This is a genomic window from Variovorax brevis (assembly GCF_030317105.1).
GTDB lineage: Bacteria > Pseudomonadota > Gammaproteobacteria > Burkholderiales > Burkholderiaceae_C > Variovorax > Variovorax brevis.
The window spans coordinates 337,242-426,515 of the sequence record NZ_JASZYG010000008.1 but is presented as its reverse complement, the minus strand read 5'-3'; the positions used below and the strand labels follow the sequence as shown (position 1 = coordinate 426,515).

At 65.8% G+C, this 89,274-nt stretch carries 71 protein-coding genes; 31 read left to right on the top strand and 40 right to left on the bottom strand.

Annotation, left to right across the window (positions count from 1 at the left end; all coding sequences use genetic code 11):
- Window positions 1–256: 256 nt before the first annotated feature.
- The 4 genes from QTI66_RS25800 (at window position 257) to QTI66_RS25785 (ending at window position 2,226) form a co-directional block, all read left to right on the top strand.
- Window positions 257–679 carry a YciI family protein gene (locus QTI66_RS25800; RefSeq protein WP_286562941.1) on the top strand — a complete coding sequence of 141 codons (423 nt, stop codon included), beginning with the start codon at window positions 257–259 and terminating at the stop codon, window positions 677–679.
- 112 nt (window positions 680–791) lie between these two features.
- The gene (locus QTI66_RS25795; RefSeq protein WP_286562940.1) at window positions 792–1,361 is read left to right on the top strand and encodes a phosphatidylglycerophosphatase A family protein; all 570 of its coding nucleotides are present in this window, start codon (window positions 792–794) and stop codon (window positions 1,359–1,361) included.
- A 38-nt stretch (window positions 1,362–1,399) separates the two neighbouring features.
- Window positions 1,400–1,906 (top strand): CinA family protein, encoded by a 507-nt coding sequence (locus QTI66_RS25790; RefSeq protein ID WP_444815047.1) that lies wholly within the window; start codon window positions 1,400–1,402, stop codon window positions 1,904–1,906.
- Entirely contained in the window at window positions 1,903–2,226 is a 324-nt protein-coding gene (locus QTI66_RS25785) for a GNAT family N-acetyltransferase (protein WP_286562938.1), read from the top strand. The genes QTI66_RS25790 and QTI66_RS25785 overlap by 4 nt, the downstream gene beginning before the upstream one ends.
- Window positions 2,227–2,266: 40 nt before the next feature.
- On the opposite strand, the gene QTI66_RS25780 is transcribed toward QTI66_RS25785, so the two are convergent.
- A complete protein-coding gene (locus QTI66_RS25780) occupies window positions 2,267–2,683 on the bottom strand; it encodes a YciI family protein (protein ID WP_286562937.1) in 417 nt (138 codons plus the stop codon).
- A 135-nt stretch (window positions 2,684–2,818) separates the two neighbouring features.
- Window positions 2,819–3,595, bottom strand: a complete 777-nt coding sequence (locus tag QTI66_RS25775; protein ID WP_286562935.1) for a UPF0149 family protein — start codon at window positions 3,593–3,595, stop codon at window positions 2,819–2,821.
- A 268-nt stretch (window positions 3,596–3,863) separates the two neighbouring features.
- Here QTI66_RS25775 and QTI66_RS25770 point away from each other — a divergent pair, with 268 nt between their 5' ends.
- The gene (locus QTI66_RS25770; protein ID WP_286562933.1) at window positions 3,864–4,802 is read left to right on the top strand and encodes a BUD32 family EKC/KEOPS complex subunit; all 939 of its coding nucleotides are present in this window, start codon (window positions 3,864–3,866) and stop codon (window positions 4,800–4,802) included.
- A gap of 79 nt (window positions 4,803–4,881) precedes the next feature.
- Entirely contained in the window at window positions 4,882–5,289 is a 408-nt protein-coding gene (locus QTI66_RS25765; RefSeq protein WP_286562932.1) for an FHA domain-containing protein, read from the top strand.
- Between the two features lie 13 nt (window positions 5,290–5,302).
- On the opposite strand, the gene gntK is transcribed toward QTI66_RS25765, so the two are convergent.
- The 5 genes from gntK to QTI66_RS25740 form a co-directional block, all read right to left on the bottom strand.
- On the bottom strand, window positions 5,303–6,862 hold the full coding sequence (gntK, locus tag QTI66_RS25760; protein WP_286562931.1) for a gluconokinase: 1,560 nt from the start codon (window positions 6,860–6,862) through the stop codon (window positions 5,303–5,305).
- A 92-nt stretch (window positions 6,863–6,954) separates the two neighbouring features.
- On the bottom strand, window positions 6,955–7,365 hold the full coding sequence (locus tag QTI66_RS25755) for a DUF2306 domain-containing protein (protein ID WP_286562930.1): 411 nt from the start codon (window positions 7,363–7,365) through the stop codon (window positions 6,955–6,957).
- A complete protein-coding gene (locus tag QTI66_RS25750) occupies window positions 7,362–8,339 on the bottom strand; it encodes an alpha/beta hydrolase (RefSeq protein WP_286562929.1) in 978 nt (325 codons plus the stop codon). The genes QTI66_RS25755 and QTI66_RS25750 overlap by 4 nt, the downstream gene beginning before the upstream one ends.
- Before the next feature lie 150 nt (window positions 8,340–8,489).
- Window positions 8,490–8,906, bottom strand: a complete 417-nt coding sequence (locus tag QTI66_RS25745) for a PIN domain-containing protein (RefSeq protein WP_286562928.1) — start codon at window positions 8,904–8,906, stop codon at window positions 8,490–8,492.
- Complete coding sequence (locus tag QTI66_RS25740) at window positions 8,903–10,126, bottom strand: THUMP domain-containing class I SAM-dependent RNA methyltransferase (protein WP_286562926.1); 1,224 nt, start codon at window positions 10,124–10,126, stop codon at window positions 8,903–8,905. The genes QTI66_RS25745 and QTI66_RS25740 overlap by 4 nt, the downstream gene beginning before the upstream one ends.
- 166 nt (window positions 10,127–10,292) lie before the next feature.
- On the opposite strand from QTI66_RS25740, the gene QTI66_RS25735 reads away from it, so the two are divergent.
- The 3 genes from QTI66_RS25735 (at window position 10,293) to QTI66_RS25725 (ending at window position 13,841) form a co-directional block, all read left to right on the top strand.
- Window positions 10,293–12,086: an ATP-binding response regulator gene (locus QTI66_RS25735; RefSeq protein WP_286562924.1), complete on the top strand. Its 1,794-nt coding sequence runs from the start codon at window positions 10,293–10,295 to the stop codon at window positions 12,084–12,086.
- Between the two features lie 22 nt (window positions 12,087–12,108).
- Window positions 12,109–12,978 carry a poly(3-hydroxyalkanoate) depolymerase gene (phaZ, locus tag QTI66_RS25730; protein WP_286562922.1) on the top strand — a complete coding sequence of 290 codons (870 nt, stop codon included), beginning with the start codon at window positions 12,109–12,111 and terminating at the stop codon, window positions 12,976–12,978.
- Between the two features lie 71 nt (window positions 12,979–13,049).
- Window positions 13,050–13,841 carry a hydroxyacylglutathione hydrolase gene (locus tag QTI66_RS25725; protein ID WP_286562921.1) on the top strand — a complete coding sequence of 264 codons (792 nt, stop codon included), beginning with the start codon at window positions 13,050–13,052 and terminating at the stop codon, window positions 13,839–13,841.
- An 18-nt stretch (window positions 13,842–13,859) separates the two neighbouring features.
- On the opposite strand, the gene QTI66_RS25720 is transcribed toward QTI66_RS25725, so the two are convergent.
- From QTI66_RS25720 to argS, 7 genes are all read right to left on the bottom strand, one after another.
- On the bottom strand, window positions 13,860–14,741 hold the full coding sequence (locus QTI66_RS25720) for a bile acid:sodium symporter family protein (RefSeq protein ID WP_286562919.1): 882 nt from the start codon (window positions 14,739–14,741) through the stop codon (window positions 13,860–13,862).
- A 295-nt stretch (window positions 14,742–15,036) separates the two neighbouring features.
- Window positions 15,037–16,629 carry an RNA polymerase factor sigma-54 gene (gene rpoN / locus QTI66_RS25715; protein ID WP_286562918.1) on the bottom strand — a complete coding sequence of 531 codons (1,593 nt, stop codon included), beginning with the start codon at window positions 16,627–16,629 and terminating at the stop codon, window positions 15,037–15,039.
- A 14-nt stretch (window positions 16,630–16,643) separates the two neighbouring features.
- On the bottom strand, window positions 16,644–17,432 hold the full coding sequence (gene lptB / locus QTI66_RS25710; protein ID WP_286562916.1) for an LPS export ABC transporter ATP-binding protein: 789 nt from the start codon (window positions 17,430–17,432) through the stop codon (window positions 16,644–16,646).
- Window positions 17,429–18,109 carry a lipopolysaccharide transport periplasmic protein LptA gene (lptA, locus tag QTI66_RS25705; RefSeq protein WP_286562914.1) on the bottom strand — a complete coding sequence of 227 codons (681 nt, stop codon included), beginning with the start codon at window positions 18,107–18,109 and terminating at the stop codon, window positions 17,429–17,431. Before lptA ends, lptB begins: the two co-directional genes overlap by 4 nt.
- 103 nt (window positions 18,110–18,212) lie before the next feature.
- Entirely contained in the window at window positions 18,213–18,869 is a 657-nt protein-coding gene (locus QTI66_RS25700; protein WP_286562912.1) for a thiol:disulfide interchange protein DsbA/DsbL, read from the bottom strand.
- A gap of 103 nt (window positions 18,870–18,972) precedes the next feature.
- Complete coding sequence (locus QTI66_RS25695) at window positions 18,973–19,731, bottom strand: SPOR domain-containing protein (RefSeq protein WP_286562911.1); 759 nt, start codon at window positions 19,729–19,731, stop codon at window positions 18,973–18,975.
- Between the two features lie 11 nt (window positions 19,732–19,742).
- The gene (gene argS, locus QTI66_RS25690; RefSeq protein ID WP_286562910.1) at window positions 19,743–21,425 is read right to left on the bottom strand and encodes an arginine--tRNA ligase; all 1,683 of its coding nucleotides are present in this window, start codon (window positions 21,423–21,425) and stop codon (window positions 19,743–19,745) included.
- Between the two features lie 129 nt (window positions 21,426–21,554).
- Here argS and QTI66_RS25685 point away from each other — a divergent pair, with 129 nt between their 5' ends.
- A complete protein-coding gene (locus QTI66_RS25685) occupies window positions 21,555–21,866 on the top strand; it encodes a hypothetical protein (protein ID WP_286562909.1) in 312 nt (103 codons plus the stop codon).
- Between the two features lie 66 nt (window positions 21,867–21,932).
- Here the strand turns inward: QTI66_RS25685 and QTI66_RS25680 are convergent, their stop codons facing one another.
- The 4 genes from QTI66_RS25680 to QTI66_RS25665 are packed head-to-tail and all read right to left on the bottom strand — an operon-like array spanning window position 21,933 to window position 26,593.
- Window positions 21,933–23,972, bottom strand: coding sequence for a spermidine synthase (locus QTI66_RS25680; RefSeq protein WP_286562908.1), 2,040 nt, complete (start codon window positions 23,970–23,972; stop codon window positions 21,933–21,935).
- Window positions 23,969–24,421 carry a DUF2214 family protein gene (locus QTI66_RS25675; RefSeq protein WP_286562907.1) on the bottom strand — a complete coding sequence of 151 codons (453 nt, stop codon included), beginning with the start codon at window positions 24,419–24,421 and terminating at the stop codon, window positions 23,969–23,971. Before QTI66_RS25675 ends, QTI66_RS25680 begins: the two co-directional genes overlap by 4 nt.
- Window positions 24,418–25,383, bottom strand: a complete 966-nt coding sequence (locus QTI66_RS25670) for a LysR family transcriptional regulator (protein WP_286562906.1) — start codon at window positions 25,381–25,383, stop codon at window positions 24,418–24,420. Before QTI66_RS25670 ends, QTI66_RS25675 begins: the two co-directional genes overlap by 4 nt.
- 19 nt (window positions 25,384–25,402) lie before the next feature.
- A complete protein-coding gene (locus tag QTI66_RS25665) occupies window positions 25,403–26,593 on the bottom strand; it encodes a CaiB/BaiF CoA transferase family protein (protein WP_286562956.1) in 1,191 nt (396 codons plus the stop codon).
- Between the two features lie 268 nt (window positions 26,594–26,861).
- Between QTI66_RS25665 and QTI66_RS25660 the strand changes: the two genes are divergently transcribed.
- Window positions 26,862–29,051, top strand: a complete 2,190-nt coding sequence (locus tag QTI66_RS25660; protein WP_286562904.1) for a malate synthase G — start codon at window positions 26,862–26,864, stop codon at window positions 29,049–29,051.
- A gap of 78 nt (window positions 29,052–29,129) precedes the next feature.
- Here the strand turns inward: QTI66_RS25660 and QTI66_RS25655 are convergent, their stop codons facing one another.
- The 4 genes from QTI66_RS25655 to QTI66_RS25640 form a co-directional block, all read right to left on the bottom strand.
- On the bottom strand, window positions 29,130–29,903 hold the full coding sequence (locus tag QTI66_RS25655) for a hypothetical protein (RefSeq protein ID WP_286562902.1): 774 nt from the start codon (window positions 29,901–29,903) through the stop codon (window positions 29,130–29,132).
- Complete coding sequence (locus tag QTI66_RS25650) at window positions 29,896–30,114, bottom strand: hypothetical protein (RefSeq protein ID WP_286562901.1); 219 nt, start codon at window positions 30,112–30,114, stop codon at window positions 29,896–29,898. Before QTI66_RS25650 ends, QTI66_RS25655 begins: the two co-directional genes overlap by 8 nt.
- Before the next feature lie 341 nt (window positions 30,115–30,455).
- Window positions 30,456–31,661, bottom strand: a complete 1,206-nt coding sequence (locus QTI66_RS25645; protein ID WP_444815046.1) for an MFS transporter — start codon at window positions 31,659–31,661, stop codon at window positions 30,456–30,458.
- 16 nt (window positions 31,662–31,677) lie between these two features.
- Window positions 31,678–32,622, bottom strand: a complete 945-nt coding sequence (locus QTI66_RS25640) for a LysR substrate-binding domain-containing protein (RefSeq protein ID WP_286562900.1) — start codon at window positions 32,620–32,622, stop codon at window positions 31,678–31,680.
- Window positions 32,623–32,704: 82 nt separating this feature from the next.
- Here QTI66_RS25640 and QTI66_RS25635 point away from each other — a divergent pair, with 82 nt between their 5' ends.
- From QTI66_RS25635 to QTI66_RS25605, 7 genes are all read left to right on the top strand, one after another.
- Window positions 32,705–33,019, top strand: coding sequence for a DUF2917 domain-containing protein (locus QTI66_RS25635; RefSeq protein ID WP_286562898.1), 315 nt, complete (start codon window positions 32,705–32,707; stop codon window positions 33,017–33,019).
- A gap of 52 nt (window positions 33,020–33,071) precedes the next feature.
- Window positions 33,072–34,250 (top strand): acetyl-CoA C-acetyltransferase, encoded by a 1,179-nt coding sequence (locus QTI66_RS25630; protein ID WP_286562897.1) that lies wholly within the window; start codon window positions 33,072–33,074, stop codon window positions 34,248–34,250.
- A 1-nt stretch (window position 34,251) separates the two neighbouring features.
- Window positions 34,252–35,049 (top strand): enoyl-CoA hydratase-related protein, encoded by a 798-nt coding sequence (locus QTI66_RS25625; RefSeq protein ID WP_286562896.1) that lies wholly within the window; start codon window positions 34,252–34,254, stop codon window positions 35,047–35,049.
- An 11-nt stretch (window positions 35,050–35,060) separates the two neighbouring features.
- Window positions 35,061–36,224 carry an acyl-CoA dehydrogenase family protein gene (locus QTI66_RS25620; RefSeq protein ID WP_286562895.1) on the top strand — a complete coding sequence of 388 codons (1,164 nt, stop codon included), beginning with the start codon at window positions 35,061–35,063 and terminating at the stop codon, window positions 36,222–36,224.
- A 6-nt stretch (window positions 36,225–36,230) separates the two neighbouring features.
- On the top strand, window positions 36,231–36,887 hold the full coding sequence (locus QTI66_RS25615) for a nucleotidyltransferase domain-containing protein (RefSeq protein ID WP_286562894.1): 657 nt from the start codon (window positions 36,231–36,233) through the stop codon (window positions 36,885–36,887).
- Window positions 36,888–37,109: 222 nt separating this feature from the next.
- A complete protein-coding gene (locus QTI66_RS25610) occupies window positions 37,110–37,340 on the top strand; it encodes a cysteine-rich CWC family protein (RefSeq protein ID WP_286562892.1) in 231 nt (76 codons plus the stop codon).
- A complete protein-coding gene (locus QTI66_RS25605) occupies window positions 37,337–38,596 on the top strand; it encodes a 6-phosphofructokinase (protein WP_286562890.1) in 1,260 nt (419 codons plus the stop codon). The genes QTI66_RS25610 and QTI66_RS25605 overlap by 4 nt, the downstream gene beginning before the upstream one ends.
- Here QTI66_RS25605 and QTI66_RS25600 read toward each other — a convergent pair.
- Window positions 38,573–40,024, bottom strand: a complete 1,452-nt coding sequence (locus QTI66_RS25600) for a zinc-binding metallopeptidase family protein (RefSeq protein ID WP_286562889.1) — start codon at window positions 40,022–40,024, stop codon at window positions 38,573–38,575. The two genes, QTI66_RS25605 and QTI66_RS25600, sit on opposite strands and share 24 nt — an antisense overlap.
- Window positions 40,025–40,135: 111 nt before the next feature.
- Here QTI66_RS25600 and QTI66_RS25595 point away from each other — a divergent pair, with 111 nt between their 5' ends.
- The 4 genes from QTI66_RS25595 to QTI66_RS25580 all read left to right on the top strand — a co-directional run bounded on the left by QTI66_RS25595 (window position 40,136) and on the right by QTI66_RS25580 (window position 46,118).
- Window positions 40,136–41,608 carry a DHA2 family efflux MFS transporter permease subunit gene (locus QTI66_RS25595; RefSeq protein ID WP_286562887.1) on the top strand — a complete coding sequence of 491 codons (1,473 nt, stop codon included), beginning with the start codon at window positions 40,136–40,138 and terminating at the stop codon, window positions 41,606–41,608.
- 60 nt (window positions 41,609–41,668) lie between these two features.
- Entirely contained in the window at window positions 41,669–42,433 is a 765-nt protein-coding gene (locus QTI66_RS25590) for a class II glutamine amidotransferase (protein ID WP_286562884.1), read from the top strand.
- Between the two features lie 147 nt (window positions 42,434–42,580).
- The gene (locus tag QTI66_RS25585; RefSeq protein ID WP_444815049.1) at window positions 42,581–44,794 is read left to right on the top strand and encodes a TonB-dependent receptor; all 2,214 of its coding nucleotides are present in this window, start codon (window positions 42,581–42,583) and stop codon (window positions 44,792–44,794) included.
- A gap of 19 nt (window positions 44,795–44,813) precedes the next feature.
- Complete coding sequence (locus QTI66_RS25580; RefSeq protein ID WP_286562883.1) at window positions 44,814–46,118, top strand: PepSY-associated TM helix domain-containing protein; 1,305 nt, start codon at window positions 44,814–44,816, stop codon at window positions 46,116–46,118.
- On the opposite strand, the gene gshB is transcribed toward QTI66_RS25580, so the two are convergent.
- Window positions 46,066–47,031, bottom strand: a complete 966-nt coding sequence (gene gshB / locus QTI66_RS25575) for a glutathione synthase (protein WP_286562882.1) — start codon at window positions 47,029–47,031, stop codon at window positions 46,066–46,068. The two genes, QTI66_RS25580 and gshB, sit on opposite strands and share 53 nt — an antisense overlap.
- Window positions 47,028–48,233: a benzoate/H(+) symporter BenE family transporter gene (locus tag QTI66_RS25570; RefSeq protein ID WP_286562880.1), complete on the bottom strand. Its 1,206-nt coding sequence runs from the start codon at window positions 48,231–48,233 to the stop codon at window positions 47,028–47,030. The genes gshB and QTI66_RS25570 overlap by 4 nt, the downstream gene beginning before the upstream one ends.
- A gap of 557 nt (window positions 48,234–48,790) precedes the next feature.
- Between QTI66_RS25570 and QTI66_RS25565 the strand changes: the two genes are divergently transcribed.
- Complete coding sequence (locus QTI66_RS25565; RefSeq protein WP_286562879.1) at window positions 48,791–53,755, top strand: non-ribosomal peptide synthetase; 4,965 nt, start codon at window positions 48,791–48,793, stop codon at window positions 53,753–53,755.
- 215 nt (window positions 53,756–53,970) lie between these two features.
- Here QTI66_RS25565 and QTI66_RS25560 read toward each other — a convergent pair whose 3' ends face one another.
- From QTI66_RS25560 to leuS, 15 genes are all read right to left on the bottom strand, one after another.
- On the bottom strand, window positions 53,971–55,845 hold the full coding sequence (locus QTI66_RS25560) for a potassium transporter Kup (protein ID WP_286562877.1): 1,875 nt from the start codon (window positions 55,843–55,845) through the stop codon (window positions 53,971–53,973).
- Window positions 55,846–56,009: 164 nt separating this feature from the next.
- Window positions 56,010–57,311, bottom strand: coding sequence for a glutamate--cysteine ligase (gene gshA, locus QTI66_RS25555; RefSeq protein ID WP_286562876.1), 1,302 nt, complete (start codon window positions 57,309–57,311; stop codon window positions 56,010–56,012).
- 128 nt (window positions 57,312–57,439) lie between these two features.
- Window positions 57,440–58,906 carry a TrkH family potassium uptake protein gene (locus tag QTI66_RS25550; RefSeq protein WP_286562875.1) on the bottom strand — a complete coding sequence of 489 codons (1,467 nt, stop codon included), beginning with the start codon at window positions 58,904–58,906 and terminating at the stop codon, window positions 57,440–57,442.
- A gap of 63 nt (window positions 58,907–58,969) precedes the next feature.
- Entirely contained in the window at window positions 58,970–60,430 is a 1,461-nt protein-coding gene (gene trkA / locus QTI66_RS25545) for a Trk system potassium transporter TrkA (RefSeq protein ID WP_286562874.1), read from the bottom strand.
- Between the two features lie 43 nt (window positions 60,431–60,473).
- A complete protein-coding gene (locus QTI66_RS25540) occupies window positions 60,474–61,763 on the bottom strand; it encodes a glutamate-5-semialdehyde dehydrogenase (protein WP_286562873.1) in 1,290 nt (429 codons plus the stop codon).
- Between the two features lie 49 nt (window positions 61,764–61,812).
- Window positions 61,813–62,886: a DNA polymerase III subunit delta gene (gene holA, locus QTI66_RS25535; protein WP_286562872.1), complete on the bottom strand. Its 1,074-nt coding sequence runs from the start codon at window positions 62,884–62,886 to the stop codon at window positions 61,813–61,815.
- Window positions 62,887–62,941: 55 nt separating this feature from the next.
- Window positions 62,942–63,856 carry an arginase gene (locus QTI66_RS25530; protein ID WP_286562871.1) on the bottom strand — a complete coding sequence of 305 codons (915 nt, stop codon included), beginning with the start codon at window positions 63,854–63,856 and terminating at the stop codon, window positions 62,942–62,944.
- Window positions 63,857–63,869: 13 nt separating this feature from the next.
- Window positions 63,870–64,922, bottom strand: a complete 1,053-nt coding sequence (gene ocd / locus QTI66_RS25525) for an ornithine cyclodeaminase (RefSeq protein ID WP_286562870.1) — start codon at window positions 64,920–64,922, stop codon at window positions 63,870–63,872.
- A gap of 140 nt (window positions 64,923–65,062) precedes the next feature.
- The gene (locus tag QTI66_RS25520; RefSeq protein WP_286562869.1) at window positions 65,063–66,502 is read right to left on the bottom strand and encodes an APC family permease; all 1,440 of its coding nucleotides are present in this window, start codon (window positions 66,500–66,502) and stop codon (window positions 65,063–65,065) included.
- A 142-nt stretch (window positions 66,503–66,644) separates the two neighbouring features.
- The gene (locus QTI66_RS25515; RefSeq protein WP_286562868.1) at window positions 66,645–67,523 is read right to left on the bottom strand and encodes a universal stress protein; all 879 of its coding nucleotides are present in this window, start codon (window positions 67,521–67,523) and stop codon (window positions 66,645–66,647) included.
- Window positions 67,520–68,971 (bottom strand): APC family permease, encoded by a 1,452-nt coding sequence (locus QTI66_RS25510; protein WP_286562867.1) that lies wholly within the window; start codon window positions 68,969–68,971, stop codon window positions 67,520–67,522. Before QTI66_RS25510 ends, QTI66_RS25515 begins: the two co-directional genes overlap by 4 nt.
- Before the next feature lie 51 nt (window positions 68,972–69,022).
- Complete coding sequence (locus QTI66_RS25505) at window positions 69,023–70,120, bottom strand: porin (RefSeq protein ID WP_286562866.1); 1,098 nt, start codon at window positions 70,118–70,120, stop codon at window positions 69,023–69,025.
- 370 nt (window positions 70,121–70,490) lie between these two features.
- Complete coding sequence (locus QTI66_RS25500; RefSeq protein WP_286562865.1) at window positions 70,491–70,964, bottom strand: Lrp/AsnC family transcriptional regulator; 474 nt, start codon at window positions 70,962–70,964, stop codon at window positions 70,491–70,493.
- Between the two features lie 9 nt (window positions 70,965–70,973).
- Complete coding sequence (locus QTI66_RS25495; protein WP_286562864.1) at window positions 70,974–71,495, bottom strand: LPS-assembly lipoprotein LptE; 522 nt, start codon at window positions 71,493–71,495, stop codon at window positions 70,974–70,976.
- 5 nt (window positions 71,496–71,500) lie between these two features.
- On the bottom strand, window positions 71,501–74,140 hold the full coding sequence (leuS, locus tag QTI66_RS25490) for a leucine--tRNA ligase (RefSeq protein ID WP_286562863.1): 2,640 nt from the start codon (window positions 74,138–74,140) through the stop codon (window positions 71,501–71,503).
- Between the two features lie 114 nt (window positions 74,141–74,254).
- Between leuS and QTI66_RS25485 the strand changes: the two genes are divergently transcribed.
- The 8 genes from QTI66_RS25485 (at window position 74,255) to QTI66_RS25450 (ending at window position 88,962) form a co-directional block, all read left to right on the top strand.
- Window positions 74,255–75,865 (top strand): alpha-glucosidase, encoded by a 1,611-nt coding sequence (locus tag QTI66_RS25485; protein ID WP_286562862.1) that lies wholly within the window; start codon window positions 74,255–74,257, stop codon window positions 75,863–75,865.
- Window positions 75,865–78,024 (top strand): 1,4-alpha-glucan branching protein GlgB, encoded by a 2,160-nt coding sequence (gene glgB / locus QTI66_RS25480; protein ID WP_286562861.1) that lies wholly within the window; start codon window positions 75,865–75,867, stop codon window positions 78,022–78,024. The genes QTI66_RS25485 and glgB overlap by 1 nt, the downstream gene beginning before the upstream one ends.
- Window positions 78,025–78,097: 73 nt before the next feature.
- Complete coding sequence (glgX, locus tag QTI66_RS25475; RefSeq protein ID WP_286562860.1) at window positions 78,098–80,143, top strand: glycogen debranching protein GlgX; 2,046 nt, start codon at window positions 78,098–78,100, stop codon at window positions 80,141–80,143.
- Window positions 80,144–80,202: 59 nt separating this feature from the next.
- Entirely contained in the window at window positions 80,203–81,492 is a 1,290-nt protein-coding gene (glgC, locus tag QTI66_RS25470; protein ID WP_286562859.1) for a glucose-1-phosphate adenylyltransferase, read from the top strand.
- Between the two features lie 4 nt (window positions 81,493–81,496).
- Entirely contained in the window at window positions 81,497–82,957 is a 1,461-nt protein-coding gene (gene glgA / locus QTI66_RS25465) for a glycogen synthase GlgA (RefSeq protein WP_286562858.1), read from the top strand.
- 31 nt (window positions 82,958–82,988) lie between these two features.
- Window positions 82,989–85,460 (top strand): glycogen/starch/alpha-glucan phosphorylase, encoded by a 2,472-nt coding sequence (locus tag QTI66_RS25460; RefSeq protein ID WP_286562857.1) that lies wholly within the window; start codon window positions 82,989–82,991, stop codon window positions 85,458–85,460.
- A 351-nt stretch (window positions 85,461–85,811) separates the two neighbouring features.
- Entirely contained in the window at window positions 85,812–88,019 is a 2,208-nt protein-coding gene (locus QTI66_RS25455; RefSeq protein ID WP_286562856.1) for a type I secretion system permease/ATPase, read from the top strand.
- 667 nt (window positions 88,020–88,686) lie between these two features.
- The gene (locus QTI66_RS25450) at window positions 88,687–88,962 is read left to right on the top strand and encodes a hypothetical protein (protein ID WP_286562855.1); all 276 of its coding nucleotides are present in this window, start codon (window positions 88,687–88,689) and stop codon (window positions 88,960–88,962) included.
- The last annotated feature ends 312 nt before the right edge of the window (window positions 88,963–89,274 follow it).

Below are 89,274 nucleotides of genomic sequence, written 5' to 3'. Positions count from 1 at the left end.
CGCAGTGGACCGAGTTCTGCGGACCCCGCCTGTCGTGAGTACCAGCAGCGAAGTCCGAAGGACCGCAGGCGTCAGCCGACCACAGGCATACCGCCCGCCGACGCCGCCCCAACACCTCGAACATCTCGAACACCCAAAACACAAACAAGAAAATAAACGCCCGACACTTGTCGACCCCCTCCCGCCCCATTCGACGTGCATCCAGAGACCGCGGAAATCGCGGTCTCAACCACCCTCAACCTTCAGGAGTCAGACGATGCGATTCATGGTCATTGTGAAAGCCACCGATCAAAGCGAAGCGGGCGCGCCGCCGGATGAAAAAATCCTTGCGGCGATGGGCAAGTACAACGAGGAACTCGCCAATGCCGGGGTGCTGGTTTCGGCCGAAGGCCTGCACCCGAGTTCCAAAGGCGCACGCGTGAAATTCTCGGGCACGCGACGCACCGTCGTCGACGGTCCATTCGCCGAGGCCAAGGAGTTGATCGCCGGCTACTGGATCTTCCAGGTCAAGTCGCGCGAGGAAGCCATCGAATGGGTCAGGAAGTGCCCCAATCCCTTCGAAGGCGAATCGGAGATCGAAATCCGGCAGGTCTATGAACTGGAAGACTTCGGGCCCGAGTTGACCCCCGAGCTGCGCGAGCAGGAATTGCAGGTGCGCGCGCGCATGGAGCGAAACTGATCGTGCGCGGCGGGCTGGACCAGAGTCTCCCTCGCCAGCGGCGGCCTCAATAGGCCGCTACCATCGGCGCACGCCGGCCTCGGGGTCGCGTGAATGAACACCATAGCCGCCGATGTCCGCCGCCTCCGCTCCGTCCCAGCCGCCCTCGCCGCTCGCTCCCGTGCGGCCGACGGTGCGCTTCCTGCTTTCGCACCCCGCCCACTTCATCGCGCTCGGCTGGGGCTCCGGCCTGTCGCCCTTCGCGCCGGGCACCGTGGGCACGCTGTGGGCCTGGGTGGCTTTCCTGGTCATGCAGCGCTGGTTCTCTGCGGCGACCATCGGCTGGATCATCCTGGCCTCGCTTCCCATCGGCTGGTGGGCCTGCACCGTCGCGGCGCGCAACATGCGTGTCGCCGACCCCGGCAGCATCGTGTGGGACGAAGTCGTCGCCTTCTGGATCATCCTGTGGCTCGTGACGCCGGCGAGCTTGCTGGCACAGATCGTCGCCTTTGCGCTCTTTCGCTATTTCGATGCGGCCAAGCCCGGCCCCGTGCGCTGGGCGGACGGGCTGTTCAAGCAACGCGGGGCAACGCCCGACACCATGCGCTGGAGCGCCGCCGGCTTCGGCATCCTCTTCGACGATCTGGTCGCTGCGTTTTGCACGGTGCTGGTGATCGCGCTTTGGCGCGCGTGGTGGTGGTGAATCGACCTCGCTTTCGCAAAATCAAATGAATGAATGACATGCAAGCTGTCGCCGACATGCAAACCCCCGAACTGGTCGCCTTGCTGGCCGACCTGCTGCGCGAGAAAAAATGGATGCTCGCCTCGGCAGAGAGCTGCACCGGCGGATTGATCGCGGGCGCGTGCACCGAAATCTCCGGCTCCAGCGAATGGTTCGAACGGGGCTTCGTGACCTATTCGAATGACGCCAAGACGGAGATGCTCGGCATCGACCCGGCGCTCATCGCCGAGCACGGCGCCGTGAGCGAGCCGGTGGCACGCGCGATGGTGCAGGGCGCCGTGGCGAACTCGCGTGCGCTGGTGGCGCTCGGTGTCACCGGCGTGGCCGGGCCCACGGGCGGCACCGCAGAAAAGCCGGTGGGCACCGTATGGTTCGGCTGGTACGTCAACGGCCAGGTGCGCAGCGAGCGGCGGCGCTTCGACGGCGACCGCTCGGCCATTCGCGCCGCCACCGTACGCTACGCGCTCCAGACCCTTGCAACCATGATCAGGAACTTTCCCCAATGACCGAATCCACCGGCCCGGCGCTCGTCATCACCAACAACGCGGACGCCCATCGCTACGAGGCCTCCAAGGGCGGCAAAACCGCCGCCATCGCCGAGTACAACTTGCTGAGCGAAGCCATCATGTTCACGCACACCGAGGTGATGCCGGAGTTCGAAGGCCAAGGCGTGGGGTCGGCGATTGCGCGCCACGTGCTCGATGAGGCGCGCGCGCAAGGCAAGCACGTGATCCCGGTGTGCCAGTTCATCGCGGGCTACATCCGCAAGCACCCCGAGTACAAGGACCTGGTGCGAGAGGACATCCAGCGCGCCTTCAAGATCTGAGCGGAAGGCGCACCACCTGCTGTGCGCCTTCCCGGCGGGATCAGCCGCCGGCCTTCTTCTGCATCTCGGTGAACCCCGCCGCGGCTTCCTGCACATCGGGCGGGAAATCCGCCATCTCCTGCACCTGGCGCACTTCGATCATTTCGTTTTCGCCGCCCGGGCAGCGCGAGGCCCATTCGATGGCTTCTTCGCGCGACTTGACCTGGATCATCCAGTAGCCGCCCAGCACCTCCTTGGCTTCGCTGAAGGGGCCATCGGTCACCTTGGGCTTGCCGCCTTCGAAGGTGACGCGTGCGCCCATCGACGGTGGATGCAGGCCGTCCAGTGCCAGCAGGACGCCGGCTTTTTGCAGCGACTCGTTGTACTTCATCATGGCCGCGACGGCATCGGCGCTGGGCATGGTGCCGGGGGTGGCGCTCTCGTAGCCCTTGGGGATCATCAACATCATGAAACGCATGGAAAACTCCTTGTGATGGATTGACTGAACAAGAAATGGGATGCGTGCCGGCGCCACCACGGGCGCCATTTTTCTCACGCTCCACCCCTACGTCGAACGGGCTCGCGCGAAATCGACACGGCGCTCAAAAAAATTTCAAGTCGCTCCGTGGCACTTCTTGTACTTCTTGCCGCTGCCGCAGGGGCAGGGGTCGTTGCGGCCCGGCGTGGGTTCCTTGCGCACGGTTTCCACGCGCGGACCCATGCTCTTCCACAACTGGCGCAGGTCGTACACCGCCCAGATGGCGGCGCCAAAGTCGTCGATGCGCTTCTGGCTCACGGTGGGTGGGCCGTTTTCTTCGTACATCGACAGCTCGGGCTTGCCGGTGTCGTCCTCGGTCAGGGTGACGATGGCGTCGAGCGCGCCGTCGAGCATCTCCGCGGCTTCCCGGTCGCGGGGCTGCGCCCAGTCCTCGGGCCAGTTCTCCACCGCGTACATGAAGCCGATGGCCCACACCTGCGCGAAGGAAGGAATGGCTTCGCCGGCCATGGCGTCCTGCTCTTCCTGCGGCAGCGAGGCGATGGCGCCGCGGGTGTCGAGCACTTCGGGCTGGTAGGTGCGCTCGTCGTCCAGCGACTGCACGTCGGCGTCCAGGCCGTCTTCGATCTCGGTCCATCGGCGCTTCCAGCGCCAGACGAATTCCATGTGCTGCGCCGGCTTGAATTCGCCAAAGAGCACCGGCCAGTATTCGGCGGGCAGGATCTCGCGCCGGCAGCAGATCAGCGCGGCCATGAAGCCTTCGCAGAACTCCCACTGCGGGACTTCCTCGTCGTGCTCGCGCATCGCGTCGAGTTCGGCGTCGAGCGCGTCAAAGTCATCGGGGCCGAGGGCTGCGCCAGCGGCGTCGGGGGTGGGGGCGGGAGTGGTTGTCATGGCGTGCAAAAAAGAGCCCTCTATGATGCAGCAGTGCGCCGCTCCATACCGTGACCACTCCATCCCTTTTACCTGTTCCCGCGCGTTACACCGCCTTGGCGTTGTGCGTGGCCGGCTCCGGCCATCCGGCTTGCCGCGACGCAGGCGGCCGACCCGCCAAAGAACGTTTTGTTGCAGCTTCGCGCAACAACGCATTTCGCACCTTGGTCCGCCTGCATGGGCCGCTGGCCAGCAGGGCCTTCCGCTTTCAACCGCTTCCACTCGCCGCATGACACCCCTGAAACGAGGCAATGGTGGAACGACGCGCGTGCAGTCGCGCAAAGGCATTGCATCGGCGCCGGCGCCCCTGGCCACCGCCGAATCGTCAACGTCCGCCGGCATGGACTACGCCAGCTTCCTGCAGGTCACCTTGCCGCAGCAGGCCAAGGCCGTGTCGAGCCACCGCTTTGGCGCCGAGCGCGTCTGGCTGAAAAAGGCCGGACCGCGCCACGGCAAGGCGCGCTACCACCTGCTGGCGCTGGTGGCCGGCCTGTTCCGCCTCGACGTGCTGAGGCCCGTGCCCAACCCGGGTGGCGAGGCGGCCATCGAGATCGAGGCGCGCCGGCTCAGGCAGCTGGGCGCCGCCGGCCTGCGCGTGCCGACCGTGCTGGCGCAGCAGGCGGACGGGCTGCTCATCTCCGACCTGGGCGAGAGCGGCCGCGCGCCGGTGGTGCTGCAGGAGCGGCTCGACCAGGCCGCCGCCGCCGGACCGGCCGCACTGCTCGCGGTGTGGCGCGAAGGGCTGGACGCCATTGCGCATGTGCACGCGCACGACGCCTACCTGAGCCAGGCCTTCGACCGCAACCTGGTGCAATGTCCGGACGGCGTGATCGGCTACATCGACTTCGAGGACGACCCGGGCGAAACCCTGGGCTTGGCCGAATGCCAGGTGCGCGACTGGCTCAGCTACCTGCATTCCACGGCCGCGCTGGTGCATGCTGCGGCGCCGCATGCCGCCGGCGGCCATTGGCACGCGGTGCTGGCCGACGCGAGCGACGTGGTGCGCGAACGGCTCGCCGTGGCCGCCCGCCGCATGCGCTGGCTGTGCCACCTGCCGAAAAGCCGGCGCTGGGGCCGCGACACACAGCGCGTGCGCGCCGCCGCCCGCCTGCTCGCGCGCTGGTACAGCCTGAACGGCAAGACCTTTGTGGCGCCGACGCGCTTCTAGTGCGGCTTGGGCGCAGGCGGGGCTTTTGGCCGCGACAGGTTCGGCGGAGAATGGGCGCCCATTCGCGCAAGGACCCTTGATGCCGAAACTGATCATGATGGACGCGACAGGCCACGCCCGGCAGATCCAGCTGAAGCCGCAGACGAACACCGTCGGGCGGGGGCCTCACAACGACATCGTCATCGATTCCCTGCGCGCCAGCCGTTCGCATGCGGTCATCACGGTCGACAACGCGCTGGTCCACATCACGGACCTCCACAGCACGAACGGCACCTTCGTCAACGGCCACCTGGTCGACAAGCAGGCGCTGGCGCATGGCGACGCCATCCAGGTGGGAAGCATCGAGATCCGCTTCGTCGCCGGCGACCAGCAACTCAACGAGCTCGAGGCGCTGCGCATGCTGACGGCGCCCGACCCGCTGGTCGACCTGGACCGCGACCAGGTCACCAAGCCCGACGAAGTGCACAAGCCCTACAGGAAGTCCTGAGGGCGCTTTTTTTTCAGCTTGCCGTGCGTGTGTCCGGCGCGGCCGTGTCCTGCTGGAACTGCGCGATGGCGCGGTATTCCTGCGACAGCTTTTCAGGCAATGAAAGATAGATGGGCAGCAGCCGCTTGTAGAGCGCGGCGTTGCGGGCATTGGGTGTGTGGCGGTGCGTGGAGCCGACCATGCCGGCCACGACGCCCAGCGAATCGACATGGCCCAGCGCATACAGGCCCAGCACGGCCGCGCCCAGGCAGGAGCTTTCGAAGCTTTCGGGCACCACCACTTCGCGGTCGAACACGTCGGCCATCATCTGGCGCCACAGACCCGAGCGCGCGAAGCCGCCTGTGGCCTTGATGGTCGTGCTGGTGCCGACGATGGATTCGACCGCCGGCAGGATGCTGTAGAGGTTGAAGATCACGCCTTCCAGCACCGCGCGGATCATGTGCTCCTTGCGGTGGTGCATGCCCAGCCCGAAGAAGGAGCCGCGCAGGTTGGCGTTCCAGTACGGCGCGCGCTCGCCCGCCAGCCAGGGATGAAAGAGCAGCCCTTCCGCGCCGGCCGAGACCCGCTCGGCGATGCGCGTGAGCACTTCATAGGTGTCGATGCCAAGGCGCTTGGCGGTCTCGGCCTCGGCGGAGGCGAACTCGTCGCGCACCCAGCGCAGGATGATGCCGCCGTTGTTCACCGGTCCGCCGACGACCCATTGCCGCCCGGTCAGCGCGTAGCAGAAGGTGCGGCCGGCCGGGTCGGTCATCGGGCGGTCGACCACGGTGCGCATGGCTCCGCTCGTGCCGATGGTGACCGCCACCTCGCCGGGCGAAACCGCGTTCACGCCGAGGTTGGAGAGCACGCCGTCGTTGGCGCCCAGCACGAAGGGCGTGTGCGCCGACAGGCCCAGTTTTTCGGCGGTCCCGGTGTTGAGGCCCGCCAGGTGCTCGGTCGTCGGCGCGGGCCGGGACAGCTGCTCCGCGCGCACACCGGCCAGCGCCAGCGCCTCGGCGTCCCAGTCGAGCGCCTCGAGGTTGAACAGGCCCGTGGCCGACGCGATGGAATGGTCGATGAGCCAATGCCCGAACAGGCGGTGGAAGACGTATTCCTTGATGCCGACAAAGCGGTCGGCCTTCGCAAACAGCTCGGGCCGGTCGTGGCGCAGCCACACGAGCTTGGCGAGCGGCGACATGGGATGGATCGGCGTGCCCGTGCGCCGGTAGATCGCATCGCCGTTGAACTCCGTCTTGATGCGCTCGGCCCAGGCGGCGGCGCGGTTGTCGGCCCAGGTGATGCTGCGGGTGATCGGCGTGCCCTTTGCATCCACCAGGATCACGCTGTGCATCGCGGCGCTGAAGCTGACGCACAGCACGTCATCCGCCTTGGCGCTGCATTGCGCCACGCACGACGCGATGACAGCGAGCACCGCTTGGTAGATCTGCTCAGGATCTTGCTCGGCTGCTGCGGGCTCGGGCCGCAAGATGGGATAGTCGACTGCGTGATGTGCGAGCACAGCACCCACTGTCGTGAAGGCCACGGCCTTGGTGCTGGTGGTGCCGATGTCGACACCGATGGCGATTCGGGTCACGGCAACCTCCGTTCAAGCGACCATGTTGGCACGCATGATAAAGACGATTGGGTTGGTGGGGCGCAACGATTCCGTTGCTGTCCACGCAAGCCCTACTGCGAACCGAAGGCCAGCTGGCCCAGCATGCGATAGGGCAGGAGCGTGAAAGCTCCCGCAATTCCAAGTCCGGCAAACGTGGCGACCATGGTGATCTTGTGGCCGCGAACATTGCGCTTGCGGATGAACATGACGCCCAGCGGCAGGAAGATGAGCACGGCCACGCTCAGGACATGGATGGCGCTGAACCGTCCCCGTGCCTGGATCAACAGCGAGGTGATGGATGCGCTGAGCATGAGCACGACCCAGGACCAGCCGATGAGCTTGTGAGATACCGTTCCCTTGCGTCGCAACAGCACAAGCATTCCAAGTACCAGCGCCGCAACCGCGACTGCAAGATGCGCGCGAACAAACCACGGGGCCTGCGTGAAGGTGTAGATCACCAGTTCCTGGGTGTTCGCGGTCATTGCAAGGCCTCCCCGGTCATTCGCTTGACGGCATCCACCGCTGCCGCAATCGGCGCCGCATCGAGCGTCAGCGGGATGTGCCCCACGCCGGCGACCAGCGTCACGGGAACGTCCTTTTCCGCGGCGTGGAAGATGCCAGCCAGCCGGTCACTGTAGAAGGCCTCATCGTCCAGCCCTGCCACGACGCGCATCGGCTGCCGCACGGCGCGAATGCTGGCGCGGTAGTCCCGCTCAGGCCGGAAGTTCTGTGCGAGCGCGAAACCGTATTCCGGCGTCAGCATGACCTTGGCTTCGTCGTTGAGTGCAAAGCGCGTGATGGGCAGCTTGTCGAAAGCGTGAATGCCAACGGCATTGAGCGACAGGATCGCCATCGCACGCGGCACACCCACGCTGACCCAGCCGCCGCTGCCCGGCCGGTAGTTGGGCGCGTCCTGCCCGAGGAAGGGCGCCAGCAGCAGATAGTTGGCAAAGAGCGCCTGCCTGTCGCTCGCCGCAAAGCGCAAGGCGAACCCGCCGCCAGCCGAGAAGCCGGCGAGCGTTGAGGGTGACGCGGGGCGGACCGCCTTCACGAAGTCTTCGACATCGTCTTCCAGCTGGCCGACGTACGCGATCTGCCCTTTGGCGCCGGAATCGCCGTGGCCGCGCATGTCCAGCGTGTAGGCCGCAAAGCCGGCAGCGGCGAAGGCCTTGGCCATGACGTGCATGCTGCTGCCGCGCGCCGACGATCCGTGAACGAGCACCACACTTCCCCCGGCCTCTGCGGCCGGACGGTAGACGCGATAGGCCAGCGCCGCGCCATCGCGCGCCGTGTAGCGCCAGATGGGCGGCATGCCGGACCAGTCGACGGTCTTGAACGGGTCGTTGATGCTGCCCATCGCGGGCGGCGTGCCGGGTCCACCCCAGGCGATGGCCGCGCCGATGCAGGCGAGGCAGGCCGCGATCAGCAGGGTGCCGAGAAGGGCAATCAGTTTCATGAGGGGTCTCCCGAAGCGCGATGAGGCGCATCGTCGGCTCCAGGAAACCGCCTCTCCAGCCCTATTCGATGAAACGCCGATGGAAGGCGCCAGATGTTGTGGGCCGCGACAAAACGCTGCGTTGGCAGCCCGCCCGCGCGCTCGCGCCCCTCAGGCCGTGGCATCGAATGCGGGCACGACGGTCACACCCAGGAGCGCAAGACGCTTCTGCATGACCAGCACCGCCCGATCCTTGCTGATCAGTTGCGCACGATGCGCCACGGCGAGGTCGACGAACATCTGGTCGTCCGCGTCTTCGCAAGGAAGCGACGCGGTGGCGGGCGTGTCGACCAGCCGCACTCGCGCGTCGAACGCAGCCAGCACCTGCGCTGCGTCGCGCCCGCCGCGTTCGAGGCGAGGCACGATCAAGGGATAGCCGAGCACCCGCACCAGTTCGTCGCGCATCGCTTGCGTGGCGATCCACTCGAAGGTGCCGGCGTCGATCACGGCCCGCAAGCTCATGCAGGAAGGATCGTCGAACACCAGCAGGTCGAGCGCGACGTTGGTGTCCAGAACGAGCAGGGTCATGGTCGCGCGCGTGCCGAACCGGCGACCATGTCGAAGCGGAACAAGCGGCACTCGATCGGCCCATTCCACATCGGCACCCGCCGCGATTCCTTCAGGCGCATCTTCTGCGGCAGCTTGAGGTCGGGCGTCAGGACCCAGGCCGTCCAGCCCGCGTAGTTCTTCTTCCAATGCGTGGCCAACTGCGAGAAGAACTCGCCGCCGTCTTCCGTCGTCTGCGCCGCTTCGCGGGCACCCGCGCGCGCCACGCCGCCGACTTCGATGCGTTCGCCGTACGGTGGGTTGAGCACGATCACGCCGCGCTCGGCCGGCGGCATGCGCTGCAAGGCGTCGCCGCCACGCAAGGACACGCGATCCGCGACACCCGCACGCTCGGCGTTGCGTTCTGCAAAGTCGACCATGCGGTGTGACACGTCGGAGCCGAACACTTCGATGGCCTTGGGCGCGGAGACACTGGCCGCCTCGTTCTGCAACGCCGCCCACACATGCGACTGGAAGGGCAGCAGCTTTTCAAAGCCGAAGCGCCGCTGGCCGCCCGCCGGCATGCCGGCCGCTATCTGCGCCGCCTCGATGGCGATGGTGCCGCTGCCGCAGCACGGGTCGTACAGGGGCAACTCCGACACCTCGCCCTTTTCCGGGTTCCACCATCCACTGGCCGCGAGCATGGCCGCGGCCAATGTTTCCTTGAGCGGCGCGTCACCCTTGTCGGTGCGCCAGCCGCGCTTGAACAGGGGCTCGCCGCTGGTGTCGATATACAGCGTGCAAGTGTCGGTCGTGAGGTGCGCGAACACGCGCACGTCGGGCCATGTCGTCTCGATGCTGGGGCGTACGCCGCCGGCCTTGGCGCGAAAGCGGTCGGCAATCGCGTCCTTGATGCGCAGCGTCGCGAAATTCAGGCTCTGCAGCGGGCTGTGCTGCGCGGTGGTCTCGATCTTGAAGGTCTGCTTCGGCGTGAACCAGATTTCCCACGCGACGCCACTGGCGGCCTGGTAGAGGTCGTTCTCGCTGCGGTAGGGCGTGTGCGACAGTTGCACCAGCACGCGCTGCGCCAATCGGCAGTGCAGGTTGAGCTTCATGGCGTCGCGCCACGAGCCGCGCACAAAAACCCCTCCGCGCGCGGCCACGAGGTCGTCGCCCACCAGACCGGTATGACGGTGCACTTCCTGTGCAAGCAGGTCCTCGACGCCGGCGGCGCAAGGCAGGAACAAATGAAGCTGGCTCATCCCCCGATTGTCGGGCCTGGACCACACCTGGCATGCCCCGCGACAAGGGAACCGTTCAGCGTGGCCTATAGTTGTACTGGTGATGAGTTTCCGTTCCAATTCCGCCCCCCAATCCCGCCAACATCCCGTAACAAATTCGGGCCACTTCGTTGTCCAGTGCGAGATCTTGCGGCTGAGCACCCAGCCCGGCGGCACCGTGATGGCCTTCCAGTTTGCGCTCGACTGCGGCGTGGCCTGCCTCTTTGCGTGGCAATACTCCCCGATGATGGCCGCCATCTGGCTGGCGCTCATCGCCGTCACGACGGCCTACCGCGGCTTTTTCCCGCAACAGTTGCCCGATCCGCTCACGCCCGCCAACCTGCCGCTGGCGCTGCGCGAACACACGCTGCGAATTGCAGTGCACGAAGGTGCGCACGGCATGGCCGGCGTGCTTCTGTTCCACCCGCACGACGCGGTCGCGCAACTGTTGCTCGGCATGGTGATGATGGGCATGACGCTGTCTTCGGCGTTTTCCGTTTCCTACCTTTCGCGCGCGATGCAGTTGGCCATCACCGTGCTGATGACCCCGATCGTCGTCATGGGCCTGCTGTTTGGCGCGCCGCCGACGATCGGGCTCGCCCTGCTGGGTTCGGCTCTGCTCGTGATGGTGTGGAAGCTCGTTGCCGAGCGCTCCCGCAAGCTGGAAGAAAGCATCGGCCAGCGGCACAACGAGAGCGAACTGCACGCGGCGGCCGTGGCCAACCTGCACGCTGCGCAGCAGATTCAGGAAGAACGCCTGCGCTTTTTCTCGGCCGCCAACCACGACTTGCGGCAACCGGTGATGGCCATCGGGCTGCAGACCGAGGTGCTGCAACGCCAGATCTACGAAGGCGCCAGCACGCAGACGGTGCAGGCCACGCTCGCCTCGCTGGCGCGCGCGCAGGATGCACTGGAAGGCCTCACCAACCAGTTGCTCGAAATCGGCCGCATCGAGGCCGCCGCCGACCCGCTCACGCCGGGCGCCGTGCCATTGGCGCCGCTGCTGGGCGAGTTTGCGCGGCAGGTCAGCGGCTACCGCGTGCGCGTGCGCTGTCCCATGGACGCCATCGTGTGGAGCGACCCCGTGGCGCTTCGCCGGATGGTGGCCAACCTTGTGGACAACGCCATCAAGTTCACGCCCCGGGGCCGGGTGATGCTCGCCTGCCGCAAGCGCGGCGAACGCTGGCGCGTCGAAGTGCGCGACAACGGCATCGGCATCGCGCCCGAAGCGCAGGAACGCGTGTTCGGCGACTTCGAACAGGTTGGCAACGATGAGCGCAACCTGCGGCGCGGACATGGGCTGGGCCTGGCCATCGTGCGGCGCCTGGCGCAGCGGCTTGGCGTCCAGGTCACGCTGCGCTCGGCGCCGGGCCGAGGATCGGTCTTTGCCTTCGAGATGGCTGCTGCGCCGCAGCCTCTTCCGGTTGTTTCGGCACCGACGGCCCTGTCGAAGGTGCTCGCGTCGACGCTCGAACGCGACACCGTGTCGGTGCGGCCGGGACTGGCCGTGCTGGTGGTGGAAGACAACGCCGTGGTGGCCGACAGCCTCGTGGCCATCCTGAAGCAATGGAATGCGCAGCCACATGCCTACGGCAGCGCGGCCGAAGCGCTGGCGCTCGCCAACCTGCAAAACATCGACGTCGCGCTGTGCGACATCCGCTTGCCGGGCAACATGGACGGCGTGGCGCTGGCCGCGCGCCTGCAACAGCAAAAGCCCGACCTGACCGTCGCGCTGATCTCTGCCGACATCGACAAGGCCACGAGCGCCCTGGCCCGCGAGCGCGGCTGGCTCGCGCTGCGCAAGCCCGTGCAACTGGCTGAATTGCGCGCCGTACTGGCGTCGGTGCCGCCATCGCCCCCAACGGCGACGACGGTGGTGGAGCACAGCAGCGCTGCACCGTCGATATCCATGGGCCGCGCCGACTGCGTTGCTTCGAGCTGATGGCGTGATGACGTCAAAACGCATGGCCCCCACCGACGACGGGGAGATGCCGTTCCAGATCGAGCTGCTGACCATCGCCGGCAACCAGCTTCGCGTCGGACGCAAGCCAGCCGATGGCAAGGGCAAGGGCAAGGGCAAGGACGGCAATGCCGCCATTCCGCTTTTGCTCTTCAACGGCATCGGCGGCAACATCGAACTGATGGCGCCGATTGCGCGGGCGCTGCGCGGGCGTGAAGTCATCGTCTTCGACGTGCCGGGCGTGGGCCAGTCGGCCTTGCCGACACTGCCCTACCGCATGCGGCACATTGCGCGCCTGGCCTGCCGCGTGCTGGACCACTACGGGCACCCGGTCTGCGATGCGCTCGGCACCTCGTGGGGCGGCGCCGCGGCCCAGCAATTTGCGCACAGCGACAGCACGCGCTGCAGGCGCCTGATTCTCGCGGCAACGGCCACGGGCACGATCATGGTGCCGGCGCGCTTCGACGTGCTGCTGAAGATGGCCATTCCGCGGCGCTACATGTCCCGCGAAGACGCAATGCAAGTCGCCGGGCAAATCTACGGCGGCGACTTCCGCAGGGACCCCGAGCTGGGGCGCCAGGTGTTCAGGCACGTCAAGTGGCCGTCGCGGCTGGGCTACTACTACCAGCTGGGCGCCGGCGTGGGATGGACCAGCGTGCACTGGCTGCCGCGCCTGCGGCAACCCACGCTGGTCATGGCGGGCGAAGACGATCCGCTCATTCCGCTGTCCAACGCCAAGATCATGCAGCTGCTGATTCCCCGCAGCGAGCTGCGCGTGTTCGACTGCGGGCACATGTTCCTGGTGACGCGCGCCGAAGAGTCGGCGGAAGTCATCCGCGAGTTTCTCGACCGGCCGGAAGCGCCGCACGACTGACGCGCGACCAGCGTTCTCCATGCAAGCGCGGCGTGCCGTCGCTACCATTGCGCGACACACTGGAGCACCCCATGATCGTCGAGCGCATCTGGACAGGCAACGCCTACCGCAACTACAACTACCTGATCGTGTGTCCCGAGAGCGGCGAGGCGCTGGCCATCGATCCGCTGGACCATCAGAAGTGCCTGGCGGCGGCGAAGGCGAAGGGCTGGGAGATCACGCAGATCCTCAACACGCACGAGCACCATGACCACACCGGCGGCAACGCGGCCGTCGTCGCGGCGACCGGGGCCAAGGTGATCGGGCACCACAAGGCGGGCTCGCGCATCGAGGGCATGGACCGCGGTGTGAAGGCGGGCGACATCATCAAGGTCGGCAAGACGGTGGAGCTCGAGTGCATGGACACGCCCGGCCACACGATGTGCCACATCTGCCTGCGCTCGCACACCGAGCAGCCGGCCCTGTTCTCGGGCGACACGCTGTTCAACGCCGGCGCGGGCAACGTGCACAACGGCGGCAACGTGAACGACCTCTACACCACCTTCGTCGACCAGTTGGCCAAATTGCCCGAGGACACGCGCGTGTACCCCGGCCACGACTACATCGAGAACAACCTGCGCTTCACGCTGGCGCGCGAGCCCGACAACGCTGCGGCAAAGGCGCTGCTGCCCGAGGTGACGGAGCACGACCCGGCGCAGTCGCGCGTCACGACGCTGCGCGAGGAAAAACTCTTCAACACCTTCCTGCGCCTGTCGAGCCCGAGCCTCATCGCGGTGCTTCGCAAGGAGTTCCCGGACCTGCCCGGGAACCCGGACGCGAAGACGGTGTTCGTCAAGCTGCGCGAGTTGCGCAACAAGTGGTGAGGCGCTCGCGCCTGCTGATCAACGCTGCGAGGTCACCAGCGCATCGGCGGGCCGGCGCGACACCCACCAGCCGAAGGCCGCCGCCGTGAAAAACATCAGCAGGCCGTAGATGGCCGGCGCGATGGACATGGCGCCGTTCTTCAGCACCGCCAGCGCGAGGTAGATGGCCAGCGTGCTGTTGTGGATGCCGATCTCGAAGGCGATGGCGCGGCTCTGTCCTTCCGTCAGGCGCGTGAGCTTGCCGACGTAGTAGCCCACCAGCATGCTGGCAAGGTTGAAGATGAGCGCGGCGGTGCCGACGGTCTGCAGGCTGCTGGCGAGAATCGCCCGCTCGCGCACGAGGATCGAAACGATCAGCAGCGCCAGGATCAGCGAAGAAGCGACCTTCACCGGCTTGTCCATGCGGGCCGAGAAGCGCGGAAACTTCGCGTGAATGACCATGCCGATGGCGACCGGCGTCAGCACCAGGCCGATGACTTCCAGCGTCTTCTGGAACTGAAGCGGAATGTAGGCCTGGCTGCCCATGAAGCTGCTCAGCGCGAAGTTGACGATCAGCGGAATGCTGACGATGGCCAGCACGCTGTTGATGGCCGTGAGCGAAATGTTCAACGCCACGTCGCCCTTGAAGAGGTGCGAATACAAGTTCGCGGTGATGCCGCCGGGCGATGCGGCCAGCAGCATCATGCCCACGGCCAGTTCGGGAGGCAGGCCAAGCAGCTTCACGAGGAAGAAGCACAGGGCCGGCAGCAGCAGCACCTGGCACAGCAGGCCCACGAGGATCGCCTTGGGCTGGACCAGGATGCGCTTGAAGTCTTCCACCCGCAGGTGCAAGCCCAGCCCCAGCATGATGATGGCGAGTGCCAAGGGAAGGCCGATGGTGGCCAGTGCGCTGTCTTGCATCTGAAGGATTTCCTGGGGAACGGATGGGGAACAGGCTAATGTAGGAAGCGTGCGTGGCGGGGACTGTCACGAAGCTTCCATATCGGGGGTAATTCCTGACGCTGCTTACCCGCATCTCTTCGTTCTTGCTCCCTCTCCCTCCGGGAGAGGGCGGGGGTGAGGGCACCGGGCGGTTGATAGCGCGTGGTCGATCCACGGCCCATGCCCCTCACCCCAACCCTCTCCCCGGAGGGGCGAGGGAGCAAAACCCGAAGCGCGAGGAGCAAGGCCCCGGAGGGCGAGCGAGCAAGAACTCTTAGAGCGCCTTGCGCAGATTGGCCGGCGCGATGCGCAACGCCTCGCGGTACTTCGCAACCGTGCGCCGCGCGCATTCAATGCCCTGCTCCTTCAGCATGTCAGACAGCTGGCTGTCGCTCAGCGGCTTCCTCAGGTCTTCCGAGCTCACGAACTGCTTGATGAGCGCGCGCACCGCCGTGCTCGACGCGTTGCCGCCGGTCTCGGTGCCCAATGCCGAGCCGAAGAAGTACTTGAGCTCCACCGTGCCGAAAGGCGTCGCCATGTACTTGGCGGTGGTCACGCGGCTGATGGTCGATTCATGCAGCCCCAGCTCGTCCGCGATTTCGCGCAGCACCAGCGGTCGCATGGCCAACTCGCCGTGCACGAAGAAGTTCTTCTGCCGGTCCACGATGGCGTTGGACACGCGCAGGATGGTGTCAAAGCGCTGCTGGATGTTCTTGATGAACCAGCGCGCCTCCTGCAGCCGCTGCGACAGCGCCTGGCTGCCTTCACCCTTGTGCGCTTTGAGCGCGCCGGCGTAGATGTCGTGCACGCGCAGGCGCGGCATCACGTCGGGGTTGAGCTGCACGCGGAACTTGACGTTGGTGCCCCGGCCCATGCGCGTGACGATGACGTCCGGCACGATCACGTTGCGCTCCACGTCCACGAAACGTCGACCCGGCTTGGGCTCCAGACGCGCGATGAGCTGCATCGCGGTGCGCACGGTCTCTTCGTTGCTGCGCGTGAGCGTGGCCAGGCGCTTGAAGTCGCGCCGCGCCAGCAGCGTCATCGGCTGCTTGCAGATGCCCAGCGCCGTGCGATAGACCTCGGCCATGGCTTCGGAGTCGTCCTGCCCTTGCAATGCACGCACCTGGATGGCAAGGCACTCGCCCAGGTCGCGCGCGCCGACGCCCGCGGGCTCCAGGCTCTGCAGCAGGCCCAGCGCCATCTGGAAGCGATGCACCAGGTCGTCGAACTGGTCGTTGTCGTCGCCCGCCAAGCCGGAGGCCAGCGCCGGCAGCGAGTCTTCGAGATACCCGTCGTCGTTCAGCGATTCGATCAAAAAGCGCAGCGCGGCGCGGTCCACTTCGCCCAGGCGCAGCGACAGCGCCTGCCGGTGCAGGAAGGCCTGCAGCGATTCCTGGCTGCGCGCCAGTTCGGTGGCGTCGGCGCGTTCGCTGTCGTCGCCCAGGTTGTTGGCGCGGGCGGGCGCGTCGCTGCCCCATTCGCTGTCGTCCGGCGCGATGTCGACGGTGCCGTCGCCTTCCCAATCGGGCTCATGGTCGACCACGTCGTTGGGCGTGTCGGCCGTGGTGACGTCGGCGTCCTGCGTGGCGACGGTGCTCACGCCATCCGCGCCGTTCATCACCGAGACGGCAGCCGATTCCTCGTCGCGCACGTCGCGTGCAATCTGCGTGTCTTCACGCTCCAGCCCGAATTCCTCGCGCGGCGCTTCGTCGGCCGTGCGTTCGAGGAACGGGTTTTCGTCGAGCATCTGCTCGACCTCCTGGCTCAGTTCAAGCGTCGACAGCTGCAACAGCCGGATCGACTGCTGCAATTGCGGTGTCAGCGCGAGATGCTGCGATACGCGCAGCGAGAGACCTTGCTTCATCGCGAACTGTGCCCCTACATACGGAAATGCTCGCCGAGGTACACCCTGCGTACATCGGCGTTGTCGACGATCTCCGATGGCGTGCCTTGTGCCAGCACGTGCCCGTCGCTGATGATGTAAGCGTGATCGCAGATGCCCAGCGTTTCACGCACGTTGTGGTCGGTGATTAGCACACCAATTCCACGTTCTTTCAAAAAACTGATGATCCGCTGGATCTCGATCACCGCAATCGGGTCGATCCCCGCGAAAGGCTCGTCCAGCAGGATGAAGCGCGGCTGCGTGGCCAGGGCGCGTGCGATTTCCACGCGCCGGCGCTCGCCGCCGGACAGCGCCAGCGCCGGTGAATCGCGCAGGTGGTCCACCCGCAGGTCGGCCAGCAGCTCTTCCAGCCGCTCGTCCATGCGCTGCTTCGACAAGGGCACCGCGCGGCCATGCTCGTCGACTTCGTGTTGCAACTCGAGCACGGCGCGCACGTTGTCGGCCACGTTCAGCTTGCGGAAGATGGAGGCTTCCTGCGGCAGATAGCTCAGGCCCATGCGCGCGCGGCGGTGGATGGGCATGTGGGCGATGTGCTCGCCGTCGATGGTGATCTCGCCATCGTCGGCCCGAACCAGCCCCACGATCATGTAGAACGAGGTCGTCTTGCCGGCGCCGTTGGGCCCCAGCAGCCCGACCACTTCGCCCTTTTGCACGCCCAGCGACACGTCCTTGACCACCATGCGGCTGCCGTAGGACTTTTGCAGGCCCCGGGCTTCCAGGCGGCTGCCGGAGTTGCCGTTGACGACGGAAGCTGATTCGATCACTTGGCGCCCTCTCCACCCAAAGTCGTGCTGGGGCGCAGGCCCTTGCCGGGTGCCGGCGTGGCCGCGGGCGCGGCGGCAGGCGCGCCGCCAACGGCCGGGCGCGGCGTCATGATGGCCCTCACGCGGCCGCCACCGGCCGGGGCTGCACCGGGCGCCGGCGGGGCACCGTTGACGCTGAAGGTGTCGTTGCTCTGGTCGTACACGATGAGCGGGCCCGTGGTTTCGTCGTTGACGGTCGCGCCCAGCAGGCGACGCATGACGGCGTGGCCGATGAACTTGACGTTGTCCGCGCGGCTGTCGTATTCGATGCGGTCGGCCTCGCCCTCGATCCACTCGTCGCCCGGCGCGTCGCGCTTTTGCTTGAAATAAGCCAGCTTGCCGGGCTCGGCCGTGACCACGCCGAACTGATAGCCCTCCGGGTCCTGCCGCACGTCGATGCGTGTTCCGCGGATCACGATGGTGCCCTTGGTTACCACCACCTTGCCGTTGAAGACGCTGGCCTGCTTCAGGTCGTCGTAGCGCATCGAGTCGGCCTCGATGTTCATCGGCTTGGCGCGGTCCGCCTTTTCGGCATGGGCCGCCAAGCCGGCGCCGGCCAGTGCCAGCGCACACAGAACGGCGCGGCCGGGACGACTCAAACGGTCGATGTTCAGGGGGTAGGCGGATCGTCGGGTCATAAAGGCACGAAACTTGCTCAACGATTGTAGGGGCCAAATGGCGAAGCCCAGACGAAAAAGCCCGCAGATGCGGGCTTGTTGTTGCGCAACCTCAATTTGGCAGTCAAGCCTTGCGCGCTTCGCTCACCAGGTAGTCGGTGATCTGGAGGGCGCGCTCCATGCTGCGCGCCAATTCGCCGTCCACATACCAGCGACCGGCCACGCCGAAAGCGGGAACGCCGCTCACCTGGTAGGCGTTCATGAGCTGCGCGGCCCGCTTGACCTTGCTGGAGACGGAGAAGGACTTGAAGTTTTCCGCGAACTTCTGGCCGTCCAGGCCGGGCTGCTTGGTCGCCCAGTCGAGCACGGCAGCGTCGCCGAACAGCGGCTGGCGCTGCTTGTGGATCGCTTGGAAGATCTTGAGCTGGAACTCATCGACCTTGCCCATGGCCTCGAGCGTGTAATAAAGGCGCTGCTTGGTCTCGATGTCGTTGCCGACGAAGGGCACGGGAACCCGGCGAAACGCGACTTGGGACGGCAGCTTCTTGACCCACGCTTCCAGCGCCGGTTCGAAGTCGGCGCAGTGCGGGCAGTTGTAAGAAAAGAATTCGACGACCTCGACCTTGCCAGCCGGCGCATCCACGGGCGCGGGCTTTCCGAGCGCGACGAAATCCGTTCCGGCCTTAAAGGCGGCCGCCTGCGCCTGGGCTGGCGTGGCAACAAATGGCAACAGCCCCATTCCCAGGGACGTGGCGGCCAGCGAAAAATCACGACGTTTCATTGATAGGTTCTCCTGTGCGGCTGACAGAGACTGACATTCGACGCTTAGTTCCGCGCCGCACGATCCTGAATGTACCCGCCCGCGGGTGGGCGGCGCCTTGGGGCTACCGTTGAACCCGTACGAGGGCAGCTTCGAGGCCGCCGCTGTCCAGGCGATCCTTGAGCCTGTCTGCGTCGTCCTTCTTGTTGAACGGGCCTGCGCGCACCCGGTAGACGGTGCGACCGGCCTGCTCGCGCTCGGTGACCTTGGCTTCCACGCCCATCAGCGAGAGCTTGGCGCGCTGGGCTTCTGCATCTTCCGTGCTGCGGAACGCGCCGGCCTGCACGAAGTACATGAACGGGTCCGGTCCCGGAGCGGCGGAAGGCGCCGCGGCCGTGGTGGTGGTCGAGGCGCCACCGCCCGTGCGCGAGCGCGCCAAGTCGCCGATGGGATCGTCCGACGGCGGCGGCGTGTTGACGACGGCGGGCACGGGCGCCTTGGGCCGCGCGGCGGCGGTGGTCGTCGACGTGCCGTTCGTGGTGTTGGCGGCGTTCGGGGCAACCGTGACCGGCACCGGCCCGGTCGTGGCGGGCGTCGCTGGCGTGACGGCCGGCGCTGCCGCGGTGGTGGCCGCCGGTGCAGCAGCGGCTGCGGGAGGCGCCTTGGCCGCCCCGGCCTTGCCCGCCAGCGGACCATTGGGGTCCCAGTCGCGGTTGCGGCGGGCCTCGGCCTCGTCTTGCTCGGGGCCGGCACGTTGCGTCTTGGAAACGAAGGGAATCGGCACCTTGGTGACGTACACCGCAATGCCCAGTGCAGCCCCCAGGCCGATCACCACGCCAATGATCAGGCCGATGATGGTGTTGCCGCGTTGTCTTGTCTTCATGGTTGTCGTGTTCACATCTTGCGCGGCGCACTCACGCCGAGAATCGCAAGGCCATTGTGCAGCACCTGCGCGGTGGCGGCGACAAGGGCCAGCCGGGCCTTCTTCACGACTTCGTCATCCACCAGGATGCGTTCGGCATCGTAGTAGCTGTGATAGCTGGCCGCCAGTTCCCGCAAATAGAAGGTGACGTCGTGCGGCGCGAAGTCGGCGGCCGCGCCGGTGAGCATGGCCGGGTACTTGGCCAGCATGAGCATGAGCGACTGCGCGGCCGGGCTGTCGAGCGCCGACAGGTCCGCATCGCGCAATGCCGCCACGTCGCCGCCCCAGTTCGCCAGCACCGAGCAGATGCGGGCGTGCGCGTACTGCACGTAATACACGGGGTTGTCGTTGTTCTGCGCCAGCGCCAGGTCGATGTCGAAGGTGTATTCGGTGTCGGGCTTGCGGCTGAGCAGGAAGAAGCGCACCGCATCGGTGCTGGTCCATTCGATCAGGTCGCGCAGGGTGACGTAGCTGCCGGCGCGCTTGCTGATCTTCACTTCCTCGCCGCCGCGCATCACGCGCACCATGGTGTGCAGCACGTAGTCGGGGTAGCCCTGCGGAATGCCGACGCCTTCGGCCTGCAGGCCGGCACGCACACGGGCGATGGTGCCGTGGTGGTCGGTGCCCTGGATGTTCACGACCTTGTGAAAGCCACGCTCCCACTTGGCCACGTGATAGGCCACGTCGGGCACGAAGTAGGTGTACGTGCCGTCCTGCTTGCGCATGACGCGGTCCTTGTCGTCGCCGTAGTCGGTGGACTTGAGCCACAGCGCGCCGTCCTGCTCGTAGGTCTTGCCGTTTTCCACGAGGCGATTGACGGTCGATTCGACCCGGCCGCTCGTGTACAGGCTCGACTCGAGGTAGTAGTTGTCGAACTTGACCTGGAAGGCCTTCAGGTCCAGGTCCTGCTCGTGACGCAGGTAGGCAACGGCGAACTGGCGGATCGAATCGAGGTCGTTCACGTCGCCGCTGGCGGTGTATTCGCGGTCGTCGGACTTGACGGTCTTCTTCGCAAGGAAGTCCTGCGCGATGTCGCCGATGTAGTCGCCGTTGTAGGCCTGCTCGGGCCAGCCGTCGTCGCCCGGCTTCAGGCCCCTGGCGCGCAGTTGCGTGCTGTTGGCCAGCGTCTGGATCTGCACGCCGGCGTCGTTGTAATAGAACTCGCGGTACACGTCGGCACCCTGCGTGGCGAGCAGGTTGCAGATGGCATCGCCCAGCGCAGCTTGGCGGCCGTGGCCCACGTGCAGCGGGCCCGTGGGGTTGGCTGAAACGAACTCGACCAGCACGCGCTCGCCCACTTGGGGGCCGGTGGTTTGAACGCCGAATTTGTCGCCGGCGGCCAGCACTTCGCGCACGACTTGCTGCTTGGCGGAGGGCTTCAAGCGGATGTTGAGGAAGCCGGGACCGGCGATTTCGATGGCATCGACCCACTGCGCGTAGGCCGGCGTGGCCATCAACGCGGCGCTGATTTGCTCTGCAAGTTCGCGCGGCTTGCGCTGCAACGGCTTGGCAAGCTGCATGGCAGCCGTGCTTGCATAGTCGCCGTGGGCGGCGACCTTGGGCGATTCGAAAGCCGCCTTGGCACCGGCGCCAGGAGAGAGAGTTTCGAGCGTACTCGCGAGCGTTGCGAGCAGTTCTTGTTTGACCAATAGCATCGCGGGATTTTACCGGCGCCTGTAACGCTGGGTGTGCCGGTCATCCGGGGACGGGGCTGCGCCGTTACGATGGACAGCCCCGGTCGGGGCCAGCTTTTGTGACAAACCTTTCATACAGGAAACTACACCATGAAAAAGCTCCTCCCCCTGTTCGCCCTGAGCCTTTGCCTCTCCTTCGGTGCCGCGCAGGCGCAAGACAAACCAGCCGCGCCTGCTGCACCCGCAGCGGCCGCCCCGGGTGCAAGTTGCGACATGCAAGCCGCCGACAAGAAACTCAACGGCGCCGCCAAAAACAGCTTCGTCAAGAAGTGCGAGAAAGACTCCAAGGCTGCCATGGCACCCACGTGCGCGTCAAAGGCTGTCGACAAGAACGGCAAGGCCCTGGCCGGTGCCGCCAAGACCAGCTTCATGAAGAAGTGCGAAGCGGATGCCAAGGGTTGAACCCGGTCCGACCTGAACTTTGAACCAAAGAGGCCCGCCGCGTGCGGGCCTCTTGCTTTGAGCGCCCTACTTCAAGACGCCAAACAGGTTGTTGAAATCGTCCGTCCATGCGTGCAGGCCCTCGATGGGCGTGAAGGGCACGCTCGCACGGCGAATGGCCTCGCGATCGAGGCTTGCGGCGGTGCGCGAGACCAGCACCCAGTCGGTGCGGCGCAACGCATCGTTGTGCTCGGCTTCGTCGTGCACCAGCACCGCATGCAGGCCCTGCGCCTGGGCGATGGATTGCACGACCGGCGCCAGCGCCAGGAAGCGATTGGTCACGTGAAAGGCGATCACGCCATCGGGTTGCATGTGGCGCAGGTAGACCTCCATCGCCTCCGCGGTGATGAGGTGGATGGGCACCGAATCGCCTGAAAACGCATCGACCGCGAGCACGTCGAACTGCTGCGGCTCCTCGCGCTCGAGCGCCAGTCGCGCATCGCCCAGCACGCGATCGATCTTCGCGGGGCTGTCCTTGAGGAAAGTGAATTCGGTGTCGGCCAGTTCGAACACCTGCGGGTTGATTTCGTAGACGCGGTACACGTCGCCCTTGCGCCCATACACCGCGAGCGTGCCCGCACCCAGCCCGATCAGGCCGACGCGGCGCGCCCGCTCGGGTGCTGCGGCCAAGGCCAGACCGATGCCCGAGCTTTCGCCGTAGTAGCTGGTCGGCTGGCGACGCTTGGCAGGCGCGAGGAACTGCTCGCCGTGCTTGACCGAGCCGTGGTACATCTGGCGCACTGCCGTTGCCGGGTCATCGCGGCGCGCGTCGAGGGTGATGAGCGTGCCGTAGAAGCTGCGCATCATCTCGCGCGCATCGCTGGTGTCGCTGCGCACCTGCAGCGCCAGAAACCACGCGCAGCAGGCAGCCAGCGCCGTGCCGCCGATGAGGCCGAAGCGCCGCCCGCGCATCACCGCCGCGCCGGCCAGCGCGCTGAGCACGAGCCCCACGCCGAGTTCGTAGTAAGCCGGCAGCACATGCGGCGCGATCAGCCCGACAGTGACGCCGCCGATGGCACCACCCAGCGAGAGCATGAGATAGAAGCGCGTGAGGTACTTCGCCGCCGGCCGCATGCGCGCCATTTCGCCGTGAAAGAACATGCACAGCACGAACAGGCCTGTGACGTAGATCGGCAGCGCGGTCTTGACGTCGAAACCCAGGTTGTCCTGCAGGCCGAAGGCGCACAGCACCAGCATCGCGGCCGTGGCCGGCACGAAGAAAGCGCGCCGGTACCAGCGATCGCTCTCGAAGGACAGCACGAAGGTCAGCAGGTAGACGGACAGCGGCAGCACCCAGAGGAAGGGAATGGCGGCAACGTTCTGCGTGATGTGATTGGTCACGGCCAACAACAGCCACGAGCCGAGCGCAGGCAGGCCAAGCCAGAGCAGGTAGTCGGAGACGCGTGGCGCTGGTGCGGCCGGCGACGCGGCGGGCTCGTCGGGCTTTGTCGTCGTGGCGGCAGGCGATGCACCTTGCCGCGCCGCGTACAGCGTCGTGCCGATGCACAGCACCACAAAAGCCGCAAAGGCCCATGACCAGCCACGCGCTTGCTGCAACAGCGTGCTGTGTGGCTCGATCAGCACCGGGTAGCTCAACAACGACGCCAGCGAGGCGAGGTTCGACAGCGAGAAGTAGCGGTACACCTGCGCGCCCCAAGGCGTGCGCGACAGCCACGACTGCACCAGCGGCCCGGTGGTCGACAACAGGAAGTAGGGCAGGCCGATGGTGCCGACAAGCAGGCCGAGTATCCAGAGTGTGGGGTCTTCGGAGCCCACCGGCTTCCAGCGCGCGCTGGTGACGATCGGCAAGAAGGCCAGGCTTGCGAGCAAGAGCGCGACGTGCACGCGCGCCTGCATCCGCGCATTGAGCCGACGTGTGACCGCATCGGAGTAGGCATAGCCCGCCAGCAGCACCACCTGGAAGAACACCATGCAGATGGACCACACGGCCGCCGATCCGCCGAACCACGGCAGGATCTGCTTGGCGATCAGCGGCTGGACGAGAAACAGCAGGAAGGCACTGGTGAAGATCGTGCCTGCAAAGAGAAATCTGACACCGGAGTTCATTTGCCGTAGCCGCGCGCAAGGAACACCGCAGCCAGCGGGATCACGGCAATGATGTGCGCCTGGATCATCACGAGCTTGCGCGTCTTCCTGATCTCGGCTTCAGACGGCAGCGCACCCGTGGCGCGCAAGGCCTTGCGCCAGCGCAGGAAGGTCATCGTCGGAAAGATCGAGGTGACGCCCACGATGATGAACAGCGTGAGCTTGATGTGCAGCAGCGGGTTGGTCCAGTACCACGCGGTGCCCTTGACGCCCAGCCATGTGCGCACGAGGCCCGTGACCAGCACCATCACCGCCGCAATGCCGTAGACCATGTCGACGCGCGCCAGCCTCTCGACGACCGCCTTGTTGAGCCACTCCACCCTGCACAAGGCAGCCTCGCTCGCGATGAAGACCACCATCGTGAGGATGGCCAGCAAGTGGAGATAGGCAAGGATCGCTTCGAGTGTCATCGGGCACTTTCTCGTTGTTGTGATGGCGAAGCGATTGTGCCGCCCCAGAACTCGGGCCTGCCATAGTGGGCCTTCAGAAAATCGAGCCAGAGACGTACGCGCAACGGCAGGTGCTTGCGTTGCGGGAACACGGCGTAGATGCCGTTGGGCGGCGCGGCGAACTCATCGAGCACGGGCACCAGCAGGCCGGCGTCGATCTCGGCTTCGACCTCCCATGTGCTGCGCCACGCGATGCCGTGGCCGGCAAGGCACCAGTCGTGCAGCACCTGGCCATCGGAGCAATCGAGCGGGCCGGTGGGCTTGAGATGGATCACTTCGAACTCGCCGTCGGCTTCGGGTCTGGGAATGCGGAAGGCCCAGCCGCGTGTTTGCGATGCATCGCTCGACAAGGTCAGGCACGAGAAGCGCGCGAGGTCGCTCGGGTGCTGCGGCCGGCCGTGATGGCGCAGGAAGGTCGGCGTCGCGACGCAGCGTCGCCGGTTGTCGGCAAGGCGCAGGCTCACCAGCGAGGAGTCGGGCAGGTCGCCCACGCGCACGGCGCAATCGAAGTTCTCGCCGGCCACGTCGATCACGCGGTCGCTCAGGTTGAGCGAGATGGTGACTTCCGGATGCAGTTCATGAAAGCGCGGCACCAGGGGCGCCACATGCCGCCGTCCGAAGCCCGCCGGCGCAGTGACGCGGAGATGGCCGCTGGCCTTCACGCCGCCCGCGCTGACGCTGGCTTCCGCGTTGGCCAACTCGACAAGCAAACGCTGGCAGTCTTCCATGAAAGCACTGCCCTCGTGCGTGAGCGTGATGCGCCGCGTGGTGCGCACCAGCAGCTTGACGCCCAACCGCTCTTCCAGCGCATCGAGGCGACGGCCCATGATGGCGGGCGCCACGCCTTCGGCTTTCGCAGCCGCCGTGAGGCTGCCGCGCGTGGCGATGGCGACGAAGGATTCGAGTTGCTTCAGGCGGTCCATGCGCGTGCCGTTCGTCGCTTCATTGCCCGGACGCGAAGCCGCGTTCCTTGAGCGTGGCGATGTCCGCGTCGCTGTAGCCGAGTTCACGCAACAATTCGCCCGTGTGCTCGCCGATCAGCGGCGGCTGGAGGCGAATGCCGGGACGCCCGCCCGCCAAGGTGAAGGGCATCAGCGGGACCTTGGACATGCTGCCGTCGTTCATGCGCACCGGCGCAAGGCCGCCCGTCGCATTGAGATGCGGATCGTCGAAGAGGTCTTGCGGCCGGGTGATGGGCGCGAAAGGCAACTCGTTCTGCTCGAACACGGTGCTGAGTTCGGCGGCGCTGCGCTCGGCCAGGTGTGAGCGCAGGATCGGCATCAACCATTCGCGTGCGTTCACGCGGTCGTTGTTGGTCTTCAGGCGCGGATCGGCGAGCAGTTCGCTCAATCCGAAGGCCTTGCAGAAGATCGACCACTGCTTGTCGCTCACCACCGCCAGGAAGATCTGCTCGCCCTCCTTCGCGGTGAACACGTCGTAGATGCCCCAGGCCGAGATGCGGCTGGGCATCGGGTCGGCCGCCTTGCCGGTGGCGGCGAACTGCATCATGTGCTGCGCCACGAGGAAGATGTTGTTCTCGAACAGCGCCGACTGCACCTCGCAGCCCTCGCCGGTTTGTTCACGCTGGCGCAGCGCGGCCATGGCGCCGATGGCACCGAACAGGCCGCCCATGATGTCGTTCACGCTGCTGCCAGCACGCAGCGGATCACCGGGCCGGCCGGTCATGTAGGCCAGGCCGCCCATCATCTGCACGACTTCGTCGAGCGCGGTGCGGTGGTCGTAGGGGCCGGGCAGGAAGCCCTTGTGGCTCACGTAGATCAGGCGCGGGTGATTCTGGCGAAGCGTCTCGTAGTCCAGGCCCAGCTTCTTCATGGTGCCGGGCTTGAAGTTCTCGCTCACGATGTCGGCGGTGGCAACCAGGCGCATCGCCGCTTCCAGGCCCTCGGCGGTCTTGAGGTCCAGCGCGACGCTTTTCTTGTTCCGGTTGAAGGTCGGAAAGAAGCCGGCGCCCGAGCCCAGCAGGCGGCGGGTGTTGTCACCCTCGATGGGTTCGACCTTGATTACTTCGGCGCCCAGGTCGGCCAGCAGCACGCCGCAGGTCGGACCCATCACCATGTGGGTGAATTCGACGACGCGCACGCCAGCGTAGGGCAGCGCCGCGCCTTGGGCCATGCCGGCTTCAGCGGTGGAGATATTCATGCACTTTTCCTCTCGAATGGCGTAGCCTCACGGCCGGTTTCGACGACAGGGCATTTCACGTGCGATGCAGCACCCGACGCCCCCGGCGCCCTTTTCCGATTACATGCATTTATGTCACGAATAAATGGCTTTCTCGGCGATTAATCTTCCGCCAAGTATCAAATAAAGTACAGGGTTCAGCGCGCGCGCTCACGTGCGTGCGCGACAGCACACCATCTCTTCTCATTTCTGGGGTTCAAACATGACCGACCGCACCACCGCCCACGGCCTTCAGGTGGCCACCGAGCTTTATCGCTTTGTCGAAGACAAGGTGCTGCCCGGCACCGGCATCGCCAGCGACGCCTTCTGGAAGGGCTTCGACGCCATCGTTCACGACCTCGCGCCGAAGAATGCCGCGCTGCTGGCTGAACGGGATCGACTGCAGGTGGAACTCGACACCTGGCACAAGGCCAACCCGGGCCAGATCAAGGACATGCCGGCGTACCGGCAATTCCTGGAAGGCATCGGCTACCTGCTGCCCCAGCCGCAGGACGTGAAGGCCACGACCTCGAACGTCGACGCCGAACTGGCGACGCAAGCCGGCCCGCAACTGGTGGTGCCAATCCTGAACGCCCGCTACGCACTCAACGCCGCCAACGCGCGCTGGGGTTCGCTGTACGACGCGCTGTATGGCACGGACGCCATTTCCGAGAGCGGCGGCGCTGAAAAGGGCAAGGGCTACAACCCGGTGCGCGGCGAGAAGGTCATTGCCTTTGCACGCAACGTGCTGGACCAGGCTGCGCCGCTGGAAAACGGCTCGCACAAGGATGCGACCAGCTACAGCGTGAAGGACGGCAAGCTGGTCGTCGCCCTGCACAGCAGCAGCACGACGCTGGCGGATGCGTCGCAATTCATTGGCTATCAAGGTGACGCGTCGGCGCCGTCGTCGGTGCTGCTCAAGCACAACGGCATCCACCTCGACATCCAGATCGACCGCAACACGGCCATCGGCAAGTCCGACGCAGCCGGCGTGAGCGACGTGGTGCTGGAATCGGCCCTCTCGACCATCCTCGACCTGGAAGATTCCGTGGCCGTGGTCGATGCGGCCGACAAGGTCGTCGCGTACGAGAACTGGCTCGGCATCCAGCTCGGTACGCTGACCGAAGAAGTGCAAAAGGGCAGCAAGACCTTCACGCGCCGCCTGAACGCCGACCGCGAATACACCGGCGCCGACGGCAAGCCCGTGAAGCTGCACGGCCGCTCGCTCATGTTCGTGCGCAACGTCGGCCACCTGATGACCAACCCCGCCATCCTGTTCGACGGCGGCAAGGAAATTCCGGAAGGCATCATGGACGCGGTCATCACCACGACCATCGCCACCTACGACATCAAGGGCAAGGGCGCCAACGGCATCCGCAACTCGCGCACGGGCAGCGTCTACATCGTCAAGCCGAAGATGCACGGCCCGAAGGAAGTGGCCTTTGCTGCTGAACTGTTCGGCCGCGTCGAAGCGCTGCTGGGCTTGCCGGCCAACACCGTCAAGTTGGGCATCATGGACGAAGAGCGCCGCACCAGCGTGAACCTGAAAGCCTGCATCGCCGAAGCCGGCGCACGCGTGGCCTTCATCAACACCGGCTTCCTGGACCGCACCGGCGACGAAATGCACACCGGCATGCACGGCGGCGCAATGCTGCGCAAGGGCGACATGAAAACCACGCCGTGGATCACGTCGTACGAGAAGAACAACGTGCTGGTCGGCCTGTCGTGCGGCCTGCGCGGTCGTGCGCAGATCGGCAAGGGCATGTGGGCCATGCCCGACCTGATGGCCGCGATGCTCGAACAGAAGATCGGCCATCCCAAGGCGGGTGCCAACACCGCCTGGGTGCCCTCGCCCACCGCCGCGACGCTGCATGCGTTGCACTACCACCAGGTGAGCGTGGCCGACGTGCAGAAGGAACTGGAAAAGATCGACGCCAACATCGAGCGCGACAACCTGCTGGCTGGCCTGCTGCAAGTGCCGATCGCGCCGAACACCAACTGGACCGCTGCCGAGAAGCAGCAGGAACTCGACAACAACGTGCAGGGCATCCTGGGTTATGTCGTGCGCTGGATCGACCAGGGCGTGGGCTGCTCGAAGGTGCCGGACATCCACAACGTCGGCCTGATGGAAGACCGCGCGACGCTGCGCATCTCGAGCCAGCACATCGCCAACTGGCTGCTGCACGGCGTCGTGACGAAGGAGCAGGTCAACGCGACCTTCGAGCGCATGGCCGCGGTGGTCGACGGGCAGAACGCCGGCGATCCGCTGTACCAGAACATGGCGGGGAACTTCAAGACCTCGGCGGCTTACCAGGCGGCGCTGGACCTTGTGTTCAAGGGCATCGAGCAGCCGAGCGGGTACACCGAGCCGCTGCTGCATGCATGGCGGCTGAAGGTGAAGGCCGAGGCTTGATCGGCTGAGTGCCGGGCTTCGTGTTCGATGCAATGACGGCGCCTTCGGGCGCCGTTTTGTTTTCTCAGGCCAGATGATTCACGCGACGCCTCCCGGCATGCCGTTGGGAAATCGCCGACGAAATTCCGCGCGGCCGATACGGCGCTTGCTGACTGCATAGACGTTGGCGCGGCCATAGAGCCCAACGCTGTCCAGCGTGCCGGGCGGGCAAGTTCTTCCGCGAAGGGCCTGTTGCTTAAGAAGCGCATCCCAACGACCCGGTGAAGGCGCAGTGGCGGGCGGAAGCAGCTCAAGCGCAATCTCGAACCAGTCGCCATCGAGGCAATGCCATTGAGTCCAGTCGTCAATATCGATGCGTCGCGTAGCCGGCTTTCCTGCGGCCTTCTGTTGCGCACTCCACGCAGCGCGCGAGGCGCTTGATGCCCGGTTCGGCAGCAGGATGCCTGTGAGCGGATGCACGAACAGCTCCACATGGCGCGCGTCGCAGAGCCGTTCCGGCCCACCATGCCAGCCCCGGTTGCTGTGGAGCACCACCTCGCCGTCTTCCCAGGTCGTGAAGCGCGCCACGAAGCCATCGATGTGTTCGTGGATGTGCGCCTGCACGGTGTTGCGCCTGTCGATGCCGCCGCAGAGCTCGGCGTAGACCTTGTCCCACGGGCGATGAACCTGCTTGTGCAGCCAGCGCTTGAGCGGCGCCAGGTTCTCGTTGAGGTGCTTGCCCCAACCGTATCCGCGCTTCATGCCCAGGTGCGAGCCACGGTCTCGGCTGTTGCGCCAGATGCGGCCTTCGCCCTGCACGCCACCGCCGCGGCGCGGACGCTCGACGATGACCTTGTACATGTCTTCACGCATGGCCGATCTCCCGTGCGAGCTGTTGCAGCGCGACCTTTTGTGCGCGGCGTTCGGCGCCATGACTGCGCAGGTGACGACCGGCGTTCTGGCCATTGCCGCCACGCTGCGCGAGCGCGGCGACCACCGGGTTGCGCGGCTTGTCAGCCGGCAGCGAAAAATAGAAACGGGCGAGACGTTTGTTGTCGTCACGCGCCTTGCGTTGGGCACTCATGTGCGCACACTCCAAAACAAAAACCCCGGCGAAAGTGAATGCGCCGGGGCTTTGCGGTCCGCGGCTGGATGCGATGCACATCCAGCCGGGGCGGTGGTGTGCGGATCAGTGAACGATGAAACGGTTCATGAAGAAAAATTGAGCCTTGTGGCAGCCGGGAGGTTACTGGTCACCGGCCGCAATGCAGTTCTGAAAACGAGGAGCGGATTCTGCAAAAGCTGCGACGCAGGCGCAAGCACTTTGATGTGACGTTGTGGCCGTGAACCCACAAGCCTGCGGCGGGAAATGCACGCCTTCTCGAACCTGCGCGATGGCAGGTTCCCGCGCACAAGTACTTTCAATCAGGCGCGCGCAATACGACGATCGTTCCACACCGCCATACCTGCGAATGCCGCCAGGCACGCCCCCACCGCACACGTCGCATGCCACCCTCCATGCCGCCACGCCAGCGACCCCAGCGCCGATCCACTCGCCGCCCCGATGAAATAGCTCGTCATGTACACCGCGTTCAAACGCGAACGCGCTTCCGGCGCCAGCGCATAGACCACGTTCTGGTTGCTGATGTGCACCGCTTGCAGCGCGAGGTCGATGACCAGCATGCCGGCGATGAACCATCCCAGGTGGTCCACGCCCAGCCACAGCATTCCCCAGCTCAGTGCCAGCAACACCACGCCCGCCGCGGTGGTCTGCTGCACCCATCCCTTGTCGGCCAGCCGCCCCGCCACGCTGGCCATGGACGCGCCCGCCACACCCACCAACCCGACCAAGCCGATGGCTGAGTCGCTCATGCCGTAGTTCGGCCCCGACAGCAGCAACGCCATCGTCGAGAACAGCGCGCTCACCGACGAGAACGACAGTGCGCCAACCAGCGCGCGGCTGCGAAGCCGCGGAAAGCGCATGAACAGCGTGACGAGCGATGCCAGCACCTCGCCGTAGCGCACGCGCGTCGGATTGCGCGACGACGGTAGCGAAAAACGCAGTGCAAGCGCGAGCAAGAGCATCGCAACGCCGGCCACACGGTACACGGTGTTCCAGCCGCCGAGGCCCGAAAGCAAACCGGCCACGCTGCGTGCCGTCAGGATGCCGGTGAGCAGCCCGCTCATGACCATCCCCACCGCGCGCCCGCTGCGCCCCGGCGCAGCCAGCGTGGCCGCCATCGGTACGAGGATCTGCGCCGCCACCGAAAACAGTCCGGCAAGGATGGTGCCGACCGCCAGCATCCCGAAGTTGGCCGCAAAGCCGCTGGTGAACTGGCCGATCGCCGCCAGCAGCATCAGCGTCACGGCCAGACGGCGCCGCTCCAGCATGTCGCCCAGCGGCACGAGCAGGACGAGGCCGAAGGCGTAGGCCACCTGCGCCATCGTCACCGTGAGCGCTGCCTGCGATTGACTGACGTTCAGGCTGAGCGAAATCGAGTGAAGCAGCGGTTGGTTGAAATAGTTGCCACCGGCGCACAGGCCGGACGCCACGGCCATGAGGAACAGCACCGGCGTTGAAAGGCCAGCCTTGGAGGATTCGGATTGGGCGACGGCCATCAAGACTTTCATGAACAGCGCGTCGGCGTCAGCCTTGGCGTGTGGGTGTTTGGCCGCTGCGCGTGGCTTCCGCCTCGGCGCGCAGCCAGCGAATGAAGTCCTGCGCGTCGGCATTGCCCGCCGCACGGCGCGAGGCCTCGATGAAGTAGCCGCGACGCGACGACGCCCCTTCGCCAAAGGGCGCCACCAGTCGCCCGTCGCGCAACAGGTCCTGCGACAGCGGCAGCCGCCCGATCACGACGCCCTGCCCGGCCACCGCGGCGCTGACGGCGTCCGTGTAGTGGGAGAAGCGCAGGGTGCTTTTCATGTGCAGCTCGGGGATCTTCATGATTTCGAGCCAGGGCTCCCAGTCCGTGGTCGGCGCTTCGTTGTGCGTGGGGCCTTCGATGGTGAGCAAGGTGTGCTCCGTGAGGTCCTCCGGCACTTTCAGCGTGGCGGCGAGTTGCGGCGCGCACAGCGGCATCACCGATTCCTCGAACAGCACCGGTCCAGTCCCGCGACTCATCGCCACGAAGCGCACCGCCAGGTCGAGGCGCGCGCGGTCGAGGTCGAAAACCTCCAGTGAGGCCGAGACGCGAACGTCCACCTGCGGATGGCTGGCGGTGAAGCGCGCCAGGCGCGGAATGAGCCAGAGCGAGGCAAAGCCCGGCGTGCAGGTCATGGCAATTTGGCGCGGCGCCGGAACGGCGCGCAGCCGGGCGGTGGCATCGCGCAGGCGCTCGATGCACTCCACGGTGGCGCGCTGCAGCACGCGCCCAGCCTCGGTCAGCGCAATCGCGCGGTGCCGCCGCTCGAACAGCAGCACGCCGACGCTTTCTTCGAGCTGCTGGATCTGCCGGCTGACGGCGGATTGGGTTAGGTGCAGTTCGGCAGCCGCCAGCGTGAAGCTGAGCGTGCGCGCCGCCGCCTCGAAGGCCCGCAGCAGTTCGAGGGGCGGCAGGTCAGGCAGGGGTTTCGCATTCTCCGGACGCATGCAACGTGTTCCTATTCACCGCATGAAAGATGGCGCGCTGCTCACTATATTCATTCTCATCAAGAATGCGAAGGAGCCTGCCATGACCACGAAGAGAACGTCCCGCTTCCAGATCGATCTTCCGGCGCACGCCATCGTGACGCTGCCCGACGCGGCGGGCGTGGGCGTCGAGTGCCGCAGCGGCTGCATCTGGATCACGCTGGACGATGATGCGCGCGACATCGTGCTGGAGCCCGGCGAGCGCTATGTCGGCGAGTTGCACCGGCGCGCGCTGGTGTCGGCACTCGAAGCCTCGACCATCGCGGTGTCCGACGCGCAGCCAGTCGCCCTGCCGAACATCGAGCGGCAACCGTGGTCGCCTTGGCGACTTTTGCCGCACGGGTTGTCCCCGGCTTGACCGCGGGGGCGCAAGCGTCGAACCATCGACGTTTGCTTGAAGGGGTTTGAACATGGCAGAGGCATACATCGTCGCCACCGCGCGCACCGCGGGCGGGCGTCGTGGCGGCAAGCTTTCCGGATGGCATCCGGTGGATCTGGCGGCGCAGGTCATCAACGCATTGGTCGATCGAAGCGGCATCGATCCGGCGGCTGTGGAGGACGTGATCCTTGGCTGCGTGAGCCAGGTCGGCGAACAGGCGACCAACGTCGCGCGCAACGCGGTGCTCGCGTCGAAGCTGCCTGAATCGGTACCCGGCACGTCGGTCGATCGTCAATGCGGATCGTCGCAACAGGCCTTGCATTTCGCGGCGCAAGCCGTGATGTCGGGCAGCATGGACGCGGTGATCGCCGGCGGCGTGGAAAGCATGACGCGCGTGCCCATGTTCACGCCCAACGCCCTGCCGCAGAAGGCCGGCCTCGGCTTCTACATGAGCCCGGCCATGCAGGCGCGCTATCCGGGCGTGGAATTCAGCCAGTTCACCGGCGCGGAAATGATCGCGGTGAACTACGGCCTGTCCAAGGACGACCTGGATCGCTACGCCTTCGAGAGCCACCAGCGGGGCATCGCGGCCAGTCGCGCGGGCCATTTCGACAACGAGATCGTCCCCATCGAAATCCGCACCGCCGAGGGCGCAGGCAGCGGCCAGATGCATGCAGTGGACGAAGGCATCCGCTTCGACGCCACGCTCGAAGGCATCCAGGGCGTGAAGCTGATCCGCGAAGGCGGTCGCTGCACGGCGGCCACCGCCAGCCAGATCTGCGACGGCGCCAGCGGCGTGCTGGTCGTGAACGAACGCGGCCTGAAGGCGCTCGGCGTGAAGCCGCTGGCACGCATCCACCACATGAGCGTGATGGGGCACGACCCGGTCATCATGCTGGAAGCGCCGATTCCCGCGACGGCGCGCGCGCTGCAAAAGGCCGGCATGAAGATGCAGGACATCGACCTGTACGAAGTCAACGAAGCCTTTGCGCCGGTGCCGCTCGCGTGGCTGCAAACGCTCGACGCCGACCCTGCGCGGCTGAACGTGAACGGCGGTGCAATTGCGCTGGGCCACCCGCTCGGCGCATCGGGCACCAAGCTGATGACCACGCTGGTCAACGCACTGCACCAAAGAGGCAAGCGCTACGGCCTGCAGACCATGTGCGAAGGCGGCGGGATGGCCAACGTCACGATCGTCGAGCGTCTTTGACATGGACTACGTCCTCTATGACGCGAAGGACGGCATCGCGACGCTCACGCTCAACCTGCCGCACAAGCTCAACCCCATTGCGATCGAACTGCAACAGGCGCTGCGCGATGCGCTGGCGCACGTGCGCGACGATCGCGCGGTGCGCGCCGTTGTCCTGACGGGCGCGGGCAAAGCCTTTTGCGTGGGCGCCGACCTGGGCACGATCCGCTCCGAAGCTCCCGGCGGCAAGTCGCCTGGAGACGCCACAGCCGAATGGATGCAGTCGCTGAGCCATCCGATCATCGAAGCGCTCGGGTCGATGCCGGTGCCCGTGGTGTGCGCCGTCAACGGCCCCGCAGCGGGGGCTGGTGTGGGCATTGCGCTGGCGTGCGACATCGTCATTGCGGCGCGCAGCGCGTATTTCTATCTGCCCTTTTTGCCCAAGCTCGGCATCGTGCCGGATCTGGGATGCACCTGGGCCATTCCACGGCTGGTCGGTCCCGCGCGTGCGATGGGCATGGCGCTGCTCGACGAGCGCCTGAGCGCCGACAAGGCGGCCGACTGGGGCCTGATCTGGGCCGCCTTCGAAGATGAACTGCTGCTGCTCGAAGCCGACCAGATCGCCAGGCGGCTCGCCCAACTCCCTGCGCACGCGGTGATCGAGGCGCGGCAGGCTTTTGCAGCCTCGGCGCGCCACACCCAGAGCGAACAACTGCACTACGAAAGCGAGCGCCAGCGTGTGCTGATCAACGCGCCTGTCTTTGCCGAGGGCGTGGCCGCCTTCCAGCAAAAGCGCAAGCCGGTGTTCCCGGGCCGTTGAAGGGGCGTTCCGTGATTGAACGAAGCCTTTTCACGGCCGAGCACGAGGCCTTTCGCGACAGCCTGCGCCGTTTCATGGACAAGGAGATCGCGCCCTTCCACGAAGCATGGGAGGAACGCGGCCATGTGGACCGCGAGGTCTGGAACAAGGCGGGTGCCAACGGCTTCCTGTGCATGTCCCTGCCTGAGGAATACGGGGGCGCGGGCGCGGACCTTCTCTACTCGGTGATCCAGTTCGAGGAACTGTGGGCCGCCGGGCACACGGGCATCGGCTGGGGACTGCACAGCGAAATCGTGGCGCCGTACATCCTTCGCTACGGAACCGACGCACAGAAAAATCACTACCTGCCCAAGCTCGCGAGCGGCGAAATGATCGGCGCCATCGCCATGAGCGAGCCTTCGGCCGGCAGCGATCTGCAGGCGGTGCGCACCAGCGCCGTGAAGCAGGCGGACGGCAGCTATGTCATCAACGGCAGCAAGACCTTCATCACCAATGGCTGGCTCGCCGACCTGGTGATCGTCGTGGCCAAGACCGACCCCGCCGCGGGCGCCAAGGGCACGAGCTTGTTCCTGATCGAGCGCGGCATGCCGGGTTTCGAGAAAGGCAAGCGCCTCAAGAAGCTTGGGCTGAAAGCGCAAGACACGTCGGAACTGTTCTTCAACGACGTGCGCGTGTCGGCCGACCAGTTGCTCGGCGGCGCGCAGCAGGAAGGTCGCGGCTTCATCTGCCTGATGGAGCAGTTGCCGTGGGAGCGCATGCAGATTGCGATCAGCGCCGTGGCGGCATCGCAGGCGGCAATCGAGCAGACGGTGGCATACGTCAAGGAGCGCAAGGTGTTTGGCCAACCCGTCGGCGCCTACCAGAACACGCGCTACAAGCTGGCCGAACTGCAGACCCAGGTGCAGGTCGCGCAGGTCTTCGTCGACAAGTGCATCGAGCTCCTGATGGCCGACAAGCTCGACACCGCCACGGCCAGCATGGCGAAGTACTGGACCAGCGACCTGCAATGCAAGGTGATGGATGAATGCGTGCAGTTCTTCGGCGGGTATGGCTACATGTGGGAATACCCCGTGACGCGGGCCTATGCGGATGCGCGGGTGCAGCGGATCTACGGCGGAACGAACGAGATCATGAAAGAGGTGATTGCGCGGGGGATGGGGCTGCCCGGGCGTTGATCACAAATGCTCAATTTGGGTACTACAATGCCCAAAATGGGTACGTCAGCCGCATCGAGATCTGCTCCGCCCGAAGGCGGCGGGCTTGGTGACGCCCTTTTCACCACCACGCAACAGCGCGTTCTGGGCTACCTCTTCGGCCAACCGGAGCGCAGCTTTTTTGCCAAGGAGCTGATCAACCTGACCGGTTCCGGCTCCGGCGCCGTGCAACGCGAACTCAAGCACCTCGCCGACAGCGGCCTGCTCACCATCACGCCGGTTGGCAACCAGAAGCACTATCAAGCGAACCCGACCGCGCCCATCTACGACGAGTTGTGCGGCATCGTCCGCAAGACATTCGGCTTGGCGGGTCCACTGCGCGAAGCGCTCGAACCCCTGCGTGAGCAAATCGAAGCCGCTTTCGTGTTCGGGTCGGTTGCCAAAAAGAGCGACACGGCCGCGAGCGATATCGACCTGATGCTCATCAGCGATGATCTCTCGTACGGCGAGTTGTTCCTGGCACTCGACGAAGTCTCGTCCCGCCTGGGACGGACCGTGAATCCAACAATCATGACGGGGAGGGAACTCATGCAAAAACACAAAAACAAGGAATCGTTTGTAGAGCGGGTCATGGCGCAGCCCAAGCTGTGGGTGATAGGGGGCGCAGATGCTCTCCCCACTTGAGAATCTTTGCGGCCCGGGCAAACCGCTGCACACCGAACCCGCCGATGCCCGCGAATTCGCGGGCCTGCAGCGCTCCGGGACCGCGCGACCTCATTGCCGCGTGCCAGCAAGTCGCCGTCAAACTGGCTCAGCTGCCGCCGCCTCCGGTTTGATCGACTGCGCGTGTCGCTGCGAGACGGCAGGCGTTTTGCTTGTGACATGTGCCTGCCGCAGAATGCACCCATGTCCGCCCTGCCGTCTCCCGATCCCACGCGCTGCCCCCTTTGCGGCGAAGTGAATCGCTGCGCGATGGAACTCGCGCGCGAGACCGGGCAGGCGCAACCGCCCTGCTGGTGCATGGGCGCCACATTCACTGATTCGCTGCGCGCCAGCGTGCCGCTCGATGCGCGCGGGCTCGCGTGCATTTGCGCGAAATGCACGGCCAAGGCGCTGGCCAAGGAGAAACTTTCATGACTTCCCCCAAGAATGCTTTCTACGCCCAGTCCGGCGGCGTCACGTCGGTCATCAACGCCTCGGCGTGCGGTGTCATCGAAACAGCTCGCAAGCACGCCGATCGCATCGGCACCGTGTACGCGGGGCGCAACGGCATCCTCGGCGCGCTCGCTGAAGACCTGATCGATACCAGTCTCGAATCCGCCGAATCCATTTCGGCACTGCGCAGCACGCCGGCCGGCGCTTTCGGCTCGTGCCGCTACAAGCTCAAGTCGCTCGAAAAGAACCGGCGCGAATACGAGCGGCTGATTGAAGTCTTCAAGGCGCACGACATTGGCTACTTCTTCTACAACGGCGGCGGCGATTCGGCCGACACCTGCTTCAAGGTGAGCCAGTTGTCGCAGTCGATGGGCTATCCGCTGCAAGCCATCCACGTGCCCAAGACCATCGACAACGACCTGCCACTGACCGACTGCTGCCCCGGCTTCGGCTCGGTCGCGAAGTACGTCGCCGTGTCCACGCTCGAAGCATCCTTTGACGTGCGCTCGATGGCGGCCAGTTCCACCAAGGTGTTCGTGCTCGAAGTGATGGGGCGACACGCGGGCTGGATCGCGGCGGCCGGTGCGCTGGCGGCGGACCATGGCATTCCGGTGGTGGTGCTCTTCCCCGAGATCGAGTTCGATGCGCCGCTGTTCCTGGCGCGCGTGGACGCCCTGGTAAAGCACCACGGCTACTGCACCGTCGTCGTCTCCGAAGGCTGCCATCATCCCGACGGCACCTTCCTGGCCGAACAAGGCACGCGCGATGCTTTTGGCCATGCGCAACTCGGCGGCGCGGCACCCGTGGTGGCCCAAATGGTGAAGCAAGCGCTGGACTACAAGTTCCACTGGGCGGTGGCGGACTATTTGCAACGCTCGGCGCGGCACATTGCCTCGGCCACCGATGTGAAGCAGGCCTACGAACTCGGCCAGCGCGCCGTCGAGCTCGCGCTGGAAGGCCAGAACTCGGTCATGCCGACGATCGAGCGCATTTCGGATTCGCCCTACAGCTACCGCATCGGCACGGCGACGCTCGACAAGGTCGCCAACAACGAGAAGATGATGCCGCGCGAGTTCATTTCCGCGGACGGTTTCGGCATCACCGATGCGTGCCGCAACTACCTGCTGCCGCTCATCGAGGGCGAGGACTATCCGGCGTATCGCAAGGGCATGCCGGTCTACGCGACGCTGAAGAACCAGTCGATCGAGAAGAAGCTAGCCGCCTTCGCGATTGCCTGAGGCTGCGACCGGTTGAGGCGCGTCGACCGGCGCAAGGGGCGCGTCCGCCTGAGGCAACTCGGGCACTGGCGCGACGGGTTCATTGACAGGCGCGGGCGCCGTCTCATCAGCCGGTGCCGCCGACTCCATGGGAATGGACGAGTCCGGAGACATCGCCGGCTCAACAGGCGCGGCAAAGGCAGTCGGCGCAGTCGACACGCCATTGCGCTGATCCGCAATCACCTGGTGAATGAACTGCAGCTTGCCCACCACCGCATGCGGCAACACGAAGGGATAGTTGTCCGGCTGGCCCATGCTGCGCGAGAACTCGTTGAGCACATTGGTCAGGCGCACCCAGCCATTGAGAAAGTCGAGGAACTGCGCCGCGTCCGGATGATCGGGTTGCCACAGGTCGTCCGCCTTGAACAGGTCGCTGGACAGCTCCACGTTGCTCGCGTTCACGCCGAAGCTCAGGGCCGTGTCCGCGGTGTCGGCCATGTGCAAGTAGTGCGCCCACGTCTCCGCCCAATCCTCCCAGGGATGCGCGCTTGCGTAGCTCGTGACGAAACGCGATGCCCAGTCCGGCGGCGGCCCGTTGTCGTAGTGATTGCGCAGCGCCTGCCCGTAGTCGGCGCGCTCGTCGCCAAAGAGCTGGCGACAGGGTTCGAGCCAGCCCGTTGGCGCGACCAGCAAGTCCCAATAGTAATGACCGATCTCGTGGCGGAAGTGGCCCAGCAGCGTGCGATATGGCTCGCGCATCTGCGCGCGAATGCGCTCGCGCACCGAGTCGTCGGCCTCCTCGGCATTGAGCGTGATCACGCCGCTGTCGTGGCCCGTCATGACGTGCGGCGCGCCGGGCAGGTTGCTCAGGAAATCGAAAGCCAGCCCGTGCTGCGGATCGGCCAGTCGCGACACCACCGGCAAGCCCAGCGCCAGCAACTGCGAGATGAGCCGGCGCTTGGCCTGCTCCAGCTTGTTCCACAACTCGGCGTTTTCGGGCACTGACAAGTCGGGAATCGTTCGCGTCGCGCTGCAGGCCAGGCACAGGCCGGGGCGCAGCCCGTGTGTTTCGGGCGGCGCTTCTTCGCCTTCGTTCACGATGGGCACCAACCAGTTGCAGCCTGAGGGGCCCAGGAAGTTCTCGCAGCGCCGATAGCGCTTGCCGCCCTCGTCACCAAAGACCGTGAAGGCACCTTCCTCCCCCGCCGGGGCGAGCGGCACGACGCCCAAGCGATCCGCCACATAGCCCAAGGGCGTCTGGCAGGCGAGACATTGGCTGTTTCGCAAGAAGACCGGGCGGCCGCACTGGCATTGATAACCCCGGCTCACGGTCGGCGCCGCGAGTTCGTCGGTCAGCTGAGGCGCTGCGGCATCGTTCAAGGGCTGGTTCGCTGCGACGGACCCGGAATGCGGCGCCGGAGCAGATCGTTCGGTGGTCTGTGTTTGCATGCAGTCCCTCGTGTGGACGGTGATTGTGTGGCGCTCCAAGGAGACATCACTTGTTCACAAAGGCCGATATCCTTGTAGGAGCGGCCCGAACAAGAAGCACTTTTCCCCTCCATGCCTGACGCCATCCCCCCCGCCGCCCCGGCGATGTCTGCCTTGCAACAGCGCTATGGCGAGCGCTACCGCTGGTACCTGCTGCTGTCGGTGATGGTTGGCACGATGGCGTCGATCATGTCATCGACCATCGTGAACGTGGCGATTCCGGGCATGAGCCACCATTTTTCGCTGGGGCAGGAGCGCGCGCAGTGGGTGACTTCGGGCTTCATGGTGGCGACGACGGTGTCGATGCTCACCACGCCTTGGCTGCTGTCGCGCTACGGCTATCGCAAGACCTATGTGGGCACGATGCTGCTGCTGATGGTGGGCGGCATCGTGGGCGGGCTGGCCAATGACTTCACCTTGGTGCTGATCGCGCGCGTGGCGGAAGGACTCGCTGCGGGCGTCGTGCAGCCGATCCCCGCCATCATCATCCTCCGCGCCTTCGAGCCGCACGAGCAGGGGCGGGCGAGCGGGCTGTTCGGCATGGGCGTGGTGCTGGCGCCGGCGATCGGGCCGAGCATCGGGGGCGTGCTGGTCGACTTGTTCGGCTGGCGTTCGATCTTCTTCATGGTCGTTCCTTTTTGCCTGGCGTCGCTGTGGCTGGCCTACAAGTTCGTGCCGACGACGGCGCCGGGCGGCGTCGTTGCGGAACGCGGCGGTCGGCTGGATTGGGTCGGCCTGGGCCTGGGCACCGTCGGCACGCTGAGCCTCCTGAACGGATTGGTCGAGTTGCGCGGCGGAGCGCCTTGGCATTCAGCCGTGTTGCTGGTCGGCGCGCTGCTGGCCTTCGTCGCTTTCCTGGCGTGGCAAAGGCGGCTGATGCGGATCGGCTCCACGCCCTTGATGAACCTTGCGCTCTTCGGATACCGGCAATTCGCCATGGGGAGCGTCGTTGCCTTCATCTACGGCACGGCCCTGTTCGGCTCGACCTACCTCCTGCCGGTCTACATGCAGGTCGCCTTGCATCTGTCGGCCGGGCACGTCGGCGCGATTCTCCTGCCGGCCGGGCTGGTGCTGGCGTTCACCATCCTGGGCGTCGGGCGACTGGCGGACCGACACCCGACCTGGATGTTGGTGAGTGTGGGGCTGGCGCTGCTGGCGACTTCGTTCGCGCTCATGATGGCGCTGCGGCTCAACAGCACCATCTGGCTGCTGGTGGCATTTGCGGTCATTGGCCGCATCGGGCTGGGCTTCATATTGCCTTCGCTCAACCTGGGGTCGATGCGGCCGCTGGCCAAGCCGCTGATTCCGCAAGGCGCGAGCGCGATCAGTTTCGTTCGCATGCTCGGCGGCGCGGCGGGGGTGAGCCTGTGCGCCATCGTGCTCGAATGGCGCTTGGCGGCGCACGGCGATTCGCTGGTCAACCCGATGACCAGCCCGCAGCGGCTCGCCGCCTTTGACGAAGTGTTCGCGATGCTGGCCGCCCTGTGTGCGGTGGCGATTTTCGCGGCCTGGCAGCTGCGCGAAGGTCCGGCGAAAGCGGATTAGTTAGCGCCTCGGCATTGCATCCGGCGAAAGCGCTTCGGAAAAAAGCGCTCTAATTGGCCGATGTGCCAATTGCTGGGAATGAACTGCAACACGCCCACGGACGTGACCTTCAGCTTTGCGGGCTTCGCGCAGCGCGGCGGGCGCACGGACCACCACGCCGACGGCTGGGGCATCGCATTCTTCGAAGACCGCGGCCTGCGGCACTTCGTGGACCACCAGCCGGCGTGCGAGTCGCCGGTGGCGGAGTTGATCCGCAACTACCCGATCCAGAGCCGCAACGTCATCGCGCACATCCGCAAGGCGACGCAGGGCGAAATCAACCTGCAGAACTGCCATCCGTTCGTGCGTGAACTGTGGGGACGCTACTGGGTGTTTGCCCACAACGGCGACCTGAAGGATTTCCGGCCGCGGCTGCATGGCAACTTTCACCCGGTGGGAAATACGGACAGCGAGCACGCCTTCTGCTGGATCATGCAGGAGCTGGCCAAGTCGCATGCCGGCGTGCCGAGCGTGGAAGAACTGACGCTCACGCTCAAGGAACTGGCGCCGCGCATTGCGAAGCACGGCACCTTCAACTTCATGCTGTCGAACGGGCAGGCGCTGTGGTCGCATGCATCAACAAATCTTTGGTATGTGGAGCGCGCGCATCCTTTCACGCTGGCCAAGCTGGCGGATGAAGATCTCTCGATCGACTTCTCGCACCACACCACGCCGAATGACCGGGTCGCCGTGGTGGTGACGGCGCCGCTGACCACCAATGAGACGTGGACGGCGTTTGCGCCGGGTGAACTCCACGTTTTCGTGGACGGGCGCCGCCGCGACTGACGCGCCGCCGCCACAAGCGGCCCGCTTCGCACCCTAAAAGCGCCGAAACGGGGCGAACGCGGCCAAAACGCGTCGCGTACACGTAATAATAGGCGTTCTCATTTACAAACGATTTAGGGAGACCCCTTGGCTTCTTCACGCTTCCCCCTGGGCGCCGTTGCGCTGGCAACACTCGCTGTTGTCCATTCGATGTCTGCTTCGGCGCAGACCACACCGGCGCAAGCGCCTGCTGCTACGCCCGCTGCGTCGCTGCCCGCCGTGACGGTGGAGGCCAGTGCGGACGCGTCGGCTGCCGGTCTGACGAAGCCTTACGCCGGCGGTGAAGTCGCCCGCGGCGGCCGGGTCGGCATCCTCGGCACCTTGGACATGATGGACACGCCGTTCTCGACGACAAGCTATACGAACGAGTTGATCCAGAACCAGCAATCCAAAAGCGTTGCAGACGTGCTTCTGAATGATCCGACGGTTCGGATCGCCCGAGGATTTGGCAACTTCCAGGAGTCTTACTTCATTCGCGGCTTCATCGTGAATTCGGACGACATGGCGTACAACGGCCTGTACGGCGTGCTCCCGCGCCAGTACATCGCGTCGGAACTGTTCGAACGCGTGGAAGTTTTCCGTGGCGCAAGCGCATTCCTGAACGGCGCGACCCCATCGGGCGGCGGTGTTGGCGGGAACATCAACTTGCTGCCCAAGCGTGCATCGAACGAAGCACTGACCGAAGTCAGCCTCGGTGCGGCCTCTGGCTCGCAGGGCTACGCAGCGGTCGACATCGGCCGGCGTTTCGGACCGGATCAAAGCACTGGCATCCGTCTGAACGCAGCCCACCGCGAAGGCGGCACCGGCATCGATGATGAGAAGGTCAAGCTCGACCTGCTGTCGGTCGGCCTTGATTGGCACAGTCGCAACGTCCGCCTTTCTGCCGACGTCGGATTTCAGGAGCACCGCCTTACTGCTGCACGCCCCAACGTGACTCTCGGCACGGCGTTCGTGCCGCTCACCGCCGTTCCGTCAGCGCCCGACAACCAAGTCAACTATGCACAGCCGTGGACGTACTCCAACGAGCGAGACACATTTGGGTCCGTGCGCGGCGAATTCGACCTCGCGCCGAACGTCACGGCATGGGTTGCTGGAGGAGCCCGGCAAGGCAATGAAGGCAACTCGCTGGGCAACACGACCGTCACCGATCCCTTCACCGGCGCAGCGGATATTTCGCGCTTTGACAATCAGCGGCGCGAAAACGCCCTCGCCGGCGAAACTGGAATCCGTGTCAAGTTCGCCACCGGAAGCGTTCAGCACTCGCTGGTCGCAGCGTATTCCTTCTTCCAATTGAAAGAAAAGAACGCCTACCAGTGGGACTTCTTCAACAACTTGAAGAGCAACATCTATCAGCCGGTCGCCTACCCGTTGCCGGCGTTCACATCGACCGCATTTCATGGCAACGACCTCAACAACCCTGCCTTGATCAACAAGACGCGCCTTGACAGCTTTGCCCTGGGCGACACGTTGTCGTTCCTCGACGATCGCGCCCAACTCACGCTGGGTGCACGCGCCCAAACCATCGATACCACCAACTATGCATTCGACACCAGCGTAGCCACCGGGTACGACAAGAGCCACGTGAGTCCGATGGCCGCGTTTGTCTTCAAGTTGCAGCCACAGGTCTCGCTCTATGCCAACTACGTTGAAGCGCTGACCAAGGGAGATACCGCGCCATTGACATCCAGCAGCGGAGTGCCCGTGGCCAATGGAGGCGCGCAATTGGATCCATTCGTTTCGAAGCAGAAGGAAGTGGGTGTCAAGTACGACGGCGGACGTTTCGGCGGCTCGGCTGCCCTCTTCTCGACGGACAAGCCGCGCACCATCATCAACAGCGCCAACGAATTCACCGCCGAGGGCTTGGATCGCCATCAGGGCGTGGAACTTCTGATGTTCGGCGAACCGCTCAAGGGTCTGCGCGTGCTCGGTGGCGTGACTTTCCTTGACGCCACGCAACGGTCCACTGGTAGCGCATCGACCGACGGAAAGGACGTCATCGGCGTGCCGTCGGCGCAAGGCAGCATTGGTCTTGATTGGGATGTTCCTGGCGTGCGGGGCCTGTCACTCAATGGTCGCATCGTTGCGACGGGGTCCAGCTATGCGGACGCCGTGAATACCTTGCGCGTGCCGAGCTGGACACGCCTGGACGTTGGCGCACGTTACATGACTGAAGTTTCTGGCAAGCTCCTCACGCTTCGCGCACGAATCGACAACTTGACCAATCGCAACTACTGGGCGTCGGTCGGTGGCTATCCCAACAACGGCTACCTCGTGCTCGGTGCACCACGCACTTTCAACTTGACCGCATCGGTCGACTTCTAAAGTCGAGAAAAGAGGAGGCATGCGCGCCTTCCTGACCCTCATCCACCGCTGGGCCGGCCTCACCGTTGCCCTGTTCCTCATCGTGGCGGGCCTCACCGGCGCCGTCACGTCGTGGGACCACGAGCTGGACGAGTGGCTCAACAGCGCGCTGTACGACACCGACAGCCGCGGCGAATTCCACGAGCCGATGGCCTTGGCCGCGGCCGTCGAAGCCGCCGATCCGCGCGTGCGCGTGAGCTACATCCCGCTCAACTTCGAAGTCGGCCACACGGCCGGCTTTTTCATTGAGCCGCGCATCGACCCGTCGACGAAGCAGCCCTACGCGCTCGACTACAACCAGGTCTACGTCGACCCGGTCACGCTGCACATCCAGGGCCGGCGCGATTCAACGGCCGTCTCGCTCTCGCGCGAGAGCCTGATGCCCTTCCTGCGCACGGTGCACTACAGCCTGCACATCCCGGCGATGTGGGGCACCGACCGCATCGGCTACTGGATCATGGGCAGCGTCGCCTTCATCTGGCTGCTCGACAGCTTCGTGGCGCTCTACCTCACGACACCGCGGCGCCTGCGACCCGGCGTGCATCCCGGGCATCGGCCGCGCGCCGTGTGGTGGAAGCGGTGGCAGCCGGCGTGGGCGATTCGCTGGCGCGCTGGCGGCTACAAGCTCAACTTCGACCTGCACCGCGCGGGCGGGCTGTGGGTCTGGATCGCGATCATCGTCATCGCCTTCACCTCGTTCTCGCTGAACCTTTATCGCGAGGTGTTCTACCCCGTGCTGTCGCTGGTTTCAAAGACCACGCCGGGGCCTTACGAGACGCGGCCAATGGCGCCTCTGGGCGCGCGCATCGAGCCGACGCTGGGCTTTGCGCAGGTGATCCACGTGGCCGAGGCCGAGGCCAGGCGCCAGAACTGGACCTTGCCAAAGGGCGGCATCTACTACGAAGGCCGCTACGGCTTCTACAACGTTTCCTTCTTCGAACCGGGTGCCGAGCACGGGCAGGGCGGCATGGGCCTGGCCAACCTTTATATCGACGCGCACGACGGGCGCATCCTGAGCCAGAACCTGCCTTGGCACGGCACGGCCGCGGATGTGTTCGTGCAGCTCCAGTTCCCGCTGCACTCCGGTCGCATCCTGGGCATGCCTGGCCGCATCCTGATGTCGTTGATGGGTGTGATGGTGGCGATGCTGTCGGTCACCGGCATCGTCATCTGGATGCGCAAGCGCCACTCGCGCCTGCATCAGCAGGCGCGGCAGCACGCTGAAGCATCCGCTATTGAGTCGCGCGCGGCGTCGCCGCAACGTGCGCCTCCAGCGCATCGATGAACATTGCCGGCACGTTGAATCCCGTCTGATCGGTGATTTCCTGAAAGCAGGTCGGGCTCGTGACGTTGATTTCGGTGAGCGATCCGCCGATCACGTCCAGGCCGATCAACAGCAATCCGCGCGGCGCCAGCACCGGGCCAATCGCTTCGGCAATCGCCAGGTCTTCCTTCGTGAGCGGTTGCGCCACGCCCTTTCCGCCCGCGGCCAGGTTGCCGCGCACCTCGGTGCCCTGCGGAATTCGCGCCAGGCTGAAAGGCACCGGCTTGCCGCCGATGACCAGCACGCGCTTGTCGCCCTTCACGATGTCCGGCACGAAGCGCTGCACCATGATGGTCTCGGCGCCATCCTTGTTGAGCGTCTCGATGATGGAGCCCAGGTTCAGCGCATCCGCCTTGACGCGGAAGATGCCCATGCCGCCCATGCCATCCAGCGGCTTCAGGATGATGTCCTGGTGCTCTGCATGAAAGGCCCGCACCGCACGCGCGTCGCGCGTGACCAGCGTCGGCGTGGTGTGCTCCGCAAACTCCATGATCGCCAGCTTTTCCGGATGGTCGCGCAGCGCCCGCGGCTTGTTGACCACCCGCGCGCCTTCGCGCTCGGCCTGCTCCAGCAGGTGCGTGGCGTAGATGTATTCGGCGTCGAAGGGCGGGTCCTTGCGCATCAGCACCACGTCGAAGTCGCGCAGGGCGCGCTCGCTCACATCTTCCGTGCGGAACCAGTCGACCGGACCGCCCGTGAGCACGATCTCGCGCACGATCGCCGTCACCGGCTTGCCGCGCTGCCAGCTCATTTGCTGCGGCTCGCAGGCCGCGATGCGATGGCCGCGCTTTTGCGCCTCGCGCATCATCGAGAAGGTCGTGTCCTTGTAGATCTTGAAGTGCTCGAGCGGGTCGGCGACGATGAGGATGTTCATGGCGTGGTGGTCTTTCCAATGGATTCGGCCTTGGCGCGGCGACGGCCGATGCCCTGGATGGCGAGCGCCGCGGCACCCGCGACGACGCCCCAGAACGCAGAGCCGACGCCGCCGAGCGTGACGCCCGAGAGTGTCACGAGAAATGTAATGAGCGCGGCTTCGCGATGCGATTCGTCCCGCACCGCGACGGCCATGCCGCTGCCGATGGTGCCGAGCAGCGCGAGCCCCGCGATGGCCGCGACCAGTTCCTTGGGAAAGGCCGTCAGCAAGCCCGTGACGGCCGCACCGAAAAAGCCGATCAGCACGTAAATGGCGCCGCAGGACACCGCCGCCGTGTAGCGCCGAGCCGGATCTTCATGCGCCTCCCGGCCCATGCAGATGGCCGCGGTGATGGCGCTCAGGTTGAGCGCGAAGGCACCAAAAGGCGCCAGCACCAGCGTTGCCAGCCCGCTGAAGGTGATGATTTTCGAGATCGGCATGTCGTAGCCGGCCGCGCGAATCGCGGCCACGCCCGGCAGATTCTGCGAGGCCATCGTCACCACAAAGAGCGGCAACGCCACGCTGACGGCCGCCTGCCACGAAAACACCGGCATGGTGAAGATGGGCGTCGCCAATTCGAAGTGAACGCCCGACCACGCCAGTTGCCCGCGCGCCGCCGCATGAACAATGGCGACCACCAGGGTCAGCGGCACGGCGTAGCGCGGCAGCACACGGCGCGCGACAAGATAGGTCGCCAGCATCAGCAGCACCAGCACGAGCGCCGTCTGCGCCGCCAGGAAAGCCTGCAAGCCGAAGCGCGCCAGCACGCCGGCCAAAAGCGCCGACGCGATTTCCATGGGAATCCTGTTCATCACCCGCTCGAACCAGCCCGTCGCGCCGGCGATGGTGATGAGCGCGGCGCACACGATGAAGGCGCCGATCGCCTCGTTCATGTTGTAGCCCGCGCCTGCCACGGCCAGCACGGCTGCGCCGGGGGTGCTCCAGGCAATCATCACCGGCTTTTTGAGCCACAGCGAGGGCAATGCCGAGGCCAGCCCCATGCCAATGCCCAGCGCCCACATCCACGAGGCAATCATGGCCGGCGTCGCACCGAAGGCCTGCGCCGCCTGGAAAACGATCGCGACCGAACTCGTGAAGCCGACCAGCACCGCCACAAAGCCCGCGACAAAGGCCGAAAGGCTCAGATCTTTGAAAAACCGCATGGCGCCGATTGTGCCGGGCGCTCGCGCGGCGAGTCGTTTGTCAGCGCTCGCCTTCTGCCGGGGGACGAGTGAGAACTTTTTGGCAACATTCATCAACCGCTTGTCAGCTATTAGTTTTCAAATGCCACCGATAGTTACAGAATCCGGGACATGGGCGCTGACTTTGTCAATCCACCGATAGCAACCATTTGCATCGATTGTTTCTGATAAATCGGCACGCAATATGTCTTTCGTAGGCTGCGCGTTTGGCACATGGCAGGTGGAGCTCGCTGAGGGCACCATCACTGTTCAGATACATCGTGTTGCGGCTCTTGTAATCGCGCACAGCCTCAACGAAAGAGGGTCCATCGAATGGTAGATCGGCATTTTGCGGCCGTGGATAGCTTTGGAAACGATCGCTTCCCTGCTCCGGCGCGTCACGCAGCCCGCAGCGCACGAACCAGCCCAGCCTGTGGGCATATGCAAACGGAACCGCGCTTTCGTTCGTACAAAAGTTCCAATTTCGTGCGTCAGATGTCGCACCCACTCAATAATTGTGAGTACTAAATATGAACACAATGACGTTGCCTCCCCTGACCCCGGCATCGGAAACGGTTGACTACGATCCCTTCGAGGCCAACGAAATCCAGCGCGTCGTTCCCACGACCGAAGCCCAGCGTGAAATCTGGCTGGCCGACCGCATTTCGCCTGACGCCTCCCTTGCCTACAACGAGTCCGTTTCGCTCAAGTTAGACGGCGCCCTGAACGTCCCCGCCCTGGCGCGCGCACTGCAGGCCGTCACCGACCGGCACGAGGCCCTGCGTTGCAACATCAGTTCCGACGGGACCGAGCTCTTTGTCACTGCCAGCATCGACCTGCCCCTGCAGCAAATCGACCTGAGCACCATGGACGAGGCCAAGCGCGAGGCCCGCCTGCTGCAGCAACGCGCCCTGGCGGTGCAGCAGCATTTCGAACTCGGCACGGACCAGCTGATCCGCGCCAGCCTGATCAAACTGGCGCCGGAACGCCACGAGTTGATCCTGGCCGCGCACCACATCGTGTGCGACGGATGGTCCTTCGGCGTCATCGCGCACGAACTGATGCACCTCTATCGCGCCGCGCTGGCCGGCAAGGCCGAGCTGTCCGAGGGACTGGAACCCACCGTCGGATTCAGCGACTACGCCCTGGAGCTGACGCAGCCCGAGGCGCTGCGCGACCAGGCCGACGACCTGCAATATTGGGTCGCCAAGTACGACCGCTCCGTGCCGACGATCGACCTGCCGACCGATCGTGTTCGCGCACCGCTGCGCACCTTTGCCTCGCAACGGGAAGACGTGGTGTTCGACGCCGCGCGCCTGGAGCGCGTGCGCAAGTTCGGCGCCGCCAACGGCGCCACCCTGTTCGCCACGCTTCTGGGCGTTTTCGCCGGCCTGGTCGGACGGCTGGGCGGACACAGCGACGTGGTGGTCGGCATTCCGGTCGCGGGCCAACTCACGGCTGGCCATCCTGCGCTGGTGGGCCATTGCGTGAACCTGCTGCCCATGCGCATCGGCGTCGACATGAACGAAGGCGTGAGTGTCTTGGTGCGCAACGCCAGCACCGCCTTGCTCGACGGCTTCGACCATTCGCGCATGACCTTCGGCAGCCTGCTGCGCCGGCTGCAGGTCGCCCGCGACCCGAGCCGCGTGCCGCTGGTGCCCGTCATGTTCAACGTGGACGCAGCCATTGCATCCGCAGACCTGTCGGATCCGCAACTGCGGGCGCAACTGCACTCCAATCCGCGCCTGTTCGAGAACGCCGAGATCTTCCTGAACATCAGCCAGGTCGAAGGCACGCTGGTACTGGAATGCCAGTACAACACCGACCTGTTCGACCAGCAGACGATGCAGCGCTGGCTCAAGCTGTACTGCACGGCGCTCGATCGTTGCGCGGCCCAGCCCGAATCCATTGCCGCCGATGCATTTGCGCCCACCGCCGACGAAGAGGCGATGCTCGCCGCCTTCAACGGCGCGACCGTCGACTATGACCGCAGGGCCCGCATCGAATCGCTGTTCGATGCGCAGGCGGCAGCCACGCCCGACGCCATTGCCATCACGTGCCACGGCAGGCAACTCAGCTACCGCGCCCTGCAGCAGCGCGCCACCGCAGTGGCCGTCGCGCTGCGCGAGATGGGTGCAGGCGCCGGCGACCTGGTGGGCCTGTGCTGCGACCGCAGCGAGCACATGATCGTGGCGCTCTACGGCATCCTCAAGTCCGGCGCCGGCTTTGTGCCGCTGGACCCGACCTTCCCGCAGGAACGCCTGAATTTCATGGCCGACGATGCCGGCATGCGGCACATCGTCGGAGACGACGCCACGCTGGAACGCTGGCAAGGCAGCGGACGTGGCTTGGTGAACGCCGCCCGCATCGAACCGACCGACGCACCACTGGCCCTCACCGGCCATTCGGCGAACATCGCCTATGTGATCTACACCTCGGGCTCGACCGGTCGGCCCAAGGGCGTGACGGTGCCGCATCACACGGTGCTCAGCCTGCTGGCGGGCCTGCAGCAGATGCCCGGCGTGAAGCAGCACCACGTCATGCTGGCGGTGACCACGCTGGCCTTTGACCTGTCGGTGTTCGAAGACATCCTGCCGCTCACTTTGGGTGCGCGCATCGTCGTGGCCGACAAGCTGACCCGCGCCAATGGCGACGGCCTGCGCGAGCTGATCGAAAGCGAAAACGTCACCTGCATCGGTGCCACGCCGTCCACCTGGCGCCTGTTGCTGGCCACCGGCTGGAAAGGCCGCAGTGACATGCTGGCCGTGTGCTGCGGCGAGCCGCTGCCGCCGGAACTCGGGCGCGAACTGCTGCCCTGCGTCGGCGAACTCTGGAACGGCTACGGCCCCACGGAGACGACGGTGTTCTCCAACTTCTACCGCCTGGAAAACCCGATTCCGGCGCTGGTGCCGATCGGCAAGCCGGTGGCGAATGCGCAGATCCATATCCTGGACGCGCACCAGCGGCCGGTGCCCGTGGGCGTCATGGGCGAGATCTACATCTCGGGCGATGGCGTCACGCCGGGCTACCTGAACCGCGCCGAGCTGACGGCTGATCGCTTCCTGCTTGCGCCCACCGCGACGAACCCCGAGCGGCGCTGGTACCGCAGCGGCGACCTCGGCCGCTGGCGTGCCAACGGCCTGGTCGAATGCCAGGGCCGGACCGACCAGCAGGTCAAGATCCGGGGCTATCGCATCGAACTCGGCGAAATCGAAGCCAACCTGGCCAGCCATCCCGCGCTCGAGCGCGCGGTGGTCATCACTCGGGAAGACCGCCCCGGCGACGTGCGCATCGTCGCGTACGTGGTGCCGCGCGGCGGGATGCCCGACGTGGCGGATCTGCGGGCGCATCTGGCGGTGCATTTGCCGGCCTACATGATCCCGCAGCACTTCGTTCCGCTGCAGGCCCTGCCGCTTTTTGCCAGCGGCAAGATCGACCGCATGGCGCTGCCGGTGCCCGATGGCGGCCAGGCGACCAAGGCCGGCACCCGCATTGCGCCGCGCAACGACGACGAGCGCCTGGCGCTGCAGGCCATGGAAGACGTGCTCAACCTGCCGGGCCTGAGCATCGACGACGACTTCTTTGCCGTGGGCGGCCACTCGCTGCTCGCCGCGCGGCTGACGGCACGCCTGAACCGCGAACTGCACATCCAGCTGCCTTTCCGCACCTTGTTCGAATCGCCGACGGCCGAGAAGCTGGCGGTCGTGCTGGCCGCCGCGCGCGCTTCGGACGGCCCGCGCCGCGAACGCATCGTGCTGCAGCCGGGCCGGCGCACGGCACCGCTCACGCCGATGCAGGAACGCATCCGCTTCATGGAGCAGCTCCACCCCGGGCGCGCCGTCTACAACGCACCCTCGGGCCACCGCCTGAAGGGTCCGCTGGACGTCGAGAAGTTCAGGGAAGCATTCCGTCAGGTGGTTCGCCGGCAGCCCACCTTGCGCACCTACATGGACACGGACGCCGAAGGCGTGGGCATCCAGGCCATCGCTGACGCAGTGGACATCGACATGCCGCTGCACGACCTGAGCCACCTGCCCGCCGAAGAGCGCGAGGCGCAACTGTTGCAAGCCATGCAGCAGGTGGCCGATTCGCCGATGGACATCTTCCAGGCGCCGCTGTTCCGCACCGCGCTCTTCAAGATCGGCGCCGAGGAGCACGCGTTTGCCTTCGTGCCGCATCACCTCATCTGGGACGGCTGGTCCTTCGACCTGCTGCAGATGGAACTCGCCGAGATTTACTCGGCGCTGATGCGCGGCGAAGCCAGTGCGCTGCCGGCGCTACCCGTGACCTATGGCGACTATGCCGAGTGGTATGGCCGCTGGCTCGAACAGGAAGAATGTGCAGGCCAGCTGCGCTTCTGGAAAGACCGCTTCGGCAAGGCGCCGATGCCGGTGCCCGCGCAAACCGACATGCCACGGCGCGTCGGCATGAGCGGCGACGGACGGCCGCAGTGGGTCAAGATCGACCAGCCGACGGCCGAGCGCCTGCGCGCCTTGGCTCGCAGTTCGGACGCCACGCTCAACATGCTCATGATGTCGCTCTACAGCCTCATGATGGGCAAGTCCATCCACACCGACTCGATCGTGATCGCCGTGCCCGTGCGCGGACGCGAAGCGCCCGAACTCGAACACGTGATGGGCTTCTTCACCAACTTGCTGCTGGTGCAGTTGCAAATCGACTACTCGCTGCCCTTTGTGGACTACGTGCGCTACGTCAAGCAGGAACTGCTGGCCGTCACGAGCCACCAGCAGATTCCCTTCGAGCGCGTGGCGGCCGAGCCGGAAGCCAGCGCGCGAGCCGCCCAAGGGGCCGGCGCCTATCACGCGCTGTTCTCGTTCCAGGACGCGCGCGAACGCCCGAGCGACTTTGGTGCCGGTGTGCGCCATCAGCAGATTCACCTCCGTCAGCGCGGCGCCACGGACGACCTCGGCCTGTGGCTCATGGACAAGCCGCATGGCCTGGAAGGCGCCATCATCTACAACGCCGACATCTACCTGCCCGAAACTGGCGAGGCCTTCCGCGACCGCTTCCTCGAGCTGCTGCAGCGCATGACGCAGAACCCGTCGTCCACGCTCGACGACATCGCGGACCCGACCGGCTCCGCGGCCGCGCAGGTGCTCACGCGCCTGCAGGCCGATGCGCAGAAACCCAGCGACGCCGAGATCCGGTTGGCGGCGCATCGGCCCAGCAACCAGCAACTGCTGATGCCCGAACAGGCGCAGCTGGCGCAGATCTGGGCGGGCGTGCTGGGCATCGACGTCAACGACATCCACTCGACCGACAATTTCTTCGACCTCGGTGGCGACTCGCTGCTGGCGATGCGTGCGTTGCAGCAGTCCGAGCAGGCATTGGGCTTCCGGGTGGAGGCGCGGCGCTACATCTTTGAAAGCCTGGCGCAGCTTTCGAATGCGGCCGCTGCCAAGCCGGTGGGTCCGGCGACCGCAGCAGCGCCGGAACGCAAGGGCCTGTTCGGCAGGATGATGTCGGCAGTCGGCCGCAAGTAATCGGGTGGCGCCCGGACTGGCATCGTCCGGAGCAGCTTCATTCCAGGAACACCGCGGAACCGGCTTTGCCGGGCCGCTGGTGTTGCCCCCGGTAGGGGGTTGGAGGCCACACGAAGTGGGCAAGCCTGGGGGCGAGCAATAGTTCTCCGGGCCGCTGGTGTTGCCCCGGCAGGGGGTTGGAGGCCACACGAAGTGAGCAAGCCTGGGGGCGAGCCCTAGATTTCGATCTTCGACCCCAACTCCACGACGGCGTTGTTCGGCAAACTAAGGAAATCCGCCGCTCCGCTCGCACTGTGGTGCATTTGCGCAAACAACTTCTCGCGCCAAGGCGCCATGCCACTGCCGAGCGTGGGAATCACCACGTCGCGCGAAAGGAAGTAGCTTGTCGTCATCGGCTCCAGCTGGCAGCCGCGCATGCGGGCGCTTTCCAAAGCCCGCGGCAAGTCGATGTCGTTCTTGAATCCGTAGTGCACCACCACCTGCCAGCAGTGGTGGCCCAGCGGCTCCATGTCGATGCGCTTGTCCATGGGAATCCACGGCACCTCGTGGTTGCGCACCGTCACGAAGAGGTTCTGCTCGTGCAGCACCTTGTTGTGCTTGAGGTTGTGCAGCAACGCGTTGGGCACCACGCCCGGCTCCGCTGTGAGAAAAACCGCCGTGCCGTCGACGCGCGCCGGCGGATTCACGAACACCGAGCCGAGGAAGGCCCGCAGGTCGATGGCTTCGGTGCGCTGCACCTGCCCCATGAGCTTGCGCCCCTCTTTCCAGGTGAGCATGAGCGTGAAGATGAAGCCGCCGATCATCAGCGGGAACCAGCCGCCTTCGGGAAGCTTCAGCAGGTTCGAGGCAAAGAATGCGAAATCGACGATGAAGAAGACGGCCGTCGATGCAATGCACAGCGCGAGCGGCAGCTTCCACGCAAAGCGGATCACGAAGAAGGTCAGGATGGTCGTGATCAGCATGTCGGTGGTCACCGCGATGCCATAGGCCGCCGCCAGGTTGCTGGAGCTGCGGAACATCAGCACCGCCAGCACGATGGCCACGAACAGCCCCCAGTTCACAAACGGAATGTAGATCTGCCCCGCCGTGCGAACGCTGGTGTGCTCGATGTTCAGCCGCGGCAGGTAGCCCAGCTGGATAACCTGCCGCGTCACGCTGAAGGCCCCGGTGATGAGGGCCTGCGACGCGATCACGGTGGCCAGCGTCGCCAGTACAACCAACGGAATCAGAGCCCAATCCGGCGCCATCATGAAGAAGGGGTTCTTCACCGCCGCCGGATTGGTGAGCAGCAGCGCGCCCTGGCCGAAATAGTTGAGCGTCAGCGAGGGCATCACCACCGAAAACCACGCGATGCGGATCGGACCCTTGCCGAAGTGGCCCAAGTCGGCATAGAGCGCCTCGGCCCCGGTCACGCACAACACGGTGGCGCCCAGGATGATGAAGCTCGTCACCGTGTTGTCCCACATGAACTTCAGCGCATACCAAGGGCTGATGGCTCGCAGGATCTCCGGATGGTTCACGATTTGCGACACGCCCAGCACACCGATCACAAGGAACCAGGTGATCGTGATCGGCCCAAAGTAGCGGCCGATGCCTGCCGTACCGTGCTTTTGCACCGCAAAAAGGCAGAAGAGCACCACCAAGGTGATGGGAATCACATAGTGCTTGAACTGGGGCGAAACGACTTCCAGGCCCTCGACGGCGGACAGCACCGAAATGGCCGGCGTGATGACGCCATCCCCGTAGAAGAGCGATGTGCCGAAGATGCCGACGATGAGCAACACCCGTCGCAATTTCTTCTTGTCGGCGACCGCCTGGGAGGCCAGCGCGAGCATGGCGACCAAGCCGCCCTCACCCTCGTTGTCGGCTCGCAGCACCAGCACCACGTACTTGAGCGAAACGATGACGGTCAAGGTCCAGAAGAACATCGACAGGATGCCGTAGACGTTCTCCACCGTGAACAACACCCGTTCGTGGCTGAAGACTTCCTTGGTGGCGTACAGCACGCTGGTGCCGATATCGCCATAGACGACACCGATGGCCGCAAGGATCAGCGCGCCGGAGGTGGTGGTGGTTTTGTTGGATGACACAAAGTCGCAGGAAAAAGCGAGTCGGCGCCATTCACGCCCGGGCACAACGGAGAGTTTGGATCACCGTAACCGCCCTCCGCCTTTTTTATTGTCCGTTGCTGGGGGAAGCGTATTCTGCCGCTACGCGCCGCGAGCGCATAGCGCGGTGTCGGACGAAAGTTTCGTCACTCGTAGACCTCGGCGTCCGGGTCGGTCGCCTCCATCTCGTAGCTGGCCGCCACCATGGCGAGCCGGCCGATCACGCCGTACATGTAGAAGCGATTGGGTGCGCTTGCGCCCGGCTTGGCGCCCGGTTGCGGTAAGTGCGCACTCTCCGAAAAAGCCAGCGGCACAAAGCTTGCGCCCGGCGAATCGAGGTTTTCGTCGATGCTGCGCCCGGCGTGCACGCGGTAGAAGCCGCCCACGACGTAGCGGTCCATCATGTAGACCACCGGCTCGGCCACGCCGTCGTGCATGCGCTCGCGCGTGAGCACGCCCTCCTGCACGATCACCTGGCTGAAGTTGGTGCCGGTCTTGGCCTTGTTGCCAGTGGCCTTGCCGCGGGGCTTGCGCGCCAGCGTTTCGATGTCCTTGGCGTCGCGCACCGTCATCACGCCCACGCCATTGGTGCCGTTGTCGGGCTTCACGATGACGAAGGGCTTCTCGTTGATGCCGTATTCCTTGTACTTGCGGCGGATCTTGGTAAGGAGGGCGTCGCAATGGCTGGTGAGGACGTCCAGACCGACGCCTTCGGCGAGGTCCACGTTCTCCGCGTGGCTGGACATCGGGTTGATGAGCCACGGGTCGATGCCCAGCAGCTTGCCGAAGCGCTTGGACACTTCTTCGTAGCTGCGGAAATGGTTGCTCTTGCGGCGCACCGACCAGCCGGCGTGCAGCGGCGGCAGCAGGTACTGCTCGTGCAGGTCTTCCAGGATCCCGGGGATGCCGGCCGACAGGTCGTTGTTCAGCAGGATGGTGCAGGGGTCGAAATTCTTCAGCCCCAGCCGGCGCTTGCTGCGCGCCACCGGCTCCAGGCACACGCTTTCGCCGTGCGGCAGCTCGATTTTCTTGGGCGACTTGATGGCCGGGTCGATGGAGCCGACGCGCACATTCAACCCCGCCATCTGGAAGATGCGCACCAGTTGGGCCACATTGGCCAGGTAGAAGGTGTTGCTGGAGTGGTTCTCGGGAATCACCAGCAGGTTGCGCGCCTCGGGGCAGATCTTCTCGATGGCGGCCTGCGCGGCCTGCACGGCCAGGGGCAGCATTTCCTGCGTCAGGTTGTTCCAGCCGCCGGGGTAGAGGTTGGTGTCCACCGGCGCCAGCTTGAAGCCGGCGTTGCGGATGTCCACCGAACTGTAGAAGGGCGGGGTGTGCTCCATCCATTCCAGCCGGAACCAGCGCTCGATGGCGGGCATCGAGTCGAGCACGCGCTGTTCGAGTTCGTTGATCGGGCCGGTCAGGGCGGTGACGAGATGGGGAACCATGCAACGGCCTTGTTATGCGTTTTCTGCGACGTAAGTCGGAATTGTAGGATTTGGGGGCGCCTCGCCCGATGACAAGCGGTTACGCCTTGCCATCTGCAACAAAGATGGCGCCCCTATCCTGCAATGATCTACTTCCGCCAGAACGACGGAGTCAGCAGCGCAATGAAGCTCAGCAGCTCCAGCCGCCCGAGCACCATCGCAAAGGTGCAGACCCACACCTGGAAGTCGGTCAGCACGCCGAAATGGGACGACGGGCCGATGTCCCCCAGCCCCGGCCCCGTGCAGTTGACGCTGGCCACCACGGCGCTGAAGGCGGTGATGGGGTCCAGGTCGGACAGCACCAGCAGCATGCTCAGCGAAATGATGGTCACGCCGTACACGAGCATGAAGGCCAGCACCGAGAAAATCACCCGGTTGTCGACCACCATGTTGCCCAGCGTCACGGGTTGCACGGCGCGGGGGTGCACCAGCCGCGTCATCTCGCGCAGCGCCTGCTTCACGAGAATCAACACCCGCACCATCTTGATGCCGCAGCCGGCCGACCCGGCGCTGGTGGCCAGGCCGGAGAGCAGCAACATGAGCATGGGCGCGAAGGCGGGCCATTTCAGGTAGTCGACGGTGGCGTAGCCGGTCGTGCTGCCCACCGAGATGGTGTGGAAGATGCCGTAGCGCAACGAATCGAGCGGGCCGTAGATGCCCTTGGCCCACAGCACGGCGGAGACCAATACGCCGCCGCCGATCAGGGCGATGAGCGTCGCCCGCATTTCGGGGTCGCGCCAGAAGCCGTGGAAGTTGCGTTTGCGCACGGCAATGAAGTACAGCGCGAAATTGCAGCTTGCGGCCAGCATGAACACGACGGAAATCGCCTCCAGCCAGGGCGAATTGAAGTGCGCAAAGCTCGCGTCGTGATTGGACAACCCGCCCAGGCTCACGGTGCTGAACATGTGCATGAGGGCGTCCATGGGCGTCATGCCTGCCGCCCAGTAGGCCAGGCCACAGGCCACCGAGAAGGTGGAATAGATGCCCCACAGCCCCTTGGCGGTCTCTTTCACGCGCGGCGTGAGCTTGCTGTCCTTGATCGGCCCCGCGATCTCGGCCTTGAAAAGCTGGCTGCCTCCCACGCCGAGCAAGGGCAGGATGGCCACGGCCAGCACCAGGATGCCCATGCCGCCCAGCCACTGCAGGAAGGTGCGCCAGAAGTTGATCGACAGGGGCAGCGCATCGAGTTTGGTGAGCACCGTCGCGCCGGTCGTCGTGAGCCCTGACACGGCCTCGAAGTAGGCGTGCGTGAAGTTGATGGGTCGTCCGATTTCGTTGAGCGCCCACAGCAGCGGCACGCTGGCAAAGAAGGGCAGCAGCACCCAGGTCAGCGACACGAGGAAAATGCCGTGGCGCGGCTGAAGCTCCCGCTTGAACTTGCGCAGGCCCGCCCACAGCACGGCGCCGCAGGCGAATGCCGCGCCGGCTGAAATGCCCCAGACGTGGATCAGGCCGTCTTTCTGTACCCAGGAGACGACGCACGGCAGCAGCATGCCCAGCGAGAAAAAGGTGAGCAGCGCGCCCAGCACGCGCAGCACCGGATAGAAGTCGGTCATGGGGCAACCTCCGCACTGCGTGCTGCGGAATTCGCCTCGGCAAGGGCCCGTCGGCTCATGACGTCAGAAAAATGTCGCGCTGACGCGGAACAACTTTTCCACCTCGCGGATCTGGCGCTTGCGCGGAATGAACATGACGATGTGGTCGTTGCTCTCGATGACGGTATTGCCGTGCGGGATGATCACTTGCGCAGGCACGATCTCCTCGGCGGGCGGTGTCTCGCCTTCGCCCACCACAGGAAGGCCGCGCATGATGAGGCCCACCTGCGCCCCCTTCGGCAGCTTGAGGTCGTCGATGCAGCGCCCCACCACGCGCGAGGTCTTGCGATCGCCCCGCGCCACGATCTCCAGCGCCTCGGCCACGCCGCGCCGCAGGCTGTGCACCGCCTGCACGTCGCCCTGGCGCACATAGGCCAGCAGTTCGCCCAGCATGGTCTGCGCCGGCGACAGCGCAATGTCGATCTGCGTGCCGTGCATCAGCTCGGCATAAGTGCGTCGGTTGATGAGCGCCAGCACGCGCGTGGCGCCCATGCGCTTGGCCAGCAAGCTGGCCATGATGTTGTCCTCGTCGTCGCTGGTGAGCGCCAGGAAAAGGTCGATGTACTCGATGCCCTCGTCTTCCAGCATGTCCTCGTCGGTGCCGTCGCCGTGCAGCACCAGCACGCCGGGCAGTTCGGAGGCCAACTGCACGCAGCGGTCATGGTCGCGCTCGAGCACCTTGAGCTGGTAGTTGCGCCCCGTCGCCAGCAACTGCTTGGCCAGCCGCAGGCCGACCCGGCCACCGCCGGCGATCATGATGCGTTCCACCTCTCGCTTGGCCGACTGGTCGTAGCGGTGCAGCGCCGACAACACGGCCGGCAGGTGCTCGCGTGCAGAGAGCACGAAGACCTCGTCGCCCGGCTCGATGCGGGTGATGCCTTCGCAGGTGATGAAGACGTCGGGCCGGTCTTCCAGGCGCCGATAGATCGCGACGATGCGCATGTCGGCGTTGGGCACGCACTCGCGCAGTTCCGCGATGCTGTGCATCACCAGCGGCGCGCCAGCCACCGCCCGCACCGACACCAGGCAGGCCAAGCCGCCCGCGAACTCGCGCACCTGCAGCGCCTCGGGGTATTCGACCAGCTTGCCGATGTAGCGGGTGAGCGATTCTTCGGGGCAGATGATGCGGTCGACCGCAAAACCATCCTTGCCGGTGAGCGGGCTGTCGTCCTTGAAGGCGCTGGAGCGCACGCGCGCGATGCGGGTCGGAATGCCGAACACCTGGTGCGCCACCTTGCAGCAGACCAGGTTGGTTTCGTCCAGCGCCGCGCAGGCGATCAGCATGTCGGCGTCGCGTGCGCCCGCCTCGGCCAGCACGTCGGGATCAATGCCGCTGCCCACGACGCCGCGCAGCTCGAAGCGGTCTTCGAGCTCGCGCAGGCGACGCGCGTCCGTGTCGATGACGGTGATGTCGTTGCGCTCGGACACCAAGGTGCCCGCGACACTTTCGCCGATTCGGCCTGCGCCGAGGATGATGATTTTCAAGTTGTGCTCCCCCGGGCGCTTTATACGCCTCCCGGAGGATGCCTCAACTGCGGACTTCGCCTTGGCCGAGAACGACGTACTTCAGCGAGGTCAATCCTTCGATGCCCACCGGGCCGCGCGCGTGGAATTTGTCGGTGCTGATGCCGATCTCCGCGCCCAGACCGAACTCGAAGCCGTCTGCAAAGCGCGTGCTGGCATTCACCATCACGCTGGCCGAATCGACTTCGCGCAAGAAGCGCTGGGCGTTGACGTGGTCGCGCGTGATGATCGCGTCGGTGTGGTGGCTCGAATAGTGGTTGATGTGGGCGATGGCTTCGTCCACGCCTTCCACCACCTTGATGCTGATCACGGCGGCCAGGTATTCCTCGGACCAGTCGGATTCGACGGCATCCGCGACGCGGGCGCCGGCCAGCGTGGCGTCGGCGCGCAGGATCGCGGCGGCGTCGGCGTCGCAGCGCATCTCCACGCCCTTGGCCGCGAAGATCGCGGCGATCTTCGGCAGGAAGCTTGGAGCGACCGAACGCGCGACCAGCAGGCCTTCGGCTGCGTTGCAGGGGCTGTACTTCTGCGTCTTGGCGTTGTCGACCACCTTCACGGCCATGGCGATGTCCGCGCTGTCGTCCACGAAGACATGGCAGTTGCCGTCCAGGTGCTTGATGACCGGCACCTTGGCGTCCCGGCTGATGCGCTCGATCAGGCCTTTGCCGCCGCGCGGGATGATGACGTCCACGTATTGCGGCATGGCGATCAGGCGGCCGACGGCTTCGCGGTCGGTGGTCTGCACGAGCTGCACCGCATCGACCGGCAGGCCGGCTTCTTCCAGCGATGCGCCCACCAGTTGCGCCAGCGCCTTGTTCGACTCGATGGCCTCCGAGCCGCCGCGCAGGATGGCCGCGTTGCCGCTCTTGATGGCGAGGCTCGCCGCCTCGATGGTCACGTTGGGCCGGCTCTCGAAGATCATGCCGAACACGCCGATGGGCACGCGCATCTGGCCGACGCGGATGCCGCTGGGTTGCTGGCGCAGTCCGATGATGTCGCCGATGACGTCGGGCATTGCGGCCAGTTGCTCGCAGCCTTCCGCGACGGTGGCGAGCACCTTGGGCGTGAGCTTGAGGCGGTCGACCATCGGAGCGGACAAGCCGGCCGCCGTGGCGCGCTCGATGTCGCGGGCATTGGCTTGCGCCAGTTCCGGGCCCGCATCGCGCAGGCGGCGCGCCAGGGCTTTCAGGGCACGGTTCTTGGTGGCGGCATCGGCGCGCGCCATCAGGGCGGAGGCCGTCTTGGCCTGCGCGCCCAAGGCTTGCATGTGTTCGTCGACGTTGAAGGCGTTCATGGAAGGTATTTTCCCACTCCCGCCACGACCCGGCTGCCGCCGGTCCTTTTCAGGCGCGTCGGGGGGCGGGGGCGTCCGTCATGCAGAGCCGGCAGAGCATCAGCGCCAGCCGCTGGAGCGCTTGCCAGTTGTCCGCCGGCCAGTCGGGCTGCTTGAGCCCCTTGACGATGCCGTCGACCCGGTGCGCGGCGCGCAGCAGGCGCGTGAGCGCGCGACCGTCGATGCGCGGAAGCACGCGCTCGAAGGCGCGCTCCTTCGGGCCCCATACGCGGTTTTCGCGCAGCGCCATCGGCAGCGGACGCCCGGCATCCATGGCGTCCCTCACGCGTTTGAGTGCCCGGATGTCCTCGGCCAGCGTGTAGTGCACCAGCACTTCGGCCTCGCCCTCGGCCCGCAGGCCGTCGAGCATGCGCGCCACGCGCTGCGGATTGCCGCCCAGCACGGCTTCGGAGAGCTTGAAGACGTCGTAACGCGCCACGTTGTTGACCGCGCCTTCGACCTGGTCGAAAGAGAGCTCACCCGCCGGGTACAGCAGCGCGAGTTTCTGGATTTCCTGGTGCGCGGCCAGCAGGTTGCCTTCGACGCGGTCGGCAAAGAACTGCAGCGTGCGTTGACCCTCCTCGCCGCCCATCACCCGCTGGCCCTGCAGGCCCAGCCGTTGCGCGATCCATTGCGGCAGGGCGCCGCGCTCGACCGGATCGACCTGGAGGGTGACTCCGTGCGACGCCAGGGCGCTGAACCACGCGCCGGTGCGCGTCATCTTGTCCAGGCGCGGCAGCATCACGAGCGTGAGCGTGCTGTCGTTGCCCACGGCCGACTGCGCCAGCTGCTGCAGCGCGACGCTGCCGTCCTTTCCGGGCTTGCCCGAGGGAATGCGCACTTCCACGATCTGCTTGTCGGCGAACAGGCTGAGCGAGCCGCCCGCCGCGAGCACGCCGCCCCAGTCGAAATGGGCGCCCGCCACGGTGTACGAGCTGCGCTCCGTGTAACCCTGGACGCGCGCGGCTGCGCGGATGGCGTCGGCCATCTCCTGCGCCAGCAGCGGCTCGTCGCCGTGGATCGTGTACAGCGGCTTGAGCCCCTCTTTCAGGTGCGTCGCGAGCCGGTTCGGGGCTAGTTCCATGACCCGGAGTTTAGGAGACTCCGGACACGTCCCCCCTGGGGCCGCGCCAATGGCGTCAGGCGACCAGGCGCTGTTCTGCCAACACGGGAAGGGCGGTGATGGATGAGAGCAACGCGAACGCGGACTGCGCCGTGCGGCCCTCCACGTCGTGCACCGGGTTGTATTCGGTCAGCTCGATGGCCACGCAGTCGACCTCCAGCGCACAGCCACGCATGGCGTGCGCAGCGTCCGCCAAGGCGATGCCGGCATCCACGGGCGTTCCCGTTCCGGGCGCATCGGCCGGGTCGAGTGCGTCCAGGTCGAAGCTCAGGCCCCAGGCCACCGTATGGCGGCGCACCAGCGCAAGCGCTTCGTCGAAACAGGCTTCGAAGCCGCGCCGATCGACTTCGGGCATGTACATCACGCGCACGCCAAGGCGATCGAGCAGCGCCTGCTCGCCAGACTCGAAACTGCGCGCACCGATGATCACGAGATTGCCTGGCTTGACCTTGCCCGCCCAACCGTACAGCTCGGTGAGCCCCGGCACGCCGTGGCCCAGCAGGGCCGCCACGGGCATGCCGTGCGGCGCCAGGCTGTCCGATGTTGCCGGGGTGTGCGCGTCCAGGTGCGCATCGACCCAGATGAGCCCGATGTCGCCACGCTCGCGCCACACTTGCGCCACGGCGCTCCAAGTGCCGACCGCGCACGAATGGTCGCCGCCCACCACCACAGGCTGCGTGCCGCGCTGCAGTTGATGCTGCACGACTTGCGCCAGCTCGATGCTGAACTGGCCGACCGATTCCATGCGTGCTTGCGCCTCCTCTTCCGGCCGCGCGCACACCATCTTCACCCAGCGTGCGTCGCGACCGGGCGCGTCGAGGTGCTCGGCCAGGCCGCGCTCGCGCAGCACCTGCGCGCCCCATTTGCAGCCGCTGTCGCTGGCGCCTTCACCGACTTCGGCGCCGATCAGGGCGAGGGCTTGGTGTTGCATGGCGGGTGACTCCTCAGGCGGCCTTGCGCACGGGTTGCGCACATTGCAGGGAATAGCCGAACAGGTCCTTGGGATCGTCCATCGAGGGCACCAGGTCGATGTCGCTGCCCACGCCGTGGGCCAGGGCGAGCCGATGCACGTAGCGCAAGGCCGAGAGGTCTTCCAGCGCAAAGCCGACGGAATCGAAGAGCGTGACCTGTTGCGCGCTCTCGCGTCCTGCGACGCGGCCTGCCAGCACTTCCCACAGCGCGGTCACGGCGAAGTCGGCCGGCATCTGCTGCAGGTCGCCTTCGACGCGCGTTTGCGGCTCGTATTCGACGAAGACCTTGGCGCGGCGAAGAATCTCGGCTTCCAGTTCCGTCTTGCCGGGGCAGTCGCCGCCGACGGCGTTGAGGTGCATGCCGGGCTCGAGCAGGTCGGCCGTGAGGATGGTCGCGTAGGTCTTGTCGGCCGTCACCGTCGTGACGATGTCGGCGCCGCGCACCGCCTCGTGAACGCTGGCGCAGCGACGCACCTGCAGCGCGCCACTGCGGATCTGCGGCGTGAGGTTGCGCATGAGCTTGTCGGTGGCGTGGGGATCGACGTCGAACAGGCGCAGTTCGCGGATGTTCAGGCGGTCCATGAAGGCGAGCGCCTGGAACTCGGACTGCGCGCCGTTGCCGATGAGCGCCATCGAGCGCGAATCCGGCCGGGCGAGCGCGGCGGCAGCCATCACCGAGGTGGCTGCCGTGCGCAGCGCGGTGGTCATCGTGAGCTCGCTGAGCAGCATTGGATAGCCGGTCGCCACATCGGCGAGCACGCCGAAGGCCATCACGGTGGACATCTTCACGCTCGGGTTGCCTGGGTGGCCGTTGACGTACTTGAAGGCGTAGAGCTTTTGATCCGACACCGGCATCAGCTCGATCACGCCGCCCGTGGAATGGTTCGCCGTGCGCGCGCTCTTCTGGAAATCTTCCCAGCGCAGGAAGTCTTCGCGAATGCACGCCTCCATCTCGCGGCACATGCGTTGGACACCCAGTTGCTGGATCAGGTGCTTCATGTCATGGATGTCGACATAACGGGTCATTGTTCTCTCCTTTGCGGGGCCACTGCGGCCGTAAAGGAAGTCTAGGTTTGACGGCTCCTCCACAAAGGACGTTGCACGGTGGCGGGGCACCCGAAAAGGATGTTCGGAGGAACACGCACTTCCGAATCGGAAGTGGCTGGTCAGGCCTGGCGGGCGAGTGCTGAGTGCCGGATGCCGTACGCGAAGTAGATCAACACCGCGACCACCATCCAGATGAAGAACACCGTGAAGGTGGCGCTGGAGAGGTCCTTGACGATGTAGAGGCAGGCCGCAATGCTCAGTCCGGGAATCAACCAGGGGCCCAAGGGCAGCCGAAAGCCGTGGTGCAGCGCGCCGCCCTGCCGCGCACGATGCACCGGCACGCTGGCCGACACCGCCATGAATGCGACCAGGGTGCCCATGCTCACCATGTCCCACAGGTAGCCTGGATCGACGGTGCCGGCAATCGGCGCCACGGCCAGGCACACGTAGACGATGCTGTTGACCGGCGTCGCCGTGCGCTGGCTCAAGCGGCTGAAAGACGCGGGGATGAGTCCGTCGAAGCTGATCGCGAACAGCACGCGCGTTTGCCCGTAGATGCACACGAGCGTCACGCTGAAGACCGAGATCACCGCGCCGGCGGACAGCACGACGGCGGGCCAAGCCTGGCCGGTCACGTTCTGGAGGATCACCGCGAGCCCCGCGTCCTGATGCGCGAAGTCCTGGGCCCGCTGGGCGCCCAGCGCAGCCACTGCCACCGTGAGGTAGACCGCGCAGACCACCAGCAGCGCCAGCAGGATTCCCAGCGGTACGTTGCGCTTGGGGTTGCGCACCTCGCCGGCGCCGGTGGAGAGCGCGTCCAGCCCGATGAACGAGAAGAACACGGTGCCCGCTGCTGCCGCGACGCCCTTCATGCCCGCCTCGTTGAAGAAGGGCTGCAAGTTCCTTGCATCGAAGGCGCTCCATGCAATGGCCGAGAAAAACACCAGCACGGCCACCTTGATCAAGACCATGACCGCATTCACCTTGGCCGATTCGCTGGCGCCCCGCACCAGCAGCAGCCCGCACAACGCAACCAGCACCACGGGCGGCAGGTTGAATTGCCCGGCGTGGATTTCGAGGCCGTCCGCGCCGCGCACGAACACCGGGCTTCGCAAGGCCTCGGGTATCTGCACGCCCAGCAGATTGACCAGGAAGTTGTTGAGATACCCCGACCATCCGATTGCCGTGGCGCTGGCCGCGAGGCCGTACTCCAGCATCACGCACGCGGCCACCATGAACGCCGCAAATTCGCCCAGCGCCACGTAGGTGTATGAATAGGATGAGCCCGCAGCCGGAATCGAGGCGGCGAGTTCCGCGTAGCAAACGGCCGTCAGGCCCGCCGTGAGCCCGGCCACCAGGAAGGACAGCAACACTGCCGGCCCGGCCTTGGGCACGGCCTCCGTCATCACGAAGAAGATGCCGGTGCCGATGGTCGCGCCCACGCCGAGCATCGTCAGCGAGAACAGGCCGAACGAAGGCGCGAGGCCGCCATGCGCGGGGTCGGCACCCGCGCCTTCCTCATCGCCCTTGGTGCGCAACATACGGTCGATCAACGCCATGCCTGCCCCTTTTCTTGTGGGCCCGGCGATTTCGCGCGGGCGGCGGATCATCGCCTGAACGCCCCAAGCGCGCGACCCCCGCGCGCCGAGGCTCGCGGGGGTCGCGTTGGAACCCGTGGCGGGTTCCCGGAGAGAACCGGGCTTAGCCCTGCCGGGGAACGATGATCACCGGCACCGTCGATGCCCGGACGATCTTGGCGGCGTTCGAACCCAGGAACACGCGTTGCAGCGCGCCCAGGCGGCTCGAACCGAGCAGCATCAGGTCGCCCTCCTGCCAGGAGATGGCCGTCAGCGCGTCGTCCCAGTTCAGCCCGACGCCGATGGCGGTTTCCACCGGGTAGCCCGTCACCGAGATTTGCGATCGCACGGCATCGAGCGCGCTTTGCGCATGCGCGGTTTGCCGGTCGAGCATCGCCTGCTCCGCCTCCGGCCCGACGCGCGAGGCGAAGGCGCTGCGGTCGCGCACCGCAAAGCTGGCCAGCCGCAGCGGCACGCCCATGGTCCCAGCCATGCCCAGGGCATGCAGGACCGTGCTGCGTGCCGACTCGCTGCCCGAGAAGCCTGCCGTGAGGCGCGTCAGGGCCGCGGTCGCCGTGTAGCCTGGCGGCGCAATGGCCACCGGCCTTGCGGAGGAGTGCAGGATCTCGTCGGTGACGCTGCCCAGGAAGAGGCGCCCGACCGCGTTGCCGCTCGCCGTGCAGCCCAGCACGATCAAGTCGGCGCGCTCGCGCTCAGCCGCCTGCGTCAGGCCCTCGCTGGCCGATGGGGCGGCAATGCGCTCGTAGCGCACGTGGGGCGTTTCGCCCATCAGCGTGCGCGCTTCATTGAGCAACTCCGTCGCGTGGTCTTCCAGGAAACGTCCATAGTCCTGGTCAACGCCCAGCGATGTGTGGCCCCAGGTTTCGGGCGTGACCACGCACACGATCACGGCCATGTTGCCGCGCCCGGCCATGGTGCGCGCCAGTGCCAGCGCTTCGTGGCCACCCGAGTCCTGCGTGTATCCGACGATGCAGACTTTCATGCTTGTTTCCTTCCTTGGTTCACCGGCAGTTGCACCGATTCACGCGGCAGCTTCGAGTGACGGATGCCGTAGGTGAAATAGGCCACCAACGCCAGCGCCATCCAGATGAAGAAGACGGTGAAGGTGGCCGCCGACAGGTCCTTGATGATGTACAGGCAAGCCGCGATGCTCAGGCCCGGGATCAGGTAGGGGCCGAAGGGCAGGCGGAAGCCTTCGGCTTTCACGCCCTTCTGGCGCGCCCGATGGATGGGCACGCTCAGCGACACCGCGATGAATGCGACCAGCGTGCCCATGCTGACCATGTCCCACAGATAGGCGGAGTGGACCGTGCCCGCGATGATCGCCACCACGATGCAGACGTAGATGATGTTCTTCACCGGCGCCAGGGTCCGCGGGTTCACCTCGCGGAAGGATTGGGGAATCAATCCGTCCATGCTGATGGCGAACAGGATGCGGGTCTGGCCGTAGAGGGACACCAGCGTCACGCTGAAGACTGAAATCACCGCGCCAGCGGACAGCACGATCGCCGGCCAGGCGTGGCCAGAGACTTGCTGCAGGATCACGGCCAATCCGGCGTCCTGGTGCGCAAAGGCCTCGGCACGCTGGGCACCCAGGGCCGCGATGGCCACCATCGAGTAGCCCGCGCACACCACGAGCAGGGCCATCACGATGCCCAGCGGGATGTTGCGCTTGGGATTGCGCACCTCGGCGCCCGCCGTGGCAATTGCGTCGAGCCCGATGAACGAGAAGAACACGGTGCCTGCCGCAGCGGCCACGCCCTTCATGCCCGACTCGTTGAAGAAGGGTTCGAAGTGGGACGTCTTGAAGGCGCTGAAGGCGATGGCCGCGAAGAAGACGAGCACGCACAACTTGATCGTGACCATGACGGCATTCGCCGTGGCCGACTCCTTGGCGCCGCGCATCAGCAGCAAGCCGCACATCGTGACGAGGATCATCGGCGGCAGGTTGAAGTGCCCCGCATGGATCTCCAGGCCGTTCTCTCCGGACACGAACATGGGACTTCGCAATGCCTCCGGTATCTGGATCCCGAAGAGATTCGTGAGGAAGTTATTGAGATAGCCCGACCATCCGATGGCCACCGCGCTGGCCGCCAGCCCGTACTCCAGCACCACGCAGGCCGCGACTATGAAGGCCGGGAACTCTCCCAGCGCCGCGTAGGCGTAGGAATACGAAGAGCCCGTGGCGGGAATCGAGGCGGCGAGTTCTGCGTAGCAAACCGCCGTGAGCCCCGCAGTGAATCCCGCGAGCAGGAAGGACAGCAAGACCGCCGGCCCCGCCTTGGGCACCGCCTCCGCCATCACGAAGAAAATACCCGTGCCGATGGTGGCGCCCACGCCCAGCATCGTCAGCGAGAACAGCCCGAACGATGGCGCGAGTCCGCCATGTCCGGAGCTCCCGCCTGAATCGATGGCCTTGGTTTGCATCATTCGATGGATCAATCCCATACATGTCTCCCTTTGGTTGTTCTTGGCCAGATCTCAGAAGCTGTGGCGGATGCCCGCCTGCACGCCTGACACGCTCGAACCCGCCCAGGTGGGCAAGCCCAGGTCGAAGGAGCTTTGCGCGTCGTTGCGGATGTGCGAGATGACGGCCTGGAGCGCAGTGCGCTTGGACAGGTCGTACTGGTAGCCCAGCGCGAACATGGTGGCGCCCATGGGCTCGATGCCGGCGCGGCGGATGCGGTTGCGCACCACTTGCGCCTTGAAGAGCTGCGCATCCAGCGCGTACTGCACGCCCAGGGCTGCGGCATCGTTGGTGTAGGACACGCCATCGACCGTGGTCCGCTCACGGCTCAGTTGGCCGAAGAGCTGGGCGTCGCCCCACTTGTACGTCGCGCCGAAGTGGAGGTTGTCCAGGTCGCCTTGCGACGAGAGCTGGTTGACGCCATAGGCCAGCGCCGCGTTCAGCGAGCCGTTGTCGTAGCCGATGCGCGCGCCGCGATAGCTGCCGTCGCCGCGGCGATAACCCCTCGGATCGCCAACGAGCGTTTCGCCCAACGCATACATGGCATAGCCCCAGATCCCGCCCAGGTCGGGCGGCAGGACGTACACGACTGCATTGGAAGCGCGCACGTCCGTGCGCACGCCCACACCACCCGCCAGGCCGATCGCCAGCGACTGCGTGAGCAGGCTGGAGTCGCCCACGCCCGAGTTGCCGAACACGTCGAAATCGGTGTGGTTGTCCGAGACGGGCGTGTAGTCGCGGCCGAGCCGCACCTCGCCGAGCGAACCGAGCAGGCTGACCGTGGCACGGCGGTTGAAGGCCATGCCGAGTGAATCGGTCTCGCTGACGTTGTCGTTGCTGGTGGGGCGGCCTTCGCCGGTATCGGTGTTGAGACCTGCTTCGAGATGGAAGCCGGCCGCCAGCCCGCCGCCGAGGTCTTCGGTGCCTTTGAAGCCCAGGCGGCTGCCGTTGATGCCGCCCGTTCCCAGACGGGACACGGACCCGCTGCTGCTACGAATGTGCTGGATCGTCGTGTCGACGACGCCGAACACGGTCACGCTCGATTGCGCGAGCGCAGTTTCAGCCGCGCATAGCGCAGCCAGGGCGCCAAGCCCCAGATGAAGTGCTTTCATCGCGGACTATCGGACGCAGCGTTCGGAAATGGAAAGGCAGGCGCCCTGCCAGCCGTCTGCCATTGGCAGCCGTTGGCATGCGCATGGATGCGCAAGTGGCGGGTGGTGCGGCCGACGGGGCGCGCAAGTGGCTTCATGTCGTACTTTGCGACACGTTGTGCGGTGCATGTTGTCTCCCTGACGACCGCAATCGGGTGCCGCGCGCCGTTTCTCCCTGATCCGGCTCTTGTGACGCGGCAGCCACTGGTTGGGCCGCGTCCGAATTCTAGCCAACGCACTTGGCGGTAATGGCCGTCGCGGCCCGTGCACGCGTCGTCGGCGGCCGTTCAGGCGGCCCGAAGCGTCCGATTCGGAAGTGGCTTCTGGTGCTTCAGGGACGCGAAATCGGAAAGCCGGTGAATTCCTTGACCGTCTGCAACTCGGTGCTGGTGACGATGCGGTCGATGCCCAGGCCCACGTCGTCGATCCAGGCGTTCGTCAGGTTGCGGTAGTGCGTGAGGTCGCGGCAACCCAGGCGAAGCAGGTAGTCGTAGCGACCGCTCAGCAGCCAGCAGGCCACCACTTCGCGGCACGACGTGACATGACGCTCGAAGCGCTGCACCGTGGCCTGGCGCTGGTCCTTGAGGGTCACTTCGGCAAACACCGCGACGTGCTCGCCGATGGCAGCGCGGCTGATCTGTGCGCGATAGCCCTCGATGACGCCCTGCTCTTCCAGCCGGCGCACGCGATTGAGCGTGGCGCGTGCCGAGAGGTGAACGGCCTCGGACAGCGCCTGCGCGCTTTGCCGCCCGTCAGCCTGCAGCTTTTCGAGCAGGAGGCGGTCAATGCGGTCGAGTGACTCCATGGTCCGGGATCACAGCGACTTGACGGCGCTCAGTCGGCGCAGCGTCTGCTGCACGATGTCGGCCGTCATGTCGCGGTACAGCAGGTTCGATTCGCTTTCCTTGGCGAGCGCGGCCGTCTCGTTGTAGGAGATGTCACGCGACTGCGCCATTTCGGAAGGCCCGATCAGTTCCCTGCCGTCCTGCGTGCGCAGCCGGAAGCGCACCCTGTAGTTCAGCTGCATTTCCCGCACCTGGCCGGCTGCGTCCGACGAGATGATGGTGGTGTCGCGTGCTTCGCCCAGCACCTCGAAGACCACCTGGGCCGTCGCGTTCTGCTCGGGCGGCACGGCCGTGAGGCTGCCCGTCACGTTGATCGCGCGGCGCAACTGGCTCAGGTAGGCGGTCGGGGCGGCGGGCAGGGCAATGGTCTGGAATGCAAAGATCGGCGCCTGCCGCAGCTTGAAGCCGCAGGCGGTCACGGCCAGCGCCGCCGCGCCGGCCCCGAGCGCGCCCACGAAGCCGCGGCGCGAGGTCGATGTGGGCGTGCGCATGAGGCTCAGATCACCACGTTGACGAGGCGACCCGGCACCACGATCACGCGCTTGGCGCTCGCACCTTCGGCGTGCTTCACGAAGGCTTCGCTTGCCAATGCGATTTTCTCGATCTCCTGCTTGGAAGCGCCTGCGGGAACGAGGATCGCACCGCGCAGCTTGCCGTTGACTTGCAGCATGAGTTCGATCTCGTCCTGCTCCAGCGCGCGGGCATCGACTGCAGGCCAAGGTGCATCCAGCAGGTCGCCGTAGGCCTTGTCGTAGCCGAGCTGTTGCCACAGCTGATGGCTGATGTGCGGCGTGGCTGGGTACAGGCAACGCAGCAGGATGCCGAAGCCTTCGCGCACGGCAGCCTTGTCGCCGGCGTCGTTGACCTTGAAACTTTCCAGCGCGTTGAGCAGCTTCATCGCACCCGACACCACCGTGTTGTATTGCATGCGCTGGTAGTCGTAGTCGATCTGGCGCAGCACGGTGTGCACTTCATGGCGCAGGGCCTTGGCGTCCTTGCCAAAGACCGGCGCCGGGCCCTTGCCGTCGTCCGCCACTGCGCCCTGCTCGTGCAGCGTGACGCCGAAGTTCCACACGCGGCGCAGGAAGCGCGACGAGCCTTCCACCGCGGCGTCGTTCCACTCCAGCGTGGCCTCGGGCGGCGCGGTGAACATGGTGTACAGGCGCGCGGTGTCGGCGCCGTATTTCTCGATCAGGTCTTGCGGGTCGACGCCGTTGCGCTCGCTCTTGCCCATCTTGCCGACGCCACCGTATTCGACTTCGGTGCCGTCCGCGGTGGTGCCGCCGACGATGCGGCCTTGCGCATCCAGCTTGGGCGTGACTTCCGACGGCGGGTGATAGTCCTTGCCGCCCTTCTCGTTGCGCGTGTAGTAGATGTGGTTGAGCACCATGCCCTGCGTGAGCAGCTTGCTGAAGGGCTCGTCGATCTTCACCAGGCCGAGGTCGCGCATGACCTTGGTCCAGAAGCGCGCGTACAGCAAGTGCAGGATGGCGTGCTCGATGCCGCCGATGTACTGATCCATCGGCATCCAGTACTTCGCGCCCTCGGCCACCATGCTCTTGTCGCTCTTGGGATCGCAGTAGCGCATGAAGTACCACGCGCTGTCCACGAAGGTGTCCATCGTGTCGGTCTCGCGGCGCGCGGGGCGGCCGCACACCGGGCAGGCCACGCCGGCGTGGAAGCCTTCATGCTTGATGAGCGGGTTGCCGGAGCCGTCGGGCACGCAGTCGGTGGGCAGCACCACCGGCAGGTCTTTTTCGGGGACCGGCACGGCGCCGTGCTCGTCGCAATGAATGATAGGGATCGGCGTGCCCCAGTAGCGCTGGCGGCTCACGCCCCAGTCGCGCAGGCGCCAAGTGGTCTGCGAGGCGCCCAGCTTCTTGACTTCGAGCGCGTGGGCGACGGCCTTGACCGCCTCCTTGTAGCTCATGCCACTGAAGTTGTCGGAGTTGATGGTGACGCCGCGTTCCTTGTCGGCGTACCAGTCCTGCCACTTGTGATAGTCGAAGTGCGGCTCGTCGTCGACCAGCACGACCTGGATGATCTCGATGCCGTACTTGTTGGCAAAGGCGAAGTCGCGCTCATCGTGCGCCGGCACGCCCATCACGGCGCCGTCGCCGTAGCTCATGAGCACGTAGTTGCCGACCCACACCGGCACTTGCTCGTCGGTGATGGGGTGCGTGACGGTCAGGCCCGTGGGCACGCCCTTCTTCTCCTGCGTGGCGAGTTCGGCCTCGGTCGTGCCGCCGGCCTTGCATTCCTCGATGAAGGCGGCGACCTTGGCGTTCGTCTTCGCGGCATGCACGGCAAGCGGATGCTCGGGCGCCACGGCGCAGAAGGTCACGCCCATGATGGTGTCGGCACGCGTGGTGAACACGTACATGCGGCCGTCCTGGATCAGCGCGCCCTTGTCGTCGCGGATCTCGTGGGTGAACGCAAAGCGCACGCCTTCGCTCTTGCCGATCCAGTTTTCCTGCATCAGCCGCACGCGCTCGGGCCAGCCCGGGAGCTTGTGCTGCGTGTGCTCGAGCAGTTCCTCGGCGTAGTCGCTGATCTTCAGGTAGTAGCCGGGGATCTCGCGGCGCTCGACCGGCGCGCCGGTGCGCCAGCCCTTGCCGTCGATGACCTGCTCGTTGGCGAGCACGGTCTGGTCGACCGGATCCCAGTTGACGACCTGCGTCTTGCGGTAGGCGATGCCCTTTTCGAGCATCTTCAGGAACAGCCACTGGTTCCACTTGTAGTACGTGGGATCGCAGGTGGCGACTTCGCGGCTCCAGTCGATCGCCAGGCCCATGGCCTGGAGCTGGCTCTTCATGTAGGCGATGTTTTCCATCGTCCACGCATGCGGGGGCACGCCATTTTTCAGGGCGGCGTTCTCGGCGGGCAGGCCGAACGCGTCCCAGCCCATGGGCATGAGCACGTTGTAGCCGCTCATGCGCAGGTAGCGCGTGAGCATGTCGTTGATGGTGTAGTTGCGCACGTGGCCCATGTGCAGCTTGCCGCTGGGGTAGGGCAGCATGGAACAGGCGTAGTACTTCTTGCGACTCGCGTCCTCGGTCACGCGGTAGGCATCGGCTGCCGTCCACTGGGCCTGGGCGGCGGACTCGACGTCGGCGGGTTTGTAGCTGGGATTCATTGAGCTTGAAACAGGCTCCCGGCGCCAGAACGGCCGGGGAAGGGTGGATTATCGCGGCTTGGGCAATGGCCCACTTCTCGCGTGCCACAATGTTTTCGAACCAGAAAGGTGCGCATGAACAATAACTGGTGGCGCGGCGCAGTGATCTATCAGATCTACCCGCGCAGCTTCATGGACAGCAACGGGGACGGGATCGGGGACCTGCCGGGCATCACGTCGAAGCTGGAGCACGTGGCCGAACTGGGGGCGGATGCGATCTGGGTGTCGCCCTTTTTCCGCTCCCCGATGAAGGATTTTGGCTACGACGTGGCCGACTATCGTGCCGTCGACCCCATTTTCGGCACCCTGGCCGACTTCGACGCCATGCTCGCTAAAGCGCACCAACTCGGCATCAGGATCATCATCGACCAGGTCTTGTCGCACACCTCGGACCAACACGCGTGGTTCGCGGAGAGCCGGGCCAGCCGGGACAACTCCAAGGCGGACTGGTATGTCTGGGCGGACCCCAAGCCCGACGGCACGCCGCCCACCAACTGGCTTTCGGTCTTCGGCGGCTCGGCCTGGCAGTGGGATTCGCGACGGCGCCAGTACTACCTGCACAGCTTCCTGGCGGAGCAGCCCGACCTCAACTTCCACTCCGAAGCGGTGCAGCAGGCCCTGTTGGGCGAAGTCCGCTTTTGGTGCGAACGCGGTGTGGACGGGTTTCGATTCGACGCCTGTAACCACCAGTTTCACGATGCGTTGTTGCGGGACAACCCTCCGACGCGCGGCGGCCACGTCAGCACGGTGCGGGCGGACAACCCCTATGCCATGCAGGAGCACCTGTACGACAAGAGCCAGCAGGAGAACCTCGGATTCCTGGAAAAGCTGCGCCAGTTGCTGGATCAGTACGGCGCGGCCGCCTTGGGCGAGGTCGGCGACGAGGACGCGCCGCCCGTCATGGCGCAATACACCGAGATGGGCAAGCGCTTGCACCTGGCCTACAGCTTTGCCTTGCTCACGGCCGACCACAGCGGTGCGCTCATCCGCAAGGAAGTCGAGGCGCTGGACAGCGCGCTGGCCAAGACGCAGGGATGGGGCTGCTGGGCGGTCTCCAACCACGACGTGGCGCGCGTGGCGACGCGCTGGAACGACGGCGGCCCGGCCGATGCCCGCCGCAATCGCATGTGGCTGACCTTGCTGCTGTCGCTGCGCGGCAGCGCCAGCGTGTACCAGGGCGAGGAGCTCGGATTTCCCGAAGCTGACGTGCCCTTCGAACTGCTGCAAGACCCCTACGGCCGCGCCTTCTGGCCTGAATTCAAGGGCCGCGACGGATGCCGCACGCCCATGGCCTGGCGTGCCGACGCGCCCCACGGCGGCTTCACCACCGGCACGCCGTGGCTGCCGGTATCGCCGGCACACCTGCCGCTGGCCATCGACGCCCAGTCCAGCGACCCCGGCTCGATGCTGAACTACAGCCGCGCCCTGCTGCGCTGGCGCCGCGGCCAGCCTTTGCTGCGCCTGGGCGACATGGAATTCCTGGACTCGCCCGAGCCGCTGCTGTGGTTCGAGCGCCGCGATGGCAACGCCTCCCTGCAGGCGGTGTTCAACCTGTCCGGCGAGGCGGTGTCGCTGAAACTGCCGCAGATGCTCGAGCCACTGGCGGACACACCCTTCGGCGGCGCAAGATGCGAAGGCAACGTTCTCGCGTTGCCGCCCTGGGGCGTGTTCATGGGAGAGCCTTGATGCTGCCTGATGCCGAAGTCCGCGCCTTGATGCGCGCTGAACATGGCGACCCCTTTGCCGTGCTGGGTCCGCACCGCGACAAGGCGGGCTTCTGGATCCGCGCGCTGATGCCGGGCGCCAGGTCGGTGACCGTGGTGGACGCCGGTTCGGGCACATCGCTGGGCGAATTGACGCGGCAGGGTGAATCCGACCTGCTGGAGGCACACATCGCTTCGACGGACGAGCAACTCAACTACCGCTTCGAGGTCGACTGGGGCACGCACAAGACAGTGCTGGAAGACCCGTACCGCTTTCCGCCCGTGCTGGGCCAAACAGATGTCTGGTTGCTGGCGGAAGGCACGCACTTGCGGCCCTTCGAACGGCTGGGCGCCCATCTGCGCGAGATGGAAGGCGTCCACGGCGTCGCCTTCGCCGTCTGGGCGCCGAACGCCCGACGCGTCTCCGTCGTCGGCGACTTCAACCAGTGGGACGGGCGCCGTCACATGATGCGCTTTCGCCGCGAGTGCGGCGTCTGGGAAATCTTCGCGCCGCACCTCGCGGTCGGCGATGCCTACGAGTACGAGATCCTTTCGTCCCGCGGCGAGGTGCTGCGCAAGGCCGATCCCTTTGGTTTCGCCGCCAAGCTGCGCCCGGAGACGGCCAACGTCGTGCAGCCGCTGCCGCCGCCGGCCAAGGTGCCGGCCGAGCGCGCGCAGGCCAACGGGCGCCATGCGCCGATCAGCATCTACGAAGTGCACCTTGGCTCCTGGCGACGCAAGAACGGCCATGAGTGGCTGACTTATCGCGAATTGGCGGAGTCGCTGGTGCCCTATGCGCGCGACATGGGCTTCACGCACATCGAGCTGCTGCCTGTCAGCGAGCATCCGTTCGACGGCTCGTGGGGTTATCAACCCATCGGCCTGTATGCGCCGACCTCGCGCTTCGGCACCGCCAGCGACTTTCGCGCCTTTGTCGAAGCCGCGCATGACGCCGGGCTCGGCGTGATCCTGGACTGGGTGCCCGCCCACTTTCCGACCGACGCGCACGGGCTGGGCAACTTCGACGGCACCGCGCTCTATGAATACGCCGACCCGCGCGAAGGCTTCCACAATGATTGGCAGACGCTGATCTTCAACTTTGCGCGCACGGAGGTGCGCAACTATCTGGTGGGCAACGCGCTGTACTGGCTGGAGCGCTACGGGGTCGATGGCTTGCGGGTCGACGCGGTCGCCTCGATGCTCTACCGCGACTACAGCCGCCGCGCCGGCGAGTGGGTGCCCAATGCGAAGGGCGGGCGCGAGAACCTGGAGGCCATCGAGTTTTTGCAGCGCATGAACCGCGTGGTGGGCGTCGAGCGGCCCGGCGCGGTGACCCTCGCCGAAGAGTCCACCAGTTTCCCCGGCGTGACGCGTCCGCCCGAGCACAACGGACTGGGCTTTCACTACAAGTGGAACATGGGGTGGATGAACGACACGCTGGCCTACGCGGGCCTGAATCCGGTGTACCGCCAGCACCACCATCAGCAGATCACCTTTGGCCTGATGTACGCCTTCAGCGAGAACTTCGTGCTGCCCTTCTCGCACGACGAAGTGGTGCACGGCAAGGGCTCGATGATCGGGCGGATGCCCGGCGACACCTGGCAGAAGTTCGCGGGGCTGCGCAACCTGTACGGCTACTTGTGGGCTTATCCGGGCAAGAAGCTGCTCTTCATGGGCTGCGAGTTCGCCCAATACGCCGAATGGAACGCCGACCGCAGCCTGGACTGGCACTTGCTTGCGGATGCTGCGCACCAAGGCATGCAGCGCCTGGTGCGCGACCTGAACAAGGTGTACAGCCACTTTCCCGCCTTGCATGACCTGGACTGCGAACCCGATGGCTTCGAGTGGATCAGCCACAACGACTCGGCGCAGTCGGTGTTCGCTTTCGTCCGGCGGGCGCGGGACGGTAGCTTCGTCGTGGCGGTGTGCAACTTCACGCCGGTGGTGCGACAGGGTTACCGGCTGGGGGTTCCTTCTGTCGGGTCGTACCGGGAGATCATCAACACGGACAACCCGGTCTACGGGGGAAGCGGTGTGGGCAATGGCGTGGTGGAGAGTGAGGCGGTGAGTTCGCACGGATGGGAGCAGTCGCTCGTGATGACGGTGCCGCCGCTTGCAACCGTGATGTGGACGCTGGCGTGAGGGCTCGGCGGTTGTCTCTTCGAAAGGGCGAGCCGGCCGGCGCCTGACCTCAACACGGCCAATCGTTCCCACCATGCTGAGCGACGGCAATCCATTCCCCTTGGGCGCCACCTGCGGTCCCGACGGCGTCAACTTCGCGCTCGCTGCGCCCACTGCCACCGCAGTCGAACTCTGCATCTTCGACCCCACCGGCGCCCACGAACAGCAACGCATCAAGCTTCCCCAATGCACGAATGGCGTCTGGCACGGCCGGCTCCCAAGTGCGCGGCCCGGCCTTGTCTACGGCTGGCGCGTCCACGGCCCCTGGTCGCCACATGAAGGCCAGCGATTCAATTCATCGAAGGTCCTGCTCGACCCTTACGCCAAGGAGATCGTCGGCGAATACCAGGGCGAAGACCTCTTCCTCGGCCACGACCCCTCGAACCCGGAACGCCGCGATCCGCGCGACAACGCCTCCGTCGCCCTCAAGGCACGCGTCACCGCCGCGCTGCCGTCCGCCGGCCATGCGCGCCCGCGCATCGACCCCAGCCACAGGGTTCTGTACGAACTCCACGTCGGCGGCCACACCCAACTGCACCCCGACGTGCCGCCCGCGTTGCGCGGCACTTTCGCGGGCCTTGCCGAGCCCGCCGTGCTCGACCACCTGCAGCGCGTTGGCGTCACCACCCTCAGCCTGATGCCGGTCCAGCAGCGTGCCGACGAAGTCCGCCTGCTCAACATGGGCCTTCGCAACTACTGGGGCTACAGCCCCATTGGCTGGTTCGCGCCCGAATCACGTTACTGGAGCGGCCGCGCGGGCACCACGCCCGCCAGCGAGTTCCGCGCGCTGGCCGATGCGGTGCATGCACGGGGCATGGAACTGGTGATCGACGTCGTCTTCAACCATAGCGCCGAGACCGACGAACTCGGGCCGACGCTGAGCCTGCGCGGCATCGACAACGCGCTCTACTACCACCTGCGCCCCGACGACCCCGCGCTCTATCAGAACTGGACGGGCTGCGGCAACTGCCTGAACCTGGCCGAGCCCCGCGTGGTGCAACTGGTGATGGACAGCTTGCGCCATTGGGTCGACGAACTCGGCGTCGATGGCTTCCGCTTCGACCTGGCCCCCATCCTGGCCCGCCGGGCGGGCGGCGATTTCGATCCGCACGCACCGCTGCTGACGGCCATGGCGCAAGACCCGACCCTCGCCCGCGCCCTGTTCATCGCCGAACCGTGGGACATCGGCCCCGGTGGCTACCGCCTGGGCGAGTTTCCACCGGGCTGGCTCGAATGGAACGACCGCTTTCGCGACACGCAACGCGGCTTCTGGCTGCACCGGAGCGTGGGCATCGGCGAATTCGCGAACCGGTTCACCGCGTCCAGCGATGACTTCCGTCGCCACGGCCGCGCGCCGACCGCCAGCGTCAACTTCATCACCGCGCACGACGGCTTCACCCTGCGCGACCTGGTGAGCTACAACGAGCGCCACAACTTCGCCAACGGCGAGCAGGGCCGCGACGGCCACAGCCACAACCTCAGCCGCAACTTCGGTGTCGAGGGCGAGACCGACGATGCCGAGGTGCTTGCCAAGCGCAGCCGCTTCCAGCGCGTGCTGCTGGCGGCCCTGCTGCTGTCGCAAGGCACGCCCATGCTGCTGGCGGGCGACGAGCTCGGCCACAGCCAGCGCGGCAACAACAACGCCTATTGCCAGGACAACGACATCACCTGGCTGGCGTGGGCGAAAGCCGATGCCAGCCTCACCACTTTTGTGGCGGACGTGCTCGCGCTGCGCCGCGAAGCCGCGCCGCTTCGAAGTGCGAAGTGGTGGCCCGCATCGCCAGCCACTGATGCGCCGGCCCTGCGCTGGCTGGCACCAGAAGGCCGCACGATGACGACCGAAGACTGGGAACGCGGCGACCGGCACGCCATGGCCATCCTGTTCGACGCACCGGCGCCGGCCACCCGATGGCTGGTGCTGGTCAATGCGGAAGACCGCGCCCTGGACTTCAACCTGCCCCCCGGCCAATGGACGCGCCGCCTGGCGAGCCACGTCGACGAAACCAGCGAATCCACCGGTGCAGCCCCCGGCACAAGCTGGCGCCTGCCGCCCGCAAGCCTCTGGATTGCAAAAACATAGGAGCCAAGCGGCTCGCGGGGTGCTAGGCTGATCGCCGGGAAAATCAACCGGAGGCAAAGATGGCAGACAACACACCAACGACCCTGCAGGCGCATCAACTCGTTCGCCGCACCATCGCACTCGTTCTGGCCGGCGGCCGGGGATCGCGGCTCAAACAGCTGACCGATCGACGCGCCAAGCCAGCCGTGTACTTCGGTGGCAAGTTCCGCATCATCGACTTCGCGCTGTCGAACTGCCTGAACTCCGGCATCCGGCGCATGGCGGTGGTGACGCAGTACAAGTCGCACTCGCTGATGCGGCACCTGCAGCGCGGCTGGAGCTTCCTGCGCGCCGAACTCAACGAGATGGTCGACGTGCTCCCGGCGCAGCAGCGCGTGGGCGACGAGCACTGGTACCGCGGCACGGCCGACGCGGTCTATCAGAACCTGGACATCATCCAGACGCGCTCCACGCCGCACGACTACGTCGTCGTGCTGGCGGGCGACCACGTCTACAAGATGGACTACTCCGTCATGCTGGTCGACCACGTCGCCCACGGGCGAGGCTGCACGGTGGGCTGCATCGAGGTGCCGCGCATGGAAGCCGTCGCCTTCGGCGTGATGGACGTCGACGAAGACCGCAACATCACCGAATTCCTGGAAAAGCCGGCCGACCCGCCGTCCATGCCCGGCAAGCCCGACGTGGCGCTGGCCAGCATGGGCATCTACATCTTCGACTCCGAGTATCTCTACCAGCTGCTGGAAGAGGACAACCTCAACCCCGATTCGAGCCACGATTTCGGCAAGGACATCATCCCGCGTGCGGTGGCGTCGAGCCGTGCGGTGGCGCATCCGTTCGGCATGTCCTGCGTCACGCGGGCACGCCGCGGCGCCGACGCGCCGGCCTACTGGCGCGACGTGGGCACGATTGATGCATTCTGGGCTGCCAACCTCGATCTGGCTTCGATTACTCCCGAACTCGACATCTATGACACCGATTGGCCCATCTGGACTTACCAGCGGCAACTGCCGCCGGCCAAGTTCGTGCTCGATCGCGACGGCAAGCACGGCATGACGGTCAACACCATTGTCTCGGGCGGCTGCATCGTCTCGGGCTCCAAGGTGAGCGATTCGGTGCTGTTCTCGGGCGTGCGGGTGCATTCCTTCTGCGACATCAATCAGGCGGTGCTCCTGCCGGATGTGGAAGTCGGCCGTGCCGCCCGGCTCAAGCGCGTGGTGATCGACCGCGGCTGCGTGATTCCTGACGAAATGGTGATCGGTGAAGATCCCGTGGCCGATGCCGCGCGCTTCGAGCGCACGGAGGGCGGCGTGGTCCTCGTCACCCGCGAAATGTTGAAGCGTTTGACGTAGGCCGATGCGAATATTGCAAGTCAGCGCCGAACTTTTCCCCCTGCTCAAGACTGGCGGCCTGGCGGACATCGCAGGTGCGCTGCCTCTCGCGCTCATGGCCGCTGACCAGGACGTGCGGGTGCTGCTGCCCGGCTTTCCGGCCATCGTGGCCGGCGTCGCGGACAGCGTACTGGTGGCCGAATTCGGTGCGCCGTGGGGCGAGCGGGTGCATTTGCGCTTCGGCCGTATCGCCATTTCCGGCACGACGGACATTCCCGCCTATTGGATCGATGCGCCGGCGCTGTACGACCGGCCCGGCAATCCCTACGAGGATGCATCGCGCCACCCCTATGCCGACAACCACCGGCGCTTTGCGCTGCTGGGCTGGGCGGCCGCCCTCCTGGCACGGGGGCTCGATCCGCAGTGGCAACCCGAGATGGTGCATGCGCACGATTGGCACGCCGCACTGGCGCCGGCCTACATGGCGTTTGCGCCCCCCAACGGTCGCCCGCGGGTGGGCAGCGTGTTCACGGTGCACAACCTGGCGTACCAAGGCCTGTTTGCGCCCTGGCACTTCGCCGAACTGGGACTGCCGTCCGCCGCCTTCGGCGTGAACGGACTCGAATACCACGGACAGCTCTCCTTCATGAAAGGCGGGCTGTGCTTTGCCGACCGCATCACGACCGTGAGCCCGACCTATGCGCGCGAGATCCAGACGCCCGAGCAAGGCTGCGGCCTCGATGGCTTGCTGCGCAGCCGCGCGGGGGTGCTCACCGGCATCCTCAACGCCGTCGACGACCAGGTCTGGAATCCCGCCACCGACAGCCTGATTCCCCATCACTACGACGTGAAGCGATTGCCCGGCAAGGCGCGTTGCAAGGCCGCGTTGCAGGATGAGCTGGGATTGGCGCCGCTCGCCGATGCACCGGTGTTCGTGGTCGTGAGCCGGTTGACCGAACAAAAAGGCCTGCACCTGGTGCTGGAAGGGCTCGATGGCCTGGTGGCGCAAGGTGGCCAGCTGGCCCTGCTCGGCAGCGGCGACGCCTGGCTCGAAAACGCGTTCCGCGACCGGGCTGCCGCCAATCCGCAATCGATCAGCGTGACCCTGGGCTACAGCGAACCACTGGCGCATCGGCTGTTCGGCGGTGGCGACGTAACCGTCGTTCCCTCGCTCTTCGAGCCTTGCGGCCTGACGCAGATGTACGGCCTCAAGTACGGCAGCCTGCCGCTGGTGCACCGCATCGGAGGCCTGGCCGACACCGTGGTGGACACCACCTTCGAAGACATGGCCAGCGGCGAAGCCACCGGCTTTTGCTTCGACACCTTCAATGCCGCCAACTATGCGCGCGCGATGCGCCGCGCCTTCGCGGTCTACCGGCGCCCCACCGACTGGAAGGCGGTGCGCGCCAACGCCATGCGCCGCCCGGCCGACTGGGGGAGCGCCGCATCCCGTTACATCGAGGTCTATGGCCAGGCACTCGCCTGAGCCGGCGCCTTCGGAACCCAAGCTTCGCACCATGACCATCGAAGATTTCAAATACGACCACCCCGATCGCGACGTTGCAGCCTTCAAGCTCGCCGTCGCGAACAAGCTCATCTACGCCGTCGGCAAGGACCCGGTCGCCGCCAGCCAGGACGACTGGCTGCATGCCACGGCCCTGGCGGTGCGTGACCAGCTCGTCGAGCGCTGGATGGCGACCACGCGTGCCCAGTACTCGCAGAAGCTCAAGCGCGTGTACTACCTGTCGATGGAATTCCTCATCGGGCGCACCTTCACCAATGCGCTGCTCGCGCTGGAACTGCAGGCCACCGTCAAGCAGGCGCTGGCAGACTTCGGCGTCGACATCGATGCGCTGGCCGAGCGCGAACCCGACGCGGCGCTGGGCAACGGCGGCCTGGGCCGGCTTGCAGCCTGCTTTCTCGATTCGATGGCGACCCTGGGCGTGCCGGGCATGGGTTATGGCATCCGGTATGAATACGGCATGTTCCGCCAGCGCATCGTCGACGGCCAGCAGGTGGAGACGCCCGACTACTGGCTCACGCGCGGCAATCCCTGGGAATTCCAGCGGCCTGAAGTCACCTACCGCGTGCGCTTTGGTGGCCACGTGCAGCGCCCGCAAGGCAAGGGTGCACCTTACGGCGCCGCGCGCTGGGTCGACACGCACGATGTGCAGGCCGTGGCCTACGACACCATCATTCCAGGCTACGGCACGCAGGCGACCAACACGCTGCGCCTGTGGTCGGCGCGCGCCACCGAGGAGATTGATCTCTCGGCCTTCAACCGCGGCAACTACATGCAGGCGGTGGAGAGCAAGAACCATTCGGAGAACGTCTCGCGCGTGCTCTACCCGGACGACTCAACGCCTTCGGGGCGCGAGCTGCGCCTGCATCAGGAATATTTCTTCGTCAGCGCCAGCGTGCAGGACCTGATCCGCCGCTACCTGCGCAACCACACCAGCTTCGACGACCTGCCCGACCAAGTCAGCATCCATCTGAACGACACGCACCCGGTGCTTGCCGTGCCGGAGTTGATGCGCCTGCTGATCGACGAACACGACCTGCCGTGGGACACCGCCTGGGCCCACACGCAGAAGGTCTTCAGCTACACCAACCACACCTTGATGCACGAGGCGCTGGAAACGTGGCCGGTCGAGATGTTCGGCCGCGTGCTGCCGCGGCACCTGCAGATCCTGTTCGACATCAACACGAAGTTCTTGGCGGCCGTGACGCAGGAGCACGGCCACGACGTCGAGCTGATGCGGCGCCTGTCGTTGATCGACGAATCGGGCGAGCGCCGGGTGCGCATGGCCTACGTGGCGGTGCTGGCCAGCCATTCGATCAACGGCGTGTCGGGGCTGCATTCGGAGCTGATGAAGCAATCGATCTTTTCCGACTTCGCCAAGCTCTACCCCGATCGCTTCAACAACAAGACCAATGGCGTGACGCCACGCCGCTGGCTGGCGCAGGCCAATCCGCCGCTGGCGAAGCTGCTGGACGCGCGCATCGGCCGCGGCTGGCGGCGCGACCTGAACCAGCTCGAAGCCCTGCGGCACATGGCCGAGCAGCCGACCTTCGTGCGCGCCTTCCGCCACGCCAAGCGGGAGAACAAGCTGCGCTTGGCCAACTGGATCGAGCAGCACCTGAACCTGACCGTGGACACCGACGCGCTGTTCGACGTGCAGGTCAAGCGCATGCACGAATACAAGCGGCAGCTGCTCAACGTGCTGCACGTCATCACGCGCTACCACCGCATCCTTGAAGCGCCCGAAGCCGGCCACGTGCCGCGCGTGGTCGTGTTCGCCGGCAAGGCGGCATCGGCGTATCACATGGCCAAGATGGTGATCCGGCTCATCAACGACGTGGCCGCGGTCATCAACAACGACGAGCGCGTGGGCAAGTTGCTCAAGGTGGTGTTCCTGCCCAACTACAGCGTGAGCCTGGCCGAGGTGATCATGCCGGCAGCGGACTTGTCGGAACAGATCTCGACGGCCGGCACCGAGGCATCGGGCACCGGCAACATGAAGTTCGCGCTGAACGGCGCATTGACGATCGGCACGCTGGACGGCGCCAACGTCGAGATGCGCGAGGCCGTGGGACCGGAGAACATCTTCATCTTCGGCAACACCACGCCGCAGGTGGCTGACATTCGCGCCAGCGGCTACCAACCACGCGAGATCTACGACGCCAATCCGGAGCTGCAGAACACGCTCGACAGCATCCGCGATGGCGAGTTCTCGCACGGTGAAACCTCGCGCTATCACGAGATCTACGAGGCGCTGATGAGCTGGGGCGACCATTACCTGCTGCTGGCCGACTACGAGAGTTATGTCGAGGCGCAGGACAAGGTCGATGCGCTGTACCGCAACCCGGATGCGTGGACGCGGATGGCGATCCTCAACGTGGCCGGCATGGGCGCGTTCTCGTCGGACCGGACGATTGCCCAGTACGCGCATGAGATCTGGCATACCAGGCCTGTCTCGCTGAACTGAATCCTTCCCCGACCGGCCGGCGGTTGATGGGCGCCGCGGCACGGCGCGAGCGCCGCTCGGCGATGTGCACTCGTTCGCCAGCGCCGCTGGTTCTCGAACGGCGTCGTCCCTCGCCTGCGCGCGACCGCGCTGCACACTAATTCACATTCTTCGCCAACGACCCGCCTACTCGGACCGGGTCGCACCCGAACTCGGAAATTTCCGAAGGGCACGCACTACTCCGCCTGCATTCATCCAAGGGCCTGAAGCGTCCAATTAACGGTTGAGAAACAAACGTTGCTGCTGGAGAACGCGCAACCGTTGTTTTACGCATGGGATCGGTTCGCGAGAGCGGCAGCAACAGGAGTTTTTATGGCGGCAGTGATGGTTGAAGGTCGGGGCGCACAGGTAGTGCAGGCACCCGTTGTCTACGACGAGCAGGACACCTTGCTGGGGGCGGTGCGCTGGTTGTGTGCGCATCATGGCGTTGCACTCAGCGAAGCCGCCTTGCGCGCCGGGCTGCCACGTGGCGGGCGACTCTCGCCCACGCTGGCCTTGCGCATCATGGAGCAGGCCGGCATCGGCGCGGGATGGGTCAAGCGCGACATCGGCGGCCTGCTGTCCCACCTCTTTCCCATCGCCGTGATGCGCAAGGACGGCGGTGCGTGCATCCTCACTGCGCGCCACGGCAGTGGCGACTCCGCGACCTACGAGGTCGTCTTCCCGGACGCCGGCGACGGCAGCTCGACGCTCGGCGTCGAGGAGATGAACGAGTTGTACGCGGGGCATGCGCTGCTGGCCAAGCCACGCGCGCGGCTGGACGACCGCGCCGGATCGACGCTCGAGCACACCGAAGGCCACTGGCTGTTTTCCACGCTGTGGCGCTATCGCCGCTACTACGCCAGCGCGGCACTGGCAGCGCTGCTGATCAACGTCCTGACGCTTGCCAGCACCTTCTTCACGATGAACGTGTATGACCGCGTGGTGCCGAACCAGGCCTATGCCACGCTGTGGTCGCTGGCCATCGGCGTCGTCGTCGCGATGGTGTTCGAAACCGTCGCGCGCCACGTGCGCTCGCACCTGGTCGACGTGGCCGGCAAGAAGGCCGACCTGATTCTCGGCGCCATGCTGTTTCGCAAGGTGCTGTCGACGCGCATGGAGTTCAAGTCGAAATCGGCTGGCTCGTCCGCCAACCAGCTGCGCGAGTTCGAGTCGGTGCGCGACTTCGTGACCTCGGCCACGATTGCGACGCTCTCCGACCTGCCCTTCGTGCTGCTCTTCGTCGGCATCATCTTTCTCATCGGCGGACCGCTGGCCCTGGTGCCCTTGCTGGCGATTCCGATCATCATCGTGCTGAGCGTCGCCATCCAGTGGCCGCTGGCGCGCGTGATGCAGGAAAACCTGCGCGAAAGCTCGCTCAAGCAAGGCCTGCTGATCGAAGCGATCGAAGGACTCGAGTCGCTCAAGGCGGCGCGGGGTGAAGGCGTCATGCAGCAGAAGTGGGAAAGCTTCAGCGCGCTGTCCGCAACGAGCTCGATGAAGTCCCGTGCGCTGTCGAGCCTGACGGTGAACCTGGTCACCTTGATCCAGCAGTTGCAGACGGTGATCCTTGTCGTCTGGGGCGTCTACCTGATCCATGCCGGCGAACTGACCCAGGGCGCGCTGTTCGGCGTGGTGATGCTCGCCGGCCGTGCGACCTCGCCGCTGGCGGCTGTGGTCGGTCTGGCCATCCGCTTCCAGCAGGCCAAGACCGCCATGCGTTCGCTGGGCCAGATCATGGCGCAGCCGCAGGAACGGTCGCCGGATCGGCGCTACCTTGCGAAGCCCGAATTCCGCGGCGCGGTCACGCTGAAGAAGATCGGATTTTCGTACCCGGCGCCTCCGATGCAGCCGGCGCCCACGGTGCTGCAGGACATCAACCTGGATTTCAAGCCGGGCGAGCGCGTTGCGCTGCTGGGCAACATCGGCTGCGGCAAATCGACGCTGCTGCGCATCATGGCGTCGATGTACCAGCCAACCAGCGGGCAGGTGCTGATGGATGGCATCGACGTCGTACAGATCGATCCGGCGGACGTGCGCGCGGCCGTCGGCCTGCTGTCGCAGGATGCACGCCTCTTTCACGGCACGCTCAAGGACAACGTCATCATCGGCAATCCGGCCACCACGACGGAGCAGTTCCTCTACATCGCCAAGCTGACGGGCATCGACGCCATTGCGGCGCGACATCCGCGCGGCTACGACATGCCGATCGGCGAGGCGGGCCAGGGCCTGTCGGGCGGCCAGCGCCAGCTCGTCGCGCTCGCACGCTGCCTGCTGCTTCGCCCGCGCGTCCTGCTGATGGACGAACCGACCAGCTCGATGGACCTGCAGACCGAACGCTTCTTCCTCGAGAAGATGGCGGTCGCCACGCGTGGCCAGACGCTCATCGTGGCGACGCACCGGCTGTCGGTGCTCAACTTGGTGGACCGCATCATCGTGATGGACACCGAAGGCAAGGTGACGGCAAACGGGCCCAAGGATGCTGTGCTGGCGAGCCTTCGCGGCACGAGCCCGGCGAGCGTGGCCGGGGCTACTGCATGAGCTGACAGAGCACACTGAATGCGCACCGGTTGGCCGGTGCGCATCGACTTTTCCGACGAGCCAGGCCGCTGCGTTTTGAACCGCAGCGGCCTGGCTTTTTTTTGTTTGCCGTGCCTCTGGTGAGCAGCGCATAGGTCGCCGGGGCGAGTTTGCGGCTAGGGGCGGTGGGAGCCTTGCCCCTGTTTTGACGTGAGACACAGGGGCCTGAAGTCCGCGCCCGATGCCAAATGGCTGGAGTGCCGCGCGGCGGCTGACAGACACAGGGCTTGCGCGGCGCGGTTGGCGTAGCGCTTGGGTTTTGCCGCTCAGCACCTTTGCGACAGTGATCCCACCGGCAGTGCCGCACATCGTCTCTTGCCCCGAGGCGTTCCTGATATCCCGCGCATTGGCCGGGAACACAGTGCGGCCGCGGCGCCAGAGTTCAGCGCTGATCACACCGGCCGTTCGACCCTGGTCACCGAGCGATTGCCGTGTCCGTGTGATCGTCTCGCGACGCGGGATTGCGCGGATTCGCCTTGACCTTGAATCAGGCGCCGTGGCTCGGTCGGATGGTGTCAATCCGTTCAAGCCCACTCCGCGAAGACCATGCAGACTCACCGCCGATCAAATCGCGACGACTCGCTGGCGGCTGTCTTGGCCGCTGCCGTCTTCGCCTCATGCCATGCACATGCAAATTCGCGACTTGAACGCCGCCGACCTGGAGGCCGTCTACGACCTCTTGCGTGACACGGGTTGGCAACACAGGCGCGGCACGCGCGATGAATTCGAGTTGCTCGTCGCTGCGAGCCAGCGTGCCGCTGTCGCGGTCGCGTCCGCCGAGGAAGTCATCGGATTTGCGAGGGCGTTCACTGACGGGCTTTGCATCGGCTACCCTTCCATTGTGGCGGTAGCGCTACCTTCCAGCGCAAAGGCATCGGCAGTGCTCTCATGCGGCATGTCATGAGCACGAATCGGAGGATCACATGGGTGTTGAGGGCTGGCCGAGATGGCGCTGAGGAGTTCTTCCAGTCGCTCGATTGCTGCTTCCACAATCGCCATGAAGCGGCCCAGTACATCAAGAGGTGTGTAACTGGCGCGGGGCACGACACGACCCAGCATCGTGGACTTTGCACGCCAGCCGTCACATTAAGAAATCCGCCTGACGCGACCGCGTGCGCCCTGCGCACCCAAACGCCTCGGTCTTTGGCGCGACTGCTTCAACTTTGACGCTCGGCTGGCGCGAAGGACGAGCCCCGAGCAGGCGAGCAGGGCGGCG

Bases quoted from the DNA above. Each gene is read 5' to 3' on its own strand.
- QTI66_RS25800 (WP_286562941.1), top strand. From the start codon at position 257: ATGCGATTCATGGTCATTGTGAAAGCCACCGATCAAAGCGAAGCGGGC.
- QTI66_RS25795 (WP_286562940.1), top strand. From the start codon at position 792: ATGTCCGCCGCCTCCGCTCCGTCCCAGCCGCCCTCGCCGCTCGCTCCC.
- QTI66_RS25790 (WP_444815047.1), top strand. From the start codon at position 1,400: ATGCAAGCTGTCGCCGACATGCAAACCCCCGAACTGGTCGCCTTGCTG.
- QTI66_RS25785 (WP_286562938.1), top strand. From the start codon at position 1,903: ATGACCGAATCCACCGGCCCGGCGCTCGTCATCACCAACAACGCGGAC.
- QTI66_RS25780 (WP_286562937.1), bottom strand. From the start codon at position 2,683: ATGCGTTTCATGATGTTGATGATCCCCAAGGGCTACGAGAGCGCCACC.
- QTI66_RS25775 (WP_286562935.1), bottom strand. From the start codon at position 3,595: ATGACAACCACTCCCGCCCCCACCCCCGACGCCGCTGGCGCAGCCCTC.
- QTI66_RS25770 (WP_286562933.1), top strand. From the start codon at position 3,864: ATGACACCCCTGAAACGAGGCAATGGTGGAACGACGCGCGTGCAGTCG.
- QTI66_RS25765 (WP_286562932.1), top strand. From the start codon at position 4,882: ATGCCGAAACTGATCATGATGGACGCGACAGGCCACGCCCGGCAGATC.
- QTI66_RS25755 (WP_286562930.1), bottom strand. From the start codon at position 7,365: ATGACCGCGAACACCCAGGAACTGGTGATCTACACCTTCACGCAGGCC.
- QTI66_RS25750 (WP_286562929.1), bottom strand. From the start codon at position 8,339: ATGAAACTGATTGCCCTTCTCGGCACCCTGCTGATCGCGGCCTGCCTC.
- QTI66_RS25745 (WP_286562928.1), bottom strand. From the start codon at position 8,906: ATGACCCTGCTCGTTCTGGACACCAACGTCGCGCTCGACCTGCTGGTG.
- QTI66_RS25740 (WP_286562926.1), bottom strand. From the start codon at position 10,126: ATGAGCCAGCTTCATTTGTTCCTGCCTTGCGCCGCCGGCGTCGAGGAC.
- phaZ (WP_286562922.1), top strand. From the start codon at position 12,109: ATGGCCCCCACCGACGACGGGGAGATGCCGTTCCAGATCGAGCTGCTG.
- QTI66_RS25725 (WP_286562921.1), top strand. From the start codon at position 13,050: ATGATCGTCGAGCGCATCTGGACAGGCAACGCCTACCGCAACTACAAC.
- QTI66_RS25720 (WP_286562919.1), bottom strand. From the start codon at position 14,741: ATGCAAGACAGCGCACTGGCCACCATCGGCCTTCCCTTGGCACTCGCC.
- rpoN (WP_286562918.1), bottom strand. From the start codon at position 16,629: ATGAAGCAAGGTCTCTCGCTGCGCGTATCGCAGCATCTCGCGCTGACA.
- lptA (WP_286562914.1), bottom strand. From the start codon at position 18,109: ATGACCCGACGATCCGCCTACCCCCTGAACATCGACCGTTTGAGTCGT.
- QTI66_RS25700 (WP_286562912.1), bottom strand. From the start codon at position 18,869: ATGAAACGTCGTGATTTTTCGCTGGCCGCCACGTCCCTGGGAATGGGG.
- QTI66_RS25695 (WP_286562911.1), bottom strand. From the start codon at position 19,731: ATGAAGACAAGACAACGCGGCAACACCATCATCGGCCTGATCATTGGC.
- argS (WP_286562910.1), bottom strand. From the start codon at position 21,425: ATGCTATTGGTCAAACAAGAACTGCTCGCAACGCTCGCGAGTACGCTC.
- QTI66_RS25685 (WP_286562909.1), top strand. From the start codon at position 21,555: ATGAAAAAGCTCCTCCCCCTGTTCGCCCTGAGCCTTTGCCTCTCCTTC.
- QTI66_RS25680 (WP_286562908.1), bottom strand. From the start codon at position 23,972: ATGAACTCCGGTGTCAGATTTCTCTTTGCAGGCACGATCTTCACCAGT.
- QTI66_RS25675 (WP_286562907.1), bottom strand. From the start codon at position 24,421: ATGACACTCGAAGCGATCCTTGCCTATCTCCACTTGCTGGCCATCCTC.
- QTI66_RS25670 (WP_286562906.1), bottom strand. From the start codon at position 25,383: ATGGACCGCCTGAAGCAACTCGAATCCTTCGTCGCCATCGCCACGCGC.
- QTI66_RS25665 (WP_286562956.1), bottom strand. From the start codon at position 26,593: ATGGCCCAAGGCGCGGCGCTGCCCTACGCTGGCGTGCGCGTCGTCGAA.
- QTI66_RS25660 (WP_286562904.1), top strand. From the start codon at position 26,862: ATGACCGACCGCACCACCGCCCACGGCCTTCAGGTGGCCACCGAGCTT.
- QTI66_RS25655 (WP_286562902.1), bottom strand. From the start codon at position 29,903: ATGCGTGAAGACATGTACAAGGTCATCGTCGAGCGTCCGCGCCGCGGC.
- QTI66_RS25650 (WP_286562901.1), bottom strand. From the start codon at position 30,114: ATGAGTGCCCAACGCAAGGCGCGTGACGACAACAAACGTCTCGCCCGT.
- QTI66_RS25645 (WP_444815046.1), bottom strand. From the start codon at position 31,661: ATGAAAGTCTTGATGGCCGTCGCCCAATCCGAATCCTCCAAGGCTGGC.
- QTI66_RS25640 (WP_286562900.1), bottom strand. From the start codon at position 32,622: ATGCGTCCGGAGAATGCGAAACCCCTGCCTGACCTGCCGCCCCTCGAA.
- QTI66_RS25635 (WP_286562898.1), top strand. From the start codon at position 32,705: ATGACCACGAAGAGAACGTCCCGCTTCCAGATCGATCTTCCGGCGCAC.
- QTI66_RS25630 (WP_286562897.1), top strand. From the start codon at position 33,072: ATGGCAGAGGCATACATCGTCGCCACCGCGCGCACCGCGGGCGGGCGT.
- QTI66_RS25625 (WP_286562896.1), top strand. From the start codon at position 34,252: ATGGACTACGTCCTCTATGACGCGAAGGACGGCATCGCGACGCTCACG.
- QTI66_RS25615 (WP_286562894.1), top strand. From the start codon at position 36,231: ATGCTCAATTTGGGTACTACAATGCCCAAAATGGGTACGTCAGCCGCA.
- QTI66_RS25610 (WP_286562892.1), top strand. From the start codon at position 37,110: ATGTCCGCCCTGCCGTCTCCCGATCCCACGCGCTGCCCCCTTTGCGGC.
- QTI66_RS25605 (WP_286562890.1), top strand. From the start codon at position 37,337: ATGACTTCCCCCAAGAATGCTTTCTACGCCCAGTCCGGCGGCGTCACG.
- QTI66_RS25600 (WP_286562889.1), bottom strand. From the start codon at position 40,024: ATGCAAACACAGACCACCGAACGATCTGCTCCGGCGCCGCATTCCGGG.
- QTI66_RS25595 (WP_286562887.1), top strand. From the start codon at position 40,136: ATGCCTGACGCCATCCCCCCCGCCGCCCCGGCGATGTCTGCCTTGCAA.
- QTI66_RS25590 (WP_286562884.1), top strand. From the start codon at position 41,669: ATGTGCCAATTGCTGGGAATGAACTGCAACACGCCCACGGACGTGACC.
- QTI66_RS25580 (WP_286562883.1), top strand. From the start codon at position 44,814: ATGCGCGCCTTCCTGACCCTCATCCACCGCTGGGCCGGCCTCACCGTT.
- gshB (WP_286562882.1), bottom strand. From the start codon at position 47,031: ATGAACATCCTCATCGTCGCCGACCCGCTCGAGCACTTCAAGATCTAC.
- QTI66_RS25570 (WP_286562880.1), bottom strand. From the start codon at position 48,233: ATGCGGTTTTTCAAAGATCTGAGCCTTTCGGCCTTTGTCGCGGGCTTT.
- QTI66_RS25565 (WP_286562879.1), top strand. From the start codon at position 48,791: ATGACGTTGCCTCCCCTGACCCCGGCATCGGAAACGGTTGACTACGAT.
- gshA (WP_286562876.1), bottom strand. From the start codon at position 57,311: ATGGTTCCCCATCTCGTCACCGCCCTGACCGGCCCGATCAACGAACTC.
- QTI66_RS25550 (WP_286562875.1), bottom strand. From the start codon at position 58,906: ATGACCGACTTCTATCCGGTGCTGCGCGTGCTGGGCGCGCTGCTCACC.
- QTI66_RS25540 (WP_286562873.1), bottom strand. From the start codon at position 61,763: ATGAACGCCTTCAACGTCGACGAACACATGCAAGCCTTGGGCGCGCAG.
- holA (WP_286562872.1), bottom strand. From the start codon at position 62,886: ATGGAACTAGCCCCGAACCGGCTCGCGACGCACCTGAAAGAGGGGCTC.
- QTI66_RS25530 (WP_286562871.1), bottom strand. From the start codon at position 63,856: ATGCAACACCAAGCCCTCGCCCTGATCGGCGCCGAAGTCGGTGAAGGC.
- ocd (WP_286562870.1), bottom strand. From the start codon at position 64,922: ATGACCCGTTATGTCGACATCCATGACATGAAGCACCTGATCCAGCAA.
- QTI66_RS25520 (WP_286562869.1), bottom strand. From the start codon at position 66,502: ATGGCGTTGATCGACCGTATGTTGCGCACCAAGGGCGATGAGGAAGGC.
- QTI66_RS25515 (WP_286562868.1), bottom strand. From the start codon at position 67,523: ATGAAAGTCTGCATCGTCGGATACACGCAGGACTCGGGTGGCCACGAA.
- QTI66_RS25510 (WP_286562867.1), bottom strand. From the start codon at position 68,971: ATGATGCAAACCAAGGCCATCGATTCAGGCGGGAGCTCCGGACATGGC.
- QTI66_RS25505 (WP_286562866.1), bottom strand. From the start codon at position 70,120: ATGAAAGCACTTCATCTGGGGCTTGGCGCCCTGGCTGCGCTATGCGCG.
- QTI66_RS25500 (WP_286562865.1), bottom strand. From the start codon at position 70,964: ATGGAGTCACTCGACCGCATTGACCGCCTCCTGCTCGAAAAGCTGCAG.
- QTI66_RS25495 (WP_286562864.1), bottom strand. From the start codon at position 71,495: ATGCGCACGCCCACATCGACCTCGCGCCGCGGCTTCGTGGGCGCGCTC.
- leuS (WP_286562863.1), bottom strand. From the start codon at position 74,140: ATGAATCCCAGCTACAAACCCGCCGACGTCGAGTCCGCCGCCCAGGCC.
- QTI66_RS25485 (WP_286562862.1), top strand. From the start codon at position 74,255: ATGAACAATAACTGGTGGCGCGGCGCAGTGATCTATCAGATCTACCCG.
- glgB (WP_286562861.1), top strand. From the start codon at position 75,865: ATGCTGCCTGATGCCGAAGTCCGCGCCTTGATGCGCGCTGAACATGGC.
- glgX (WP_286562860.1), top strand. From the start codon at position 78,098: ATGCTGAGCGACGGCAATCCATTCCCCTTGGGCGCCACCTGCGGTCCC.
- glgC (WP_286562859.1), top strand. From the start codon at position 80,203: ATGGCAGACAACACACCAACGACCCTGCAGGCGCATCAACTCGTTCGC.
- glgA (WP_286562858.1), top strand. From the start codon at position 81,497: ATGCGAATATTGCAAGTCAGCGCCGAACTTTTCCCCCTGCTCAAGACT.
- QTI66_RS25460 (WP_286562857.1), top strand. From the start codon at position 82,989: ATGACCATCGAAGATTTCAAATACGACCACCCCGATCGCGACGTTGCA.
- QTI66_RS25455 (WP_286562856.1), top strand. From the start codon at position 85,812: ATGGCGGCAGTGATGGTTGAAGGTCGGGGCGCACAGGTAGTGCAGGCA.
- QTI66_RS25450 (WP_286562855.1), top strand. From the start codon at position 88,687: ATGCAAATTCGCGACTTGAACGCCGCCGACCTGGAGGCCGTCTACGAC.